Source organism: Enterobacter sp. BIDMC 26, assembly GCF_000534435.1.
GTDB lineage: Bacteria > Pseudomonadota > Gammaproteobacteria > Enterobacterales > Enterobacteriaceae > Enterobacter > Enterobacter ludwigii.
On record NZ_KI973182.1, the window covers coordinates 3,356,474 to 3,471,321 of the forward strand.

At 54.4% G+C, this 114,848-nt stretch carries 110 protein-coding genes and 2 tRNA genes (2 of these 112 running past the window's edge); 47 read left to right on the top strand and 65 right to left on the bottom strand.

The features are described 5' to 3' along the window. The 4 genes in view from L462_RS07615 to dolP are tightly spaced (at most 21 nt apart) and all read left to right on the top strand, a layout consistent with a single transcriptional unit that may run on beyond the window. Window positions 1–1,714 carry the 3' portion of a penicillin-binding protein activator gene (locus L462_RS07615; protein WP_032679039.1) on the top strand. The gene continues 518 nt to the left of window position 1, outside the view, so only the last 1,714 of its 2,232 coding nucleotides appear in the window; the start codon falls outside the window, past its left edge; the stop codon is at window positions 1,712–1,714. Then, window positions 1,672–2,067 carry a YraN family protein gene (locus tag L462_RS07610; protein ID WP_020883549.1) on the top strand — a complete coding sequence of 132 codons (396 nt, stop codon included), beginning with the start codon at window positions 1,672–1,674 and terminating at the stop codon, window positions 2,065–2,067. Before L462_RS07615 ends, L462_RS07610 begins: the two co-directional genes overlap by 43 nt. A 21-nt stretch (window positions 2,068–2,088) precedes the next feature. Then, window positions 2,089–2,679: a DnaA initiator-associating protein DiaA gene (diaA, locus tag L462_RS07605; RefSeq protein ID WP_003861754.1), complete on the top strand. Its 591-nt coding sequence runs from the start codon at window positions 2,089–2,091 to the stop codon at window positions 2,677–2,679. 9 nt (window positions 2,680–2,688) lie between these two features. Continuing rightward, on the top strand, window positions 2,689–3,264 hold the full coding sequence (dolP, locus tag L462_RS07600) for a division/outer membrane stress-associated lipid-binding lipoprotein (protein ID WP_032679040.1): 576 nt from the start codon (window positions 2,689–2,691) through the stop codon (window positions 3,262–3,264). A 51-nt stretch (window positions 3,265–3,315) separates the two neighbouring features. Here dolP and L462_RS07595 read toward each other — a convergent pair whose 3' ends face one another. Beyond that, window positions 3,316–4,353 carry a permease gene (locus tag L462_RS07595; RefSeq protein WP_032679041.1) on the bottom strand — a complete coding sequence of 346 codons (1,038 nt, stop codon included), beginning with the start codon at window positions 4,351–4,353 and terminating at the stop codon, window positions 3,316–3,318. Between the two features lie 40 nt (window positions 4,354–4,393). Beyond that, complete coding sequence (locus L462_RS07590) at window positions 4,394–5,038, bottom strand: NAD(P)H-binding protein (protein WP_020883547.1); 645 nt, start codon at window positions 5,036–5,038, stop codon at window positions 4,394–4,396. A 130-nt stretch (window positions 5,039–5,168) separates the two neighbouring features. On the opposite strand from L462_RS07590, the gene L462_RS07585 reads away from it, so the two are divergent. Beyond that, complete coding sequence (locus L462_RS07585) at window positions 5,169–5,687, top strand: type 1 glutamine amidotransferase domain-containing protein (RefSeq protein ID WP_014171767.1); 519 nt, start codon at window positions 5,169–5,171, stop codon at window positions 5,685–5,687. Here L462_RS07585 and L462_RS07580 read toward each other — a convergent pair. After that, complete coding sequence (locus L462_RS07580) at window positions 5,667–6,101, bottom strand: YhbP family protein (protein WP_020883546.1); 435 nt, start codon at window positions 6,099–6,101, stop codon at window positions 5,667–5,669. The two genes, L462_RS07585 and L462_RS07580, sit on opposite strands and share 21 nt — an antisense overlap. Before the next feature lie 14 nt (window positions 6,102–6,115). Between L462_RS07580 and L462_RS07575 the strand changes: the two genes are divergently transcribed. After that, the gene (locus tag L462_RS07575; protein ID WP_014171769.1) at window positions 6,116–6,445 is read left to right on the top strand and encodes a GIY-YIG nuclease family protein; all 330 of its coding nucleotides are present in this window, start codon (window positions 6,116–6,118) and stop codon (window positions 6,443–6,445) included. On the opposite strand, the gene L462_RS07570 is transcribed toward L462_RS07575, so the two are convergent. Together L462_RS07570 and L462_RS07565 are read right to left on the bottom strand one after the other, a co-directional pair. After that, complete coding sequence (locus tag L462_RS07570; protein WP_020883545.1) at window positions 6,432–6,935, bottom strand: GNAT family N-acetyltransferase; 504 nt, start codon at window positions 6,933–6,935, stop codon at window positions 6,432–6,434. The genes L462_RS07575 and L462_RS07570 overlap by 14 nt on opposite strands. Further along, complete coding sequence (locus tag L462_RS07565; protein WP_032679042.1) at window positions 6,929–7,453, bottom strand: ubiquinone anaerobic biosynthesis accessory factor UbiT; 525 nt, start codon at window positions 7,451–7,453, stop codon at window positions 6,929–6,931. Before L462_RS07565 ends, L462_RS07570 begins: the two co-directional genes overlap by 7 nt. A gap of 211 nt (window positions 7,454–7,664) precedes the next feature. Between L462_RS07565 and L462_RS07560 the strand changes: the two genes are divergently transcribed. From L462_RS07560 to L462_RS07550, 3 genes are all read left to right on the top strand, one after another. Continuing rightward, complete coding sequence (locus L462_RS07560) at window positions 7,665–8,660, top strand: ubiquinone anaerobic biosynthesis protein UbiU (protein ID WP_020883543.1); 996 nt, start codon at window positions 7,665–7,667, stop codon at window positions 8,658–8,660. Between the two features lie 7 nt (window positions 8,661–8,667). Next, complete coding sequence (locus L462_RS07555) at window positions 8,668–9,546, top strand: U32 family peptidase (RefSeq protein WP_032679043.1); 879 nt, start codon at window positions 8,668–8,670, stop codon at window positions 9,544–9,546. A gap of 89 nt (window positions 9,547–9,635) precedes the next feature. Then, window positions 9,636–10,643, top strand: a complete 1,008-nt coding sequence (locus tag L462_RS07550; RefSeq protein ID WP_032679044.1) for a luciferase-like monooxygenase — start codon at window positions 9,636–9,638, stop codon at window positions 10,641–10,643. A 45-nt stretch (window positions 10,644–10,688) separates the two neighbouring features. Here the strand turns inward: L462_RS07550 and mtr are convergent, their stop codons facing one another. From mtr to L462_RS07495, 12 genes are all read right to left on the bottom strand, one after another. Continuing rightward, complete coding sequence (gene mtr / locus L462_RS07545; RefSeq protein ID WP_032679046.1) at window positions 10,689–11,933, bottom strand: tryptophan permease; 1,245 nt, start codon at window positions 11,931–11,933, stop codon at window positions 10,689–10,691. Window positions 11,934–12,075: 142 nt separating this feature from the next. After that, window positions 12,076–13,980 carry a DEAD/DEAH family ATP-dependent RNA helicase gene (locus L462_RS07540; protein WP_020883539.1) on the bottom strand — a complete coding sequence of 635 codons (1,905 nt, stop codon included), beginning with the start codon at window positions 13,978–13,980 and terminating at the stop codon, window positions 12,076–12,078. Next, the gene (yrbN, locus tag L462_RS25780; protein WP_100122156.1) at window positions 13,973–14,053 is read right to left on the bottom strand and encodes a protein YrbN; all 81 of its coding nucleotides are present in this window, start codon (window positions 14,051–14,053) and stop codon (window positions 13,973–13,975) included. The genes L462_RS07540 and yrbN overlap by 8 nt, the downstream gene beginning before the upstream one ends. A gap of 107 nt (window positions 14,054–14,160) precedes the next feature. Continuing rightward, window positions 14,161–15,045 carry a lipoprotein NlpI gene (nlpI, locus tag L462_RS07535; protein ID WP_013098912.1) on the bottom strand — a complete coding sequence of 295 codons (885 nt, stop codon included), beginning with the start codon at window positions 15,043–15,045 and terminating at the stop codon, window positions 14,161–14,163. A 108-nt stretch (window positions 15,046–15,153) separates the two neighbouring features. Further along, window positions 15,154–17,292 carry a polyribonucleotide nucleotidyltransferase gene (gene pnp / locus L462_RS07530; protein ID WP_014171780.1) on the bottom strand — a complete coding sequence of 713 codons (2,139 nt, stop codon included), beginning with the start codon at window positions 17,290–17,292 and terminating at the stop codon, window positions 15,154–15,156. A 242-nt stretch (window positions 17,293–17,534) separates the two neighbouring features. Beyond that, on the bottom strand, window positions 17,535–17,804 hold the full coding sequence (rpsO, locus tag L462_RS07525; protein WP_013098914.1) for a 30S ribosomal protein S15: 270 nt from the start codon (window positions 17,802–17,804) through the stop codon (window positions 17,535–17,537). 155 nt (window positions 17,805–17,959) lie between these two features. Next, window positions 17,960–18,910: a tRNA pseudouridine(55) synthase TruB gene (truB, locus tag L462_RS07520; RefSeq protein ID WP_014171782.1), complete on the bottom strand. Its 951-nt coding sequence runs from the start codon at window positions 18,908–18,910 to the stop codon at window positions 17,960–17,962. Beyond that, window positions 18,910–19,314, bottom strand: coding sequence for a 30S ribosome-binding factor RbfA (gene rbfA / locus L462_RS07515; protein ID WP_014171783.1), 405 nt, complete (start codon window positions 19,312–19,314; stop codon window positions 18,910–18,912). The genes truB and rbfA overlap by 1 nt, the downstream gene beginning before the upstream one ends. An 88-nt stretch (window positions 19,315–19,402) precedes the next feature. After that, window positions 19,403–22,090, bottom strand: a complete 2,688-nt coding sequence (infB, locus tag L462_RS07510) for a translation initiation factor IF-2 (RefSeq protein WP_014171784.1) — start codon at window positions 22,088–22,090, stop codon at window positions 19,403–19,405. A 24-nt stretch (window positions 22,091–22,114) separates the two neighbouring features. After that, window positions 22,115–23,617 carry a transcription termination factor NusA gene (gene nusA, locus L462_RS07505; protein ID WP_014171785.1) on the bottom strand — a complete coding sequence of 501 codons (1,503 nt, stop codon included), beginning with the start codon at window positions 23,615–23,617 and terminating at the stop codon, window positions 22,115–22,117. 28 nt (window positions 23,618–23,645) lie between these two features. Beyond that, a complete protein-coding gene (gene rimP, locus L462_RS07500) occupies window positions 23,646–24,098 on the bottom strand; it encodes a ribosome maturation factor RimP (protein ID WP_014833432.1) in 453 nt (150 codons plus the stop codon). A 207-nt stretch (window positions 24,099–24,305) separates the two neighbouring features. After that, window positions 24,306–24,382, bottom strand: a tRNA-Met gene (locus L462_RS07495). Between the two features lie 287 nt (window positions 24,383–24,669). On the opposite strand from L462_RS07495, the gene argG reads away from it, so the two are divergent. Further along, on the top strand, window positions 24,670–26,016 hold the full coding sequence (argG, locus tag L462_RS07490) for an argininosuccinate synthase (RefSeq protein WP_020883538.1): 1,347 nt from the start codon (window positions 24,670–24,672) through the stop codon (window positions 26,014–26,016). A 165-nt stretch (window positions 26,017–26,181) separates the two neighbouring features. On the opposite strand, the gene L462_RS07485 is transcribed toward argG, so the two are convergent. The 6 genes from L462_RS07485 to rlmE all read right to left on the bottom strand — a co-directional run bounded on the left by L462_RS07485 (window position 26,182) and on the right by rlmE (window position 31,774). Further along, window positions 26,182–26,268: transfer RNA gene (locus tag L462_RS07485), tRNA-Leu, on the bottom strand. A 9-nt stretch (window positions 26,269–26,277) separates the two neighbouring features. Continuing rightward, on the bottom strand, window positions 26,278–26,610 hold the full coding sequence (secG, locus tag L462_RS07480; RefSeq protein WP_020883537.1) for a preprotein translocase subunit SecG: 333 nt from the start codon (window positions 26,608–26,610) through the stop codon (window positions 26,278–26,280). A 223-nt stretch (window positions 26,611–26,833) separates the two neighbouring features. After that, complete coding sequence (gene glmM / locus L462_RS07475; RefSeq protein WP_014171789.1) at window positions 26,834–28,171, bottom strand: phosphoglucosamine mutase; 1,338 nt, start codon at window positions 28,169–28,171, stop codon at window positions 26,834–26,836. Next, window positions 28,164–29,012, bottom strand: coding sequence for a dihydropteroate synthase (gene folP / locus L462_RS07470; protein WP_020883535.1), 849 nt, complete (start codon window positions 29,010–29,012; stop codon window positions 28,164–28,166). Before folP ends, glmM begins: the two co-directional genes overlap by 8 nt. Before the next feature lie 98 nt (window positions 29,013–29,110). Then, complete coding sequence (gene ftsH / locus L462_RS07465) at window positions 29,111–31,045, bottom strand: ATP-dependent zinc metalloprotease FtsH (protein ID WP_025202925.1); 1,935 nt, start codon at window positions 31,043–31,045, stop codon at window positions 29,111–29,113. 102 nt (window positions 31,046–31,147) lie between these two features. After that, window positions 31,148–31,774 carry a 23S rRNA (uridine(2552)-2'-O)-methyltransferase RlmE gene (rlmE, locus tag L462_RS07460; RefSeq protein ID WP_014171792.1) on the bottom strand — a complete coding sequence of 209 codons (627 nt, stop codon included), beginning with the start codon at window positions 31,772–31,774 and terminating at the stop codon, window positions 31,148–31,150. A 127-nt stretch (window positions 31,775–31,901) separates the two neighbouring features. On the opposite strand from rlmE, the gene yhbY reads away from it, so the two are divergent. Further along, window positions 31,902–32,195 (top strand): ribosome assembly RNA-binding protein YhbY, encoded by a 294-nt coding sequence (gene yhbY / locus L462_RS07455; protein ID WP_003861814.1) that lies wholly within the window; start codon window positions 31,902–31,904, stop codon window positions 32,193–32,195. A gap of 151 nt (window positions 32,196–32,346) precedes the next feature. Here yhbY and greA read toward each other — a convergent pair whose 3' ends face one another. Beyond that, window positions 32,347–32,823, bottom strand: a complete 477-nt coding sequence (greA, locus tag L462_RS07450; protein WP_014171793.1) for a transcription elongation factor GreA — start codon at window positions 32,821–32,823, stop codon at window positions 32,347–32,349. A gap of 227 nt (window positions 32,824–33,050) precedes the next feature. Here greA and dacB point away from each other — a divergent pair, with 227 nt between their 5' ends. From dacB to pmrB, 3 genes are read left to right on the top strand one after another with little or no spacing between them, the layout of a single operon-like run. After that, window positions 33,051–34,484: a serine-type D-Ala-D-Ala carboxypeptidase gene (gene dacB, locus L462_RS07445; protein WP_032679047.1), complete on the top strand. Its 1,434-nt coding sequence runs from the start codon at window positions 33,051–33,053 to the stop codon at window positions 34,482–34,484. 2 nt (window positions 34,485–34,486) lie between these two features. Beyond that, a complete protein-coding gene (gene pmrA, locus L462_RS07440; protein WP_014171795.1) occupies window positions 34,487–35,149 on the top strand; it encodes a two-component system response regulator PmrA in 663 nt (220 codons plus the stop codon). After that, window positions 35,146–36,189 carry a two-component system sensor histidine kinase PmrB gene (gene pmrB, locus L462_RS07435; protein WP_020883533.1) on the top strand — a complete coding sequence of 348 codons (1,044 nt, stop codon included), beginning with the start codon at window positions 35,146–35,148 and terminating at the stop codon, window positions 36,187–36,189. Before pmrA ends, pmrB begins: the two co-directional genes overlap by 4 nt. 32 nt (window positions 36,190–36,221) lie before the next feature. On the opposite strand, the gene cgtA is transcribed toward pmrB, so the two are convergent. The 4 genes from cgtA to rplU all read right to left on the bottom strand — a co-directional run bounded on the left by cgtA (window position 36,222) and on the right by rplU (window position 39,060). Then, window positions 36,222–37,394, bottom strand: a complete 1,173-nt coding sequence (gene cgtA / locus L462_RS07430; protein ID WP_014171797.1) for an Obg family GTPase CgtA — start codon at window positions 37,392–37,394, stop codon at window positions 36,222–36,224. Between the two features lie 15 nt (window positions 37,395–37,409). After that, window positions 37,410–38,375, bottom strand: a complete 966-nt coding sequence (locus L462_RS07425; protein ID WP_014171799.1) for a DMT family transporter — start codon at window positions 38,373–38,375, stop codon at window positions 37,410–37,412. Window positions 38,376–38,471: 96 nt separating this feature from the next. After that, a complete protein-coding gene (gene rpmA, locus L462_RS07420; RefSeq protein ID WP_004385076.1) occupies window positions 38,472–38,729 on the bottom strand; it encodes a 50S ribosomal protein L27 in 258 nt (85 codons plus the stop codon). Window positions 38,730–38,748: 19 nt separating this feature from the next. Continuing rightward, window positions 38,749–39,060 (bottom strand): 50S ribosomal protein L21, encoded by a 312-nt coding sequence (gene rplU, locus L462_RS07415; RefSeq protein WP_003025032.1) that lies wholly within the window; start codon window positions 39,058–39,060, stop codon window positions 38,749–38,751. Between the two features lie 256 nt (window positions 39,061–39,316). On the opposite strand from rplU, the gene ispB reads away from it, so the two are divergent. Together ispB and sfsB are read left to right on the top strand one after the other, a co-directional pair. After that, entirely contained in the window at window positions 39,317–40,288 is a 972-nt protein-coding gene (gene ispB / locus L462_RS07410; RefSeq protein WP_020883532.1) for an octaprenyl diphosphate synthase, read from the top strand. A gap of 231 nt (window positions 40,289–40,519) precedes the next feature. Further along, window positions 40,520–40,807 carry a DNA-binding transcriptional regulator SfsB gene (gene sfsB / locus L462_RS07405; protein ID WP_014171802.1) on the top strand — a complete coding sequence of 96 codons (288 nt, stop codon included), beginning with the start codon at window positions 40,520–40,522 and terminating at the stop codon, window positions 40,805–40,807. A 61-nt stretch (window positions 40,808–40,868) separates the two neighbouring features. Here the strand turns inward: sfsB and murA are convergent, their stop codons facing one another. The 7 genes from murA to mlaF form a co-directional block, all read right to left on the bottom strand. Beyond that, entirely contained in the window at window positions 40,869–42,128 is a 1,260-nt protein-coding gene (gene murA, locus L462_RS07400; protein ID WP_020883531.1) for a UDP-N-acetylglucosamine 1-carboxyvinyltransferase, read from the bottom strand. A 50-nt stretch (window positions 42,129–42,178) separates the two neighbouring features. Further along, window positions 42,179–42,433, bottom strand: coding sequence for a BolA family iron metabolism protein IbaG (gene ibaG, locus L462_RS07395; RefSeq protein WP_008501458.1), 255 nt, complete (start codon window positions 42,431–42,433; stop codon window positions 42,179–42,181). Window positions 42,434–42,559: 126 nt separating this feature from the next. Then, window positions 42,560–42,853, bottom strand: a complete 294-nt coding sequence (mlaB, locus tag L462_RS07390; RefSeq protein WP_014171806.1) for a lipid asymmetry maintenance protein MlaB — start codon at window positions 42,851–42,853, stop codon at window positions 42,560–42,562. Then, window positions 42,853–43,488: a phospholipid-binding protein MlaC gene (gene mlaC, locus L462_RS07385; protein ID WP_014171807.1), complete on the bottom strand. Its 636-nt coding sequence runs from the start codon at window positions 43,486–43,488 to the stop codon at window positions 42,853–42,855. Before mlaC ends, mlaB begins: the two co-directional genes overlap by 1 nt. An 18-nt stretch (window positions 43,489–43,506) precedes the next feature. Then, the gene (gene mlaD, locus L462_RS07380) at window positions 43,507–44,055 is read right to left on the bottom strand and encodes an outer membrane lipid asymmetry maintenance protein MlaD (RefSeq protein ID WP_025202923.1); all 549 of its coding nucleotides are present in this window, start codon (window positions 44,053–44,055) and stop codon (window positions 43,507–43,509) included. 4 nt (window positions 44,056–44,059) lie between these two features. Next, on the bottom strand, window positions 44,060–44,842 hold the full coding sequence (gene mlaE, locus L462_RS07375) for a lipid asymmetry maintenance ABC transporter permease subunit MlaE (RefSeq protein WP_010436044.1): 783 nt from the start codon (window positions 44,840–44,842) through the stop codon (window positions 44,060–44,062). Between the two features lie 7 nt (window positions 44,843–44,849). After that, complete coding sequence (gene mlaF / locus L462_RS07370; RefSeq protein WP_032679048.1) at window positions 44,850–45,662, bottom strand: phospholipid ABC transporter ATP-binding protein MlaF; 813 nt, start codon at window positions 45,660–45,662, stop codon at window positions 44,850–44,852. Window positions 45,663–45,893: 231 nt separating this feature from the next. On the opposite strand from mlaF, the gene L462_RS07365 reads away from it, so the two are divergent. From L462_RS07365 to npr, 11 genes are all read left to right on the top strand, one after another. Then, window positions 45,894–46,871, top strand: coding sequence for a calcium/sodium antiporter (locus tag L462_RS07365; RefSeq protein WP_020883528.1), 978 nt, complete (start codon window positions 45,894–45,896; stop codon window positions 46,869–46,871). A 13-nt stretch (window positions 46,872–46,884) separates the two neighbouring features. Continuing rightward, window positions 46,885–47,871 (top strand): arabinose-5-phosphate isomerase KdsD, encoded by a 987-nt coding sequence (gene kdsD, locus L462_RS07360; protein WP_032679050.1) that lies wholly within the window; start codon window positions 46,885–46,887, stop codon window positions 47,869–47,871. Between the two features lie 14 nt (window positions 47,872–47,885). Next, on the top strand, window positions 47,886–48,452 hold the full coding sequence (kdsC, locus tag L462_RS07355) for a 3-deoxy-manno-octulosonate-8-phosphatase KdsC (protein ID WP_014171813.1): 567 nt from the start codon (window positions 47,886–47,888) through the stop codon (window positions 48,450–48,452). Then, the gene (lptC, locus tag L462_RS07350) at window positions 48,449–49,024 is read left to right on the top strand and encodes an LPS export ABC transporter periplasmic protein LptC (protein ID WP_014171814.1); all 576 of its coding nucleotides are present in this window, start codon (window positions 48,449–48,451) and stop codon (window positions 49,022–49,024) included. Before kdsC ends, lptC begins: the two co-directional genes overlap by 4 nt. Continuing rightward, on the top strand, window positions 48,993–49,547 hold the full coding sequence (gene lptA / locus L462_RS07345; protein ID WP_020883526.1) for a lipopolysaccharide ABC transporter substrate-binding protein LptA: 555 nt from the start codon (window positions 48,993–48,995) through the stop codon (window positions 49,545–49,547). The genes lptC and lptA overlap by 32 nt, the downstream gene beginning before the upstream one ends. Window positions 49,548–49,553: 6 nt before the next feature. Beyond that, window positions 49,554–50,279: an LPS export ABC transporter ATP-binding protein gene (gene lptB, locus L462_RS07340; RefSeq protein WP_014171816.1), complete on the top strand. Its 726-nt coding sequence runs from the start codon at window positions 49,554–49,556 to the stop codon at window positions 50,277–50,279. A 47-nt stretch (window positions 50,280–50,326) separates the two neighbouring features. Next, a complete protein-coding gene (gene rpoN, locus L462_RS07335) occupies window positions 50,327–51,760 on the top strand; it encodes an RNA polymerase factor sigma-54 (protein WP_014171817.1) in 1,434 nt (477 codons plus the stop codon). 22 nt (window positions 51,761–51,782) lie between these two features. Next, window positions 51,783–52,070, top strand: coding sequence for a ribosome hibernation promoting factor (gene hpf, locus L462_RS07330; protein WP_014171818.1), 288 nt, complete (start codon window positions 51,783–51,785; stop codon window positions 52,068–52,070). 82 nt (window positions 52,071–52,152) lie between these two features. Beyond that, window positions 52,153–52,644, top strand: a complete 492-nt coding sequence (ptsN, locus tag L462_RS07325) for a PTS IIA-like nitrogen regulatory protein PtsN (protein WP_014171819.1) — start codon at window positions 52,153–52,155, stop codon at window positions 52,642–52,644. Window positions 52,645–52,689: 45 nt separating this feature from the next. Next, window positions 52,690–53,544 carry an RNase adapter RapZ gene (gene rapZ, locus L462_RS07320; protein WP_014171820.1) on the top strand — a complete coding sequence of 285 codons (855 nt, stop codon included), beginning with the start codon at window positions 52,690–52,692 and terminating at the stop codon, window positions 53,542–53,544. Continuing rightward, window positions 53,541–53,813, top strand: coding sequence for a PTS phosphocarrier protein NPr (gene npr / locus L462_RS07315; protein ID WP_003861872.1), 273 nt, complete (start codon window positions 53,541–53,543; stop codon window positions 53,811–53,813). The genes rapZ and npr overlap by 4 nt, the downstream gene beginning before the upstream one ends. Window positions 53,814–53,851: 38 nt before the next feature. Here the strand turns inward: npr and mtgA are convergent, their stop codons facing one another. From mtgA to lptF, 5 genes are all read right to left on the bottom strand, one after another. Further along, entirely contained in the window at window positions 53,852–54,577 is a 726-nt protein-coding gene (gene mtgA / locus L462_RS07310; RefSeq protein WP_032679051.1) for a monofunctional biosynthetic peptidoglycan transglycosylase, read from the bottom strand. Then, window positions 54,574–55,227: an isoprenoid biosynthesis glyoxalase ElbB gene (elbB, locus tag L462_RS07305; protein WP_032679052.1), complete on the bottom strand. Its 654-nt coding sequence runs from the start codon at window positions 55,225–55,227 to the stop codon at window positions 54,574–54,576. The genes mtgA and elbB overlap by 4 nt, the downstream gene beginning before the upstream one ends. 230 nt (window positions 55,228–55,457) lie before the next feature. Further along, the gene (gene arcB / locus L462_RS07300; RefSeq protein ID WP_032679053.1) at window positions 55,458–57,791 is read right to left on the bottom strand and encodes an aerobic respiration two-component sensor histidine kinase ArcB; all 2,334 of its coding nucleotides are present in this window, start codon (window positions 57,789–57,791) and stop codon (window positions 55,458–55,460) included. Window positions 57,792–57,926: 135 nt separating this feature from the next. After that, window positions 57,927–59,009 carry an LPS export ABC transporter permease LptG gene (gene lptG / locus L462_RS07295; protein ID WP_020883523.1) on the bottom strand — a complete coding sequence of 361 codons (1,083 nt, stop codon included), beginning with the start codon at window positions 59,007–59,009 and terminating at the stop codon, window positions 57,927–57,929. Further along, the gene (lptF, locus tag L462_RS07290; RefSeq protein ID WP_014171825.1) at window positions 59,009–60,109 is read right to left on the bottom strand and encodes an LPS export ABC transporter permease LptF; all 1,101 of its coding nucleotides are present in this window, start codon (window positions 60,107–60,109) and stop codon (window positions 59,009–59,011) included. The genes lptG and lptF overlap by 1 nt, the downstream gene beginning before the upstream one ends. A 266-nt stretch (window positions 60,110–60,375) precedes the next feature. Between lptF and pepA the strand changes: the two genes are divergently transcribed. The 5 genes from pepA to L462_RS07265 all read left to right on the top strand — a co-directional run bounded on the left by pepA (window position 60,376) and on the right by L462_RS07265 (window position 67,027). Beyond that, window positions 60,376–61,887 carry a leucyl aminopeptidase gene (pepA, locus tag L462_RS07285; RefSeq protein ID WP_014171826.1) on the top strand — a complete coding sequence of 504 codons (1,512 nt, stop codon included), beginning with the start codon at window positions 60,376–60,378 and terminating at the stop codon, window positions 61,885–61,887. Between the two features lie 111 nt (window positions 61,888–61,998). After that, window positions 61,999–62,442, top strand: coding sequence for a DNA polymerase III subunit chi (gene holC / locus L462_RS07280; RefSeq protein ID WP_008502815.1), 444 nt, complete (start codon window positions 61,999–62,001; stop codon window positions 62,440–62,442). Further along, window positions 62,442–65,297, top strand: a complete 2,856-nt coding sequence (locus L462_RS07275; RefSeq protein WP_032679054.1) for a valine--tRNA ligase — start codon at window positions 62,442–62,444, stop codon at window positions 65,295–65,297. Before holC ends, L462_RS07275 begins: the two co-directional genes overlap by 1 nt. Before the next feature lie 123 nt (window positions 65,298–65,420). Next, entirely contained in the window at window positions 65,421–65,924 is a 504-nt protein-coding gene (locus L462_RS07270; RefSeq protein WP_020883521.1) for a GNAT family N-acetyltransferase, read from the top strand. A gap of 83 nt (window positions 65,925–66,007) precedes the next feature. Next, a complete protein-coding gene (locus tag L462_RS07265) occupies window positions 66,008–67,027 on the top strand; it encodes an NADPH-dependent aldehyde reductase Ahr (protein WP_020883520.1) in 1,020 nt (339 codons plus the stop codon). A gap of 81 nt (window positions 67,028–67,108) precedes the next feature. On the opposite strand, the gene L462_RS07260 is transcribed toward L462_RS07265, so the two are convergent. Next, a complete protein-coding gene (locus tag L462_RS07260; RefSeq protein WP_032679056.1) occupies window positions 67,109–68,755 on the bottom strand; it encodes a glycerone kinase in 1,647 nt (548 codons plus the stop codon). A 137-nt stretch (window positions 68,756–68,892) separates the two neighbouring features. On the opposite strand from L462_RS07260, the gene L462_RS07255 reads away from it, so the two are divergent. Beyond that, window positions 68,893–70,395, top strand: coding sequence for a helicase HerA-like C-terminal domain-containing protein (locus tag L462_RS07255; RefSeq protein WP_032679058.1), 1,503 nt, complete (start codon window positions 68,893–68,895; stop codon window positions 70,393–70,395). Here L462_RS07255 and L462_RS07250 read toward each other — a convergent pair. Beyond that, window positions 70,375–71,316 (bottom strand): tRNA modification radical SAM protein MnmL/YtqA, encoded by a 942-nt coding sequence (locus L462_RS07250; RefSeq protein WP_106504349.1) that lies wholly within the window; start codon window positions 71,314–71,316, stop codon window positions 70,375–70,377. The genes L462_RS07255 and L462_RS07250 overlap by 21 nt on opposite strands. Before the next feature lie 682 nt (window positions 71,317–71,998). Here L462_RS07250 and gltB point away from each other — a divergent pair. Next, complete coding sequence (gltB, locus tag L462_RS07245) at window positions 71,999–76,459, top strand: glutamate synthase large subunit (protein WP_032679060.1); 4,461 nt, start codon at window positions 71,999–72,001, stop codon at window positions 76,457–76,459. Between the two features lie 9 nt (window positions 76,460–76,468). After that, entirely contained in the window at window positions 76,469–77,887 is a 1,419-nt protein-coding gene (locus L462_RS07240; RefSeq protein WP_014171835.1) for a glutamate synthase small subunit, read from the top strand. 106 nt (window positions 77,888–77,993) lie between these two features. Here the strand turns inward: L462_RS07240 and L462_RS07235 are convergent, their stop codons facing one another. The 6 genes from L462_RS07235 to sspA form a co-directional block, all read right to left on the bottom strand. Beyond that, a complete protein-coding gene (locus tag L462_RS07235; RefSeq protein WP_014171836.1) occupies window positions 77,994–78,554 on the bottom strand; it encodes a DUF1120 domain-containing protein in 561 nt (186 codons plus the stop codon). Further along, on the bottom strand, window positions 78,551–80,971 hold the full coding sequence (locus L462_RS07230) for a fimbrial biogenesis outer membrane usher protein (protein ID WP_032679061.1): 2,421 nt from the start codon (window positions 80,969–80,971) through the stop codon (window positions 78,551–78,553). The genes L462_RS07235 and L462_RS07230 overlap by 4 nt, the downstream gene beginning before the upstream one ends. A 9-nt stretch (window positions 80,972–80,980) precedes the next feature. Next, a complete protein-coding gene (locus L462_RS07225) occupies window positions 80,981–81,685 on the bottom strand; it encodes a fimbria/pilus chaperone family protein (protein WP_014171838.1) in 705 nt (234 codons plus the stop codon). A gap of 120 nt (window positions 81,686–81,805) precedes the next feature. Continuing rightward, window positions 81,806–82,489: a DUF1120 domain-containing protein gene (locus L462_RS07220; RefSeq protein WP_032679063.1), complete on the bottom strand. Its 684-nt coding sequence runs from the start codon at window positions 82,487–82,489 to the stop codon at window positions 81,806–81,808. A 379-nt stretch (window positions 82,490–82,868) separates the two neighbouring features. Next, on the bottom strand, window positions 82,869–83,360 hold the full coding sequence (gene sspB / locus L462_RS07215) for a ClpXP protease specificity-enhancing factor (RefSeq protein ID WP_025202910.1): 492 nt from the start codon (window positions 83,358–83,360) through the stop codon (window positions 82,869–82,871). Window positions 83,361–83,365: 5 nt separating this feature from the next. Further along, on the bottom strand, window positions 83,366–84,004 hold the full coding sequence (gene sspA / locus L462_RS07210) for a stringent starvation protein SspA (protein ID WP_025202909.1): 639 nt from the start codon (window positions 84,002–84,004) through the stop codon (window positions 83,366–83,368). Between sspA and L462_RS25180 the strand changes: the two genes are divergently transcribed. Next, window positions 84,003–84,305, top strand: a complete 303-nt coding sequence (locus L462_RS25180) for a hypothetical protein (RefSeq protein WP_136342246.1) — start codon at window positions 84,003–84,005, stop codon at window positions 84,303–84,305. The two genes, sspA and L462_RS25180, sit on opposite strands and share 2 nt — an antisense overlap. Before the next feature lie 11 nt (window positions 84,306–84,316). Here the strand turns inward: L462_RS25180 and rpsI are convergent, their stop codons facing one another. The 3 genes from rpsI to zapE form a co-directional block, all read right to left on the bottom strand. Continuing rightward, on the bottom strand, window positions 84,317–84,709 hold the full coding sequence (gene rpsI / locus L462_RS07205; protein WP_003860436.1) for a 30S ribosomal protein S9: 393 nt from the start codon (window positions 84,707–84,709) through the stop codon (window positions 84,317–84,319). 15 nt (window positions 84,710–84,724) lie between these two features. Next, window positions 84,725–85,153 (bottom strand): 50S ribosomal protein L13, encoded by a 429-nt coding sequence (gene rplM, locus L462_RS07200; protein WP_003860434.1) that lies wholly within the window; start codon window positions 85,151–85,153, stop codon window positions 84,725–84,727. Window positions 85,154–85,442: 289 nt separating this feature from the next. Next, window positions 85,443–86,567 (bottom strand): cell division protein ZapE, encoded by a 1,125-nt coding sequence (gene zapE, locus L462_RS07195; RefSeq protein WP_032679064.1) that lies wholly within the window; start codon window positions 86,565–86,567, stop codon window positions 85,443–85,445. 189 nt (window positions 86,568–86,756) lie between these two features. Between zapE and zapG the strand changes: the two genes are divergently transcribed. From zapG to degS, 3 genes are all read left to right on the top strand, one after another. After that, window positions 86,757–87,155, top strand: a complete 399-nt coding sequence (gene zapG / locus L462_RS07190; protein ID WP_014171843.1) for a Z-ring associated protein ZapG — start codon at window positions 86,757–86,759, stop codon at window positions 87,153–87,155. 169 nt (window positions 87,156–87,324) lie between these two features. Next, the gene (degQ, locus tag L462_RS07185; protein WP_014171844.1) at window positions 87,325–88,692 is read left to right on the top strand and encodes a serine endoprotease DegQ; all 1,368 of its coding nucleotides are present in this window, start codon (window positions 87,325–87,327) and stop codon (window positions 88,690–88,692) included. Window positions 88,693–88,784: 92 nt separating this feature from the next. Continuing rightward, on the top strand, window positions 88,785–89,852 hold the full coding sequence (gene degS / locus L462_RS07180) for an outer membrane-stress sensor serine endopeptidase DegS (protein ID WP_020883511.1): 1,068 nt from the start codon (window positions 88,785–88,787) through the stop codon (window positions 89,850–89,852). Window positions 89,853–89,935: 83 nt separating this feature from the next. Here degS and mdh read toward each other — a convergent pair whose 3' ends face one another. Then, window positions 89,936–90,874 (bottom strand): malate dehydrogenase, encoded by a 939-nt coding sequence (gene mdh, locus L462_RS07175; protein ID WP_032679066.1) that lies wholly within the window; start codon window positions 90,872–90,874, stop codon window positions 89,936–89,938. Window positions 90,875–91,271: 397 nt separating this feature from the next. Here mdh and argR point away from each other — a divergent pair, with 397 nt between their 5' ends. The 3 genes from argR (at window position 91,272) to yhcN (L462_RS07160) (ending at window position 92,761) form a co-directional block, all read left to right on the top strand. Then, window positions 91,272–91,742, top strand: a complete 471-nt coding sequence (argR, locus tag L462_RS07170) for a transcriptional regulator ArgR (RefSeq protein WP_014171847.1) — start codon at window positions 91,272–91,274, stop codon at window positions 91,740–91,742. Between the two features lie 378 nt (window positions 91,743–92,120). After that, window positions 92,121–92,384: a peroxide/acid stress response protein YhcN gene (gene yhcN, locus L462_RS07165; protein WP_014171848.1), complete on the top strand. Its 264-nt coding sequence runs from the start codon at window positions 92,121–92,123 to the stop codon at window positions 92,382–92,384. Between the two features lie 110 nt (window positions 92,385–92,494). Beyond that, window positions 92,495–92,761, top strand: coding sequence for a peroxide/acid stress response protein YhcN (gene yhcN, locus L462_RS07160; protein WP_014171849.1), 267 nt, complete (start codon window positions 92,495–92,497; stop codon window positions 92,759–92,761). Between the two features lie 67 nt (window positions 92,762–92,828). On the opposite strand, the gene L462_RS07155 is transcribed toward yhcN (L462_RS07160), so the two are convergent. The 5 genes from L462_RS07155 to aaeX form a co-directional block, all read right to left on the bottom strand. Further along, window positions 92,829–93,101 (bottom strand): barstar family protein, encoded by a 273-nt coding sequence (locus tag L462_RS07155; protein ID WP_014171850.1) that lies wholly within the window; start codon window positions 93,099–93,101, stop codon window positions 92,829–92,831. A 45-nt stretch (window positions 93,102–93,146) separates the two neighbouring features. After that, entirely contained in the window at window positions 93,147–94,601 is a 1,455-nt protein-coding gene (locus tag L462_RS07150) for an NAD-dependent succinate-semialdehyde dehydrogenase (RefSeq protein ID WP_032679068.1), read from the bottom strand. Window positions 94,602–94,690: 89 nt separating this feature from the next. Beyond that, window positions 94,691–96,658 carry a p-hydroxybenzoic acid efflux pump subunit AaeB gene (gene aaeB / locus L462_RS07145; protein WP_014171852.1) on the bottom strand — a complete coding sequence of 656 codons (1,968 nt, stop codon included), beginning with the start codon at window positions 96,656–96,658 and terminating at the stop codon, window positions 94,691–94,693. A 5-nt stretch (window positions 96,659–96,663) separates the two neighbouring features. Next, window positions 96,664–97,596: a p-hydroxybenzoic acid efflux pump subunit AaeA gene (gene aaeA, locus L462_RS07140; protein WP_020883509.1), complete on the bottom strand. Its 933-nt coding sequence runs from the start codon at window positions 97,594–97,596 to the stop codon at window positions 96,664–96,666. A 7-nt stretch (window positions 97,597–97,603) separates the two neighbouring features. Further along, window positions 97,604–97,807, bottom strand: coding sequence for a p-hydroxybenzoic acid efflux pump operon protein AaeX (gene aaeX, locus L462_RS07135; protein WP_003860416.1), 204 nt, complete (start codon window positions 97,805–97,807; stop codon window positions 97,604–97,606). Between the two features lie 179 nt (window positions 97,808–97,986). Between aaeX and aaeR the strand changes: the two genes are divergently transcribed. Then, on the top strand, window positions 97,987–98,913 hold the full coding sequence (aaeR, locus tag L462_RS07130; RefSeq protein ID WP_014171854.1) for an HTH-type transcriptional activator AaeR: 927 nt from the start codon (window positions 97,987–97,989) through the stop codon (window positions 98,911–98,913). A 218-nt stretch (window positions 98,914–99,131) separates the two neighbouring features. Continuing rightward, on the top strand, window positions 99,132–99,746 hold the full coding sequence (locus L462_RS07125) for a YagU family protein (protein WP_020883508.1): 615 nt from the start codon (window positions 99,132–99,134) through the stop codon (window positions 99,744–99,746). Window positions 99,747–99,796: 50 nt separating this feature from the next. Here the strand turns inward: L462_RS07125 and tldD are convergent, their stop codons facing one another. The 8 genes from tldD to csrD all read right to left on the bottom strand — a co-directional run bounded on the left by tldD (window position 99,797) and on the right by csrD (window position 112,063). Then, window positions 99,797–101,242: a metalloprotease TldD gene (gene tldD / locus L462_RS07120; RefSeq protein WP_014171856.1), complete on the bottom strand. Its 1,446-nt coding sequence runs from the start codon at window positions 101,240–101,242 to the stop codon at window positions 99,797–99,799. A gap of 84 nt (window positions 101,243–101,326) precedes the next feature. Next, entirely contained in the window at window positions 101,327–105,127 is a 3,801-nt protein-coding gene (gene yhdP / locus L462_RS07115) for an AsmA2 domain-containing protein YhdP (protein WP_032679069.1), read from the bottom strand. 42 nt (window positions 105,128–105,169) lie between these two features. After that, on the bottom strand, window positions 105,170–106,639 hold the full coding sequence (rng, locus tag L462_RS07110) for a ribonuclease G (protein WP_014885432.1): 1,470 nt from the start codon (window positions 106,637–106,639) through the stop codon (window positions 105,170–105,172). Further along, the gene (locus L462_RS07105) at window positions 106,629–107,222 is read right to left on the bottom strand and encodes a Maf family protein (RefSeq protein ID WP_014171859.1); all 594 of its coding nucleotides are present in this window, start codon (window positions 107,220–107,222) and stop codon (window positions 106,629–106,631) included. The genes rng and L462_RS07105 overlap by 11 nt, the downstream gene beginning before the upstream one ends. 9 nt (window positions 107,223–107,231) lie before the next feature. After that, on the bottom strand, window positions 107,232–107,720 hold the full coding sequence (gene mreD, locus L462_RS07100) for a rod shape-determining protein MreD (RefSeq protein ID WP_032679070.1): 489 nt from the start codon (window positions 107,718–107,720) through the stop codon (window positions 107,232–107,234). After that, window positions 107,720–108,736 (bottom strand): rod shape-determining protein MreC, encoded by a 1,017-nt coding sequence (gene mreC, locus L462_RS07095; protein ID WP_014171860.1) that lies wholly within the window; start codon window positions 108,734–108,736, stop codon window positions 107,720–107,722. Before mreC ends, mreD begins: the two co-directional genes overlap by 1 nt. A gap of 61 nt (window positions 108,737–108,797) precedes the next feature. Next, complete coding sequence (gene mreB, locus L462_RS07090; protein ID WP_000913396.1) at window positions 108,798–109,841, bottom strand: rod shape-determining protein MreB; 1,044 nt, start codon at window positions 109,839–109,841, stop codon at window positions 108,798–108,800. A gap of 281 nt (window positions 109,842–110,122) precedes the next feature. Continuing rightward, complete coding sequence (gene csrD / locus L462_RS07085; RefSeq protein ID WP_014171861.1) at window positions 110,123–112,063, bottom strand: RNase E specificity factor CsrD; 1,941 nt, start codon at window positions 112,061–112,063, stop codon at window positions 110,123–110,125. Window positions 112,064–112,245: 182 nt separating this feature from the next. Between csrD and L462_RS07080 the strand changes: the two genes are divergently transcribed. From L462_RS07080 to msrQ, 3 genes are all read left to right on the top strand, one after another. Further along, window positions 112,246–113,220, top strand: a complete 975-nt coding sequence (locus L462_RS07080) for an acrylyl-CoA reductase (NADPH) (RefSeq protein WP_020883505.1) — start codon at window positions 112,246–112,248, stop codon at window positions 113,218–113,220. Window positions 113,221–113,297: 77 nt separating this feature from the next. After that, complete coding sequence (gene msrP / locus L462_RS07075; protein WP_032679071.1) at window positions 113,298–114,299, top strand: protein-methionine-sulfoxide reductase catalytic subunit MsrP; 1,002 nt, start codon at window positions 113,298–113,300, stop codon at window positions 114,297–114,299. Beyond that, window positions 114,300–114,848 carry the 5' portion of a protein-methionine-sulfoxide reductase heme-binding subunit MsrQ gene (gene msrQ, locus L462_RS07070; RefSeq protein ID WP_032679072.1) on the top strand. It continues 51 nt past the right edge of the window, so only the first 549 of its 600 coding nucleotides appear in the window; its start codon is at window positions 114,300–114,302; its stop codon lies off the right edge, out of view.

A 114,848-nucleotide genomic window follows, 5' to 3' on the forward strand; every position in this document is an offset into this window, starting at 1 on the left:
TATCGATGCCACGTGGCAGGCGCTGGCCTCTATGACGCAGGAACAGGCGCGTGCACTGGTGATCAATGCAGATGAAAACGTCCTGCAGGGCTGGCTGGATCTGCAGCAGATGTGGTTTAACAACCGCAACGATCCGAAGATGCTGAAAGCCGGTATCACTGACTGGCAGACCCGCTACCCGCAGAATCCGGGCGCGAAAATGCTGCCGACGCAGCTGGTAAACGTGCAGAACTTTAAGCCGGCCTCGACCAGCAAGATTGCACTCCTTCTGCCCTTAAACGGTCAGGCGGCGGTATTCGGTCGCACTATTCAGCAGGGTTTTGAAGCCGCGAAAAACGGCACGACGCCAGTGACGGGCAGCGCAGTGCCGACCCAGGCGGCACAGGCGGCAAACGTGAACGATGTGGTCAGCCCTTCCGCCGCTGAAACCAGTGACCTGACCACCGCGCAGACGCCGGCACAGGGGACGATGCAGAACCCGGTAACGGCCCCTACGACGGCAACGCCAGCGCCGGCTGAAACGCAAGCAGCTCCGGCGACTGACGCCGCGTCTGAACAACCTCAACCGCAGAACGTTCAGCCTGCACCGTCCGCCACGCCGGCTGAAACTCAAGCAGCTCCGGCGACTGACACCGCTTCTGAACAACCTCAACCGCAGAACGTTCAGCCTGCACAGCCCGCAGAACAAACGGCACAACCTGTCGCGCAAACACCGTCGGTGGCCACCACCAGCGCGAACCCGGGTGCTGAGCTGAAAATCTACGACACCAGTTCGAAGCCGCTTGACCAGGTACTGGCGCAGGTTCAACAGGATGGTGCGAGCATCGTTGTCGGCCCGCTGCTGAAAAACAATGTCGAAGAGTTGATGAAGAGCAATACCACGCTGAACGTGCTGGCACTCAACCAGCCAGAGCAGGTTCAGAACCGGGCCAATATTTGCTACTTCGCGCTGTCGCCAGAAGATGAAGCCCGCGATGCGGCGCGTCATATTCACGAGCAGGGTAAACAGGCTCCGCTGTTGCTCATCCCACGCAGTACGCTGGGGGATCGCGTTGCTAATGCTTTTGCCGATGAGTGGCAGAAGTTGGGCGGCGGTATTGTGCTGCAGCAGAAATTCGGCTCCGCGTCTGAACTGCGCGCGGGCGTCAATGGCGGAGCGGGCATTGCCCTCAACGGCAGCCCGGTCAGCGCAAGCCTGCCGCAGCAGCAGAGTGTGACCATTGGCGGTCTGTCGATCCCTGCGCCACCTACCGACGCGCAGATCAGCGGTGGCGGTAAAGTGGATGCAGCGTATATCGTTGCCACCCCGCAGGAAATCGCCTTCATCAAACCGATGATTGCAATGCGTAACGGCAGCCAGAGCGGCGCAACGCTGTACGCCAGTTCACGCAGCGCGCAAGGTACCGCCGGCCCGGATTTCCGTCTGGAGATGGACGGCCTGCAGTACAGCGAAATTCCCATGCTCGCAGGCAGTAACCCGGCACTGATGCAGCAGGCGCTGAGCACCGTCCGCAACGACTACTCTCTGGCACGTCTGTATGCCATGGGTGTCGATGCCTGGGCGCTGGCGAACCACTTTACCCAGATGCGTCAGGTGCCGGGCTTTGAGCTTAACGGCAATACCGGCGATCTGACGGCCACTCAGGATTGTGTGATTAACAGGAAGTTATCATGGCTCAAATACCAGCAGGGGCAAATCGTCCCGGCCAGTTAAGCCGTAAAGAGACCGGTGACGCGTGGGAATTAAAAGCGCGTCGCTGGCTTGAAGGCAAAGGACTGCACTTTATCGCCGCTAACGTTCGCGGACGTGGCGGCGAAATCGACCTCATCATGAAAGACGGTGAGGTCATCGTGTTTGTAGAAGTTCGCTACCGACAGTCTTCCCGTTTTGGCGGCGCTGCCGCCAGCGTGACGTTCGCCAAACAACATAAATTATTACAGACTGCCCACTTGTGGCTTGCCCGCCATAATGGGAGTTTTGATACTGTGGATTGCCGGTTCGATGTGGTAGCCTTCACCGGCAATGCGATCGAATGGCTGAAAAACGCTTTTGGCGAAGACGCATAATTAAGATTTAAAAGGGATAACGTGCTCGAAAGAATTAAAGTGTGCTTCACTGAAAGCATCCAGACTCAGATTGCAGCGGCGGAAGCCCTTCCGGACGCTATCTCTCGTGCCGCCATGACGCTGGTGCAATCCCTGCTCAACGGCAACAAAATCCTCTGTTGTGGCAATGGCACTTCAGCCGCCAACGCACAGCATTTTGCTGCCAGCATGATCAATCGTTTTGAAACAGAACGACCGAGTTTACCCGCCATTGCACTTAATACCGATAATGTGGTCTTAACAGCGATTGCTAACGATCGTCTGCATGATGAGATTTACGCAAAGCAGGTGCGAGCCCTGGGTCATGCCGGAGATGTTCTGCTGGCAATCTCCACGCGCGGCAACAGCCGGGACATTGTCAAAGCCGTTGAAGCCGCCGTCACCCGCGACATGACTATCGTTGCCTTAACAGGCTATGACGGTGGTGAGCTGGCGGGTTTGCTTGGGCCGCAGGATGTGGAAATCCGCATTCCCTCTCACCGTAGCGCGCGCATTCAGGAGATGCATATGCTCACGGTGAACTGCTTATGCGATTTGATCGATAACACGCTTTTCCCTCACCAGGATGATTAAGGAGTTCTTATGAAGGCTTTATCGACCCTCGCAGTCCTTATGTCTGCATTACTGCTTCAGGGATGTATCGCTGCGGCTGTCGTGGGTACCGCCGCGGTTGGTACTAAAGCGGCAACCGACCCGCGTTCCGTAGGGACACAGGTCGATGACGGTACGCTGGAGCTGCGCGTCAACAGTGCGCTGTCGAAAGACGAACAAATCAAGAAAGAAGCACGTATCAACGTCACGGCCTATCAGGGCAAAGTGTTGCTGACGGGCCAGTCGCCGAATACCGAACTCTCCAGCCGCGCAAAACAGATCGCAATGGGCGTTGAGGGCACCACGGAAGTCTTCAATGAAATCCGTCAGGGGCAGCCAATCAGCCTGGGTACCGCGTCGTCTGATACCTGGATCACCACCAAAGTACGCTCCCAGCTGCTGGGCTCGGACCAGGTGAAATCCTCAAACGTGAAAGTGACAACGGAAAACGGCGAAGTGTTCCTGCTGGGTCTGGTCACCGCCCGTGAAGGGAAAGCGGCGGCCGATATCGCCAGCCGGGTGAGCGGCGTGAAACACGTCACCACCGCCTTCACCTACATCAAGTAACCAGAACGTCTGACAGAAAGCCCGGTAAGCGGTAACGCTACCGGGCTTTTTTTATACTAGTGCAATACTTCCTACTATCACCCCGCTCAGCGCCACCAGCCCCGCGGTCAGCCACAGCGCTTTCGCCGGGAATGACTTACGCAACATGACAAGCGACGGCAGGCTGATTGCAGGCAAGGTAATCAGCAGCGCCAGTGCAGGCGCGGTGCCCATCCCGGCCAGCATCATGGTCTGAACAATGGGAATTTCAGCGGCCGTTGGGATCACGAACAGGCAACCGGCAACGGCCATTGCAACGACCCACAACAGCGTGTTGTCGATAGCCCCGTCAGCATGCGGGAACAGCCAGACGCGCGCCGCGCCCAGCACCAGAACCGCCAGGATATAGACCGGAATGGTGCTCCAGAAAAGTTGCCACAGCGCCCTGCCCCAGCGCGCGAAGAAGCCGCCCTGCGGTTCGCTGATATCCACGTCAACTGACGCAGGTGTTACGGTTTTGTCTTTCACCAGATGTTGCACCAGGGTCGCCACGACCAGCACCGTCAGCAGACCGGCCACCAGACGAATAAAGGCGAAATGCCAGCCCAGCACAAAGCCCATAAACACCAGCGTCGCCGGGTTTAACAACGGGTTCCCCATCCAGAAAGCAAGCGCACCGCCCATCGAGACGCGCTGACGACGCATCCCGGCGGCCACAGGCGCTGCACAGCACGAGCACATCATGCCCGGCAGGGAGAAAATCGTCCCCAGCAGCGTACCCTGAAAGCGGGGCTGACCGAGGGTTTTCACCAGCCAGTGACGCGGGATAAGCACCTGAATCAGCGAGCCCAGCAGGACGCCCAGTACCGCTGCTTTCCAGACGGCAAGGAAATAGACCATGGCGTAATCCCACGCCGCCTGAAGCGGGCTGGAATCAGCCTGAGCGAGAATAGATTTTCCGATACTGTGCGTTTCGGCGGCCGTGAAGGCTTTACCGTAGTACGGCTGCCATTTCACATACCAGAGGCCGATGATGACCACGAGAAAGAAGAGCGCGGGCTTCCACCATTGAACAGGTGAAGCCGCCTGAGATGAAGACTGACCAGTCATAGCATTCCCCGGAGAGTAGTAGGTTATTAGCCGGGGGAGTTTACGCCTCGCCCTGTGCGATTTCACGCAGTTTTGCCGACGGGATGATATTCACGCCCTCCTGCGATGGCGAGAGCCCTTCTTTTAGCATCGCACGCGCCACGTCCGCTGCCTCAATGGATTTCCAGTTACCCGGCAGGATGCGGAACAGAGGCGCGAAAAACGATTCGTTAAAACGGCGTTCATCCCGGTGCCCGAGCAGCATGGAGGGGCGAACAATGGTCAGTTGCTCCCACTTCTGGGCAATCAGCGCCTCTTCCATTTTGCCCTTCACCTTGTTGTAGAAAAAAGGTGACCCGGCATTGGCACCGAGCGAACTGATCACCACAAAATGTGTGGCCCCCAGCTTTTTAGCCGTCAGCGCTGTATCGACCACCAGCGTGTAGTCCGCATGCACAAACGCCTCTTTACTGCCCGCTTCACGCAGCGTTGTACCGAGGCAGCAAAAGGCGATATCAACAGGATCCTGTACCTGCGCCAGTGCGTCGGTAAGCTGCGGGTCGTGGGGGTTAAAGACGCCGGAGATATCCGCGAGAGGCCGACGCGTCGGGGCGGCAATATAGTTAACCCGGTGCTCCTGAAGCAGCAGCCGCAGCAGATGTCCGCCCACCAGCCCGGTCGCGCCGGTAATCAGTACCTGACTCATCTCATCTCCCCTTTACAGAATTGTCCGTTTGCGAACTCAGCGTCGTCGACCACACTTAGAAGTCTGTTACAGGTAAGTATTTACCACAAGCGGAGAAAAATCTGTCTGAAGCCAAAACAACGGAGGAAGCATGGGCAAGAAAATCGCAGTCTTGATCACCGACGAGTTTGAAGATTCAGAATTCACCTCGCCAGCCGAGGCATTTCGCAAGGCAGGACATGAGGTCATCACCATTGAGAAAGAGGCGGGTAAAACGGTGAAAGGCCATAAGGGCGAAGCCAGCGTGACCATCGATGAAACCATCGATAACGTCAGCCCGTCAGATTTCGATGCCCTGCTGTTACCCGGCGGTCATTCACCGGATTCCCTGCGCGGGGATGAACGGTTCGTGACCTTCACGCGAGACTTTGTCTCGACGGGCAAACCGGTCTTTGCCATCTGCCACGGTCCGCAACTGCTCATCAGCGCAGATGTCGTGCGCGGGCGTAAACTCACGGCCGTAAAACCGATCGTTATCGATTTGAAAAATGCGGGGGCTGAGTTTTACGATCAGGAGGTTGTGAACGACAAAGACCAGCTGATCACCAGCAGGACCCCGGACGATCTGCCCGCGTTTAACCGTGAAGCGCTACGCCTGCTCGGCGCGTAGCCAGTGAAGCTTTGTGCCAAAGCCCAGGGTGTTGTCGGTAAATTTCAGCTCATCAAGGCGGATTTCCCACACCGGAGCTTTTAGCGCAATGGCAACCGGAAAGCGGCGCGTGTAGCGTTTACGCTGCGCGTCGCTCTCTTCTCCGTCCAGGCGGCGGATCTCCCCTTTAAACTGCAGGCCACGAATCAGCGCGACCGTTTTAGGCTGGCCGTTCACCGTGCCCGCCACCTTCGCCTGCGGACCCGACATTTGCGCATGACGGGTTTTATCCTCGCTCAGGACATAAAAGGCGACGCGCTCTGGATCGTAGTAATAAAACGCGTTTGCACACCACATTTCACCTTCGTCATACACGCACCAGGTGACGACATGCTGTTTTGCCAGCCAGCGGTTAATGGTAGTCAGAGTTTCCATTTTCGCTCTCTCTCATGCTAAGGTGCGTTCACCTTAACATACTGAATCTGTTTACCGTGTGCTGGTTTCTCTATCTTGTTCGTACCGCCGATAACGCCCTGTACACCGGGATCACTACCGATGTGGCGCGGCGTTTTCTGCAACATCAAACGGGGAAAGGTGCCAAAGCGCTGCGGGGGAAAGGGGAATTACAGCTCGCCTTTTCAGCGCCCGTTGGCGACAGATCGCTGGCGCTCAGAATGGAATACCGCATTAAGCAACTGACGAAGCGTCAGAAAGAGCGCCTCGTCACCGGAGACGGCTCCTTTGAGGCGCTTCGCGAGAGCCTGATTAAAAGCGATTGAAATGGTCGTGATACTCAACCAGACCGTTCACGCCATTAAGCGCGTCATCCGCCAGACGGTGCACCTGGAAGGCGGATTCCGTTCCCGGCCAGCGGCAGCGGAGATCGTAATGCGCTGCCGGCTCGAAGCCTAAACGGCCATAGAACGTAGCATCTCCCAGCGTCACCACGGCGGCATAGCCAAATTCGTTGAGCGAGTCCAGCCCTTCGTAAACCAGCTGGCGCGCCAGCCCCTGGCCGCGGTAGTGCTCATCAACCGCCAGCGGTGCCATTCCTACCCACTGTAACTCTTCGCCCTGAACGGTAACCGGGCTGAAGGCAACATAGCCCACCACCTGACCTTCGTCATCGGTGGCAACCAGCCCCAGCGTAATCAGGCCGTCTTCGCGGAGATCGTGGACCAGTTGCGCTTCGTCATCCCGCGCAAAAGAGCGGCGTAACAACGCATCGATTCCCGGTGCATCAATCCCAATTTCGACTCGAATCAGCATGGCTCACCTACTGAAGTGTGTTTACTTTCCGGCGGGGTTTTCAGCCCCGCCTCAACGAAATCTGCCATTTGCATCAACATCACACGCAGCGCTTTTGGCATCTGCTCCAGCTCAATGGCATCCATTAAATTCTTTACGTACAGACCAAGTTCCGTATCGCCTTCGATAACCAGTCGGCGCTGGAAGAAGAGTGTGTCCGGATCCTGCTTACGCGCGGCGATCATCAGCAGATCGCTGGCGCTGGCGCTAAAGCTCACATCCGCCTCGGCGGACTCACGGACGATCAGTTGGTCATTCTCAACAGAGGTAAACCAGCGCAGCCCGATATCGTGGACGTCAATGCTTAACCAGCGCCCTTCCAGGAACGCCAGCTCACCGTCCTGCAGTGCCTGGCGGAATTGCCAGCTCAGCACCTGCTCCAGCACCTGGCGTTTAAGCGCGAACGGGGCCAGTTTTACCGGCACGCTCAGCATTGATGGACCAAATTGTACGAGACGTGAACGCAGTTTATCCAGCACGAGCTTTACTCCCTGATAGCTATAGTCCTGCTATTTTGCCATATCCGAAGCACAACATAGCGGCGTAAATCAACAAACTGTCGTCAGGTATACCTCATTATTGGTGCCATCAATACGCCATTAGCTGCCTTAAATCAAAAATTGTCGCGTATGGGTTAATTAAAATCCCAGCTCGTTAACAAATTTGCGATCGACTACATCAGGATAAATTATGGAGCTGCTCTGCCCAGCCGGAAATCTTCCGGCGCTTAAGGCGGCCATCGAAAATGGGGCCGATGCGGTCTATATCGGGCTGAAAGATGATACCAACGCCCGCCATTTTGCTGGCCTCAACTTTACGGAGAAAAAGCTTCAGGAAGCCGTTACCTTCGTCCACCAGCACCGCCGCAAACTGCATATCGCCATCAATACCTTCGCCCATCCTGATGGCTACGCCCGTTGGCAACGCGCGGTGGATATGGCAGCACAGCTGGGCGCCGATGCGCTGATCCTCGCCGACCTCGCTATGCTTGAGTATGCGGCAGAACGCTATCCCCATATTGAGCGTCACGTCTCCGTTCAGGCATCTGCCACTAACGAAGAGGCGGTGCGTTTTTATCATCGTCACTTTGATGTTGCCCGCGTGGTGCTGCCACGCGTGCTCTCTATTCATCAGGTTAAGCAACTCGCGCGCGTCACGCCAGTACCACTGGAAGTTTTTGCCTTTGGCAGCCTGTGTATCATGGCCGAAGGCCGTTGCTATCTCTCCTCCTATTTAACCGGCGAGTCCCCCAATACCGTTGGGGCCTGCTCACCCGCCCGCTTTGTTCGCTGGCAACAGACGCCGCAGGGGCTGGAATCGCGCCTGAACGACGTGCTGATTGACCGCTATCAGGACGGCGAAAATGCCGGTTACCCGACGCTGTGCAAAGGCCGCTATCTGGTAGACGGCGAGCGTTACCACGCGCTGGAAGAGCCAACCAGCCTTAATACGCTGGAACTGCTACCAGAACTGCTGGCCGCCAATATCGCCTCGGTGAAAATTGAGGGCCGCCAGCGCAGCCCGGCGTACGTAAGCCAGGTGGCGAAAGTCTGGCGCCAGGCTATCGATCGCTGCATGGCAGACCCGCAGAACTACGCACCGCAACCGGCGTGGATGGAGACACTCGGTGCGATGTCCGAGGGTACACAAACCACGCTTGGCGCGTATCACCGTAAATGGCAGTGAGATAATCATGAAATATTCATTAGGGCCGGTGCTCTACTACTGGCCAAAAGAGACGCTGGAAGATTTTTACCACCAGGCCGCGACCAGCAGCGCAGATGTGATTTACCTCGGTGAAGCGGTATGCAGCAAACGCCGCGCCACCAAAGTGGGCGACTGGCTGGATATGGCGAAAAGCCTCGCCGGAAGCGGTAAACAGGTGGTGCTCTCAACGCTCGCCCTCGTCCAGGCCTCCTCCGAACTGGGTGAACTCAAACGCTACGTAGAGAACGGTGAATTCCTGCTGGAAGCCAGCGATCTGGGCGTAGTGAACATGTGCGCCGAACGCAGGCTGCCGTTTGTCGCAGGCCATGCGCTGAACTGCTATAACGCCGTGACGCTGCGCCTGCTGCTTAAACAGGGGATGACGCGCTGGTGCATGCCGGTCGAACTCTCGCGCGACTGGCTGGCTAACCTGCTCAACCAGTGCGAAACGCTGGGCATTCGCAATCAGTTTGAGGTGGAAGTGCTGAGCTATGGTCATCTGCCGCTGGCCTATTCTGCCCGCTGCTTCACCGCCCGCTCTGAAGACCGCCCGAAAGACGAGTGTGAAACCTGCTGCATCAAGTACCCGAACGGGCGCAGCATGCTGTCGCAGGAAAATCAGCAGGTGTTCGTCCTGAACGGTATCCAGACCATGAGCGGCTATGTGTATAACCTCGGCAATGAACTGGCGTCGATGAACGGTCTGGTCGACATGGTGCGCCTGTCACCGGTGGATACGGGCGTATTCGCCATGCTGGATGCCTTCCGCGCCAATGAAAACGGTGACGCTCCGCTGCCGTTAACCGCTAGCAGCGACTGTAACGGCTACTGGAAACGCCTCCCCGGGCTGGTGTTACAGGGCTGAAGAAGAAATGTAAAAGCTCACTTTGTTAACAACGGTTATTAAATTTTAATGCACTATTAAAAGATTCACCGTCGACAAAGTGAGCTGTTATGACTGATAAAACCATTCCGTTTTCGGTGCTGGACCTGGCGCCGATCCCTCAAGGCTCCTCAGCACGAGAAGCCTTTACCCACTCTCTCGATCTCGCTCGCCTGGCAGAAAAACGTGGTTATCACCGTTACTGGCTGGCTGAGCACCACAATATGGTTGGTATCGCCAGTGCGGCGACCTCCGTGCTGATTGGTTACCTGGCGGCGAACACCACCACGCTGCACCTTGGCTCCGGTGGCGTGATGCTGCCAAACCACGCCCCGCTGGTGATTGCCGAGCAGTTTGGTACGCTGAATACCCTCTATCCTGGCCGTATCGACCTGGGTCTTGGCCGTGCGCCGGGCAGCGACCAGCCGACCATGCGCGCCCTGCGTCGCCATATGAGCGGCGACATCGATAACTTCCCGCGCGATGTGGCTGAACTGGTGGACTGGTTTGACGCGCGTGACCCTAACCCGCACGTGCGCCCGGTGCCAGGCTACGGTGAGAAGATCCCGGTGTGGCTGTTGGGCTCAAGCCTGTACAGCGCGCAGCTTGCCGCGCAGCTGGGGCTGCCGTTCGCCTTTGCCTCACACTTCGCGCCAGATATGCTCCACCAGGCGCTTCATCTCTATCGCACAAATTTCAAACCTTCAGAGCGTCTGGAAAAACCGTATGCGATGGTGTGCATTAACATCGTTGCCGCCGACAGCAATCGCGATGCGGAATTCCTGTTCACCTCCATGCAACAGGCTTTTGTGAAGCTGCGTCGCGGTGAGACCGGCCAGCTGCCGCCGCCGGTGGAGAATATGCATCAGCTGTGGTCGGCATCCGAACAGTATGGCGTTCAGCAGGCGCTGAGCATGTCGCTGGTGGGGGATAAGGCAAAAGTGCGTCACGGGCTGGAGGCGGTGCTGCGTGAGACACAGGCGGATGAAATTATGGTTAACGGCCAGATTTTCGATCATCAGGCACGCTTGCATTCGTTTGACCTGGCGATGCAGGTGAAAGAGGAAGTGTCAGGTTAGCGCGGTTTGTTCCCCTCTCCCGTCGGGAGAGGGTGACAGGTGGTGTTACTGATACACCGGCAGCAGGTTAAAACTCGACAGGACATGCACCAGCGCGTTGCCAATACCGAACACCAGAATCAGCGCAATCATCGGCTTTCCACCCCAGACGCGGAATTTCGGGCTGCCGAAGCGTTTACGTGATTTGCGTGCCAGCAGCGCAGGCACAATCGCCGCCCAGATGGTCGCCGCCAGCCCGGCATAGCCGATGGCATAGAGGAAACCATTCGGCCACAGCAGACCGCCAACAATCGGTGGCAGGAAAGTCAGCAGCGCGGTTTTAAAGCGCCCCATAGCAGAATCATCAAAACCAAACAGATCGGCCAGGTAGTCAAACAGGCCCAGCGTCACGCCGAGGAAAGAGCTCGCGACGGCAAAGTTAGAGAACACCACCAGCAGCAGATCCAGACTGCGGCTGTTCAGTACGCCGCTCAACGCCTGTACCAGCACATCAATGTTACCGCCCTTCTGCGCAATGCCGATAAATTCAGGACGCGGGATATTGCCCATCGTCCCCAGCAGCCAAATCACGTACAGCGCCAGCGCCAGCAGCGTGCCGTAGATCAGGCACTTCACAATCGTGCGGGGATCTTTACCGTAATACTTCATCAGGCTCGGCACATTACCGTGGTAACCAAATGATGCCAGACAGAACGGCAGGGTCATCAGCAGGTACGGCGTGTAAGCGGTATTCGCCTCCGCCACGTTGAACAGCGTGGCCGGCGTAACGTGCCCAAGCAGGCTGCCGAAGGTCAGGAAGAAGGTGATCACCTTCGCGCCCAGCACAATCGCCGTCATGCGGCTCACCGCTTTGGTGCTCATCCAGACGATAAACGCGACGCCCAGCGCGAAGCACAAGCCCGCCACTCTTGCTGGCACGTTCAGCGACAACTCCGAGAATGTGTGATGCAGAATGGAGCCGCTCGCTGAGATGTACGCGTAAGTCAGGATGTAGAGCACAAAGGCAATGGAGAGGCCGTTTATCAGGTTCCAGCCTTTGCCTAACAGGTCTTTAGTGATGGTGTCGAAGCTGGAGCCAATGCGGTAGTTCAGGTTGGCTTCGAGGATCATCAGCCCGGAATGAAGCATACAGAACCAGGTAAACACCAGTGCCGCCAGCGACCAGAAGAACCACGCACCGGACATAACCACAGGCAGGGAGAACATCCCGGCACCAATGATGGTTCCGCCGATGATCACCACGCCGCCAAGCAGCGAAGGTGACGTTTGGGTGGTGGTAAGTGTCGCCATACAGCCTTTTCTCCAGTCAATAATGCGGTTATGCATGTTAGTGTGCAGCACTGTACCAGTACAAGAGTACAAAAGGAATAAAAAAAGCCCCGACAGTGTTTATCGGGGCTGTATAGATTACTTTACGTCAGAAACGAAAGACTTACGCGTCACCGAAACGACGACGAGCGGTACCTTCTTCACGACGTGGGCCACGGCTTTCGCGACGCTCGCCAGAGAAACGACGACCTTCGCCTGCGCCAGCGCGGTTGCCTTCGCTACGACCGCCTTCACGACGTTCGCCACCGAAACCACGACCACCGCCACGACGTTCGCCACCACGGTCAGTACGTGGCTGGGCATCGCCCATCAGCTGCATGTTCATCGGCTTGTTCAGGATGCGGGTGCGAGTAAAGTGCTGCAGTACTTCGCCCGGCATGCCTTTTGGCAGCTCGATAGTAGAGTGAGATGCGAACAGCTTGATGTTACCGATGTAACGGCTGCTGATGTCGCCTTCGTTAGCGATCGCGCCAACGATATGACGAACTTCAACACCATCATCACGGCCCACTTCAATGCGGTACAGTTCCATTTCGCCAGCGTCACGACGTTCACGACGTGGACGCTCTTCGCCACTGCGCTCTGGACGGTCAGCACGTGGACCACGATCGTTACGATCGCCACGACGTTCGAAACGCTCGTCACGGTCACGGAACTCACGCTTAGGACGCATCGGTGCATCTGGTGGCACGATCAGGGTACGTTCGCCCTGAGCCATTTTCAGCAGTGCTGCGGCCAGCGTTTCCATATCCAGCTCTTCGCCTTCAGCGGTAGGCTGAATCTGTGCCAGCAGTGCACGATACTGGTCCAGGTCGCTGCTTTCCAGCTGCTGCTGGACTTTCGCGGCGAATTTTTCCAGACGGCGTTTGCCCAGCAGTTCTGCATTTGGCAGTTCCGCTTCTGGAATGGTCAGCTTCATGGTGCGTTCAATGTTACGCAGCAGACGACGCTCGCGGTTCTCAACGAACAGCAGCGCACGACCTGCACGACCCGCACGACCGGTACGACCGATACGGTGAACGTAGGACTCGGAGTCCATTGGAATATCGTAGTTAACAACCAGGCTGATACGCTCAACGTCCAGACCACGTGCTGCCACGTCGGTTGCAATCAGGATATCCAGACGACCGTCTTTCAGGCGCTCCAGCGTCTGCTCACGCAGAGCCTGGTTCATGTCACCGTTCAGCGCTGCGCTGTTGTAGCCGCTACGCTCCAGCGCTTCAGCCACTTCCAGGGTCGCGTTTTTGGTACGAACGAAGATAATCGCCGCATCAAAATCTTCCGCTTCCAGGAAACGAACCAGCGCTTCGTTTTTACGCATACCGTATACAGACCAGTAGCTCTGGCTGATGTCCGGGCGAGTGGTCACGCTGGACTGAATGCGCACTTCCTGCGGCTCTTTCATGAAGCGGCGGGTAATGCGACGAATCGCTTCTGGCATGGTTGCAGAGAACAGAGCGGTCTGATGACCTTCCGGGATCTGCGCCATAATTGTTTCTACGTCTTCGATGAAGCCCATACGCAGCATTTCATCTGCTTCATCCAGTACCAGACCGCTCAGTTTAGAGAGGTCAAGAGTACCGCGCTTCAGGTGATCCAGCAGACGGCCCGGCGTACCGACAACAATCTGTGGACCCTGGCGCAGGGCACGTAACTGCACGTCATAACGCTGGCCACCGTACAGGGCCACCACGTTTACGCCGCGCATATGTTTAGAGAAATCAGTCATAGCTTCTGCAACCTGAACAGCCAGTTCACGGGTTGGAGCCAGGACGAGGATCTGCGGTGCACGCAGTTCCGGATCGATGTTATGCAGCAGCGGCAGCGAGAACGCTGCGGTTTTGCCGCTACCAGTCTGGGCCATGCCCAGCACGTCACGACCAGACAACAGATGTGGGATACATTCTGCCTGGATCGGAGATGGTTTTTCGTAACCCAGATCGGTAAGGGCTTCAAGGATAGGAGCCTTCAGGCCCAGATCTGCAAAAGTGGTTTCGAATTCAGCCATGTAGTACGAGTGCCTCAATGTCAATGGCGGCCAGTCTACTTAGCTCATCGTGAAAATGATTAGCAATTTTCATTGAAAAGTGTGAACCGGCTCAAAGTAGATGTATTGACGAACAACAACGCCCTCACCAGTTAAGGTGATGGCAATCAAAAGATTACGGGCTGATGTTTATGTCGTCAGCTATTGCTGGTCCGATTCTGCCAGGTCGTCTTGCTCCTGGCCCAAGAGCGATAATTCCAACAATGCATAACGGTGCTCAACGAAGTTGTGTACGTTGTTAGCAACCGCTAATTTGAACAGTGCCGTAGCGCTGTCCTTATCCCCCAGACTTAGGTAGTACTTACCTAAATAGAAGTTGGTTTCACTGAGATGCTCAGCGAGCGAGGTGTTATCCGTTGCGTCCGCCTTGAGGCGTTCCATCAGCGTTGCTTCGCTAATGTTGCCCAGGTAGAACTCGACAATGTTCCATCCCCACTGTTCCTTGTCCGATTTATCGAAGCGCTGTTTCAGTGCTTCTTTTGCCTGCTTCTCATCGAGCTTCTGCTCAACGATGTATAACCACAGACTGCGGAAAGGATCATTAGGATCGTCTTGATAAAACGCCAGCAGATCATCTTGCGCTAACTTATCACGACCGCCGTAATACAGGGCGATACCGCGATTCAAGTGCGCGTAGTTGTAAGTTGGATCAAGCTCAAGTACAGAATCAAACGCTTCATAGGCAGCATCAAAATTGCCTGCCTGCGTTAAATAAATGCCTAAGTAATTGAATACTTCAGGCATATCAGGTCGGATTGCCAGCGCTTGTGAGAAATCATTCCGCGCTAATGCCCTCAGACCGAGACTATCATACAACACTCCGCGCTCATATAAAAGCTGTGCGCGTTCGTCATCGGTTAAAGCCCGACTGGCAAGAATTTGTTCCATGCGTGCCAGAATCACTTCCTGCTGCAAAGTCGGTTGCAATGGCACTGCGAGGACTTCGCTCTTACGCCAGGCAGAGTTGCTGCATCCTGCCAGCGTTAAAGCTGTCGCAACGAAACACCAGCGCAAAAAAGGCTTCATTTCCCACTCCCGAAGACAACTATTGGATGAACGTCCTGTCCCCCGGCGGCTTAACAAGGCGTCCTGCCTGATAATAGGCCCTCCGCCGAAGCGGAGGGCAAATGCAACTTACTCGCCTTGCTGTTCTGCTGCCGATGCTTCTGGCGCAGCAGCCGGCTGAGACTGCTCGGTTGCTTCTTTAATGCTCAGACGGATACGGCCCTGGCGGTCAACTTCCAGAACTTTAACCGGGACTTCCTGACCCATCTGCAGGTAATCGGTCACTTTCTCAACGCGCTTGTCAGCGATTTGAGATATGTGAACCAGACCTTCTTTACCGCCACCGATGGCAACGAACGCGCCAAAGTCAACGATACGGGTCACTTTACCATTGTAGATACGGCCCACTTCGATTTCTGCAGTAATTTCTTCGATGCGACGAATAGCGAATTTCGCTTTCTCGCCGTCGGTCGCTGCAATTTTCACCGTACCGTCATCTTCGATTTCGATAGTGGTGCCAGTCTCTTCGGTCAGAGCACGGATAACGGAACCGCCCTTACCGATAACATCTTTGATCTTGTCTGGATTGATCTTGATGGTGTGGATACGCGGAGCGAACTGAGAAATGTCGCCACGTGGCGCGTTGATCGCCTGTTCCATCACGCCCAGGATGTGCAGACGAGCACCTTTAGCCTGGTTCAGCGCAACCTGCATGATCTCTTTGGTGATACCTTCAATTTTGATATCCATCTGCAGCGCAGAGATACCATCGCGGGAACCCGCAACTTTGAAGTCCATATCGCCCAGGTGGTCTTCGTCGCCCAGAATGTCAGACAGAACAACAAAATTCTCGCCTTCTTTCACCAGGCCCATTGCGATACCCGCAACGGCAGCTTTGATTGGCACGCCTGCATCCATCAGCGCCAGAGATGCGCCACACACGGAAGCCATGGAAGAAGAACCGTTAGATTCGGTGATTTCAGAAACCACACGAACGGTGTACGGGAATTTGTCAGCATCCGGCATCACTGCCAGCACACCACGCTTCGCCAGACGACCGTGACCAATTTCACGACGCTTAGGCGAACCCACCATACCGGTTTCACCTACGGAGTATGGAGGGAAGTTGTAGTGGAACAGGAAGCTGTCAGTACGCTCGCCCATCAGTTCGTCGATGTTCTGCGCGTCACGTGCTGTCCCCAGGGTCGCGGTAACCAGCGCCTGCGTTTCGCCACGGGTGAACAGTGCAGAACCGTGAGTACGTGGCAGAACGCCAGTACGCACGTCCAGACCACGGATCATGTCTTTTTCGCGGCCATCGATACGCGGCTCACCCGCCAGGACGCGGCTACGAACCACGTTTTTCTCGATAGCGTGCAGAATTTCGCTCAGCTCGTTAGCATCCAGCGTTTCGTCTTCAGCAATCAGCGTTGCGATAGTTTCGTCTTTGATCACGTCAACCTGAGCATAACGCTCCTGTTTGTCGGTGATGCGATAAGCATCGCTCAGACGAGATTCAGCCAGCGCAGCAACGCGTGCATTCAGCGCGTCGTTGACGGCTTCAGGCTGCCAGTCCCAACGTGGTTTGCCCGCTTCTTTAACCAGATCGTTGATGTTCTGAATAACGATCTGCTGCTGATCGTGGCCAAAGACCACCGCGCCCAGCATCTGGTCTTCGCTCAGCAGTTCCGCTTCGGATTCAACCATCAGCACAGCCGCTTCAGTACCAGCAACAACCAGGTCCAGCTTACTTTCTTTCAGCTCTTCCTGCGTTGGGTTCAGCACGTACTGGTCGTTGATGTAACCAACGCGTGCAGCACCGATTGGGCCATTGAATGGAATACCAGACAGTGACAGGGCCGCGGAAGCACCGATCATCGCAACGATATCCGGGTTAACCTGTGGGTTAACGGAAACAACGGTCGCGATAACCTGCACTTCGTTCACGAAGCCTTCCGGGAACAGCGGACGAACCGGGCGGTCAATCAGACGCGCAATCAGGGTTTCGCCTTCGCTTGGACGGCCTTCACGACGGAAGAAGCCACCCGGAATTTTACCGGCAGCGTAGGTACGCTCCTGGTAGTTAACGGTCAGTGGGAAGAAGTCCTGACCTGGTTTTGCTTTTTTCTGGCCAACTACGGTTACGAATACCGCAGTGTCATCCATGCTTACCATAACGGCAGCAGTAGCCTGACGTGCCATCATGCCGGTTTCCAGCGTGACGGTGTGTTGACCATACTGGAATTTACGAACGATCGGATTCAGCAAAGTTCTGTCCTTTCTTAAATGTATGACAGCACACCACCGGTGTGCTGACGATTTAACCCGACCTTCTTCGCATCCTCGCGACTAATGACAACCAACACCCCCATGGGTGAAGCCTCTCATTAGCCGCGCGAACCTCTGCAATGAAGATCATTTATAGCAACAATACAATAGTTTCCAGTGAATTGCTGCCGTCTGGTTGAAAAAAGGGGCCATCAGGCCCCCTTTTCTGAAACTCGCAAGACTTAGCGACGCAGACCCAGACGCTCGATCAGCGCGGAGTAACGTGCAACATCTTTACGTTTCAGGTAGTCGAGCAGTTTACGACGCTGAGAAACCATACGCAGCAGACCACGACGGCTGTGGTGATCTTTTTTGTGCTCTGCAAAGTGACCCTGCAGGTGGTTAATCTGTGCAGTCAGCAGTGCAACCTGAACTTCGGTAGAACCGCTGTCGTTAGTACCACGACCAAACTCAGAAACGATTTTAGCTTTAGCTTCAACGCTTAGAGACATTTTCAAACTCCAGAATATAAAGAATGTAAGGATGCCGATCTCTAATTCAGCAATCCCAGTATACGTCCCGCAATATGTTAAACAATTTGCCGAACGTTAAGCCGCGATATTCTACTCGTCTCCCCTGCTTATCGCAAGGCGAGCCGTTATCGCTATCAGGCTTCAACCGGATACTCAACGACCAGGCGACGCGGCGCGACGCGGCCTTCGCCATCCATTTCACCCATGCCGATAAACTTACCTTCATCCCCCTCGGTCACGCGTACCAGACCTTCAGAAGGAGCACTGGTGGTACGAACCGGGTTTCCGTTCTTAAAGTAAACGGAGGATGTTAAAGGAAGATTAACAACCGGGAAATCGGCTGCCGGGCTGTCCATTGGCATCAGCAGCGGATCGAGCAAATCGGCCGGCGCAATCTCCTGCGCTTCCGCCTGCTCAACCAACTCGCGCAGATGTTCAAGGGTGACCATTCGCTCAACCGGGTACGTGCTCACGGCCAGGCGACGCAGGTAAATCACGTGCGCACCGCAGCCCAGTTTTTCACCCAGGTCGTCGATGATGGTACGAATATAGGTGCCTTTCGAACAGTGAACTTCCAGCTCCAGCTCATCGCCTTCGTGACGAATAAAGAGCAGTTCGTACACGGTAATCGGACGGGGTTCACGAGGAACGTCAATGCCCTGGCGTGCATATTCGTACAGTTTTTTACCCTGGTACTTCAGCGCCGAATACATTGACGGTACCTGCAGCGTGTCGCCACGGAAACTTTCCAGCGCAGCATCAAGTTGCTCCGCGCTGAAGGTCACCGGACGCTCTTCTACCACCTGACCATCGGCATCGGAGGTGTCCGTGCGCTGGCCTAATCGGGCGATGACCCGATAGCGCTTATCGGAGTCCAGCAGGTACTGGGAAAACTTTGTCGCTTCCCCCAGGCAGATCGGCAGCATGCCGGTCGCCAGCGGATCGAGCGCGCCCGTGTGGCCCGCACGGTTGGCGTTAAAAATACGCTTAACTTTTTGCAGCACGTCGTTGCTGGAAGCGCCCTGGGGTTTATCCAGCAGCAGCACACCATGCACGTCGCGACCGCGACGACGAGGACGACTCATTAGTCCTCCTTGCTGTCGTCCGTTGGGTTAACACGACGTTCGTCGTCATGTTTCACCACGCTGGTCACCAGGTTCGACATGCGCATACCTTCGACCAGAGAGTTGTCGTAGAAGAAGGTCAGCTCAGGCACGATACGCAGACGCATCGCTTTGCCGAGCAGAGAGCGGATGTAGCCAGAGGCTTCCTGCAGCGCTTTAATGCCGTTTTTTACCGCGGCTTCGTCCTGATCGTTCAGGAAGGTCACGAACACTTTGGCATACGCCAGGTCGCGGGACATTTCCACGCCGGACACGGTGGTCATCACACCCACGCGTGGATCTTTAATTTCACGTTGCAGGATGAGGGCGATCTCTTTCTGCATTTCTTGCGCTACGCGCTGCGGGCGACCAAATTCTTTCGCCATAATAAATTCTCCAGACAAAAAAGGGGCAAAAAGCCCCTTTTAAAATTATTACCGGGTGGCGCTTTGCTTACCCGGCCTGCATCGATGATTAAGCAATCGTACGCTGAATTTCGATGATCTCGAACACTTCGATCATGTCGCCAACGCGAACGTCGTTGTAGTTCTTCACGCCGATACCACATTCCATGCCGTTACGGACTTCGTTAACGTCATCTTTGAAGCGGCGCAGGGATTCCAGCTCGCCTTCGTAGATAACCACGTTGTCACGCAGTACGCGGATTGGGTTGTGACGTTTGATGATACCTTCGGTAACCATACAGCCCGCGATCGCACCAAATTTCGGTGATTTGAACACGTCACGCACTTCAGCCAGACCGATGATCTGCTGTTTCAGCTCTGGAGACAGCATGCCGCTCATCGCTGCTTTCACTTCGTCGATCAGGTTATAGATGACGGAGTAGTAACGCAGATCCAGGCTTTCAGCATCAATCACTTTACGTGCAGACGCGTCAGCACGTACGTTGAAGCCGACCAGGATTGCATTGGATGCAGCAGCCAGGGTGGCGTCGGTTTCGGTGATACCCCCTACGCCAGAACCGATGATCTTCACTTTAACTTCGTCAGTAGACAGTTTCAGCAAGGAGTCGGAGATCGCTTCCACAGAACCCTGAACGTCGGCTTTCAGAACGATGTTCACTTCGTGAACTTCGCCTTCGGTCATGTTCGCAAACATGTTCTCGAGTTTAGATTTCTGCTGACGAGCCAGTTTAACTTCACGGAATTTGCCCTGACGATACAGTGCAACTTCGCGCGCTTTCTTCTCGTCACGTACGACGGTCACTTCATCACCCGCAGCCGGCACACCGGACAGGCCCAGGATTTCCACTGGAATGGACGGACCTGCTTCCAGAACTTCCTGGCCCAGTTCGTTACGCATCGCACGAACACGACCGTATTCGAAACCACACAGAACGATATCGCCTTTATGCAGCGTACCTTCACGAACCAGAACGGTTGCAACCGGACCACGACCTTTATCCAGGAAGGATTCGATAACCGCGCCACTCGCCATACCTTTACGAACCGCTTTCAGCTCCAGAACTTCAGCCTGCAGCAGGATAGCGTTCAGCAGGTCGTCGATACCGGTACCGGCTTTCGCAGATACTGGGATGAACTGCGCTTCACCGCCCCACTCTTCCGGCATAACACCGTACTGGGAGAGTTCGTTTTTAACGCGATCCATGTCAGCTTCTGGCTTATCGATCTTGTTCACTGCAACTACCAGAGGCACCTGCGCCGCTTTCGCGTGCTGAATAGCTTCAATGGTCTGTGGCATCACGCCGTCGTCTGCAGCAACAACCAGTACAACGATATCCGTTGCCTGAGCACCACGAGCACGCATAGAGGTAAACGCTGCGTGGCCCGGGGTATCCAGGAAGGTGATCATGCCGTTGTCGGTTTCTACGTGGTACGCACCGATGTGCTGGGTAATACCACCCGCTTCACCGGAGGCCACTTTCGTCGAACGAATGTAGTCGAGCAGAGAGGTTTTACCGTGGTCAACGTGACCCATGATGGTCACTACAGGCGCGCGCGGTTCTGCCGCTGCACCGGTGTCACGGTCGCTCATTACTGCTTCTTCCAGCTCGTTTTCACGACGCAGGATAACTTTGTGGCCCATCTCTTCGGCTACCAGTTGCGCAGTTTCCTGGTCGATAACCTGGTTGATGGTGGCCATTGCGCCCAGTTTCATCATCGCTTTGATGACCTGAGAGCCTTTAACCGCCATTTTGTTGGCCAGATCGCCAACGGTGATGGTTTCACCAATCACTACGTCACGGTTAACAGCCTGAGCTGGCTTCTGGAAGCCCTGCTGCAGTGCGGAACCTTTACGCTTGCCGCCTTTACCACCGCGGATCGCTGCACGTGCTTCTTCACGGTCAGCTTTAGATTCAGCGTGCTTGTTGCCTTTTTTGGCTGGGCGAGCAGCTTTGGTGCTGCGAGTACGGCCACGACCACCTTCAACTTCACGGTCGTTATCGTCTTCTGCCTGGCGCGCATGCTGAGAAGTGGTGACGTGATAATCGCTGGTGTCTTCAGACGCTTCAGCAGGGTTCACACCGTTCTTCTCGTTTTCTTCAGCCATACGGCGCGCTTCTTCAGCTACACGGCGAGCTTCTTCTTCAAGCTTGCGGCGGGCTTCTTCTTCCGCTTTACGCTTCAGCTCGGCAGCTTCATTTTCACGGCGGGCTTTTTCAGCCTGGGCGGTTTTTGTCATTTCGTCGGTCTGTTGATTGCTCACTTTGTCTTTTTCCGCAGCTTCACGCTTCACTTTATCACTTGCGTCGCGCTTCGCTTTTTCTGCGGCCTCACGTTCAGCTTTTAATTCTGCTTCACGTTTGGCAGTCGCTTCTGCCTCACGCTGAGCTTGTTCTTCCGCTTCACGCTGTGCCTGCTCTTCCGCAGCAAGGCGTTCTGCCTCTTGCGGATCACGTTTTACAAAGGTGCGTGTCTTGCGGACTTCAATTTGTACCGATTTGCTTTTACCACCGGTACCAGGGATATTCAACGTGCTACGCGTTTTGCGCTGCAGCGTCAGCTTGTCAGGCGTCGAACCGTGTTCACGGTTCAGGTGCGCTAACAAGGTTTGTTTTTCTTGCGCGTTCACCGAGTCATCAGCGGACTTCGGGATCCCTGCATCAGCAAATTGCTGTACCAGGCGGTCCACGGAGGTCTGAATCTCGGCAGCCAGCGATTTTACAGTTACATCAGTCATGCTGTTCCTTCCTGCTACAGTTTATTACGCTTCGTCGCCGAACCAGCAAATATTACGTGCGGCCATGATGAGTTCGCCGGCTTTCTCGTCGGTTAAACCTTCGATATCGGCCAGGTCATCAACGCCTTGCTCAGCGAGATCTTCCAGCGTACAAACACCACGGGCAGCCAGCTTGAACGCAATCGCACGATCAAGACCTTCCAGATTCAGCAGGTCATCAGCCGGCTTCTTATCGCCAAGGCTTTCTTCCTGAGCCAGTGCCAGGGTGGTCAGTGCGTTTTTAGCGCGTTCACGCAGGGCTTCAACGGTGGCTTCATCAAGACCGTCGATTTCCAGCAGCTCTTTCATTGGCACATAGGCCAGTTCTTCAAGGGTAGAGAAACCTTCTTCAACCAGAACAGTGGCGAAATCTTCGTCAATATCCAGGTATTTCGTGAAGGTATCGATCGCCGCATGGGCTTCAGCCTGATGCTTAGCCTGCAGGTCATCAACGGTCATTACGTTGAGTTCCCAGCCGCTCAGCTGTGACGCCAGGCGTACGTTCTGACCGTTACGGCCGATTGCCTGCGCCAGGTTGCCCGCTTCAACAGCGATATCCATGGTGTGTTTGTCTTCGTCAACAACGATAGACGCCACATCCGCCGGAGCCATTGCGTTAATCACGAATTGCGCCGGGTTGTCGTCCCACAGGACGATATCGATACGCTCGCCGCCCAGTTCGGTAGAAACCGCCTGAACACGCGCACCGCGCATACCTACGCAAGCACCGACCGGGTCGATACGCTTGTCGTTGGTTTTCACTGCAATTTTCGCGCGTGAACCCGGATCGCGGGCAGCCGCTTTAATCTCGATAACTTCTTCGCCGATTTCCGGTACTTCGATACGGAACAGTTCAATCAGCATCTCTGGCTTGGAACGGGTCACAAACAGCTGTGCACCACGCGCTTCAGGGCGTACGGCATACAGAACGCCACGAATACGGTCACCCGGGCGGAAGTTTTCACGCGGCAGCATGTCTTCACGCAGGATAACGGCTTCAGCGTTACCTGGCAGCCCTTCAGATTTGATTTCCAGAGAAATGTTGTCGCGGTTTACTTTCTTCACCACGCCGGTAATGATCTCACCTTCCTGATCGCGGAACTGATCGACAACCAGCGCACGCTCAGCTTCACGGACTTTCTGGACGATAACCTGTTTTGCGGTTTGCGTGGTGATACGGTCGAAGGTGACAGATTCAATCTGATCTTCAACATAGTCACCCACGTTCAGGCTTTCGTCTTCAAAACGCGCCGCTTCCAGGGTGATCTCTTTCGTCGGCTGGGTCACTTCTTCAACGATTACCCAACGACGGAATGTATCGAAGTCACCGCTTTTACGATCGATTTCTACGCGAACATCGATCTCTTGTTCGTATTTTTTCTTGGTTGCTGTAGCCAGTGCACTTTCCAGCGCTTCGAAAATCTTCTCACGCGGCAGTGATTTCTCGTTGGAGACGGCTTCAACAACAGCCAAAATTTCTTTGTTCATCGCGGGCTTTTCACCTCAATCCAGACTGTTAAAAGTGGGGAACCAGGTTCGCCTTCTGGATATTACTCAGCGCGAACACTTCATCTTTGCCTTCGACTGTAACCGTGATCATTTCACCATCAACGGCTTTGATAATTCCCTGCCATTTACGGCGGTTCTGTACGGCCATACGCAGAACGAGAGCCACTTCTTCACCGGTAAAGCGCACATAGTGCTCGGCCGTGAACATCGGGCGATCGAGGCCGGGTGAGGAAACTTCCAGGTTGTACGCAACGGTAATCGGGTCTTCAACATCAAGAACCGCACTCACCTGGTGGCTAACATCAGCACAATCATCAACATTGATGCCATCTTCACTATCAATATAGATGCGCAGCGTCGATGTACGGCCGCGAACGAATTCGATGCCGACCAGTTCGTAGCCCAGTGCTTCGACCGGTGCAGTAATCATCTCTGTTAATTTTTGCTCTAATGTGGACAAGCCCACCCCCAAGACATAAAAAAAGGGCGTAAAGCCCAGTTATTCTGTAGTCAGATAACAAAAAACCCCGATAAATCGGGGCTTTAGATAACTGAACCCTATAGCCGCAACTGCGGCCTGGAGCACTCTCCGAAAGAATTTTTTCAAATCCAGCTACGAAGGCTCTAAGTCTTCACAGTATATTTGAAAAAGAACTTTATGGGAAAGTGGTTGCGGGGGCCGGATTTGAACCGACGACCTTCGGGTTATGAGCCCGACGAGCTACCAGGCTGCTCCACCCCGCGCCTGAAACGTGGCAAATTCTACGCGTTTTGGAGAGAATTTGCAAATAATGCTGGGATTTGGTACCGAAGACGGGACGTAAAATCGGCGTTTAGTATATTGATAGTGAACCCCACCTGTCAAGCCAGTTTCCGCCAGGTCAAACAAAGGGAAAATTTTACAAAAAACGCACGAGTCTCTTCCGGTCATCGACAAAAGATGATTAAATGAATACTCACTTATTTTGCATAAACATGCATCGAGAGCGAAAGCGGTCTCTTAATCAGTCAATCAAGCAGGGTTTTATTTTATGACGACGATTCTCAAGCATCTTCCGGTAGGACAACGTATTGGCATCGCTTTTTCAGGCGGCCTGGATACCAGCGCTGCACTGCTGTGGATGCGCCAGAAGGGAGCGGTTCCGTATGCATATACTGCGAACCTGGGTCAGCCGGATGAGGACGATTATGATGCAATCCCTCGTCGCGCTAAAGAGTATGGCGCAGAGAACGCGCGCCTGATTGACTGCCGTAAGCAACTGGTCGCTGAAGGTATTGCTGCTATTCAGTGTGGTGCTTTCCATAATACTACCGGCGGCCTGACCTATTTCAATACCACCCCGCTGGGCCGTGCAGTGACCGGTACCATGCTGGTTGCCGCCATGAAAGAAGATGGCGTAAACATCTGGGGTGATGGCAGTACGTATAAAGGAAACGATATCGAACGTTTCTATCGTTATGGCCTGCTGACCAACGCCGAGTTGCAGATTTATAAACCGTGGCTCGATACCGACTTTATCGACGAGCTGGGCGGTCGTCATGAAATGTCCGAGTTTATGATCGCCTGTGGCTTTGACTATAAGATGTCCGTTGAGAAAGCCTACTCTACCGATTCCAATATGCTGGGTGCGACGCACGAAGCGAAAGACCTGGAATTCCTGAACTCCAGCGTGAAGATCGTTAACCCGATCATGGGTGTGAAGTTCTGGGACGAAAACGTCAAAATCCAGGCGGAAGAAGTTACCGTGCGTTTCGAGCGCGGCCATCCGGTTGCCCTGAACGGCAAGACCTTCTCTGACGATGTGGAACTGATGCTGGAAGCTAACCGTATCGGTGGCCGTCACGGTCTGGGCATGAGCGACCAAATTGAAAACCGTATTATTGAAGCAAAAAGCCGTGGCATCTATGAAGCCCCTGGGATGGCGCTGCTGCACATCGCTTATGAACGTCTCCTGACCGGTATTCACAACGAAGACACCATCGAGCAGTATCACTCTCATGGTCGTCAGCTCGGTAAACTGCTGTACCAGGGCCGTTGGTTCGACCCACAGGCCCTGATGCTGCGTGATGCACTGCAACGTTGGGTGGCAAGCGCGATCACCGGCGAAGTGACGCTGGAGCTGCGTCGCGGGAATGACTACTCGATTCTGAACACCGTGTCCGACAACCTGACTTATAAAGCAGAGCGTCTGACCATGGAGAAAGGTGAATCCGTGTTCTCTCCGGACGATCGTATTGGCCAGCTGACCATGCGTAACCTGGACATCACCGATACCCGTGAGAAGCTGTTCAACTACGTTGAGAATGGCCTGCTCTCCGCAAGCGCCGGTAATGGCCTGCCGCAGGTTGAAAACCTGGAGCACAGCGTTAAGAAGTAAGGCTTACGCAGAAATGCAAAAGGCGCCCACTGGGCGCCTTTTTTACGACCGCTACAGAACCGGTCCCGCTGGCACGAACGTACCCGCCGACGAAAACGCCCCTTCTACAGACGAAATCTACAGACGAAAAAAAAGACGTCTTTCGACGTCTTTCTTCTGGAATATTGGTACCGAGGATGGGACTCGAACCCACAAGCCCGTTAGGGCACTACCACCTCAAGGTAGCGTGTCTACCAATTCCACCACCTCGGTACTGAATACTTAGTGCGGGATATCGCTGGTCGGCTTAGCCGGTGCAGCTGGCTGAGTCTGCTCAGTTTTCGCTGGCGCGCTCAGATTTTCCCACTCGCTTCCTTTGCTGGTCTTGTTGCTGTTGATATTGCCAAGCGCCAGACTGATGATGAAGAACAGCGTAGCCAGAATCGCCGTTGTGCGGGTCATGAAGTTCGCAGAACCACTTGAACCGAACAGCGTACCGGAAGCGCCTGCTCCGAAGGAGGCTCCCATATCAGCGCCTTTACCTTGCTGCAGCATGATCAGCGCTACGAGAGCGATGGCTACAATAAGGAAAATAACTAAAAGAGCTTCGTACATAATCAACCTGTTCCTTGCGGATTTGCCGCATACCAATGCTTCGACCAATTAGCAGGATTTTTGTTTCCCACTGAAGCGGGTGTGAATACTAACCAAAGCGAATGTGCTTCGCAAGGGCAATTTTGACGCATTGTATCAACTGCGGAAAAAAACAGCAAAAAGCCATCAATTGCTCAAAACAAAGGCGGCAAGCGCCGCCTTTTTAATCACTTAACGTGAAAAACTATGCAGCTTTTACGGCATCCGCAATACGGTGTGCAAATTCATTCACCTGCGCCTCGTCTTCGCCTTCCACCATTACGCGGATCAGCGGTTCGGTTCCAGACTTACGCAGCAGAACACGCCCACGGTTGCCCAGCGCGGCTTCAACGTCAGCCATCACCGCTTTCACATTTTCATTTTCCAGCGGATCGCCTTTACCGGCGGTGAAACGCACATTCACCAGGATCTGCGGGAACATTTTCATGCCGCTGCAGAGATCGTGCAGGCTCATATGGTTGCGCGCCATGGCGGCAACAACCTGCAGCGCAGCGACGATACCGTCTCCGGTGGTGGTTTTATCCAGCAGGATCACGTGGCCTGAGTTTTCAGCCCCGATACGCCAGCCTTTTTCCTGCAGTTTTTCCAGCACATAGCGGTCGCCCACTTTTGCACGGACAAACGGAATACCCAGCTGTTTCAGCGCCAGCTCCAGACCCATGTTGCTCATCAGCGTGCCTACTGCACCGCCGCGCAGCTGGCCCTGACGCAGACCTTCACGCGCAATGATATAGAGGATCTGGTCGCCGTCGACCTTATTACCTTCGTGATCGACCATGATCACGCGATCGCCGTCGCCATCCAGTGCGATGCCCAGATCGGCTTTTTCCGCCAGAACGCGCGCCTGCAGAGCACGAACGTCAGTCGCACCCACCTGTTCGTTAATATTCAGGCCATCAGGCTCACAGCCGATGGTAATCACGTTCGCACCCAGTTCGCGGAAAACATTCGGCGCAATGTGATAGGTTGCACCGTTGGCGCAGTCCACCACAATTTTAAGATGGGCCAGGCTCAGTTCGTTCGGGAAAGTACCTTTACAGAATTCGATGTAACGACCCGCAGCATCGACAATGCGGTTCGCTTTACCCAGCTCGGCGGAGTCGACACAGGTGATCTCTTTTTCCATCTCCGCTTCGATCGCCTCTTCCACTTCATCCGGCAGCTTAGTGCCGTCGATGGAGAAGAATTTAATGCCGTTGTCATAAAACGGGTTATGCGAGGCCGAAATCACAATCCCTGCTTCAGCACGGAAAGTACGCGTCAGGTATGCCACAGCAGGCGTTGGCATTGGGCCAGTGAAGGAAGCGGAAAGCCCCGCGGCAGCCAGACCGGCCTCCAGCGCTGACTCCAGCATATACCCGGAGATACGGGTATCTTTACCAATGATGATTTTACGGGAGCCATGACGCGCAAGGACTTTACCCGCTGCCCAGCCCAGTTTCAGTACAAAATCAGGGGTGATTGGCGCATCACCCACGCGCCCACGAATACCATCGGTACCAAAATATTTACGATTACTCATAGCGTTTGTTTTCCTTCGCTGCCAGTGTAGCTTCCACTACACGCATGGCTTCTACTGTTTCTTTAACGTCATGGACACGAATAATGTGCGCGCCCTGCATCGCCGCAATTACAGCGCAGGCCAGGCTTCCGCTCAGACGTTCGCTCGGTCCTACATTCAGTAACTGACCAATCATCGACTTTCTCGACATACCAACCAGCAATGGCAGGTCGAAATGATGGAATTCCGATAAGCGCGCAAGCAGCTCATAATTGTGAGAGAGATTTTTACCGAAACCGAACCCCGGGTCGAGCAGCAATTTCTCTTTTGCGATACCCGCACGTTCACAACGTGCAATATGCTCAATAAAGAAGCGATTTACGTCGGCATAAACATCGTCATACTTTGGCGCTTCCTGCATGGTTTTCGGCTGTCCTTGCATGTGCATCAGGCAAACCGGTAGCCCGGTCTCCGCGGCCGCCTCCAGTGCGCCAGGCTCCGTCAGCGAGCGAATATCATTGATGATGTGAGCACCCACTCTCGCGACTTCACGGATCACTTCAGGTTTAGACGTATCGACGGAGATCCACACCTCGAACCGCTGTGCGATAGCTTCAACCACAGGCACCACGCGCGCCAGTTCTTCTTCCACCGAAACGTCTGCCGCCCCAGGGCGCGTCGATTCCCCGCCTACGTCAATGATGGTGGCGCCCGCGTTAATCATCAAATTTGCGTGCTTCACAGCCTCGATAAGCGTGTTATGCGTGCCGCCGTCAGAGAAGGAGTCAGGCGTGACATTCAGGATACCCATCACATGCGGATGTGAGAGATCGAGATGCGAGTCCTGGGCGAATAGTTTCATGGTCAAATCCCTGGTATCAATATGGTTTTACAGAAAAGAAAAACCCCGGAGCAAGCTCCAGGGTTTGAGGTGCAAACATAGACTTCAACAGCAGTGACTTACTTGTCGCCCAACTGTTCTGACATGGTGTTGCCCGGGTTCGGCGTACGCGGTTCATCGACCGGACGCGGCGCACGCGGTGTGCCATTGTTGTCAGAATTGTTGGAAGCGCCTGGGTCTTCCCAACCCGCTGGCGGACGCACTTCGCGGCGAGCCATCAAGTCGTCAATCTGCGGAGCATCGATGGTCTCATATTTCATGAGCGCATCTTTCATCGAATGCAGAATGTCCAGGTTATCGTTCAGGATCTGACGGGCGCGATTGTAGTTACGCTCGATCAGCAGCTTCACTTCCTGGTCAATGATACGTGCGGTTTCATCGGACATGTGTTTCGCTTTCGCCACGGAGCGGCCCAGGAACACTTCACCTTCTTCTTCCGCATACAGCAGGGGACCCAGCTTCTCGGAGAAGCCCCATTGGGTCACCATGTTACGTGCCAGGTTGGTCGCGACTTTAATGTCGTTGGACGCACCGGTCGAAACATGTTCCGCGCCGTAAATAATCTCTTCTGCCAGACGACCGCCGTAAAGGGTTGAAATCTGACTTTCCAGCTTCTGACGACTGGCGCTGATGGCATCGCCTTCCGGCAGGAAGAACGTCACACCCAGCGCACGACCGCGCGGAATAATCGTCACTTTATGCACCGGATCGTGTTCCGGCACCAGGCGACCGATAATCGCGTGACCGGCTTCGTGGTAAGCCGTGGACTCTTTCTGCGCTTCCGTCATCACCATGGAGCGACGTTCCGCACCCATCATGATTTTGTCTTTCGCTTTCTCGAACTCCACCATCGACACAACGCGTTTGTTACCGCGAGCAGCAAACAGTGCAGCTTCGTTGACCAGGTTTGCCAGGTCAGCACCGGAGAAGCCCGGCGTACCACGCGCGATGATCGCCGCGTCGACATCCGGTGCCAGCGGTACGCGACGCATGTGAACTTTCAGAATCTGTTCACGACCGCGTACATCCGGCAGACCAACCACAACCTGACGGTCGAAACGGCCTGGACGCAGCAACGCAGGGTCAAGAACGTCCGGACGGTTAGTCGCCGCGATAACGATAATACCTTCGTTACCTTCGAAGCCATCCATCTCAACCAGCATCTGGTTAAGCGTCTGTTCACGTTCATCGTGACCACCGCCCAGGCCTGCGCCACGCTGGCGGCCTACGGCGTCGATTTCATCGATGAAGATAATGCACGGTGCTGCCTTCTTGGCCTGCTCGAACATGTCACGCACACGAGATGCACCAACACCCACGAACATTTCAACGAAGTCAGAACCTGAAATAGTAAAGAACGGCACCTTCGCTTCACCCGCGATGGCTTTCGCCAGCAGGGTTTTACCGGTACCCGGAGGCCCCACCATCAGAACGCCTTTCGGGATCTTACCGCCCAGTTTCTGGAAACGGCTCGGCTCGCGCAGGTATTCAACCAGTTCGCCCACTTCTTCTTTTGCTTCGTCGCAACCTGCAACGTCAGCAAACGTGGTCTTGATCTGATCTTCCGTTAGCATACGCGCCTTGCTCTTACCGAACGACATGGCACCTTTGCCACCGCCGCCCTGCATCTGGCGCATAAAGAAGATCCAGACGCCAATAAGAAGCAGCATCGGGAACCAGGAGATGAAGATAGAAGCCAGCAGGCTTGGTTCTTCTGGCGGCTCGCCTACCACCTTGACGTTTTTGGTCAGAAGGTTATCAAGCAGCTTAGGATCGTTCACCGGGATGTAAGTCGTGTAACGGTTACTATCTTTCTTGGTAACGTTGATCTCACGTCCGTTGATACGCGCTTCGCGAACCTGGTCCTGATTGACCTCCTGCAGGAAGGTAGAATAATCCACCTTGCGGCCATTCGACTCGCTGGGCCCAAAGCTCTGGAATACTGACATCAGCACAACGGCAATGACCAGCCAGAGTATTAGGTTTTTCGCCATGTCACTCAAGGGATTAACCTCATATTACAACTGTGTTAAAAACAGCGTCAGGATACTCTATATCCCGTGTCATTCAAACTTTCGTCTGAAAGACGCGGGTTATCATTTTCGCCCGGTCGCTACAATATACACTTCTCGGGAACGGGCCCGGGAAGAGTCCGGCTTACGAACTTTAACCTTCGCAAACAGGGAGCGAATTTCCTTAAGATACTCCTCGAAACCTTCGCCCTGAAACACCTTCACAACAAAACTACCACCAGGCGCTAGTACATCACGACACATTTCTAACGCTAGCTCCACCAAATACATGGCGCGGGGGATATCCACCGCCGGTGTTCCACACATATTTGGTGCCATATCTGACATGACAACCTGGACCTTACTATCACCTACACGCTCAAGTAGCGCTTTCAGCACTAATTCATCACGAAAGTCGCCCTGAAGGAAGTCGACACCGACGATGGGATCCATTGGTAAAAGGTCGCATGCGATGATTCGGCCCGTTCCGCCGATCTGCGTAACCGCATACTGGGACCATCCGCCAGGTGCTGCACCGAGATCGACAACCGTCATTCCCGGCTTAAAAAGTTTGTCACTTTGCTGTATTTCATCAAGTTTAAACCAGGCACGGGAACGCAACCCCTTTTTCTGTGCCTGTTGAACATATTTATCGCTAAAGTGTTCCTGAAGCCAGCGGCTGGAGCTGGCAGAACGCTTTTTACCTGTCATTTAACATTTCCGTCCTGGTTCATCGTTACTTGCCTGTGACGTAAATTTCTACGCAGCTATTTGGCGATATAAGGGAGATGGCGGTAGAATGAACCGTTTTCAATCCCAACGTAAGCAAAAATATACGATGAATCTGAGTACTAAACAAAAACAGCACCTTAAAGGTCTGGCACATCCGCTCAAGCCTGTAGTCATGCTTGGCAACAATGGTTTGACCGAAGGGGTGCTTGCCGAGATTGAACAAGCGCTGGAACACCACGAGCTGATCAAGGTGAAAATCGCCTCTGAAGACCGAGACACTAAAAACCTGATCGTGGAAGCCATCGTGCGTGAAACGGGTGCCTGTAATGTACAGGTCATCGGTAAAACGCTGGTGCTCTATCGCCCATCTAAAGAGCGTAAAATCTCGCTGCCACGCTAAGGATATCCTGAATCGAACACATTTTCTGTGTAAAACGAGGGATTTCTGTCAGCAGGTGAGCAAAATGCCACGCTCCTTGAGTTGATAAAAGGCCGCTATGCGGCCTTTTTCTTTTCTTTACAATGTATCAACATCTTAGTCGAGATGCGAATTACAGGTATTCAACCTTAATAATTTCGTATTCCACTTCACCACCCGGGGTGCGGATAGTGACAACATCATCCTGCTCTTTGCCAATCAGGCCGCGAGCAATCGGGGAGTTCACCGAAATCAGATTCTGTTTAAAGTCCGCTTCATCATCACCCACGATGCGATAAGTCTGCTCTTCGTCATTGTCCAGGTTCAGCACGGTAACGGTTGAACCAAAAATGACGCGGCCATTGTTAGGCATTTTGGTGATATCGATAACCTGCGCATTGGACAGTTTTGCTTCGATATCTTTAATACGCCCTTCACAGAAGCCCTGCTGCTCACGCGCCGCGTGGTATTCAGCATTCTCTTTCAGGTCGCCATGCTCACGCGCATCCGCGATAGCGGCGATGATTTCAGGGCGACGAACGGATTTCAGAAAATCCAGCTCTTCGCGCAGTTTTTCGGCACCACGTAAGGTCATCGGAATAGCTTGCATTTGTTATACCTCTTAAACATTCCTGTTGGGAGCAGTGTTCCCTGCCCCGGCCCCCATGAGCGGGCCAGAAGCAAAAAGAAAACCGACCCGGGAGCGAAGCCCCAGGTCAGCAACAATTTTCAATTTGATACGCATTTTACCGCGAAGTTCACTATGGGTCATCGTTTACTTTGCAGTGCTATGCACCGTAGTATGACGGTTTGTTTTCGGGTTGTTAGCGCGAGATTATGCGATTTTCCAGATTTATCATCGGATTGACTACCAGTATAGCGTTCAGCGTTCAGGCCGCGAATGTTGATGAGTACATTAATCAGCTCCCCGCAGGTGCCAACCTTGCCTTGATGGTGCAGAAGGTCGGGGCGCAGTCGCCAGAGATTGACTATCACAGTCAACAGATGGCGCTGCCTGCCAGTACCCAGAAGGTGATCACCGCACTCGCCGCCCTGCTTCAGCTTGGACCTGACTTCCGTTTTACCACCACGCTCGAGACCAAAGGCAACATCGAGGGTGGCGAACTGAAAGGCGATCTTATCGCTCGTTTCGGGGGAGATCCTACGTTTAAACGCCAGGATATCCGCAACATGGTCGCGTCGCTGAAAAAATCTGGCGTGCAGAAGATTGATGGCAACGTGTTAATCGACACCTCTATTTTTGCCAGCCACGATAAAGCGCCAGGATGGCCGTGGAATGACATGACGCAGTGCTTTAGCGCTCCGCCAGCCGCCGCGATTGTGGATCGTAACTGCTTCTCCATTTCACTTTACAGCGCGCCAAAACCGGATGACTTAGCGTTTATTCGCGTGGCGTCTTACTACCCGGTGACGATGTTTAGCCAGGTTCGTACCCTCGCAAAAGGCTCCCCGGATGCGCAGTATTGCGAGCTGGACGTGGTGCCAGGCGATCTTAACCGCTTCACGCTGACCGGGTGCCTGACACAGCGCGCCGACCCATTGCCGCTGGCCTTTGCGATACAGGATGGCGCAAGCTATACGGGTGCCATTCTCAAGGATGAACTGAAGCAGGCGGGAATAACCTATTCCGGTACCCTGCTGCGCCAGACGCAGGTTAATCAACCCGGTACGGTCATCGCCAGCAAACAATCTGCGCCGCTGCACGATTTGCTACGGATTATGCTGAAAAAGTCTGACAACATGATTGCTGACACGGTGTTCCGCATGATTGGTCACGCGCGTTTCGGCGTGCCAGGAACCTGGCGTGCGGGTTCCGACGCCGTACGTCAGATCCTGCGCCAACAGGCGGGGATCGATCTTGGCAACACCATTGCCGTCGATGGCTCCGGGTTATCGCGGCATAATTTGATCTCCCCGGCAACGATGATGCAAGTACTTCAGTACATTGCACAACATGACACTGAGCTAAACTTTATTTCGATGCTGCCACTTGCCGGGCATGACGGTTCGCTTCAGTACCGTGCCGGCCTTCATGCGGCCGGGGTGGATGGAAAAGTTTCAGCCAAGACAGGTTCACTGCAGGGGGTTTATAACCTTGCAGGCTTCATCACTACCGCCAGCGGGCAACGCATGGCATTCGTGCAGTATCTTTCCGGCTATGCCGTCGAACCGACCGACCAGCGTAATCGTCGTATTCCACTGGTTCGCTTCGAAAGCAGGCTTTATAAGGACATCTACCAGAATAACTAGCGATGAAACTACTCATAGTTGAAGACGATCTGTTATTGCAGGAAGGGCTGGCTCTGGCGCTGGCCAATGAAGGATATGCCCTCGACTGCGCCGCCACGGCGGCTGAGGCGGATGCCCTGATCCAGAGCGGCGAATACAGTCTGGTGATCCTCGATTTAGGCTTACCGGATAAAGACGGCGCTACGCAGCTAAGCCAGTGGCGCCGCCGGGGTATCGCCAATCCAGTATTGATCCTGACGGCACGTGATGCCATTGAAGATCGTATCAACGGCCTCGATTCTGGCGCTGATGATTACCTGGTGAAACCGTTTGCCCTTGCGGAGCTTCAGGCGCGGGTACGGGCGTTGATTCGTCGTTATCAGGGACACAGCGATAACTTACTGACCGACGGCGATATTACGCTGAATCTGCAAACCCAGCAGGTGCTGTGCCAGTCCCTGCCGGTTGAAGTAACCCCTAAAGAGTTCGCGCTGCTGACGCGCCTGATTATGCGCAGCGGACAAACGGTACACCGCGAAACCCTGCAGCAGGATATTTACTCCTGGCAGGACGATCCGGGCTCAAATACCCTCGAAGTGCATATTCACAATCTGCGTCGCAAACTGGGTAAAGACCGGATTAAAACTGTCCGTGGCGTAGGCTATCGTCTGGAGAGCCAGAAATGAACAGCATGCGTCGGCGATTAATGGTTCTGCTGGCGGTCATTCTGTTATTTTTCCAGCTGATAAGCGTGATCTGGCTCTGGCATGAAAGCCGTGAACAGATTGGTTTTCTGGTCAACGAAACGCTCTCGGCGAAATCGCGCAATAATCATGTCGAGAAAGAGATCCGTGAAGCGATTGCCTCGCTGCTGGTTCCCTCTCTGGTGATGGTCGGTTTTACGCTGTGCTTCTCATTCTGGGCGGTCACCTGGATAACCCGGCCGCTGAATCAACTGCGCGTCAGCCTGGCGAACCGCTCGGCGGATAACTTAACCCCACTCCCTGTCTATTCCGACATGGAAGAAATTGGTGCCGTCACAACCTCGCTCAACCAGCTCCTCGCCCGTTTGGATCACACCATTCAACAGGAACGTCTCTTCACCGCGGACGCCGCTCACGAGCTGCGAACGCCGCTTGCGGGGATCAGACTGCATCTGGAACTGATGGCGCAGTCCGGCTCTCCACAGGCCACGACGTTAATTACCCGTATCGATCAGCTGATGCACACGGTTGAGCAACTGCTGATGTTGTCCCGTGCCGGACAGGCGATGGCGAGCGGTCACTATGAAACCGTCAACTGGACAGACGATATCATCATGCCGCTCGGTCTTGGGCATGAAGCCAAAGAGCATACGGTGATATGGCCGGACAAAAGTCCGCTCACGGTGCAGGGTGATGCGGTACTTCTGCGTTTGATGCTGCGCAATCTGCTTGAGAACGCCGGGCGCTACAGTCCGTCAGGCACAACGATTCGCGTGACTCTGGCCGACGTTGACGGGGGGACACAGGTCAGCGTTATCGATCAGGGGCCGGGGATAGATGAAGCGCACCGCCAGTTGATTACTGAACCGTTCCGTCGTCTTGACCAGCGCTACGGTGGCAGCGGCCTGGGGCTGAGCATTGTGCAACGTATCGTGCAGCTCCACCACGGCAAGCTGACGCTGGAGAATGGTGCTGAGGGCGGCTTAATCGCCAGCTGCTGGTTGCCGTCCAGCCTGCAATAAAAAAGCCCCCTTCCGGGGGCTTTAAACTGCGATTAGTGCTTGTAGATGAACTCGACACCTTCTTCGTCGTCTTCATCCCAGTCGTCGTCCCAGTCTTCTTCCTCTTCCACTTCCAGCTCTTCGAGCTGTTGGCGGTGGTAGTCATCCCACATGAATTCGACTTTTTCTGGCTGTTTCGCTTCTTCAGCCTGAACAACCGGGTTCTCGATGATAAAGGTCATCACATCCCAGCACAGATCTTTCACGCCAACCTGGCTTGCCGCGGAGATCAGGTAGTATTTATCTTCCCAGCCCATCGCTTCAGCAATGGCTTTCGCTTTCGCTTCCGCTTCGGCTTTATCCATCAGATCGATCTTGTTAAAGACCAGCCAGCGTGGCTTGTTCGCCAGTTTTTCGCTGTATTTTTCCAGCTCGCCGATAATGATGCGGGCATTTTCTACCGGATCGGAACCGTCGATTGGATCGATATCGATGAGATGCAGCAGTACGCGGCAGCGCTCAAGGTGTTTCAGGAAGCGGATACCCAGACCGGCACCTTCTGCAGCACCTTCAATCAGACCCGGGATATCAGCAACCACAAAGCTCTTCTCGTTATCCATACGGACAACGCCCAGGCTTGGTACCAGCGTGGTAAACGGATAATCCGCCACTTTTGGCTTGGCTGCAGAGACCGCGCGAATAAACGTCGATTTACCGGCGTTTGGCATACCCAGCATCCCGACATCGGCCAGAAGCATCAGCTCCAGCTGCAGATCGCGCTTGTCACCCGGCGTACCCATCGTTTTCTGACGCGGGGTACGGTTTACGGACGATTTGAAACGGCTGTTACCCAGACCGTGCCAGCCGCCTTTCGCCACCATCAGACGCTGACCGTGTTTGGTCATATCGCCCATGGTTTCGCCCGTCCCCTGGTCAATCACACGCGTACCGACCGGAACCTTAATGGTCACGTCTTTACCGCGTTTGCCCGTACAGTCACGGCTTTGACCGTTCTGACCACGCTCAGCGCGGAAGGATTTTTCGAAACGGTAGTCGATCAGCGTGTTGAGGTTCTCATCCGCCTCCAGCCACACGTCACCGCCGTCCCCACCGTCACCGCCGTCAGGACCGCCACGTGGAATATATTTCTCACGGCGGAAGCTCACGCAACCATTGCCGCCATCACCTGCCACGACCAGGATTGTCGCTTCATCAACAAACTTCATTTTACTCTCCGTAACTCATTCGCCTGAGCGGGGGACTACTACGACCGCTTCATTTTTGCGCCAACGCCCCCAAAGACGATGACCAATGGCGGAATACATCGCGCCCGCAACCACGACAAACGCACCGAGATAGCCCAACATGTTGAGCATCGGTCTGACGAAGACATCGGGCCAGGCCATTGATAACAAATCTGAAAATAACAGCGTAAACAGCGGGGTAAGCGTAATGAGTGCGCTCACCTGTGCTGCCTGCCAGCGCGCCATCGCTTCGGCCAGCGCGCCATAACCGACCAGCGTGTTCAGCCCACAAAAAATGAGGCACGCCAGTTGCCAGTCGCTAAGCTGGGTAATCACACCCGGTTTTGCTAACGGCAATAATGCTATTGTACACAAAGTGTACAGCAAAAAGAGGATCTGCTGTGAGGCCAAACGACGCAATAACACCTTTTGCGCGACGCCATAACTCACCCAAACCGTTGCTGCTCCCACTCCGAAGATCACACCCCAGGTGTAATCCGTCAGTCGGGTAAAAATCTCTATCAGACTGGTGTTGAAGAACATCACCAGACCACAGAGCAACATGCTCGCCCCGATAATTTGCGTGCCACGCATCTTCTCCTTGAGGATAAAGACGCTGGCGACCATCATGCCGACCGGTGAAAGCTGACCAATCACCTGCGACGCCGTGGGGCTAAGATACTGCAGGGAAGAACTGAACAGTATGAAGTTACCGAACAAGCCACCCGTCGCGATAGCCAGCAACACCAGCCAGCGCGGTTTACGGAAGATACGCAACGGCGGAAGCTTACCTTTGATCGCGAGGATGGCCCCAAGGCCGATACTTGCCATCAGAAAGCGATAAAACACCACCGTTGGCGGCTCCATCACTTCCAGTACCTGCTTCATTGCAATTGGCAGCGCACCCCAGCACATTGCGGTCGTGAGCGCCAAAAGAATACCAATGCCGGCCTGCTGCTTCATGCCCGTTTTCCCTACAGAAAAAATTACCGGGTTTCCAATGTAAAAAGCCCCGCAACAGGTTGCGGGGCTTTAATCCGTTACCGGACCGAGAAAACCTTACTCAGCAACGATGCTGATGTATTTACGGTTGTTCGGGCCTTTAACTTCAAATTTCACTTTACCGTCTGCTTTAGCAAACAGAGTGTGGTCACGACCGCAACCTACGTTGTTGCCAGCGTGGAATTTGGTGCCACGTTGACGAACAATGATGCTACCCGCCAGAACGGATTCGCCACCGAAACGCTTAACGCCCAGGCGTTTAGCTTCTGAATCGCGACCGTTACGTGTGGAGCCGCCAGCCTTTTTATGTGCCATTTAAATCTCTCCTCAGGTCTTAGGCGCTGATGCCAGTAATTTTCACATCAGTGAACCACTGACGGTGGCCCTGCTGCTTACGGTAGTGTTTACGACGACGAAACTTAACGATTTTAACTTTCTCGCCACGACCGTGAGCAACAACTTCAGCTTTGATAACGCCGCCATCAACGAAAGGAACGCCGATTTTGACTTCTTCACCGTTTGCGATCATCAGAACTTCTGCGAACTCAACAGATTCGCCAGTTGCGATGTCCAGCTTTTCCAGGCGAACGGTCTGACCTTCGCTTACTCGGTGTTGTTTACCACCACTTTGGAAAACCGCGTACATATAAACTCCGCTTCCGCGCACATCCTCGTATGAATCAGAGTGCGCTATAAATATTCACAATAGGGCGCGAATATTACGCAAAACGCGAGCCTTTGACAAGTGCTACCATCAATACATGAAGAAAAAAAACACAACGCGTAAGGTAACGTTTATCTGAGCCGTTTTTTCAGTACAATCAGCACTACTATTGATAAACCTAACCCTTCGTTACCCCATTGAAGATGGGATAAACAGGATAAAAAGCCCGGCTTTTGCGATGAATTTAGAAAAAATCAACGAGTTAACCGCGCAAGATATGGCGGGTGTGAATGCAGCAATCCTGGAGCAACTCAATTCTGACGTTCAGCTGATCAATCAGTTGGGCTATTACATCGTCAGCGGCGGCGGTAAACGCATTCGCCCAATGATTGCCATCCTGGCTGCCCGAGCCGTCGGCTATCAGGGAAATGCTCACGTCACGATCGCGGCACTGATCGAATTTATTCACACTGCGACGCTTCTTCATGATGATGTTGTGGATGAATCAGACATGCGCCGGGGTAAAGCCACCGCCAACGCCGCCTTTGGCAATGCTGCCAGCGTCCTGGTGGGGGATTTTATCTATACCCGTGCCTTCCAGATGATGACCAGCCTGGGTTCGCTGAAAGTGCTGGAGGTCATGTCTGAAGCCGTTAACGTGATTGCTGAGGGCGAAGTGCTTCAGCTGATGAACGTCAACGACCCTGACATCACCGAAGAAAACTACATGCGCGTGATTTACAGCAAAACTGCGCGCCTGTTTGAAGCGGCTGCACAGTGTTCCGGCATTCTGGCTGGTTGTAGCGAAGCCCAGGAAAAAGGGCTGCAGGACTATGGCCGTTATCTGGGTACCGCATTCCAGCTGATTGATGATTTGCTGGATTACAGTGCAGACGGCGAAACGCTCGGCAAAAACGTGGGTGATGACCTGAACGAAGGCAAACCGACGCTGCCGCTACTCCATGCGATGCGCAACGGTTCAGCCGACCAGGCGAAAATGATCCGTGAAGCGATCGAGCAGGGAAATGGTCGTCATCTTCTGGAACCCGTGCTGGAAACAATGGCCATTTGCGGATCGCTGGACTGGACACGTCAACGTGCCGAAGAAGAGGCGGATAAAGCCATCGCCGCACTTCAGGTCATCCCGGATAGCCCATGGCGCGATGCGCTCATTGGCCTTGCCCATATCGCCGTTCAGCGCGACCGTTAATCCTGCTCTCCCCTCCCCGCGGCCCTCGCGGGGAGATTCCAGTACACACCTGTATATTCCTCTTTCACGTAAACGCACCGGTTTACAGACCGCATGAATAAAGCCATGCCTTATTCTGAATATCCCTACCAGTAACGCGAACTTTTTAGAACAAGAAATTGAAATGGGTATAGTAAGGCCAGTCGTTTCAGACGAAATGGCGTAAGTGAATCCGAACTTAAGGACAGCGTTATGGACACGAAATTTATCGACTGGCACACAGCAGATATCATTGCGGCACTGCGCAAAAAAGGCACATCACTGGCTGCGGAATCTCGCCGCCATGGCCTGAGTTCTTCAACCCTGGCAAATGCCCTGACGCGCCCCTGGCCGAAGGGAGAGTTGATCATTGCGACGGCGCTGGATACGCATCCGTGGGTGATCTGGCCTTCGCGTTACCACGATCCCATTACCCATGAATTTATCGACAGATCGCGCATGATCCGCCAGAGGAAAGTGAAGAAAGACCCGCAGGAATAGCGGTTTTTTTGACAGGAACAGCAACCCCCCGGTCATTTCTGGCAGGGGGCTGCCGGAACGATTACTCGCCCTTCACACGCTCGATATTCGCACCCAACGCGCGCAGTTTATCTTCGATACGTTCATAGCCACGATCGATGTGATAAATACGATCAACGACCGTCGTCCCTTCCGCAATACAACCCGCCAGCACCAGGCTTGCAGATGCACGCAGATCGGTTGCCATCACCTGAGCACCAGACAGTTTCTCAACGCCGTGGCAAATCACGGTATTACTCTCGATCTCAGCATGTGCGCCCATACGGATCAGTTCCGGTACGTGCATAAAGCGATTTTCAAAGATGGTCTCGGTAATGAACCCCGTCCCTTCCGCCACCAGGTTTAACAGGGTGAACTGCGCCTGCATATCGGTCGGGAAAGCAGGATGCGGAGCTGTACGCACGTTTACCGCTTTTGGACGGTTGCCGTGCATGTCCAGGCTGATCCAGTCTTCACCGATTTCGATATCAGCGCCTGCGTCACGCAGTTTCGCCAGCACCGCATCCAGGGTATCTGGCTGCGCGTTGCGGCAGGTAATTTTCCCGCCTGAAATCGCGGCAGCAACCAGGAACGTCCCGGTTTCGATACGGTCTGGCAGGACGCGGTACACGCCGCCGCCCAGACGCTCAACGCCTTCGATGGTGATACGGTCGGTGCCCTGGCCGGTGATCTTCGCACCCAGCGCCACGAGGAAGTTCGCGGTATCCACAATCTCCGGTTCACGCGCGGCGTTTTCGATGATGGTAGTACCTTCTGCCAGCGTTGCCGCAGACATGATGGTGACGGTGGCACCAACGCTCACTTTGTCCATGACAATGTGCGCACCTTTCAGGCGGCCATTCACAGACGCTTTAACATAACCTTCTTCGAGTTTGATCTCGGCGCCCAGTTTCTCCAGGCCAAAGATGTGCAGATCAACCGGACGTGCGCCGATTGCGCAGCCACCCGGCAGGGAAACCTGACCCTGACCAAAACGTGCCACCAGCGGGCCAAGCGCCCAGATGGATGCACGCATGGTTTTCACCAGATCGTAAGGTGCAGAGAAGTTGTTTACGTTGCTGGCGTCGATCCAGACGGAACCGTTACGCTCAACTTTGGTGCCCAGCTGGCTGAGCAACTTCATGGTGGTGTCGATATCTTTCAGCTTCGGTACGTTCTGAATTTCTACCGGCTCTTCCGCGAGCAGCGCAGCAAAGAGGATGGGCAGCGCGGCATTTTTTGCGCCAGAAATTGTGACTTCGCCCTGGAGACGCGTTGGCCCCTGTACACGAAATTTATCCATTGTGTGCTCTCTTATAAATTCAACCGTGCTGCGGGCGTGTCGCCCACAACTCAAAAACCGTTTAGTTTGCGATCGCGTGCCCACTCTTGAGGGGTGAACGCTTTAATCGACAGGGCGTGGATGCGGTTATCCGCAATGTATTCCATCAGCGGCGCGTACACAGCCTGCTGTTTCTTCACACGGCTCATACCGTCGAACATCTCACCCACAGCAATAACCTGGAAGTGACTGCCATCGCCAGTGACGTGGGCTTCCTGAAGGGAGAGTGCATTCATCAGCACTGTCTGGATTTCATGATTTTCCATGGGTTCTTAATCATCTGATAGTGAAAACAAGCCCAACATCTTAGAGCAAAGTGGCGTCGTCTTAAACAAGCAAAAAGCCCCGACGATGAATCTGTCAGGGCTTTCAGAAGTAACGCACTGAAAATATTAACGAGGCAGTACGTCCTGAGGGAGATTATAGAGCTGGGCCAGGGTGACCACATTATCGCTCGCCGCGTGCAGCGTAACGCTTGTCCCCTGCTTTTTCCCCACGGCAACAAGATGGGCCAGCAGCGCGACGCCTGCCGTGTCCACCCGTGAAATGCCGCTCAGATCGATAACCGTCACGCCCTGCATTGCTTCAAAACGTTTGTCCCAGAGCGGGTTCAGCAGATCCTGGTCGAGTTCACCCGTCAGCTTCAACGTCTCACCCTCACGCGACCAGCTCAGTTGATCCGACATTACTTCTTCTCGTCCAGAGAGATTTTCTGACGCGAGATAGACTGCAGCTGTGCGGTCAGGCCATCAATGCCTTTGGTGCGCAGCAGGTCACTCCACTCGTTCTGTTTAGTGGTGATCATGCTCACCCCTTCCGCAATCATGTCATAGGCCTGCCAGTGACCGGTCTGGCTGTTTTTACGCCACTGGAAGTCCAGGCGTACTGGCGGACGGCCGTTAGGATCGATAATCGTGACGCGGATAGGAATGATAGTCGCGTCGCCCAGCGGCTGCTCTGGCGCAATCTGATAGGTCTGACCGTGATACATCGCCAGTGCCTGACCGTAAGCCTGTTTCAGGTATTCACGGAACGCGGCAAAATAGGCGTCGCGCTGCGCCGGGGTCGCGTCTTTGTAATAACGGCCCAGAACCAGCGCACCCGCATATTTGATCTGCACGTACGGCAGCAGCTCTTGATCAACCACGTCGCGCAGATAATCAGGATTGGAACGAATTTTCGGCTGTTCGTTTTTAAGCCGGTCGAAGGTCTTCTTCGCAGCCTCATCCATCAGTTTGTACGGGTTACTCTGATCCGCAGCATGCGCCGCGGTGAGAGGGGCAATGACCAGCATGGCAACCATTAACAGTCGTTTAAACATGAATGACTTCTCCTGAAATTAATTCGTCGTGCCTGGTGTCGGTGCGACACTGGCAGGATCTTCGCTCTGCGCAGGGGCAGCGTCGGACTTCTTATCATCTCCTTTACTGTTATAAAGGAACTGACCAATCATATCCTCCAGTACCATCGCGGACTTCGTATCCTGGATTACGCTACCGTCTTTAAGGATAGTCGTTCCCAGCTCCGGGTCTTCAAAACCGACGTTAAGCGCCAGATATTGCTCACCCAGGAGGCCGGACGTGCGGATAGAAAGCGAGCTGGTGTCCGGGATATGGTTATAACGCTCTTCAATATCCATCGACACGCGCGGCAGATAGGTTTTCTCATCAAGCGTAATGTCAGAGACGCGCCCGATGACCACCCCGCCTATACGTACCGGCGAGCGCGCCTTCAGCCCGCCGATGTTATCAAAGGTCGCATAAATGCGATAAGTCGGCTCGGTGCGCACAGACGTGATATCCGCCGCTCTCAGGCAGATAAACAGCGCGGCCAGCAACGCCAGTAACAGGAACACGCCGACCCAAATTTCATTTTTTCTCGTTTGCATGAACTCAATTCCCAAACATCAGTGCGGTGAGCACAAAATCCAGACCCAGAACGGCCAGCGACGAATGTACGACAGTACGTGTAGTTGCACGGCTGATGCCCGCCGAGGTCGGGATCGCATCATAGCCATTGAACAAGGCGATCCAGGTGACCGTAATGGCAAATACCACGCTTTTAATCAGACAGTTAACCAGATCCATTCGCAGATCGATGGCATCCTGCATGGCCGACCAGAAGAAGCCTGCATCGATGCCCTTCCAGTGAACGCCAACCAGCGAGCCGCCCCAGATACCCACGGCGACAAAGAGAATTGTCAGGAGCGGTAAGGAAATCACCCCCGCCCAGAAGCGTGGCGAGATCACGCGACGCAGCGGGTCGACCGCCATCATCTCCATGCTGGAAAGCTGCTCGGTCGCACGCATCAGGCCAATTTCAGCGGTCAAAGCCGACCCTGCACGCCCGGCGAACAACAGCGCCGCCACCACCGGCCCCAGTTCACGCAGCAGCGACAGCGCCACCAGCATGCCGAGGCTGGTTTCGGCGCTGTAGGTCGTCAGAACGAGGTAGCCCTGCAGCCCCAGCACCATGCCGATAAACAGACCGGAGACAATTATGATGAGCATCGACAGCACGCCGACATTATAGAGCTGCCGCACCAGTAGCGGTGCATGCTTACGAAATTCCGGCTTGCCGACCAGCGCGTTGAACAACATCAATCCGGCGCGCCCGAACGTCCTGATGGTTTTTATGCCACGGTGTCCAAGAGCGGCCAATGCATTTAACAGCATCAGTGGCTTAACTCCCTATTCCCAGTAAATCGTCACGATAGTCGCCCGCCGGGTAGCGGAACGGCACAGGCCCATCCGCAATGCCGTCGAGGAACTGCCGTACACGCGGATCGCAGTTTTCCTGCAACGCCTGAGCGCTGCCATGCGCGACGATCCTTTTGTCTGCCACAATGTAGGCATAGTCGGCGATGCTCAACACTTCCGGTACATCGTGAGAAACCACTATGCAGGTTACGCCGAGCGCGCTGTTCAGTTCAGAGATGAGCTTCACCAGCACGCCCATCGTGATAGGGTCCTGCCCGACGAACGGTTCGTCGAACATGATTAAATCGGGTTCTAAGGCGATGGCGCGTGCCAGCGCAGCGCGGCGTGCCATACCGCCGGACAGCTCTGAGGGCATCAGTTTTGCAGCCCCTCGCAGCCCCACGGCTTCAAGCTTCATCAGCACCGTACTTTTCAGCAGCTCTGGCGGCAGACTGGTGTGTTCGCGCAGCGGATAAGCCACGTTATCAAAGACGTTCATGTCCGTGAACAACGCTCCCGACTGGAAAAGCATACTCATGCGTTTACGAACAGTATACAGGCGCGATCGTGACATCTCGGGGATGTTTTCGCCGTCAAAGAGGATTTCACCGCTATCGGGTGGGATCTGGCCACCAATAAGGCGCAGCAGGGTCGTTTTACCGATCCCGGACGGCCCCATGATGGCAGTGATCTTGCCACGCGGTACGGTCAACGAAATATCATCGAATATCAATCTGTTGGCGCGAGAAAAACTCACACCCCGGACATCAACTAAATTCGCCATAGTGTGGCTCATTTATGGTTCCTTTCTTACCCTGCTCACGTTAAGCATGCAGACTGAATCAGCCCTAAACTCAGCATTTTTACAGAATATTAGCCGTTGAGGTTAGCGAAAGCTGGCATTTGTTTTACTTTTCCGGCGCATAAAGTCAAAATTAGGAATTCGTTACGCCTCAGACTGTATGCAGTCCTGCCATTCCATTCCTGCGCGATGGACCGACGAGTATACCTGAAGAAAGGACTTTTGATGCTTTTAGCAACAGCACTGTTAATAATTGGTTTACTTTTGGTGGTCTACAGTGCTGACCGTTTGGTATTTGCTGCATCTATCCTGTGCCGCCTGACTGGCGTACCGCCTGTCGTCATCGGGATGACCGTGGTCAGTGTCGGCACCTCGCTTCCTGAAATCATCGTCTCTGTCACGGCATCACTGCACGGTCAGTTAGACCTTGCCGTCGGCACCGCGATTGGTTCCAACATCGTCAATATCTTACTGATCCTTGGCCTGGCGGCCCTGCTCCATCCATTTCGCGTGCATTCTGATGTTCTGCGCCGTGAATTGCCGCTAATGTTAATCGTAAGCCTGCTGGCAGGGTGCGTATTTTATGATGGCGTACTGAGCTACGGTGACGGCATTTTCTTGCTGGCGCTGGCCGTTATCTGGCTGCTGTATAGTGTTAAAATCGCCCGTTTGGCAGAAAAACAGGGCCAGGATAGCCTGACGCGAGAGCAGGTCGCCGAACTCCCGCGTGAAGGCACGCTGCCTGTGGCGCTGCTGTGGCTCGGCGTCGCGCTGATCATCATGCCGATGGCCACGCGCATGGTCGTCGATAACGCCACGGTGCTGGCGAACTATTTCGCCATGAGTGAGCTCACCATTGGCCTGACGGTCATTGCCATTGGCACCAGTCTGCCGGAACTTGCCACCGCTATCGCAGGGGCACGTAAAGGTGAAGATGACATTGCCATAGGCAATATTATCGGTTCAAACATTTTTAATATCGCCATCGTGATGGGCCTGCCGGCCCTGATAACGCCCGGGCCTTTTAACCCCCTGGCATTCTCACGCGATTACGGGGTGATGTTGCTGGTCAGCGTCATTTTTGCCCTGCTCTGCTGGCGGCGGCAACGACAGATCGGAAAAGGCGCAGGGGCGCTGCTGACGGGTGGATTTATCGTATGGATGGCGATGCTGTACTGGCTTTCGCCTCTTCTCTCTGGGTAAACGGAAACGCATTATGTCGCAAATAGAATTGCAGCCGGGTTTTGACTTTCAGAAAGCAGGCAAAGAGGTTCTGGAGATTGAACGTGAAGGTCTGGCGCAGTTAGATCAGTACATTAATCAGGATTTTAGTCTGGCATGTGAGAAGATGTTCTACTGTGCCGGTAAAGTCGTGGTGATGGGCATGGGCAAGTCCGGTCACATTGGGCGCAAAATGGCGGCAACGTTTGCCAGCACCGGAACCTCTTCCTTCTTTGTACACCCGGGGGAAGCCGCGCACGGCGATCTGGGCATGGTAACGCCGCAGGATATCGTCATCGCGCTGTCGAACTCCGGTGAGTCTAATGAGATCCTGGCGCTGATCCCCGTGCTGAAGCGGCTGCGGGTTCCGCTTATTTGCATGACCAGCCGCCCGGAAAGTAGCATGGCGCGCGCGGCGGATATTCACCTGTGCGTGAAAGTGCCTAAAGAAGCCTGCCCGCTGGGTCTTGCTCCAACGTCCAGCACGACCGCTGCGCTGGTCATGGGCGATGCGCTTGCCGTTGCGTTGCTGGAAGCCCGCGGTTTTACCCCGGAAGATTTCGCGCTTTCCCACCCAGGTGGCGCGCTCGGGCGTAAGCTTCTGCTTCGGGTTAACGATATTATGCACACTGGCGATGAGATCCCTCACGTCAGTAAAGAGGCCTCCCTGCGCGATGCGCTGCTGGAGATCACCCGCAAGAATCTGGGTATGACGGTTGTGTGCGACGACCTGATGAAGATCCAGGGGATCTTCACCGATGGCGACCTGCGCCGCGTGTTCGACAAGGGTGTTGATGTTCGCACGTTGGGCATCGCTGATGTGATGACGTCCGGCGGTATCCGTGTTCGTCCGGGCACGCTGGCGGTGGATGTGCTGAACCTGATGCAGTCCCGTCATATCACCTCAGTGATGGTTGCCGATGGCGACCAGTTGCTGGGTGTGGTACATATGCATGATCTGCTGCGCGCAGGCGTAGTGTAATGAAGGATAAGACAATGAGTAATGCGGGTGCATCCCTTGCAACCTGTTATGGTCCGGTCAGTACCCATATGATGGCAAAGGCGGAAAACATTCGCCTGCTCATCCTGGATGTGGATGGGGTACTCTCTGATGGCCTGATTTACATGGGCAATAATGGTGAAGAGCTGAAAGCGTTTAACGTTCGCGATGGCTACGGTATTCGTTGTGCGCTCACATCAGGCATCGACGTTGCCATCATCACCGGTCGGAAAGCTAAACTGGTAGAAGACCGTTGTGAAACGTTAGGCATTACCCATCTGTATCAGGGTCAGTCCGATAAGATGGCGGCGTTCAACGATTTACTGGGTAAACTGGCTGTCGCGCCGGAAAACGTGGCCTATGTCGGGGACGATCTGATTGACTGGCCGGTGATGGCTGAAGTCGGTCTGAGTATCGCCGTGGCCGATGCGCATCCGCTGCTGATCCCGCGCGCTGACTATGTCACCCATATCAACGGTGGCCGTGGTGCCGTACGTGAAGTCTGCGATCTGCTTTTGCTGGCGCAGGGCAAGCTTGATGAGGCCAAAGGGCAATCGATATGAGTAAAACCAGACGTTGGGTTATCATTCTGCTTTCGCTTGTCGCACTGGTATTGATTGGCGTGAACCTTGCCGATCGCGACGATACGCAGACGGAAGTGGTCAATACGAGCGAGCCAACTTATAAAAGCGATCACAGTGACACCGTGGTCTACAGCCCGGAAGGTGCGCTGAACTATCGCCTGATTGCCCAGCATGTTGAATATTTTTCAGATGACGGTATTTCGTGGTTTACCCAGCCCGTCATGACCACGTTTGATAAAGACAAAGTGCCGACGTGGTCGATTAAATCTGACCGGGCAAAACTGACGAATGACCGTATGCTTTATCTGTATGGCCACGTTGAAGTCAACGCCCTGACCGCTGACTCACAACTGCGCAAAATCACGACGGATAATGCACAGATCAACCTCGTGACCCAGGACGTGACGTCGCAGGATCTGGTCACACTGTATGGCACAACATTTAATTCCAGCGGTTTAAGAATGCGCGGGAACTTACGCAGCAAAAACGCCGAGCTGATTGAAAAGGTTAGAACCTCCTATGAAATTCAAAACAAACAAACTCAGCCTTAAAGTAATTATCGCCAGTGCGATGCTGGCGACCAGTCTTCCCGCGCTTGCTGTAACGGGCGATACTGACCAGCCTATCCATATCGAGTCCGACACGCAGTCGCTTGATATGCAAGGTAATGTCGTTACCTTTACCGGTAACGTCGTCATGACCCAGGGCACCATCAAAATCAACGCCGACAAAGTGGTCGTTACCCGTCCCGGTGGCGAGCAAGGCAAAGAGATCATTGATGGCTATGGCAACCCGGCAACCTTCTACCAGATGCAGGATAACGGCAAACCCGTGAAAGGCCGCGCCACGCATATGCACTATGAGCTGGCGAAGGACCTGGTCATCCTGACCGGTAACGCTTATCTGGAACAGCTGGACAGCAACATCACCGGCGACCAGATCACCTATCTGGTGAAAGAGCAAAAAATGCAGGCCTCCAGCGAGAAAGGCAAACGCGTAACCACCGTGCTGGTTCCGTCGCAGCTGCAGGACAAAGGTAAGGGTCAGGCCCCGGCACAGAAGAAGAGTAACTAATTCGTTATGGCAACATTAACTGCAAAAAATCTCGCGAAGGCCTATAAGGGCCGCCGTGTCGTAGAAGATGTCAGTCTGACCGTCAACTCCGGCGAAATTGTAGGCCTGCTTGGCCCTAACGGTGCGGGCAAGACCACAACCTTCTACATGGTCGTTGGCATTGTGTCGCGCGATGCGGGCAACATCGTCATTGATGATGAAGATATCAGTCTTCTGCCGCTGCATGCGCGTGCGCGTCGCGGTATCGGCTATCTGCCGCAGGAAGCCTCCATTTTCCGCCGCCTGAGCGTCTTTGATAACCTGATGGCCGTCCTGCAAATTCGTGACGATCTGACCAGTGAACAGCGCCAGGACCGGGCTAACGAGCTGATGGAAGAGTTCCATATCGAACATCTGCGCGACAGCCTCGGTCAGGCGCTGTCCGGCGGTGAACGCCGTCGCGTTGAGATTGCGCGTGCGCTGGCTGCAAACCCGAAATTTATCCTTCTGGATGAACCGTTTGCAGGCGTTGACCCCATCTCCGTTATCGACATTAAACGTATCATTGAGCATCTGCGCGACAGCGGGCTTGGCGTACTGATCACTGACCATAACGTCCGTGAAACGCTGGCCGTGTGCGAACGCGCATACATCGTGAGCCAGGGCAATCTGATCGCCCACGGTACGCCGCAGCAGATCCTCGAAGATGATCATGTTAAGCGTGTCTACCTTGGGGAAGACTTCAGACTCTGATAGGGTAGAGGTAATGTAACGCCGAACCGGAGAAAAATGCTCTGAACATGAAGCAAGGTTTGCAATTACGGCTCAGCCAACAACTGGCGATGACGCCGCAGCTACAGCAGGCGATTCGCCTGTTGCAACTGTCCACCTTAGAACTCCAGCAGGAGCTCCAGCAAGCGCTGGATAGCAATCCGTTGCTGGAGCAAGCCGATCTTCATGAAGAGGTAGATACCCAGCAGTCGCAGGATACTGAAGCACTCGACACCGCCGATGCGCTCGAACAAAAAGAGATGCCGGACGAGCTTCCGCTGGATGCCAGCTGGGATGAAATCTACACCGCCGGAACCCCTTCCGGTACGCGTGCAGACTACCAGGACGATGAGCTACCGGTTTATCAGGGTGAAACTACCCAGTCACTGCAGGATTACCTGATGTGGCAGGTGGAACTTACCCCCTTCTCCGATACTGACCGCGCGATAGCGACATCCATTGTCGATGCCGTGGATGACACCGGTTATCTGACCGTCACGCTGGACGAAATTCTGGAAAGCATGGGTGACGAAGAGATTGAACTCGAGGAGATAGAAGCCGTTCTGAAGCGCATTCAGCGTTTCGATCCGGTTGGGGTGGCCGCAAAAGATCTGCGCGACTGCCTGCTTATCCAGCTTTCTCAGTTCAGCAAAGAGACGCCATGGCTTGATGAAGCCCGCTTGATCATCAGCGACCATCTGGATCTTCTGGCCAATCACGATTTCCGCAGCCTGATGCGCGTCACGCGCCTGAAAGAAGAGGTGCTGAAAGAGGCGGTCAATCTGATTCAGTCCCTCGATCCGCGCCCCGGTCAGTCCATTCAGACCAGCGAACCCGAGTACGTCATCCCGGATGTGCTGGTCAGAAAACACAATGACCGCTGGGTCGTTGAACTGAACTCGGACAGCATCCCTCGCCTGCAAATCAACCAGCAGTATGCCTCCATGTGCACCAGCGTGCGTAACGACTCCGATAATCAATACATTCGTAGCAATTTGCAGGAAGCGCGATGGTTGATCAAAAGTCTGGAGAGCCGAAATGATACGCTGCTCCGCGTAAGCCGCTGTATTGTCGAACAGCAGCAGGCGTTCTTTGAGCAGGGCGAAGAGTATATGAAACCGATGGTGCTGGCGGATATCGCCCAGGCCGTCGAGATGCATGAATCAACCATTTCCCGCGTGACCACGCAGAAGTATCTGCACAGCCCACGCGGTATTTTTGAGCTTAAGTATTTCTTCTCCAGCCATGTGAATACCGAGGGCGGCGGTGAAGCGTCGTCAACGGCCATTCGCGCCCTGGTGAAGAAGTTGATCGCCGCGGAGAACCCCGCGAAGCCACTGAGCGACAGTAAGTTAACCACCATACTGTCCGACCAGGGTATTATGGTGGCACGCCGAACTGTTGCGAAGTATCGAGAGTCTTTATCCATTCCGCCGTCTAACCAGCGTAAACAGCTGGTCTGACACAACCGATAAGGAAGACACTATGCAGCTCAATATCACAGGACATAACGTCGAGATTACTGAGGCTTTACGTGATTTTGTGAATGCTAAATTCGCGAAACTCGAGCAGTATTTCGAAAGGATCAACCAGGTCTATGTTGTATTGAAAGTGGAGAAAGTGACTCATATCTCGGATGCGACCCTGCATGTCAACGGGGGTGAGCTCCATGCCAGTGCGGAAGGGCAAGACATGTACGCTGCTATCGACGGCTTGATTGATAAGCTTGCACGACAGCTCAATAAACATAAAGACAAACTGAAACAACACTAATTGTCCGGGCAGTTAACGGGTGCAGGAAGGCCTGTTGTGAAACACAACAGGCCGTTTGTACAGTTAGCGCTTAGGTGAAATTATGATGAACAACGATTCCGCTCTTCAACTGAGCAATGTCCTTAACCAGGAATGTACGCGCAGTGCTGTTCACTGCCAGAGCAAAAAACGTGCGCTGGAGATCATCAGTGAACTGGCCGCAAAACAGCTGGGCCTGCCGCCGCAGGTCGTGTTCGAAGCGATCCTGACCCGTGAAAAAATGGGCAGTACCGGCATCGGCAACGGCATCGCGATCCCGCACGGCAAACTGGAAGAGGACACCCTGCGTGCCGTCGGTGTGTTTGTGCAGCTGGAGACGCCTATCGCCTTCGATGCCATCGATAATCAGCCCGTCGATCTCCTCTTCGCGCTGCTGGTGCCTGCCGACCAGACGAAAACCCATTTGCATACGCTTTCGCTGGTCGCAAAACGCCTGGCCGATAAAACCATTTGCCGTCGACTGCGCGCAGCCCAAAGTGATGAAGAGCTATATCAAATTATCACTGAAGCAGAAGGCAATCAGGATGATGCATAACCAGGAGATGGCCTTCACATCTGTTGTCCTGAGGAGAAACGGAACATGGTGCTGATGATTGTCAGTGGCCGTTCAGGGTCCGGGAAATCCGTGGCCCTGCGCGCGCTGGAAGACATGGGGTTTTACTGCGTAGATAACCTGCCGGTCGTGCTGTTGCCCGACCTGGCACGCACGCTTGCGGAGAGGCAAATCTCTGCCGCCGTCAGTATCGACGTTCGTAACATGCCTGAATCGCCAGAAATTTTTGAACAGGCAATGAGCAACCTGCCTGATTCATTCTCGCCTCAGCTGCTGTTCCTCGATGCAGACCGCAATACTCTGATCCGTCGCTACAGCGATACCCGTCGTTTGCACCCGCTTTCCAGCAAGAACCTCTCGCTGGAAAGTGCTATCGACGAAGAGAGCGATCTGCTGGAACCGCTGCGTTCCCGTGCTGACCTGATTGTCGATACGTCCGAAATGTCCGTGCATGAGCTGGCGGAAATGCTGCGTACCCGTTTACTGGGCAAACGCGAGCGTGAACTGACGATGGTGTTCGAGTCATTCGGCTTTAAGCACGGTATTCCTATCGATGCGGATTATGTTTTCGACGTGCGCTTCCTGCCGAACCCGCACTGGGATCCGAAGCTGCGTCCAATGACCGGTCTCGATAAGCCCGTCGCGGCCTTCCTCGACAGACACACAGAAGTTCACAATTTTATCTACCAGACGCGAAGCTACCTTGAGCTATGGTTACCTATGCTGGAGACAAACAATCGTAGCTACCTGACCGTGGCGATTGGCTGTACCGGTGGTAAACATCGTTCGGTCTATATCGCCGAACAGCTGGCCGACTATTTCCGCTCACGCGGGAAGAACGTTCAGTCCCGTCATCGCACGCTGGAAAAACGTAAAACATGACCGTAAAACAAACCGTTGAGATCACCAATAAGCTGGGAATGCATGCACGTCCGGCGATGAAACTGTTTGAGCTGATGCAGGGTTTCGATGCAGAAGTTCTGCTGCGTAACGATGAAGGTACCGAGGCGGAAGCGAACAGCGTGATTGCGCTGCTAATGCTGGACTCCGCCAAAGGCCGCCAGATTGAAGTAGAAGCTACCGGTCCACAGGAAGAGGAAGCGCTGGCGGCGGTGATTGCGCTGTTTAACGCCGGGTTTGACGAAGACTAACGCCTCTTTCATGGCGGGTAGCGCTACGCTTACCCGCCTTACATCAATTTATTTCTCGCCATAAACCCTTCCCCTCCCAGCTGCCGCATCTGGCGCATGATCCACGCCTGTCGGTTTCGCACATAGCCTGAGGGTGCATCGGCTTTAAAGCGAATTGGGTTAGGCAAGACCGCGGCCAACAGCGCAGCTTCAGAAAGGCTCAGCCGGCTGGCAGGTTTATTGAAATATCGCTGCGACGCGGCTTCGACACCAAACACGCCATCACCAAACTCGGCAATGTTCAGATAGACCGTCAGAATACGTTTCTTGCTCCAGACCGTTTCCATCCCCAGGGTCAATCCGGCTTCCAGCCCTTTTCGCACCCAGCTACGGCCATCCCACAAAAACAGGTTTTTGGCCGTCTGTTGTGACAGCGTCGATGCGCCGCGCACGCGGTTTTCATGGCGTTCGTTATGGGCAAGCGCTTTCTCGATTGCCGCCACGTCAAACCCCCAGTGCTCCGGGAATTTCTGATCCTCCGCCGCTATCACCGCCAGCCCCATCCACGGGGAGATTTCATCTGTGCTCACCCAGTCAGAGTGGGCAACATAGCTGAAGTCACCGGTGAACCACGCGCTCAGCTGACGCTCAACCATCACGGCAGAAAACGGAACCGGCAGAATGCTGAATAATGCCAGTCCGCCGCCCCAGAACACCGCCAGCACCAGCACGGTACGCCAAAGAATACGTTTTACCCAGGCGCCTGCGGCGAATTGACGCCTCATTCAGTCAGCACCAGCACTCTGGCCACCAGCTTTTCAATGCCTGAAGCGGCTTCCGCGATAGTCTGCGCCAGCATATACGCAGGTGTGGTGACGATTTTATTGTCTTCATCCACCACAATGTCATCCACCGGACAAGGGATGTGCTCGCCTCCCATCTCCTCGATGATTTCCGCTGTATCAATATCGGTCCCGATGGTCAGGCGCAGCGGGAAATCAAAAATTGTCGGAAGCATGGCCGGAGCGATACAGATAAAGCCCTGCGGTTTACCCGCCGCATGCATGGCCTGTGATAATGCTTTTAAATGCGGATCAACCTGACACCCGGCGCCTTGCGTGGCAAACGTGCTGAGGTTTTTAGCCGCCCCAAACCCGCCCGGCACAATTAACGCATCAAGCTCTGCCGCGTCCGCCTGAACCAGAGGATGAATTTCGCCACGCGCAATACGCGCGGCTTCAATCAGGACGTTACGGGTTTCCGCCATCGGCTCCCCGGTCAGATGATTAATGACATCAGCCTGATTTTTGTCTGGCGCGAAGCAAATGACTTCAGCCCCCTCTCTTGCCAGGGCCAGCAATGTGATGACGGCTTCGTGTATCTCAGAACCATCGTAAACGCCACATCCGCTCAGTACGACACCAATCTTTTTCATCATGACGATCCTTCTCTGCAACTCGCTGAAGCACATAATTAATTTTGATTAAAACGCTATGCTTCACACATTTCACTGATTCCTGTAACAAACCATTTAAGATTTGCTATCTTATTTGCGTGCGGCCTAAATTTTCAGGCGGCGTCCATACGAAAACAACACAAAAAACAGGCGCAGCCACAATTTCCCTGGTGTTGGCGCAGTATTCGCGCACCCCGGTTAAGCCGGGGTCATTTTTTTCTGGCGTCCACCCAGGCTTTAAGCACCGCCACATCGTTCTGCCACTCTTGTTTCATCTCTTCAACCCAATCACCTACGTTATCTTCCCAGGCAGGTAAATCAGGTGACTGAATCTGTTGTCCCAGCTGTTGCAGGTGACGTAAGCCGACCGAGCCGGCCGCACCTTTGATTTTATGCCCTTCTTCCACAATGCCTTTCTGATCCCGCGCTGTCAGATTTGACTCCAGCACGCTCAGATAGCCCGGCATCATTTTTTCAAATACCGCCAGACCGTCGGTAATCAGTTTTGGACCAACCAGATCGATGTACTGCTCCAGCATCGCGGTATCGAGTATCGTTTGGGCTTTCGCGCTATCCACAGACGTCATGGTGTTCTCCTCTTCATCATGGGTATCCCAGAACTTCTTGATCATGGCGGTCAGGGCAGGCACCGCCAGCGGCTTGCTAAGTACATCATCCATACCGGCATCGAGGTACTCTTTTTTATCTTTCAGCACGTTCGCCGTCAACGCCACCAGCGGCGGCAGTTCGTCGGCAGCGTACTGGCTCGTCAGTTCACGGGAAATATCCAGCCCGGTCATGTCCGGCAACTGAATATCCAGCAGAACGAGATCATATTCACCCGGCTTAAACATCTCCAGCGCGGCTTTACCGGTCATCGCCACATCCACACTGTTGCCCAGTTTTTCCAGGACAGAGCGTGCGACAATCACGTTAAGCTCAATATCTTCCACCAGAAGGACATGCAGCGCGGGCAGCGGCATATCGTCGTTTTCGAAGGTATCTTCCACCTCTTCCGCCACCGCCGGCGCGTGCACCGTCAGCGTGAAGGTTGAGCCTTTGCCCGGATGGCTGGCGACGGTAATATCACCGCCCATGCTCTTCGCAAGACGTTTAGACACCGCCAGACCAATTCCCGTGCCGGTAGCGGGCTTGCCGCCGTTGCTGTCCTTCACCTGATAGTACATCGCAAAGATTTTGTCCTGCTCTTCCTGCGGAATCCCAATGCCGGAGTCTTCCACCTCAAAGTGCAGCATGTCGCCCTGGTCATAGCGAATACGTACCGAGACCTGCCCTTTCTGGGTAAATTTGACCGCATTGCTGATAAGGTTCCACAGGATCTGGCGCAGACGCGTGCCGTCGGTAACCACCTTGTGCGGCAGCGGCAGCGTGGGATCCATGACAAAGCTCAGCCCCTTCTGTTGCGCCTGCAAACCCGACAGGTTTTCCAGATCGGCAAGGAAACCGGTGAAATCAACCGGCTGGTTATCAAGCTGCACTTTGCGGCGTTCCATCTTATCCATATCGATAATATCGTTGAAGATATTCCCCAGCGTGACCGCTGAGACATGGATGGTTTTAAGGTATTTTTCCTGTTCTGCGGTGAGATCGGTGTCCAGCAGAATGCGGCTCAGGCCGACAATTCCGTTAAGTGGCGTACGCAGTTCATGGCTGATGGTGGAGATGAAGGTGGTTTTATCGCGGCTGGCACGTTCAAGGGCATCCTGATAGCGCTTACGCTCGGTGATATCGCGGCCAAACCCCATCAGACCGTGGCGTTTCCCCACGCGGTCGTAGTACGGCACCTTACGGATCTCAAAGCAGGCTTTGCGCCCGTCGGGGTAATCCAGCCACTGTTCATAGGTCAGCGAAACGTTATGACGGAACACTTTTTCGTCCGTCTCCATCACTTTGGCGGCCGCCTCTTCGGAGTATACGTCCTGCGGCTTCAGGTGAATCAGCTGCTTCTCACTCTTCCCGGTCAGCAGTTCCATCGCCCGGTTACAGCCGGAAAACTCTTTATCTTCATTACGGTAGAAAACCAGATCCGGTGATGCATCAAGGAACGAGCGCAGGAAAGAGGATTGCTGCTCAAGCTGGATCTGCGTCACCTCGCGCTCTTTCATTTCGATTTTCAGCTGCTCCAGCGTCGCCTGGCGTTCAGCCTCCGCCTTCTCACGATCCGAAATCTCCTGGTTCAGTTGGGCGATATTATCCTTTAGCTGAACGTTGAGCTTCAGATCGCGATCGCGCATCTCTTCCAGTTTATCGACCAGTTTTGACAGGCGCTGACGGGACTCCTCCAGTTGTTCAACTACCACAGAGAGGAAATAGACCGCCCAGGGTGTAATCAGCAAGCCAAAGAAGATGGAGCGGATCACGTCGATACTCTCGACCTGACCGTGCAGAACCATGGTTACGGCCATCTGTACGACAATGGCCAGAACGACCAGCGCCAGTGCCAGCAGCATGGAGAAACGCACCAGCCCAAGCTTCATCATCAGATCGACGTAGTACTGGGCCAGCATTCGAATTTGCTTCATAGAGGATCCCTTCACGACTTTATCGCTCAATAATACTCAAATTCGCGGCGGGGCGTTGAAGGTTGTGAGAAAAAGTGCGGGGTGAAACAGGAGATTAGCCTCGCTTCCGGTTCGCCGGAAGCGAGGAGAGGTCTGTCAGGAGCGTTTCAGCATCAGCCAGAGGCTGATCAGGAAGAAGCTGGCGCTCGGCAGCAGCGCGCCGATAACAGGCGGAATGCCATAAACCAGCGTCAGCGGGCCGAAGATCTGATCGAGAACGTAGAATACAAAGCCGAAGCTGATCCCGGTCACCACGCGCACGCCCATCGGCACGCTACGCAACGGGCCAAAGATAAACGACAGTGCCATCAGCATCATCACCGCCACGGACAACGGCTGGAAGATTTTGCTCCACATGTTGAGCTGATAACGTCCGGCGTCCTGTCCGCTCGACTTCAGGTATTTCACGTAGTTGTGCAAACCACTGATGGAGAGAGCGTCAGGATCCAGCGCCACCACGCCGAGTTTGTCCGGCGTGAGTTTGGTTTTCCACATGCCCGACACCGTCTGAGAGCCGGAGATCTGTTTTGGATCGGTCAGGTCTGACTCATCCACCTGCGACAACCGCCACTGCTTATGCTCGGCGTCAAACTTGGCCGAAGAGGCGTGACGCACGGAGAGCAAACGACGATCGTCATTGAAGGTGTAAATACTCACGCCTCCCAGTTCGTCATCGCCCTTCACACGCTCGATATAGACGAAGCTGTCACCATCTTTTGCCCACAACCCTTGCTGCGTTGAGAGCAATGAGCCACCGTACATCGCCTGCGCACGATAGTTACGCGCCATCTGCTCACCCTGCGGTGCCACCCACTCGCCAATTGCCATGGTCAACAGCACCAGCGGGATCGCGGTTTTCATCACCGACAGTGCAACCTGCATACGGGTGAAGCCCGAAGCCTGCATAACAACCAGTTCACTGCGCTGTGCCAGCATCCCTAAGCCCAACAGCGCACCCAGCAGGGCTGCCATCGGGAAGAAGATCTGCACATCTTTTGGCACGCTGAGCAGGGTATACATGCCCGCACCCAGCGCGTCATAGCTCCCCTGCCCGGCTTTTTTCAACTGATCGACAAATTTGATAATGCCGGAGAGCGACACCAGCATGAACAACGTCATCATGATGGTGGAAAAAATAGTTTTACCGATATAGCGGTCAAGAACGCCAAACGCCTGCATTAGAGGGCTCCTTTACGCGAGAAGCGGGCACGAATGCGGCGCACAGGCACCGTATCCCACAGGTTGAGTCCCACCGCCAGCAGCAGATACAGACCATTGACCACCCAGGTCCAGACGAACGGGTCAATTTTACCCTTACCACCGTTAGACTTAATTGAGGTCTGCAACAGGAAGAACACCAGGTACAGCAGCATGGCTGGCAACATTGACAGCACGCGTCCCTGACGTGGGTTAACCACACTCAGCGGAACGACCATCAGAGCCATCATAAATACGGCGAATACTAGCGTGATACGCCAGTGCAGTTCGGCACGCGCACGGTTGTTGTCCGTATTGAACAGGGTACGCATATCCATTTGCTCGGTATCACTTGGATCGAGCGCCACGGTCTGGTGACCAATAATGGCCTGGTAGTTCTGGAAATCGGTGATGCGGAAATCGCGCAGCATCGCAGTGCCTTCGAAGCGCGTGCCTTTATTCAGCGTCACTACCTGAGAGCCATCTTTACGCTGTGACAGTTGACCCGAATCGGCCACCACGACGGAAGGACGGGCATTCCCTTTGGTGCGGAGCTGAGCAAGGAACACATCGTTAAAGCGGCTACCATCCACGCTTTCGATAAAGAGAACAGAATTCCCGTCCGTCGCCTGCTGGAACTGGCCCTGCGCCAGTGCGGCCATACCCGGGTTTGCTTTGGCTTCTGCCAGCACTTCATCCTGGTGACGGGAAGACGTTGGGCCCGCCCACATCACATTCACCGCCGCAACGATACCTGTGAAAAGCGCCAGAACCATAGCGGCTTTCACCAGTACGGCTTTACTCAAGCCGCAGGCGTGCATCACGGTGATTTCACTCTCGGTATAAAGCTTGCCGAGCGTCATGAGCAGACCGAGGAAAAGACTTAGCGGCAGGATAAGCTGCGCCATTTCCGGGATCCCTAAACCAAGCAGGGAAAGCACCAGATTCGTAGGAATTTCGCCGTCAACGGCCGCACCGAGGATCCTGACCAGCTTCTGACAGAAAAAAATCAGCAGCAGGATGAAGAGGATCGCCAGCTGGCTTTTGAGCGTCTCCCGCACCAGATATCTTATGATTATCACTTTAAATACGCCCGTAAAAACCCGTCTCTTTGCTGGAAAATCGCTTGTTTCATGGCTTAAACGTCATTTATTCTCTTGAGTCGTCGAAATCATCGCTAAGATTAAAACATCCGGCGGATTCACGCTTCAGGACTTTTTCTGACGTGTCGAAACCGTAGTAACGTAAGATTAACACGAAGTCACCACAACAGCGGACATGAGTTACGAAAGGTTTCAATTCTATCTGTAGCAGCCGCTGTTGTCTTTAAGATTCAGGAGCGTAGTGCATGGAGTTCAGTGTAAAAAGCGGTAGCCCGGAGAAACAGCGGAGTGCCTGCATCGTTGTGGGCGTCTTTGAACCACGCCGACTCTCCCCGATCGCCGAGCAACTCGATAAGATCAGTGATGGCTACATCAGCGCCCTGCTGCGCCGTGGCGAACTGGAAGGCAAACCTGGGCAGACGCTGTTACTGCACCATGTTCCAAACGTACTGTCCGAACGTATTCTGCTGATTGGCTGCGGTAAAGAGCGCGAGCTGGATGAACGTCAGTATAAGCAGGTTATTCAGAAAACGATTAATACGCTGAATGATACCGGCTCAATGGAAGCCGTTTGCTTCCTGACCGAACTGCACGTCAAAGGCCGTAACACCTACTGGAAAGTGCGTCAGGCGGTCGAAACGGCAAAAGAGAGCCTGTACAGCTTCGATCAGCTTAAAACCAACAAAAGCGAGCCGCGTCGCCCGCTGCGTAAGATGGTCTTTAACGTACCGACCCGTCGCGAGCTGACCAGCGGTGAACGCGCTATCCAGCACGGTCTGGCGATTGCTGCCGGGATTAAAGCCGCAAAAGATCTGGGCAATATGCCGCCTAACATCTGTAACGCAGCCTATCTGGCCTCTCAGGCACGTCAGCTGGCTGACGCCTACAGTAAGAATGTCATCACCCGCGTCATCGGCGAACAGCAGATGAAAGAGCTGGGAATGCACTCCTATCTGGCAGTCGGCAACGGCTCCCAGAATGAGTCGCTGATGTCGGTTATCGAATACAAAGGTAACCCGTCTGAAGATGCGCGTCCGATTGTGCTGGTTGGTAAGGGTCTGACCTTCGATTCCGGCGGTATCTCCATCAAGCCTGCCGAAGGCATGGACGAGATGAAGTACGACATGTGTGGTGCAGCAGCAGTGTATGGCGTGATGCGTATGGTGGCGGAACTTCAGCTGCCGATAAACGTCATTGGCGTGCTGGCGGGCTGTGAAAACATGCCTGGCGGTCGTGCGTACCGTCCGGGTGACGTTCTGACGACCATGTCCGGCCAGACCGTTGAAGTGCTGAACACCGACGCCGAAGGCCGTCTGGTGCTGTGCGACGTGCTGACCTACGTTGAGCGCTTCGAGCCTGAAGCGGTCATCGACGTGGCCACGCTGACCGGTGCCTGTGTGATTGCGCTGGGCCATCACATCACCGGGCTGATGTCGAACCACAATCCTCTGGCGCACGAGCTGATTGGCGCGTCCGAACAGGCCGGTGACCGCGCATGGCGTCTGCCGCTGGGTGACGAGTACCAGGAACAGCTGGAGTCTAATTTCGCCGATATGGCGAACATCGGCGGTCGTCCTGGCGGGGCAATTACTGCGGGCTGCTTCCTGGCGCGCTTTACCCGTAAGTACAACTGGGCGCATCTGGATATCGCAGGTACCGCCTGGCGTTCCGGTAAGGCCAAAGGCGCAACCGGTCGTCCGGTCGCGTTACTGTCGCAGTTCCTGCTCAATCGTGCGGGTTTTAACGGCGAAGAGTAATTGCCGTCAGATGCCCGGTAGCGCTACGCTTACCGGGCCTACGGAAAGATGCCGTTTGTAGGCCGGGTCAGCCCGGCCTTGCATTTAAATCCACAACAAGAAGCCCCATATATGAAGAATGCAACGTTCTACCTTCTGGACAACGACACCCATCAGGACGGCCTCAGCGCAGTTGAACAGCTGGTGTGTGAAATTGCCGCAGAACGTTGGCGCGCAGGTAAACGCGTTCTGATTGCCTGCGAAGATGAGCAGCAGGCCATCCGCCTTGACGAAGCACTCTGGGCACGCCCGCCGGAGAGTTTTGTTCCGCATAATCTGTCTGGCGAAGGCCCTCGTGGCGGCGCACCGGTAGAGATTGCCTGGCCGCAAAAGCGCAACAGCAGCGCGCGCGATATTCTGATTAGCCTGCGGATAGATTTTGCAGATTTTGCCACCGCTTTCACAGAAGTGGTAGACTTTGTCCCTTACGAAGAATCTTTGAAACAACTGGCGCGCGAACGCTATAAAGCGTACCGCCTGGCTGGTTTTAACCTGAATACGGCAACCTGGAAATAATGGAAAAGACATATAACCCACGCGATATCGAACAGCCGCTTTACGAGCACTGGGAACAGCAGGGCTATTTCAAGCCTAACGGCGATGAAAGCAAAGAGTCCTTCTGCATCATGATCCCACCGCCGAACGTCACCGGCAGTTTGCATATGGGTCATGCCTTCCAGCAGACCATCATGGATACCATGATCCGCTACCAGCGCATGCAGGGCAAAAACACCCTGTGGCAGGCGGGGACTGACCACGCGGGTATCGCGACCCAGATGGTGGTTGAGCGTAAAATTGCCGCTGAAGAAGGTAAAACCCGCCACGACTACGGTCGCGACGCGTTCATCGATAAAATCTGGCAGTGGAAAGCAGAGTCCGGCGGTACCATCACCCGTCAGATGCGCCGTCTTGGCAACTCCGTGGACTGGGAGCGCGAGCGCTTCACCATGGACGAAGGCCTTTCCAACGCCGTTAAAGAAGTGTTTGTCCGTCTGTACAAAGAAGACCTGATTTACCGTGGCAAGCGCCTGGTAAACTGGGACCCTAAACTGCGCACCGCTATCTCCGACCTGGAAGTGGAAAACCGTGAGTCTAAAGGCTCCATGTGGCATATCCGCTATCCGCTGGCCGACGGTGCTAAAACGGCAGACGGTAAAGATTACCTGGTGGTAGCGACCACCCGTCCGGAAACCCTGCTGGGCGATACCGGCGTGGCCGTTAACCCGGAAGATCCGCGTTATAAAGATCTGATTGGCAAATTCGTGGTGCTGCCGCTGGTTAACCGCCGCATTCCCGTTGTGGGCGATGAACACGCCGACATGGAAAAAGGCACCGGCTGTGTGAAAATCACCCCGGCACACGACTTCAACGACTACGAAGTGGGCCGTCGTCACGCCCTGCCAATGATCAACATTCTGACGTTCGACGGTGATATCCGTGAAAGCGCGGAAGTGTATGACACCAAAGGTAACGAATCCGACGTTTACTCCAGCGACATTCCGGCTGAATTCCAGAAAATGGAACGTTTTGCCGCGCGTAAAGCGATTGTCGCTGCAGTGGATGCACTCGGCCTGCTGGAAGAGATCAAACCTCACGATCTGACCGTGCCGTACGGCGACCGTGGTGGTGTTGTTATCGAGCCAATGCTGACCGACCAGTGGTACGTGCGCGCCGACGTGCTGGCGAAACCGGCTGTTGAAGCGGTCGAGAACGGCGACATCCAGTTCGTGCCGAAGCAGTATGAAAACATGTACTTCTCCTGGATGCGTGATATTCAGGACTGGTGTATCTCCCGTCAGCTGTGGTGGGGCCACCGTATCCCGGCCTGGTACGACAGTGAAGGCAACGTCTATGTTGGCCGCAGCGAAGATGAAGTTCGTCAGGAAAACAACCTGAGTGCCGATGTCGCCCTGCGTCAGGACGAAGACGTACTGGACACCTGGTTCTCCTCCGCACTGTGGACCTTCTCCACGCTGGGCTGGCCGGAGAACACCGACGCGCTGCGTCAGTTCCACCCAACCAGCGTGATGGTGTCCGGCTTCGACATCATCTTCTTCTGGATCGCCCGCATGATCATGATGACCATGCACTTCATCAAAGATGAAAACGGCAAGCCACAGGTTCCGTTCCATACCGTCTACATGACCGGTCTGATTCGTGACGACGAAGGCCAGAAGATGTCCAAGTCCAAGGGTAACGTTATCGACCCGCTGGACATGGTTGACGGTATCTCCCTCGAAGAGCTGCTGGAAAAACGTACCGGCAACATGATGCAACCGCAGCTGGCGGAGAAGATCCGCAAGCGTACTGAGAAACAGTTCCCGAATGGGATCGAACCTCACGGTACTGATGCCCTGCGTTTCACTCTGGCGGCACTGGCTTCAACCGGTCGTGACATCAACTGGGACATGAAGCGCCTGGAAGGTTACCGTAACTTCTGTAACAAGCTGTGGAACGCCAGCCGCTTCGTGCTGATGAACACCGAAGATCAGGATTGCGGCTTCAACGGCGGCGAGATGACCCTGTCTCTGGCCGATCGCTGGATCCTGGCAGAGTTCAACCAGACGGTGAAAGCCTTCCGCGAAGCGCTGGACAGCTACCGCTTCGATATCGCGGCGGGCATTCTGTATGAATTCACCTGGAACCAGTTCTGTGACTGGTACCTTGAGCTGGCAAAACCGGTAATGAACGGCGGTTCTGAAGCGGAACTGCGCGGTACGCGCAACACGCTGATTACCGTTCTGGAAGGTCTGCTGCGTCTGGCGCACCCGATTATTCCATTCATCACCGAAACCATCTGGCAGCGTGTGAAAGTGATTGCCGGCATCAACGCCGACACCATCATGCTGCAGCCGTTCCCGGAATTCGATGCAGCGAAGGCCGATGAAGCGGCGTCAGCCGATACCGAATGGCTGAAACAGGCGATCGTGGCGGTACGTAATATCCGTGCCGAAATGAACATCGCCCCGGGTAAACCTCTGGAGCTGCTGCTGCGCGGTTGCAGTGAGGCTGCTGTTCGCCGTGTCACCGAGAACAACACCTTCCTGAAAACCATGGCGCGTCTGGAAAGCATCACCGTGCTGCCTGCGGATGACAAAGGTCCGGTATCCGTGACCAAAATCATCGACGGCGCCGAGCTGCTGATCCCGATGGCAGGTCTTATCGACAAAGACGCTGAGCTGGCTCGCCTGGCAAAAGAAGTGGCTAAGGTCGATGTGGAAATTGGCAAAATCGAAAGCAAACTGGCGAATGAAGGCTTTGTTGCCCGCGCGCCGGAAGCGGTTATCGCGAAAGAACGTGAGCGTCTGGTTGCCTTCGCCGATGCTAAGACCAAACTGATCGAGCAGCAGGCGGTTATTGCAGCCCTGTAATGCTTTTACCCCTTACGCTTCAGGGCGTAAGGGGTATCCTTCCTGAAAACTCCTCGCTTGCGCTCCCTTTACTGCGGTGCTATTAACAGCAGTTGTGTGTCAATTTTTGTAATGAGTAAGACTATGAGCGTGATTACCCCCGTCGCGACGACGATGCGTCGGATCACTGAGCAGGATAACCCGGCTATTGCCGCCGTTATCCGAACGGTTTCCGCTGAGTATGGCCTGACCGCCGACAAAGGTTATACCGTTGCCGACCCGAATCTGGATGAGCTGTTTCAGCTGTACAGCCAGCCGGGCTACGCCTATTGGGTTATTGAGCAGAACGGCCAGGTCGTGGGCGGCGGTGGCGTGGCGCCTTTAAGCTGCAGCGAGCCGGATATCTGCGAACTGCAAAAAATGTATTTCCTGCCATCAGTACGCGGGCAAGGGCTGGCGAAAAAGCTGGCGCTTATCGCCCTTGAACATGCGCGTACTCAGGGCTTTAAACGCTGTTACCTGGAAACAACCGCCTTCCTCAAAGAGGCCATTGGCCTGTATGAACATCTGGGCTTTACGCATATTGATGCGCCGCTGGGCTGTACCGGCCACGTCGATTGCGAAGTCAGGATGCTGAAAACTCTGTAAAGGGCATTCCTGCCCTCTTCTGTTAAGCGACTGTAAACTGAATGCTCTACACTCTCAGTTCACACCATAACGGGGGAAACACGATGTCGAAGATAAAAAGCTACGCCGCACCGCAGGCGGGTGCAGAACTTGAGCTGTACGAATACGATGCGGGCGACCTAAAAGCAGAAGACGTCGAAGTGCAGGTTGATTACTGCGGGATCTGCCACTCCGATCTCTCCATGATCGACAATGAATGGGGCTTCTCACAGTATCCACTGATTGCCGGCCACGAAGTCATTGGCCGCGTTGTGGCGCTCGGTAGCGCCGCACAGGACAAAGGTCTTAAGGTCGGCCAGCGCGTGGGTATTGGCTGGACGGCGCGCAGCTGTGGTCACTGCGATGCCTGTATCAGCGGTAACCAAATCAACTGCCTCGAAGGCGCAGTCCCTACCATTCTGAACAAAGGCGGTTTCGCCGATAAACTGCGTGCCGACTGGCAATGGGTTATTCCCCTGCCGGACAGCATTGATATCGAATCTGCCGGTCCGCTTCTGTGCGGCGGTATCACCGTATTCAAACCGCTGCTGATGCATCATGTCACCGCCACCAGCCGTGTGGGTGTCATCGGGATTGGTGGTCTGGGCCATATCGCAATTAAACTGCTGCATGCGATGGGCTGTGAAGTCACGGCGTTTAGCTCGAACCCGGCCAAAGAGAAAGAAGTGCTGGCGATGGGTGCGGATAAGGTAGTCAACAGCCGCGATCCGCAAGCGCTCAAATCGCTGGCAGGTCAGTTTGATCTGATCATCAATACCGTTAACGTCGATCTCGACTGGCAACCGTACTTTGAAGCGCTGGCCCACGGCGGTAACTTCCACACCGTCGGTGCGGTGATGAAGCCGCTGCCGGTGCCTGCGTTTACGCTGATCGGGGGGGATCGCAGCGTCTCCGGTTCCGCAACCGGTACGCCGTTCGAATTGCGCAAACTGATGAAGTTTGCCGGGCGCACTAAAGTGGCGCCCACCACCGAACTGTATCCGATGTCTAAGATCAACGAAGCTATCCAGCATGTGCGTGACGGTAAAGCTCGTTATCGCGTGGTGTTGAAAGCGGATTTTTGATGTGAACGCGCGGGATGCGTGCGGCCTGATTGCACGCATCGCCACCCTCTCCCGTCGGGAGAGGGTGGAATACTCAAAACGCTACCGTTTTGCTGCGGTCATTGCCTTGAACACCTCTGCCACCGCCACGGCCCCCGGGTCGGTCACCCCCTCCAGGTTCTCTTTGTTGACATACGACGAACGTCCGGCACCCGCTTTCACCATATTCGCTGTCGCCTCAGCGCCCGCGTTCGCAGCCTGCGCAGCAGCCTGAAGGTCGCCTTTCTGCAATGCCTCCAGCGCCGGTTGCAGGGCATCGATCAAGGTGCGATCGCCAAGATCTGCCCCACCATACTGCTTCATCTGCGCCAGCCCGCTTAAGAGCGCTTCCGGCAACGGCTGACCGTCGTGCAACGTCTGCCCGGCAGCGGTAAAGAAGATCGACATCAGCACACCGCTTGAGCCCCCCATAACCGTTGCCAGTCGCTCGCCAACCAGCAGCAACAGCGTCGACACATCATTTAGCGGAAGCTGTTTCTTCTCCAGACGCTGCGCAATATCCCGCGCCCCTTGCGCAAAGGTAGAGCCCGTATCGCCATCACCCACTTTGGCATCCAGCGCATTGAGGCGGTTTTCCAGCTGGATCAGCGTCTGCGTGACCGTGGAGACGATCTCTGCGACCCGTGGATTGTCCGAGGCGGTATATTCCACGCGGTCATGGATCGCGCTATGTTCCTGCACGCGCAGCGGCGCAAACGCCACCGGCTTCTGCCAGCCCAACGTCTCCACCTCTTCATGGAGAGCTTTTTCGAACAGATCGTTAAGCTTCAGCAACGTCAGCGAAAAGCCTTTCATATCCAGGGCACTCACCAGCGGTGCCGGACCAATCAGATAAGCGATATTCTCTTTCAGCGCCGAGTGGGCCAGCTCTTTGGTGAGCAACGCCATCTCCAGCGCCGACACGCCGCCGAGGTTATTGATAAGCACCGCAAAACGCCCGTTACCGGCCTGCGCTTTGAGCGGCTCGACCAGCGTGTCGATGATGGCTTTGCTGTTTTGCGTATCGACAACCGAGGCACCAGGCTCCCCGTGGATCCCAAGCCCCAGCTCCACGTGCCCCTGCTTGATCCGCCCCTCTTCTTCATCACTGCCCGGCAGGTTACAGGTTTGCATTGCCACGCCCAGGCTCCAGAGATTATCGCAAGCCTGCTGCGCGATATCGCGCACCTCGGTCAGTGATTTGCCGTGCTCTGCCGCATAGCCCGCGATTTTATGAACCAGTGCCGTACCGGCGATACCGCGCGGCTGCTTGTTATCCGGCAGGGCAATATCATCGGCGACAATGACCATCTCGACCTTCAGGCCATAGCGCTTGGCTTTTTCTGCCGCCAGGCCGAAATTAAGCCGGTCGCCGGTGTAATTTTTCACGATCAGCAGACAACCCCGATCGCCCGTTACCGCCACAATGGCGTTCAGCACCGCATCAACGCTCGGCGAAGCAAAAAGATCCCCGCACACCGCTGCTGTGAGCATCCCTTTGCCGACAAACCCGGCGTGTGCAGGTTCATGACCAGAGCCACCGCCTGAAATAACCGCCACCCGGCTTTTATCCCAGTCGCTGCGCGCCACCACCCGAATGGCCGGATCGATATCAAGTTTGACGAGATTAGCGTGTGGTGCCGAAATCAGTATGCCTTCGATGGCGTCGTTGACCAGCTGTTTGCGATCGTTAAAGAAGAATCTGGACATAGTTTTCCAAAATTTTGTGAACCGTATGCAAAAGCATAGTCCGCGCTGGATAATGCGCCGCAAAGTCAGCAATTTACTCAGCCATTTTGCCGTCAGGTTGCCTATACTCGACCGAGGACTAAGAGAGGAAGCGCATTATGAGTACACCATTGTTAATTGCCCGCACGCTGGACAAAGAGCTGTTTTTACTGTCCGCGATGGCCAACCGCCACGGTCTCATCACCGGGGCCACCGGGACGGGGAAAACCGTGACCCTGCAGAAGCTGGCAGAGTCGCTTTCAGAGATCGGCGTACCGGTCTTTATGGCCGATGTAAAAGGCGATTTAACCGGTGTGGCTCAGGAAGGCACTCCGTCCGAAAAACTGCTCGACCGACTCAAAAATATCGGCATCACGGACTGGACACCGCACAACAATCCGGTCGTGTTATGGGATATTTTTGGTGAGAAAGGTCACCCTGTACGTGCAACCGTCTCCGATCTCGGTCCGCTGCTGCTGGCTCGTCTGCTCAACCTCAACGATGTGCAGTCCGGTGTGCTGAACATCATCTTCCGTATTGCCGACGACCAGGGTCTGCTGCTGCTTGATTTCAAAGATCTGCGGGCCATTACCCAGTACATCGGTGATAACGCCAAATCGTTCCAGAACCAGTACGGTAATATCAGCAGCGCCTCAGTCGGGGCCATCCAGCGCGGGTTACTGACCCTGGAGCAACAGGGTGCCGAACATTTCTTTGGCGAGCCGATGCTGGATATCAAGGACTGGATGCGCACCGACAGCAACGGGAAAGGCATCATCAATATTCTGAGCTCAGAGAAGCTCTACCAGATGCCGAAGCTCTACGCCGCCAGCCTGCTGTGGATGCTCTCTGAACTGTACGAGCAGTTACCTGAAGCCGGCGATCTCGACAAACCCAAGCTGGTCTTCTTCTTCGACGAGGCGCACCTGCTGTTTAACGATGCGCCACAGGTTCTGCTGGATAAGATTGAACAGGTGATCCGCCTGATCCGCTCTAAAGGCGTCGGCGTCTGGTTTGTTTCGCAAAACCCGTCCGATATTCCTGACAACGTGCTGGGACAGCTCGGCAACCGCGTACAGCATGCCCTGCGCGCCTTTACACCGAAAGATCAGAAGGCCGTCAAAGCCGCCGCACAAACCATGCGAGCGAACCCGGCATTTGATACCGAAGCGGCCATCCAGGCGTTGGGCACCGGTGAAGCGCTTATCTCTTTCCTGGATGCAAAAGGCAGCCCGTCCGTTGTGGAACGCGCAATGGTGATTGCCCCTTGCTCCCGGATGGGACCCGTGACGGACGATGAACGCAACGGCCTGATTAACCGCTCCCCGCTGTATGGTAAGTATGAGGACGACGTGGATCGCGAGTCGGCATTCGAGATGCTGCAAAAAGGGGTACAGGCCACCACCGAATCCCAGGACGCGCCTACCGCCAAAGGCCAGTCTGTTGCCGTGGACGACGGCATCCTGGGCGGGCTTAAGGATATCCTGTTTGGTACAACCGGACCACGCGGCGGCAAACGCGATGGCGTCGTGCAGACCATGGCGAAAAGTGCAGCGCGTCAGGTCACGAATCAGATTGTACGCGGCATGCTGGGGAGCCTGTTAGGCGGTCGCCGCCGGTAAGCGGGGAACCCAGGGGCGACCAAGCGCCGATCCCTGTACGCCGTGCTCTTGCAGATAACGGTCGATTTCCACCATCCCCGTCCAGCGGTTCTCACACCAGAGCGGTGCAAGAAGCGTTGGACGGCGGGCGCTGGCGGAGATGCGGTGGTAGACAATCTCCGGCGGGGTGTGCCGAATCATCTCCCCCGCCGTCATCGTATACGCGTCAAGCTCAATACCGGTTAAGCGCCCGGCTTCCCAGGCTTTGGCCATGATACTGCCCTTTACGATGTGCAGTGGATGCAGCTTAATTCCGTCTACACCGGTCTCGACCACCTTTTCCAGCGTCTCAAGACCGTGCTGCTGCCCTTCGCCTGGCAGGCCGACAATCAGGTGCGAGCACACCTTTAGCCCACGCTCACGCGCGAGACGTGTGGTGCGCTGGTAACAGGCGAAATCATGTCCACGGTTGATGCGGTGCAGAGTTTTGTCGTGCGCACTTTGCAGGCCCAGCTCCAGCCAGATCTCATACCCCTGCTCCTTGTACTCGCTGAGCAGGTCCAGTACCGCTTCCGGCACGCAGTCCGGGCGGGTGCCCACACACAGCCCTACGATACTGGCCTGACTTACCGCCTGCTGATACATGGAGCGCAAGACCTGTACTTCCGCCCATGTGCTGGTGTAGGCCTGGAAATAGGCCAGATACTGTTTCGCACGGTTGACCAGACTCGCCTGATGGGACAGCTGTTCGACGATGGAACGATGCTGCTGCGCTTCGTCAGCAAAAGACGCCACATTACAGAAAGTACAGCCCCCGCGCCCGATCGTCCCGTCACGGTTCGGGCAGCTAAAACCGCCATGCAGCGTCAGCTTGTGAACCTTTTGCCCATAACGCTGCAAAAGATCCCCACCAAACATGTTGACTAATTTCTGTAACTGCATAATCTGATAGACCGTCCCAAAGAAAGGGGACAAGCCTGCCATTTTTAGCCTCTGTCGGCGATGACCTGGATCAATCGCCCTGGACGGCCTTTATCTCTATGAATAAATACTCAGGATTACTGCAATTTCATTCATGCCGATTATGATTACTTTTCCTTATGTTCTGATTGTTTTTTTCACTTATAGCGCCAGCACTGAAAAACAGTGACTTTATGCGGGTTTGCATTTCATCATAGAGAATTATTCTGCTAAAAAACGGCTATTCAGCACGCTACATCGATAATACCGCTTTCATATAGTGAGTCAGATCACACTCCGCTGCGTCTCACCACAGCTTACAAACGTTGTAAATAGAGTTGAATTTCTTTTATATACAAATAGTTAATAGCTCTTTAGCACATTTTTGTATAAATAAGATTGCCATTTGACCTGTGTACCAATTCCCGATAAGTTGGAAATCCGCTGGAAGCTTTCTGGATGAGCAGCCTGCTCATCATATTTATGCAGTAATTGAGATTCCCTCTGAAGCAAGTCCTCAAACTTGTTTACCTGCGCGAAAGGATGAAAAAGAGGGCGAATGCGAGGTACGCGTATGAAACGCAAACCCCGTCGCCATGCTCTTTCTGTGCCTGTGCGCCACGGTTCAGTGGGAAGCCCGACGAGCCTGGGGAGGTTCACTGATATGTTGTACGATAAATCCCTTGAGAAGGATAACTGTGGTTTCGGCCTGATCGCCCACATAGAAGGCGAACCTAGCCACAAGGTAGTGCGTACTGCTATTCACGCACTGGCCCGCATGCAGCACCGTGGTGCCATCCTTGCTGATGGTAAAACCGGCGACGGTTGCGGTCTGCTGCTGCAAAAACCGGATCGTTTCTTCCGTATCGTTGCGGAAGAGCGCGGCTGGCGTTTAGCCAAAAACTACGCTGTCGGTATGCTGTTCCTGAATCAGGATCCTGAAAAAGCTGCCGCCTCACGCCGCATCGTCGAAGAAGAACTTCAACGTGAAACCCTGTCTATTGTTGGCTGGCGCGATGTGCCAACCAACGAAGGGGTACTCGGTGAAATCGCCCTCTCCTCGCTGCCTCGAATTGAACAGATTTTTGTTAATGCCCCTGCGGGCTGGCGTCCGCGTGATATGGAACGCCGTCTGTTTATCGCCCGTCGTCGCATTGAAAAACGTCTCCAGGACGACAAAGAGTTCTACGTCTGTAGCCTCTCTAACCTGGTGAACATCTATAAAGGTCTGTGTATGCCGGCTGACCTGCCGCGCTTCTACCTGGACCTGGCGGACCTGCGTCTGGAATCGGCCATCTGCCTCTTCCACCAGCGCTTCTCCACCAACACCGTCCCTCGCTGGCCGCTGGCACAGCCGTTCCGCTACCTGGCGCACAACGGCGAGATCAATACCATTACCGGTAACCGCCAGTGGGCGCGTGCTCGTACCTATAAGTTCCAGACGCCACTGATCCCTGACCTGCACGATGCCGCGCCGTTCGTTAACGAAACCGGCTCTGACTCCAGCTCCATGGATAACATGCTGGAGCTGCTGCTGGCAGGCGGTATGGATATCGTGCGCGCCATGCGTCTGCTCGTGCCACCGGCATGGCAGAACAACCCTGATATGGATCCAGAGCTGCGCGCGTTCTTCGACTTTAACTCCATGCACATGGAGCCGTGGGATGGCCCGGCGGGCATCGTTATGTCCGACGGTCGCTTTGCTGCCTGTAACCTGGACCGTAACGGTCTGCGTCCGGCACGCTACGTCATCACCAAAGATAAGCTCATCACCTGCGCCTCTGAAGTCGGTATCTGGGATTACCAGCCTGACGAAGTGGTTGAGAAAGGCCGCGTTGGCCCGGGCGAGCTGATGGTTATCGACACCCGCGGTGGGCGCATTCTGCACTCTGCTGAAACCGATAACGATCTGAAGAGCCGCCATCCGTACAAAGAGTGGATGGAGAAAAACGTTCGTCGCCTGGTGCCATTCGAAGATCTGCCGGATGAAGAAGTGGGCAGTCGTGAGCTGGACGACGATACGCTCGCCAGCTTCCAGAAACAGTTTAACTACAGCGCCGAAGAGCTGGATTCCGTGATCCGCGTACTCGGTGAAAATGGCCAGGAAGCGGTCGGCTCCATGGGTGACGATACCCCGTTTGCCGTGCTCTCCAGCCAGCCACGCATCATTTATGATTACTTCCGTCAGCAGTTTGCGCAGGTGACCAACCCGCCAATCGATCCGCTGCGTGAAGCACACGTGATGTCACTGGCCACCAGCATCGGTCGCGAGATGAACGTCTTCTGCGAAGCTGAAGGCCAGGCGCACCGCCTGACCTTTAAATCGCCGATCCTGCTGTACTCTGATTTCAAACAGCTCACCACCCTGAAAGAGGATCACTACCGCGCCGACACGCTCGATATCACTTTCGACGTGACCGAAGCGACCCTCGAAGAGACGGTGAATGCGCTGTGTGACAAAGCGGAACAGATGGTGCGTAACGGTACCGTTCTGCTGGTGCTCTCTGACCGCAATATTGCGAAAAACCGTCTGCCGGTACCGGCCCCAATGGCGGTAGGTGCTATCCAGACGCGTCTGGTCGATAAGAGCCTGCGCTGCGACGCCAACATCATTGTTGAAACCGCCAGCGCCCGCGATCCGCACCACTTTGCCGTGCTGTTAGGCTTTGGTGCGACGGCTATTTACCCGTACCTGGCCTACGAAACGCTGGCGCGTCTCGTGGATACCCGTGCTATCGACAAAGATTACCGCACGGTGATGCTGAACTACCGTAACGGCATCAACAAAGGCCTGTACAAAATCATGTCCAAAATGGGCATCTCGACCATCGCCTCCTACCGCTGCTCGAAGCTGTTTGAAGCGGTCGGTCTGCATGACGACGTGGCGACACTTTGCTTCCAGGGTGTTATCAGCCGTATCGGCGGTGCCGGATTCGCTGACTTCCAGCAGGATCTGATGAACCTGTCGAAACGCGCCTGGCTGGCACGTAAGCCGCTGGATCAAGGTGGTCTGCTGAAGTATGTCCACGGCGGTGAATATCACGCTTATAACCCGGACGTGGTGCGTACGCTGCAACAGGCCGTTCAGAGCGGCGAGTACAGCGATTACCAGCAGTATGCTGAACTGGTGAACAGCCGTCCGGCGGCGACGCTGCGCGACCTGCTGGCGCTGAACCCGGGTGATGAAGCCGTCAGCATTGACGACGTTGAGCCTGCCACTGAACTGTTTAAACGCTTTGACACCGCGGCAATGTCCATCGGTGCGCTCAGCCCGGAAGCTCACGAAGCGCTGGCTGAAGCGATGAACAGCATCGGCGGCAATTCAAACTCCGGTGAAGGTGGTGAAGACCCTGCCCGTTATGGCACCAACAAAGTCTCACGTATCAAGCAGGTTGCATCCGGTCGCTTTGGCGTCACGCCAGCGTATCTGGTTAACGCCGACGTGATTCAGATTAAAGTCGCTCAGGGTGCAAAACCGGGCGAAGGCGGCCAGTTACCGGGTGATAAAGTCACGCCGTATATCGCCAAATTACGCTACTCCGTACCGGGTGTGACGCTGATTTCTCCGCCACCGCATCACGATATTTATTCTATCGAGGATCTGGCGCAGCTGATTTTCGACCTGAAACAGGTCAACCCGAAAGCGATGATCTCCGTGAAGCTGGTTTCCGAACCGGGCGTTGGCACCATCGCGACCGGTGTGGCAAAAGCCTATGCGGACCTGATCACCATCGCCGGTTATGACGGTGGTACCGGGGCAAGCCCACTCTCCTCCGTAAAATACGCGGGCTGTCCGTGGGAGCTTGGCCTGGTGGAAACCCAGCAGGCGCTGGTGGCTAACGGTCTGCGTCATAAGATCCGTCTGCAGGTGGATGGCGGCCTGAAAACCGGCCTCGACATCATCAAGGCGGCGATTCTGGGTGCGGAAAGCTTTGGTTTCGGCACGGGCCCTATGGTCGCGCTCGGCTGTAAATACCTGCGTATTTGCCACCTGAACAACTGTGCAACCGGTGTTGCAACCCAGGACGAGAAGCTGCGTAAGAACCATTACCACGGCCTGCCGTTCAAAGTGACGAACTACTTTGATTTCATCGCCCGCGAAACCCGTGAGCTGATGGCACAGCTGGGCGTGAAACGCCTGGTGGATCTGATTGGCCGTACCGACCTGCTCAAAGAGCTGGAAGGTTTCACAGCCAAACAGCAGAAGCTTGAGCTGTCTAAGTTGCTGGAAACTGCCGAGCCACATCCTGGCAAAGCGGTCTACTGCACCGAGAATAACCCGCCGTTCGACAATGGCGTGCTGAACGCGCAGCTGCTGCAGCAAGCGAAGCCGTATGTGGATGACAAGCAGAGCAAAACGTTCTGGTTTGATATTCGCAACACTGACCGTTCTGTAGGTGCATCGCTTTCCGGTTACATCGCGCAAACGCACGGTGACCAGGGCCTGGCGGCCGACCCGATTACCGCACACTTCAGCGGTACCGCGGGTCAGAGCTTCGGCGTGTGGAACGCCGGCGGCGTTGAACTGTATCTGACCGGTGATGCCAACGACTACGTCGGTAAAGGCATGGCGGGTGGTCTGCTGGCGGTGCGTCCGCCGGTCGGTTCTGCCTTCCGTAGCTGCGATGCCAGCATCATCGGTAACACCTGTCTGTACGGCGCGACCGGTGGTCGTCTGTTTGCAGCGGGTCGTGCAGGTGAACGTTTCGCCGTACGTAACTCCGGTGCCATCACCGTGGTTGAAGGTATCGGTGATAACGGTTGTGAATACATGACGGGCGGGATTGTGTGCGTCCTGGGTAAAACCGGCGTGAACTTTGGCGCAGGCATGACGGGCGGTTTTGCTTACGTCCTGGATGAAGACGGTGAGTTCCGCAAACGCGTGAACCCTGAACTGGTGGAAGTGCTGGACGTTGAAACGCTGGCTATCCACGAAGAACACCTGCGCGGTTTGATTACCGAACACGTGCAGCATACCGGTTCTTCGCGCGGCGAAGAGATCCTGGCCAACTGGCCGGCGTTCTCTGCGAAATTCGCGCTGGTTAAACCGAAGTCCAGCGATGTTAAAGCCCTGTTGGGTCACCGTAGTCGTAGCGCAGCAGAGCTGCGTGTGCAGGCGCAGTAAGGAATTCAGATGAGCCAGAACGTATACCAGTTTATCGACCTGCAGCGTGTTGATCCGCCAAAGAAACCGCTGAAGATCCGTAAAATTGAATTTGTAGAAATCTATGAGCCGTTTTCAGAAGGCCAGGCCAAAGCACAGGCAGACCGCTGCCTGTCCTGCGGTAACCCTTACTGCGAATGGAAATGTCCGGTCCATAACTACATCCCGAACTGGCTGAAACTGGCCAACGAAGGACGTATTTTTGAAGCTGCCGAGCTGTCTCACCAGACAAACACCCTGCCGGAAGTCTGCGGCCGCGTGTGTCCTCAGGACCGTCTGTGTGAAGGTTCCTGTACGCTGAACGACGAATTTGGCGCGGTGACCATCGGTAATATCGAACGCTATATCAACGATAAAGCCTTCGAAATGGGCTGGCGTCCGGATATGACCGGCGTTAAGCAAACCGACAAGCGTGTGGCGATCATCGGTGCGGGCCCGGCGGGCCTGGCCTGTGCGGACGTTCTGACCCGTAACGGCGTGAAGGCGGTGGTCTTTGACCGCCATCCGGAAATCGGCGGTCTGCTGACCTTCGGTATTCCGGCCTTCAAGCTGGAAAAAGAGGTCATGACCCGCCGCCGTGAAATCTTCACCGGTATGGGTATTGAGTTCAAACTGAACGTGGAAGTCGGTCGCGACGTGCAGCTCGACGACCTGCTGAAGGATTACGACGCCGTCTTCCTGGGCGTGGGAACCTATCAGTCCATGCGCGGTGGTCTGGAAAACGAAGATGCGCCGGGCGTATTCGACGCACTGCCGTTCCTGATTGCCAATACCAAACAGATCATGGGCTATGGCGAAACCGCCGATGAGCCGTATGTCAGCATGGAAGGCAAACGCGTGGTGGTGCTGGGCGGGGGTGATACCGCGATGGACTGCGTGCGTACCTCCATTCGCCAGAATGCGGCACACGTGATCTGCGCCTATCGTCGTGACGAAGAGAACATGCCGGGCTCTAAACGCGAAGTGAAAAACGCGCGTGAAGAGGGCGTGGAATTCCAGTTCAACATCCAGCCTCTGGGTATTGAAGTGAATGCCAACGGCAAAGTGAGCGGCGTGAAAATGGCGCGCACTGAGATGGGTGCGCCGGATGCGAAAGGTCGTCGTCGCGCAGAGATCGTGGCAGGTTCCGAGCATGTGATCCCGGCCGATGCCGTAGTAATGGCGTTCGGTTTCCGTCCTCACAGCATGGAGTGGCTGGCGAAGCACAGCGTAGAGCTGGACTCTCAGGGTCGTGTTATTGCGCCGGAAGGCAACGAAAACGCGTTCCAGACCAGCAACCCGAAAATCTTTGCTGGCGGTGATATCGTTCGCGGTTCCGACCTGGTCGTTACCGCGATTGCCGAAGGCCGTAAAGCCGCTGACGGTATTCTGAATTACCTGGAAGTGTAAAAAAATAAGCCGGATGGCAAATACCATCCGGCTTTTTTTATGCGGCTAACCACCGTTGATTCCCGCCCTGCAGCTCCGCTTTTCTGTGGTGCCGCAAAAAGAAGGGTTACTTCGTCAATAAGCTCCAGGTCAAATCACTTTCCAGCGTAGTTTGATCTGTCAGATGGCTGAACGCGCTTTCGTTGAGTACCGGTGAGAGCGTTACGTTGAAACTCATCTGCTGGCCGGAAGGGACCTGGTTATTCTCAAGCGCAATCACCGCCTCGTTATTACGCAGATAGAACGGCGTCGGTGTACCGTTTTCCGGCGTAAAATTCAGCTGATCGACCGTTTTACCCACGGTGTAACTTTTGCCATCGACGGTCATGTTGTCAATTTTGACTGCGACACCGCCGGACTGCCCAAAAAGAAACCGCCCCTTATCTCCCGCTGTACCGCGCAGTATCACCGCCATCTGCTGAGACTGAGGGCAAAAAACATTTACCGTGATGTCACGATCGGCCATTTTATGCCAGTCCTGCTGCGTCGTTTCGATCGTATCCCGGCGCATTTCATGATAATCCACCACCGGCTGTGAGAGACTGAGCTGGCAATCTTCAGCATGGGTTATTCCTGTCACACCGAGCATCAGCAAGGCCACTAAGCCCGATAAGTGTCGACTGTTCATCGGCAGACTCCGTTCACTTCTTCATAGAAGGCATTTTCGTCACGCTTATCAGCCAGGGTGTAATCAATCTTACACAGCCGGTTATTGTCACCGTCTAGCGCGTAGAGCGCGCTCAGCTGATCGGCATCGTTAATAAAGACGTGGCCATCATCAACCGTGGTCACGATATAGTTACCTTTCTCATCAACAATCGAGATCCCTTTACTCAGGGGCTGACCGTCAGCCTGCTTAACGCTTAGCATGACGCGGCGGCTGTTAAGTACTTTGAAATCAATCTCGCTGACCGAGGCATGGCCTGCGGCAATATATTTCGTGCCGTTAGCCAGCGTCATACTCTGCGGCAGCTTATTAGCATCAATTTCTATGCGGGAGTTATGCCATTCGTTGAGTGAAGGTACCACGGCCTGACCCCATGGATCGGTCCAGACGGTACCTTGCGGAGTGGAGATTTCAACGCCGCTCTTCTTCTCGCTCAGTCTGGCAATCGCGAAGGTGTCCTGAATCGTATATGGCGAGAAAGTCACACCCTCTTTATGCATGGCCACGCCACCCGACAATGTCGCATTGTAGTTCCGCTGATTATCCCCACTGGTTCCGCCCCCTACGCTCAATTGCGTATAGCGCAGGTTAGTGTTGATGTTGCCGTTGAAGCTGTTGTCTTTCGAATCCTGATCGCGATCGGCTGAGATGTAATAGTTCGTATTGTCTCCCAGCGAGCCGCTGTTAGACGCGCCATAGGAGGTGCTATCACCCTGTTTACGCATATAGGTACTGATGGACTGACTGCCGCCGAGCGGGATGCTCACGTTGACGTAGAACATCTCATTGTCCTGATCGTCATCGACATTACCGACCGCACTTTGCCAGTTCATGGATACTGACGCGTACGTAAAGGTCTTGCCCCATGACAGCAAGAGGTAACGTGAATCTTCACCGTCACCGCTGGTCTGGTTGTAGTTGAACCCTGCGCTAAACACCCCCGCCAGAGGGGAGGAGAAACGAACGTTGCCGGAATAGGTGTTGTCATATCCCTGATAATCATCGTCCATCGCATCAGCCAGTTCGCGATACTCTCCGCTGTAATGTGTCGCACTGCCTGAAAGACCGACGTACTCGTTCAGGATGTAATCACTTTGCAGCTCGGTTTTTACCCCGCTGCTGCTGTCACCAAAGCTCGCATTGCTGACTGCCGCACCCGTTGAAAGGGTCCAGTCATCGCTTATCAGGAACTCTGTCCTGCCGCCTGCCGCCTGGTAGTTTTCCGCAGCGGCACCTGAAGCCAGGAGATTCATCCACGGAGAGACACGCCAGCCGTCAGAGATGTTCATCACCAGCGGATCGTTATAGTCGCTGTCGATGCTGCGCACCTGACCTACAGAAAGGGTTAGACCCTGCGGGCGTGAAAGGTTGCGCGCCCTTACCTGAGACGCCGGGACGATGAAACGGTTAGTTGCGCCGTCGGATTCCACCACCGAGACGTCCAGATCCACATTGTTGCGAACCACGGGCACGTCATCCAGCGTGAAGGGGCCGGCTGGCACAAGGGTACTGAAGACCAGTTGACCGTTCTGGCGGATTTCGACACGTGCCTGGGAAGACTGGGCAATACCGGAAACGCTCACGCCAGAGCTTGCTCTCGCCAGACCGCTGGTCGGCATAAACTGAACGCCGGTAATCGGCACCCCGCTCAACACGTTGGACATGGCGTTGATTTCACCCACCTGCATCGTCATTTTTTGCGCGGTAAAGACATGCTCTGCATAGGTGTAAATGCTTTCGGCATTTCGGCTACCGTCGTCATCCGTCAGGATATAACGGCTGCGCAGCGCCCAGTCCATCGTGTTGAATCCGGCTTCCAGGCTGGCCTGAGAGTAGCGACTGCTGTCATTGTCACCATAGTCGTTATGGGTGCTGAACAATGAATAGTTCAGCAACGCCGCCGTTCCACCATGCTGGAAGTTTTTGATATCCGACGACAGACTGTTCACCGCTTCAGCTGGCAGATAGAGTTCAACGGCCTCCTGGTTAGGCAAGGCGTTGATGACGGCTTTAGGATAGTTATCCCGAATATCATGACACTCCTCACCGGACTTTATTGACACAGGCATCAGCCCAGCAAACTCCATGAGATCGTTATCAAAGCAAAGCATGCCATCTTTGTTGAAACGAACTGCAGCCATTCCCCGCTCTTTCCCGTTGACCTTCACCGAAACGGAGTGGGTTCCGGGTAAAAAGCGCGGTGCTTCTGCGAAGTAATGGTTGAGATCTTTATTCAACCCCAGCGTTTGCATTATCCCCGTGTCGAAGGTGACCTCCCTCGCCAGAACGGATGTTGAATCAAGTAACACCAGAGGTAATGTGCCGCAAAGAATGGCGCGGACACAAAGTGCAAGGCGGCTTTGTTTACTCACCGTCATATCCCTATTTTATTTATTTAATTCCGACGTAAAGCTCGGTACCTCAACGCCATAGCGGCTGGCCGGGAAAAACTTAACGCTGCTGTCACCGCTGACTTTCTTACTCATATCAGCCGTTAGCGTTTCGCCAGGAAGAATGTAGGTTTTGGACAGAGAGGCACTCACACCTGAAGGCAGCAGCATCACGTTCTGCCCAAGACGGACCACATATTTGCTGGGATTGTTCACGGTGACGGACGTGCCGTTTGAGGACCACTTCAGGAACTTCCAGGCATCAGTGACCACACCCAGGGATGCCGGACGAATAAGCACGGGGATATCCTGGCGAATGTTAATGCCAATCTTTATTTTTTTATCATCGTTTTTAGGCGGAATACCGTCGAATGTGACGCGTTTATAATGCTCTACATCCAATGGCTGTTTGTTCTGAAGAATAAAGCGCAGCTGCTGCGTCTGACCTGGCTCAAGACGTACCACCGGCTGCGTTGCAATAAGCTTAAGACCAGTATCGTCCGGCAGGTCAACGACATTCGTATATAAAAGTGAAGGATGCGAATCGGTATTCTTGACGTTAATGGTTCCACTGTGCGTTGCTTCATCAATGATTAACAGACTGGTTTCAGGCACCATGCCTTCTGCATGTACAGCAACACTGGCAGATAATAACGCGGCAGTAATAAGCGTGTTAAATAAAGTGGATTTTAAACAATGCATAATAATATCTCCTTGAAAGCAACAACAGAACAGTCCATGTTTATCGCGCCGTTAAAAAGAGAGTAAATGCAGCGCATTTACTCTCCGGTTAATTAAATTACGTTGACTCGATTAAAAGTCTTACAGATAACGCAGGCTGATAGTCACCTGACCATCAAGCTGGGTGTCATCAGTGATCGCCAGCGTGGTGGTATCCTGGATCGCCAGAGAGGTCACCAGTGGGAAGGTTGCGGTCTGGAACGCCAGTGGAGCCAGGGTGCCAACAGTCGCAACGGTGAAATCACGATAGTTATCGCCCTGAGTTGTACCGTTGGTGCTCTTCGACCAGTTACCGGTAGCATTCTGCTGGTAAATTGGGTCAACTTTAGCGCCGTCAGCCATTACGCTGTCAGTTTTAACGAACAGCGAGTATGTTCCGATGTTCACTGGTGTTGCACCTGTTGTTTTACCTACACCGTAAGTCTGGCTTTCAGACGAATTAGAACCACCACCAAACATGCCATTCTCAACGGTGAGTTTCGCGTTAGAATCAGCGCGATCGTCAATCATATTCCAGGACACTTTTGTTGCTGCGGTGCAGGTAATAGTCAGATCGATGTCTTTCTGGCCCAGCTGGTTAACTGCCGTTGAGCTTAAACCACCCAAACTAACTGTGCCGTAGTCAACCGTTCCGCCGTTGCTTAACTGAGGCGTACAGGCTGAATTAGTCAGCGTACCTTTGACTTTCAGAACGGCAGTTGGGTTAGCCGCAAAAGCGGATGTCACACAGAGAGAGAGCGCAGTAGCGAGTAAAACCTTTTTCACTTGTTATTCCTTAACATATGAGTAATTGCAATATTAAATACAGCAGGGATAAATAAATTTACCCCATACTGTTTATCGTCATGCTTGAGAGCATGCGTAGATAATATAATCTTTATAAATACAAGCAATTTAGAAAAATTAATTTATGGATTTAGAATAACGTTATCAATAAGTGATATTTATTTATAAGAGTGTATATAGCTTTAAAACAACATATTATATTCAGCGGAGATATAGCTTGAAATTATCCGAACGGTGGGGGCAAGCAAAAAAGAAGGGATGTATATGATTTACTTTATTAAACGTTTTGACATAAAAAGACATAAAAAAATCCAGCTAGTCTGAATAACTAACTGGATAGTCGATAAAAATGCTTTTACTACTTCACAACGCGCAGTGCCGGACGGCCTCCGCGCGGCGGCGGATCGTCATCAGGATCGTCATTGTGATCGGGCTTGTCACCCTCAATGACCGACATCAGCGTTTCGCTTTCGTTTTCCGAAGCGCCGTTTTCGTCATTCAGGCCGACAACATCCTCGTCATAAGCCGCTTCCGGCTCAAACATGGTGCCTGCACCGTTTTCACGCGCATAAATCGCCAGCACCGCAGCCAGCGGTACAGAAACCTGACGCGGCACACCGCCGAAACGCGCGTTAAAGCGCACTTCGTCGTTGGCCAGTTCAAGGTTACCCACCGCGCGCGGCGCGATGTTCAGTACGATCTGCCCGTCACGTGCATATTCCATAGGAACCTGCACGCCCGGCAACGTCACATCCACAACCAGGTGCGGCGTGAGCTGGTTATCCAGCAGCCATTCATAGAAGGCGCGCAGCAGATACGGACGGCGTGGGGTAAGTTGTGACATTTCCACAGTCATTAGCCTCGGCCGAGACGCATTTCACGTTCCGGTTCAGTTAAAGATGCCAGGAAAGAATCGCGTTCAAATACGCGAGTCATGTAGCCCTTCAGCTCTTTCGCGCCCGGACCGCTGAACTCTACGCCCAGGGTTGGCAGACGCCACAGCAACGGCGCCAGGTAGCAATCTACCAGGCTGAACTCATCGCTCAGGAAGAATGGTTTCTGACCAAACACAGGGGCAATCGCCAGCAGCTCTTCACGCAGTTGCTTACGTGCAGCGTCTGCTTCAGCAGAGGAACCGTTGACGATAACGTTCATCAGCGTGTACCAGTCTTTTTCGATACGCTGCATGTACAGGCGGCTTTCACCACGTGCAACAGGGTAAACAGGCATCAGTGGTGGATGCGGGAAACGCTCATCCAGATATTCCATAATGATACGGGATTCCCACAGGGTCAGCTCGCGATCCACCAGCGTCGGTACGCTTTGGCTCGGGTTGAGATCGATCAGATCCTGAGGCGGGTTATCCTTTTCCACATGCTCGATCTCAAAACTGACACCCTTCTCGGCCAGCACGATACGAACCTGATGGCTATAAATGTCAGTAGGACCAGAAAACAGCGTCATTACCGAACGTTTGTTGGCAGCGACAGCCATGAAAACCTCCAGGTATATTCAGAATTTTTACTGCTACCAGCCCAAACAGGGCCAGCCAGATGTTGTATCGCCCATCCCAGAGAAAACACATTGTTCAAGAATCGAACAAAAAACGAGTATTCACCGATATTTGGGCAGAAAATTGGATGATAGTTTACCAGATTTTGATGGCTTTGTGGTGAGGGGATTCTGGAAATGTGGAAAAAGAGAAGATATATGCAGTGATGCTGTGGATAACCTGCACATTATCCATAAAAAAAAACCCGCCGAAGCGGGTTTTTCGCCAATCGTTTCTGCGTAAGCAGAAAAGGATTAACGTTTGGAGAACTGTGGACGACGACGTGCTTTACGCAGACCCACTTTCTTACGTTCAACCTGACGAGCGTCACGAGTAACGAAGCCAGCTTTACGCAGTTCAGAACGCAGGGATTCGTCGTACTCCATCAGAGCGCGGGTGATACCGTGACGGATCGCACCTGCCTGACCGGAGATACCACCACCTTTAACGGTGATGTACAGATCCAGTTTTTCTACCATATCAACCAGTTCCAGCGGCTGGCGAACTACCATGCGGGCAGTTTCACGACCGAAGTACTGTTCCAGAGAACGTTGGTTGATTACGATTTTACCACTGCCCGGTTTGATGAACACGCGAGCTGCGGAACTTTTGCGGCGACCAGTGCCGTAGTATTGATTTTCAGCCATTGCCTATAATCCCGATTAGATGTCAAGAACTTGCGGTTGCTGTGCCGCGTGGTTGTGCTCGTTACCTGCGTAAACTTTCAGTTTACGGAACATAGCACGACCCAGCGGGCCTTTTGGCAGCATGCCTTTAACCGCGATTTCAATCACACGCTCAGGACGGCGAGCAATCATCTCTTCAAAGGTCGCTTCTTTGATACCACCGATGTGGCCAGTGTGATGGTAGTACATTTTGTCTGTACGCTTGTTGCCGGTTACAGCAACTTTATCTGCGTTCAGAACGATGATGTAATCACCCGTATCAACGTGCGGAGTGTATTCCGCTTTATGCTTACCGCGCAGGCGACGAGCCAGTTCAGTAGCCAGACGGCCCAGAGTTTTACCGGTCGCGTCAACAACATACCAGTCGCGCTGTACGGTTTCTGGTTTAGCTGTAAAAGTTTTCATTAAAAGCTTACCCAAATAATAAGTTACACGTTGGTGAACACCCAAACGTTTAGTCAGTTGAGGTTCACACGACAAAGTCCGGCAAACCTACCCCTTCGAATAGCTAATGCCGACACATAGAAAGTTTCGGGAAAAAAACCTTCTCGTAACGTGGGGTCGCAAGATTATAGAGAAGTTGAGGTCAAAGATCGACCCTTAAATGTGATTCGAGGCGGGTTTTTCGGGGGTAAGGTTTTTGCGGTCTGCCGCCCTCACCCCCAGCCCCTCTCCCACAGGGAGAAGGTCGCCTTTATGGCATATGCTGAAGCTTAAGATACTCCTCGCTTTGCATCTCCTGCAGGCGCGACAGACAGCGCTGGAACTCAAACTTCAGCCGCTCGCCTTTATACACCTCATATAAAGGTACCTCGGCGCTGACCACAAGCTTCACGTGACGCTCATAGAACTCATCGACCAGCGCAATGAAGCGGCGCGCTTCGCTTTCCATCAGCGGCGTCATGACCGGCACGTTGAGCAGCATCACGGTATGGAACAAACGCGAGAGCGCGATGTAGTCATGCTGACTGCGGGCATCCACACAGAGCGTTGCAAAGGAGACGGCCAGGGTTTGATTTTCGACACCCAGGGTTTGCAGCGGGCGATGGTTAATCTCGAGCTCAGGGGCATGAGCCCGTTTTGCCCCCGCCAGCGCCAGCCACAGTTTATCCATCTGCTGCGTGGTCTCATCGTTTAAGGGAGAGAGCCACAGATGCGCCTGAGTTAAGGTACGCAGGCGGTAATCCACCCCGGCATCAACATTCATGATGTCGCAGTGCTGTTTGATGGCATCAATAGCGGGCAGGAAACGCGCGCGCTGCAGGCCATTGCGGTAAAGCTCATCCGGCGGGATATTCGAGGTCGCCACCAGCGTTATCCCGCGCGCGAACAGCGCTTTCATCAGGCCACCCAGCAGCATGGCGTCGGTAATATCGGAGACAAAAAACTCGTCAAAACAGAGTATGTCCGTTTCCGCCTTGAACCTGTCGGCCACAATCTCCAGCGGATCGCTTTTGCCCTGCAGTGCCGTCAGCTCTTCATGAACCCGCAGCATAAAGCGGTGGAAATGCAGACGCTGCTTACGGGTACCCGGCAGGCTCAGATAAAAGAGGTCCATCAGCCAGGTTTTCCCGCGCCCGACGCCGCCCCACATATACAAACCGCGCACCGGCGCATGAGTCTGTGGCTCTTTTTTTCCGAGCAACCGCCCCAGAGCCGCCTTTAACCCACTGCTCTGTTCACCCTCTGCAGGTTTTGCCGTGAGCTCCTGATAAATCGTATCCAGACGATTCACCGCTTCACGCTGAACGTCATCCGGCTGATGTGTACCCTCATTAAGGGCAAGTTGGTATCGCGATGCAGGGGACAGGTTTTGCATAAACGTATTGTTATTCCTTCAAATAATACTCACCAGCAGACGTGACTGATGAAAAAAAGGCCGTTCTACACTACGCGATGATACGTCAGGATTCCACTTCTGCGGAAATAGCGGTTATAGTGGCAATATCAGGCACAGGCAGGAGCCGAGCCAACACCCTACGGAACAACAAGACAACGGGAGAAGTTCATGACCTGGGAATATGCGCTAATCGGTTTAGTCGTCGGCATCGTCATTGGTGCTGTGGCCATGCGTTTCGGTAATCGCAAATTGCGTCAGCAGCAGTCACTGCAGTACGAACTGGAAAAGAACAAAGCCGAACTGGAAGAGTATCGTGAAGAGCTGGTCAGCCACTTTGCCCGTAGCGCCGAGCTGCTGGACAACATGGCGACCGACTATCGTCAGCTCTATCAACATATGGCAAAAAGCTCCAGCAGCCTGCTGCCAGAAATGACCGCGGAATCCAATCCATTCCGTAACCGTCTGGCCGACTCTGAAGCCGGTAACGATCAGGCCCCTGTTCAGATGCCACGCGACTATTCAGATGGCGCGTCTGGCCTGCTGCGCGGCGGTGCAAAACGCGATTAATCGCACAACCTGAATTTATTTTACGGGCGCTGCTATTGCGCCCGTCCTTTCTTCATGACCCCAGCTATTATTGATTAAGCACTTCATTGTTCAGCGGTTTAAAATTCAATAACATCAACGTGTTTTAGGGCCGTTTTTCCTTTATTCCAGGTTACGAGAGTCAGCATCGATGAAGAAAAAAAACCAGCTGTTGAGCGCTATAGCATTAAGTGTCGGGTTATCTCTCTCGGCGTCCTTCCCTGCATCTGCCGCCCTGCCTTCCCAGGTACCCGGCCAGGCGGCAATTCCAAGCCTTGCGCCAATGCTGGAAAAAGTTCTGCCTGCGGTAGTGAGCGTGCAGGTAGAAGGCACGGCATTACAAAATCAACGCGTACCTGAAGAACTGAAAAAATATTTTGGCGATGAGTCGCCCGACCAGCAGGCGCAGCCTTTTGAAGGTCTGGGTTCTGGCGTCATTATTGATGCGGCCAAAGGTTATATTCTGACCAACAATCATGTTATCAGTCAGGCAGATAAAATCAGCGTACAGCTCAACGATGGGCGTGAGTTTGAGGCCAAACTGATTGGCGGCGATGACCAGAGCGACATCGCACTGCTGCAGGTGCAAAACCCGAGCAATCTGACTCAAATTGCCATTGCGGACTCCGATAAACTGCGTGTTGGTGATTTTGCCGTCGCCGTGGGGAATCCGTTTGGTTTAGGGCAAACCGCTACCTCCGGGATAATCTCGGCGCTGGGTCGCAGCGGTCTGAATCTGGAAGGCCTGGAAAACTTTATCCAGACCGACGCCTCAATTAACCGCGGGAACTCCGGAGGGGCATTGCTCAATCTCAACGGCGAGCTGATTGGGATTAACACCGCTATCCTGGCGCCGGGCGGCGGCAGTATCGGCATCGGTTTTGCTATCCCCAGCAATATGGCCAAAACGCTGGCGCAGCAGCTCATTCAGTTCGGTGAGGTCAAACGCGGGCTGTTGGGCATCAAAGGGATGGAGATGAGCGCTGACATCGCGAAAGCGTTCAACATCAATGTGCAGCGCGGTGCGTTTGTCAGTGAAGTGCTGCCAAACTCCGGCTCGGCAAAAGCTGGCGTGAAGTCGGGCGATGTGATTGTCAGCCTGAACGATAAACCGCTGAGCAGCTTTGCGGAACTGCGCTCGCGTATTGCCACCACCGAACCGGGTGCCAAAGTGAAGTTAGGCCTGATTCGTGATGGTAAGCCGCTGGATGTCGAAGTGACGCTTGATAAGAGCACCTCATCCTCTGCCAGCGCGGAGCTTATCGCCCCGGCGCTGCAAGGGGCAACGCTGAGCGATGGACAGCTGAAAGACGGGACGAAAGGGATTAGTGTCGATACCGTCGAGAAGAGCAGCCCTGCCGCGCAGGCCGGACTGCATCAGGATGATGTGATCATCGGCGTGAACCGCAATCGCGTGCAATCCATCGCAGAACTGCGCAAGGTGCTGGAAAGCAAACCGGCGGTCATTGCCCTGCAGGTTATGCGCGGCAACGAGTCTATCTATATTCTGTTGCGCTAAGCATTTGCGATTCCGGACATCACCGCTGCGTGTGATGTCCGGATAACTCATGTTATGCTGCAAATCGTTCCTTTATTAACGACACGCGCATCATGCTTTTAAAGCTCTTTCGTTCAATTGTCATCGGTTTGATTGTTGCCGGCCTGCTGCTGGTCGTCATGCCGTCTTTACGCCAGTTCAATAAGCTGTCGGCGCCTCAGTTCGACAGTGCGGATGAAACGCCTGCGACCTACAACCAGGCCGTTCGCCGTGCCGCGCCTGCCGTGGTTAACGTTTATAACCGTGGCCTCAATAGCTCAGCCCATAACCAGCTGGAGATCCGCACTCTCGGCTCCGGGGTAATTATGGACGAGCGCGGCTACATCATTACCAACAAACACGTGATTAACGATGCCGACCAGATCATCGTTGCCCTGCAGGATGGCCGCGTGTTTGAGGCCCTGCTGGTGGGCTCGGATAGCCTGACTGACCTGGCTGTTTTGAAGATCAACGCCACGGGCGGTTTACCGGTTATTCCTATCAACCGTAAACGAACCCCTCATATTGGCGACGTCGTGCTGGCTATCGGTAACCCTTATAACCTGGGCCAGACGATCACGCAGGGGATTATCAGCGCCACCGGTCGCATTGGCCTCAACCCGTCGGGACGGCAGAACTTCCTGCAAACCGATGCGTCCATCAACCACGGTAACTCCGGCGGTGCGCTGGTCAACTCGCTGGGCGAACTGATGGGTATCAATACCCTCTCGTTCGATAAGAGCAATGACGGTGAGACGCCGGAAGGGATTGGGTTCGCCATTCCATTCCAGCTGGCGACCAAGATCATGGATAAGCTGATCCGCGATGGCCGTGTGATCCGCGGTTATATTGGTATTGGCGGTCGTGAAATTGCGCCTATGCATTCGCAGGGCGGCGGTATCGATCAGATTCAGGGCATCGTGGTCAACGAAGTGTCGCCTGGCGGCCCGGCGGCTAACGCGGGAATTCAGGTTAATGATGTCATCGTGTCGGTCAACGGCACACCAGCGGTATCGGCGCTGGAGACCATGGATCAGGTTGCGGAGATCCGTCCTGGCTCTATCATCCCGGTTGAAGTCATGCGTAACGATAAGAAGCTGACGCTGCAGGTGACGATTCAGGAATACCCGGCCACCAACTGACAGGCATAAAAAAACGGAGCGCATTGCTCCGTTTTTTTTGCCGGGCGGCATGACGGCTTACCCGGCCTGTGGGGATATCCGTTTTACTTGTTAACGAACTCTTCGCCCAGAGTGATATCTTTCTTCAGCGTATCCAGCATGCCTTCCATCGCGTTCTTTTCAAACGCGCTCAGCTTGCCAATCGGCTGATGTTCTTCGATACCGTTTTTACCCAGCAGCAACGGCTGAGAGAAGAAACGAGCGTGTTCGCCGTCGCCTTCAACATACGCGCATTCAACAACGCCTTTCTCGCCCTGCAGTGCACGAACCAGTGACAGACCAAAACGTGCCGCCGCCTGGCCCATAGACAGGGTTGCAGAACCGCCACCCGCCTTCGCTTCCACCACTTCGGTGCCCGCGTTCTGGATGCGTTTGGTCAGGTCAGCCACTTCCTGCTCGGTGAAGCTAACACCAGGGATCTGCGACAGCAGAGGCAGAATGGTGACACCAGAGTGACCGCCGATAACCGGCACTTCAACTTCTGAAGGCTGTTTACCTTTCAGTTCAGCCACGAAGGTGTTGGAACGGATGATGTCCAGCGTGGTCACGCCGAACAGTTTGTTCTTATCGTAAACACCGGCTTTTTTCAGCACTTCTGCCGCGATAGCGACCGTGGTGTTCACCGGGTTAGTGATGATACCAATGCACGCTTTCGGGCAGGTTTCAGCAATCTGCTGCACCAGGTTTTTCACAATACCCGCGTTGACGTTGAACAGGTCTGAACGATCCATGCCTGGCTTACGCGCCACGCCAGCGGAGATCAGCACCACGTCCGCGCCCTGCAGGGCAGGACGAGCATCTTCACCGGAGAAGCCTTTGATTTTCACAGCTGTCGGGATGTGGCTCAGGTCAACCGCCACACCTGGGGTTACCGGAGCAATATCGTACAGGGAGAGTTCTGAGCCTGAAGGCAGTTGGGTTTTCAGTAGTAGGGCAAGCGCCTGGCCGATACCACCAGCAGCGCCGAGGACTGCGACTTTCATCCTAAACTCCTTATTATGGTTAACTTAAGTATCTGTAACTCCGTTGCGGCGACCATAATTCAGCAGGTAATTAATTACAATTTTCGTCACTAAATAATTTGAGGTCGCGCGACTTTATCTCTCACCAGAAGGCTATCTGACGACAGACGACAACGAATTAAGAGGGGGTTACAATACACCCTGCCACGCCACCAAAACAACATCATTTTGATAACATTTAATTTACTTTTAAGCTTATTTGCTTGCCGTGACCCAGGCATGTTTTCTGATAACGAAATCTGATAAAATCACTCCCTTTCATAACATTATTTCAGCCTAACCGCTGGCAGATAATTTGCATAAAAATTCATCCACATGCATAATAATGTTGTTTCTTTCGTCATATTCCGGGTGACTTATGCGAAGCTCGTCTAAGCAAGAAGATTTAGTGAAGGCGTTTAAAGCGCTACTCAAAGAAGAGATATTCAGTTCTCAGGGAGAAATTGTTCAGGCTTTACAGGAACAAGGCTTCGATAACATCAACCAGTCGAAAGTCTCCCGCATGTTAACCAAATTTGGTGCGGTACGTACGCGTAACGCCAAAATGGAGATGGTCTACTGCCTGCCTGCAGAACTTGGCGTGCCAACCACCTCCAGCCCGTTGAAGAATCTGGTTCTCGATATCGATTACAACGATGCCGTTGTCGTGATCCATACCAGCCCGGGCGCTGCACAGTTGATTGCACGTATGCTGGACTCGCTGGGTAAGCCCAAAGGCATCCTTGGGACGATTGCGGGTGACGATACCATCTTCACTACCCCCGCCAATGGCTTCTCAGTGAAAGATCTCTACGAAGCGATTCTGGACCTGTTCGAGCAGGAACTCTGATTACCCTCCCCGTGGCGTCCTGCTGCGGGGATCATTCTGCTTCTGCCGCGTTTACCCCTGTTTTATCCCGCCCTTTACTTTAACAAATAGTGCTTTTTACCGCCCATTAACATTCATTTGGTGAATGATAAATCAAAAAATCGCACAAAAAATCAAAATCTGATATCCATATGATTTTCTTAGATATACAGCCACCCCACTGAACAATAAACGTACAATTTTATGCCATTAGGTTATAAAAAACAGGTTAGTTAATACGTAATAACAACAGAAACAATTAGTCTGGTATTAATTTTTACCGTTATTAGTGTATACTTGATTTTGTGATGAGGGTCACGAAACAAAGACCCCACTAAAAATTCGACGAGGTAAAGAATCATGAAAATCAAAACTACTGTAGCGGCGCTCAGCGTCCTGTCTGTCCTGTCATTCGGTGCTTTCGCCGCTGACGCTATCAATGCCGAGCAGGCACAATCCCGCCAGGCAATCGGTACGGTTTCCGTCGGCGCAATCGGCACGTCTCCAATGGACATGCATGAGATGCTGAACAAAAAAGCGGAAGAACAAGGTGCGTCATCTTATCGCATCATTGAAGCGCGTTCAGGTGACCACTGGCACGCAACCGCTGAGCTGTACAAATAAGTTTTAGTAATAACTGAAGACCAAAATCTCTACTCAACGGCACCAGGCATAAAAATAGCAGTTCAACCCTTCTCGCCGTTGAGCAAAAACCCTATTCAGGAGCAAAAACTATGAAAACCAAATTCATCATCGCAACCCTCGGTCTGGCATCCGTTCTCTCTTTCGGCGCAAGTGCCGCCGTACAGCAAGTGAATGCTGACCAGGCGCAGAATCTGCAGTCTATGGGGAGTGTGTCTGTGACGTCCGTTACCGGCTCTCCAATGGATATCCGTCAGGCACTGGCCGCTAAAGCTGAAAAAGCAGGCGCCAGCAGCTATCGCGTCACCGAGCTGAACCAGGGTGACCACTGGCATGCAACGGCTCAACTGTATAAATAAACCCTCGTCGTATCTCATCATACGACTTGCCCCTGGCCTTCTGGTCAGGGGCTTTTTTATGGCTTGATCAATGGCGCGCGTTGAAACGTAGCTGCCCTTCCAGCTCTTCTTCCGCTTCATCAAACAGCAAAATGAGTGCGCCAAACCGTCTGCGCAACTTTTCAGGCAGATGGATAAACTCAATTTCCAGCGGTAACGGCAGCAGGCTGCCGGTCACCACGTCCCACAGCGTGTCCAGATTGGTGACGCTTTCCCGTTCAAGATCAAACACCCGGATAAATTCACGATAGAAGTCATCCTGACTGTCGATCTCGTCAAAATCAAAGGTATAGGTTTTCATTGCCAGTCACCCAGTCCAGGCGAGCGGCCTGCGCCGCCCTGATTATTATAATCCCCCAATATGCAGGGTTTTGACTTCCAGATACTCTTCCAGCCCGAGCACGGACCCTTCACGCCCAAGGCCAGACTCTTTTACCCCACCAAACGGCCCCAGCTCTGTGGAGACGGCACATTCGTTAATTCCTATCATCCCGCTTTCGATGGCCTGCGACACGCGGAAGACACGTGCCAGATTTTGGGTATAGAAGTAAGCCGCCAGGCCATATGGCGTGTTGTTGGCACGCTGGATAACCTCATCTTCCGAGGTAAAACGGAAGCAGGCCGCAACCGGGCCAAACGTCTCTTCTTCAGCCAGTTTCATGCCTTCATGGCAATCGCCCAGGACAGTCGGCATCCAGAAATTGCCGCCAAGCGAATGGGGTTTACCGCCCGCCACAACGGTCGCACCCCGGGCCACGGCATCTTCAACGTGTTCACGCACCTTATCGACGGCGGAGGATTCGATCAGCGGCCCCACGATGACGCCCTCTTCCAGACCATTCCCGACCTTCAGGGCCTTCACCGCATCGGCAAGCTTATTCACAAATTTGTCGTAGACGGTTTCCTGGATATAGAAACGGTTAACGCTGACGCAGACCTGGCCGGCATTGCGGAATTTATTGGCGATAGCCCCTTTAACGGCAGCCTCAATATCCGCATCTTCAAAGACGATATACGGCGCATTGCCTCCCAGCTCCATCGACACTTTCTTCATGGTTTCTGCGGCGTTACGCACCAGTGTTTTGCCGACGGAAGTCGAGCCGGTAAAGGAGATTTTCCGCACCTCATGGCTCGCCATAATCGCGTCACTGATCTCATGCGTATTCCCGGCTACGGCGTTGAGTACCCCATCCGGTACGCCGGCCTGTTTTGCCAGCGTAAGCAGCGCGAAGGCGCTGAGAGGTGTGTTATTTGCCGGTTTGATTACCCCGGTACACCCTGCTGCCAGCGCCGGACCTAATTTACGGGTGAGCATGGCCATCGGGAAGTTCCATGGCGTAATCGCCGCAACCACGCCGATGGGCTCGCGGGTCGCCAGGATGCGGGAACCCGGTTTGATCGGTGGAATAATTTCGCCGTTCGCGCGCTTGGCCTCTTCGGCGAACCACTGGATAAAACTCGCGGCGTATTCCACCTCGCCTTCCGCTTCTTTCAGGGGCTTGCCCTGTTCGGTGGTCATTAAACGCCCGAGCCAGCTTTTGTTCTCAATGATCAGTTCGTACCAGCGGTAGAGAATTGCCGAACGCTCTTTCGCGGTTTTGGCGCGCCATGCAGGGAAAGCTTTGGCCGCCGCGGCAATGGCGTCTTCGGTTTCTGCTTTGCCGGCTTTGGCTACTCTGGCGATAACCTCACCGGTAGCCGGGTTCAGCACATCAAACGTCGTATCCAGCGTTTTCCATATGCCGTTGACCAGATAACCGGTCTGAAAAAGGTGATTATCCTGAAGCGCCTGGGTTGTCATGTGTCCTCCCTTCCTGAATGTAAGAGCATGCTGGAATAAGTATAGCCACAAAAAAACCGACGCTTTTGGCGTCGGCTTTTTTACTTCAGTCAGTTATCCGTAAGGGCGTTCTGATAGCGATGCAGCATAAACACCAGCCGTCCTACCGGCTCTGTCACCTGAGGCGGTGCTTCCCAGACTTTCAGCTTCTCCTGGTAGATATCCAGCTCTTCAAGCAGTTGCTTAAAGTAACGACGTCGTTTGTCATCGCTGGAGGCAGAAAGCACGTGGTCGGCCGTCCGACGCAGCTGGCGGTGGAAAGCCGACAGATCGTCATTGATGGGCACGGGGGCATTACGCAAACGCTGGTGCGCGATAATCATGGTCAAGGCCAGACGGAACTTGGCGATGTCACCCGGGAACTTGTTCAGCAGTAAAAACAGCTGCTGATAGAGCGCCGGCAGGTGGTTCTCTTTGCGACGCGCGGTATTGGTGGTCATGGACGACACGGCAGCCGAGACAAACTGATTCAACAGCACGCGGCCCGTCCGTGCCTGAGAGTTATCCCGCACCAGCAGAATGACCATCATCGCCAGGAAACAGCCCACCAGCTGACCTAAGGCGCTGTCTAAGAACTGGCTGAAATGGAAGGTCATCGGGTTATCCAGCACAATGATGTTAATCGTACTGGCCAGGGCACCCAATGAACCCAGCCGACGTTTTTGTACTTCGATTCCGATAAAGAACGCCATCACCGCAAGGCTAATACAGAGCAGTAACATGCTCTGCTGGGTCGAGGGAATGATCACCAGAAAATAGAACGCGCCAATCGGCAGTGCAGCAATTGTGCCGAACAGGAAATCAATGGCCACCATGCGCGGATTCGGAAGACGCATCGCCAACGCGGTAACGACGGCGATCATCACCATCGCGCCGCTGCCGGAGGTCCAGCCGGTCCACAGCCAGAACAGCGTGCCGAGCATACAGGCAAGCGTTGTACGCCAGAAGTTAACCATTGCGTGATGGCGTTCGGCGGATTCTGCCTTGATCACCACTTCACCCTGCAGCACCTCTTCTTCTACCGCGCTGATTTTGGTGTTACTGATCACACCGCGTTTCAGCAACAGGTAGCGCGTCGCGGCCCCGACCCAGGTATAGATCGTCACTGGCGTATCACGATCCCCGGTCCAGGCAATGACCCGGCGCATGCGTTTAAGCTGTTTGTGTACGTCCTGCACGGTTTCCACCGGCTCAGCAAACAGCTCGCGGAAGGTATCGGTTACCGCGTCCGGGCGGGTGTTTTGGATCAGATAGGTTTCACACGCCTGGGTAATCAGCGTTAAGGAGACGGTGTTGATGGCTTTAAGGCGGCGGTTGGCACGGGCCCAGCGCGAAGACTCCATGTTCAGGTTGCTGCGCATCCCTTCCAGCGCCGTGGTGCGGCGCACCAGAGCGCTCCAGGCTTTATCTACCTCTTCGCTGTCACCATGCTTAATACAGAGCTGCATCAACTGATACTGGGCAACAATCAGCGCATCCAGTTCACGATCCACTTCCTGCTTAATGGAGCGAGGAGAGAAAAGCAGGTCAGCGACAATGGCACTGACAATACCGATGACAATCTCACTGCAGCGCTCTACGGCAAACTGTGGGGCAAGCAGCGGTTCGCTTTGAATGGTGATGATAATAATCAGCGCGGTATAACCGGCCAGCCCCCAGGCGTAGGAGTTCTCCACCTTCACCAGTGACGAGAGCCAGGTGCAGAAGCCCGCCCAGATACAGCACACCATCAGCATCAGCAGAGGCGTGCGGATCATCAATATGATGATGGTCAGTGCGGCGAAACAACCGATAAATGTCCCAATGATGCGCAGCATCCCACGGTAGCGGATCGCTCCGGAGTAAGGTTCCCCGCCCGCAGCAAAGGCAGGCCCTGCCGCGACAATCGCTGCCGTCAGTACGGCCCAGCGGGGGGTTTCCAGCTGAAAGTGGAAGCCGACAAACAGCGCCAGCACAATGGCACACGCCAGCTTAACGGCGAAGCGAATGTGCTGGCTGGCGATGGAAAAGATACCCATAACGATTAACCAAACTCGCGCAGGCGATGGGCAATTTTACGGAAGATGGAGTCCTGGCTGGCGTCACGGTCTTTTTCACCGGTGATCACCACCGTCGCTGTGGTCCCGGCAGGCCACAGATTGCCCTGCTGTTCATCCAGGTGGATACGCACCGGCACACGCTGGGCCAGACGTACCCATTCCAGGTTGGAATCCACCGTCGCCATCCCTTTAGTATCGTTAGAGCTGCTGGAGTTAGTGACCCCCGCGGCTACGCTGTCGACGGTGCCTTTCAGCACACGATTGCTGCCAAGCGGCGTAATTTCAGCCCGGAACCCCGGACGCACGCCTTCCAGTTTGGTCTCTTCCATATAAGCGAGCACGTAGAAGGAGTTCTGTTTAACCAGCGCCACGGCGGTTGAGCCGCGGGTGATAAACTCCCCGGCATAAACATTCAGGTTGGTGATCCAGCCATCGGCTGGTGCACGGATCACGGTGCGCTCAAGATCGAGCCGGGCAAGATCGCGTGTCGCTTGCGCTTTGGCCAGCTGATGCAGCACGGTTTGCAGGACGTTATTGGACTGGTCAATCTCTTCGCGGGACATCGCCTGAACACCCAGTTGGTTACGGCGACCTGCCTCACGGCGTTTCTCGGAAGCCAGCGCCTGATAATAGGCCACATCCGCTTCGGCTTCTTCTAACGCTTTCTGATAACGCGGCTGGTCGATGGTGAACAGTACCTGATCTTTTTTCACCAGCTGGTTATCGTGGACATTGACCGCAGTGATGAGACCCGCCACGTCGGGGGCGATTGCCACGACATCGGCGCTAAAGCGCGCATCACGCGTCCACGGTGATTCAGTGTAATAGACCCAGGCGCGGAAAATAGCGATGAACGCGAGGATAACGAGCGCCATGGTGATGGCAGTGCGGGAGATTTTTCTTGTTAGCGTTTTCACATCAACCTCAGACAAACATGCGCGATATCAGGTAAAACAGGCAGCAATACAGCGCGGTATTGAACAATGCAGGATGCCAGACAAAATCGTAGATCCCGGTGGGGACCAGCACCTTGCGCACCAGCCAGAAAATCGCCAGTGATAAAAGAAGCTCGAAAAATATCGGTGGGAACGACAAACCGAACACCACGATAACGGGAAACAGACTCATGTTGACCTTGATTAGAGAGAGTGCAGGCTTCAGACTTTTTTAGCGCACGCCACCGCAGGAGAGCAAGAAACGCCGGGCGAGAATGGCGCAGCCGTTATGTAATTAATAATATATTAACGTAACTGTTATGCTGTTATCTATAATATGTGATCTAAATCACTTTTAAGTCAGAGTTAACAATGGAACGTCTAAAACGGATGTCGGTCTTTGCCAAAGTGGTTGAACTTGGCTCTTTTACCGCCGCTGCACGTCAGCTTCAGATGAGCGTCTCTTCCATCAGCCAGACCGTGTCCAAACTGGAAGATGAGCTGCAGGTCAAGCTACTCAACCGTAGCACCCGCAGCATTGGGCTGACGGAAGCGGGTAAGATTTACTATCAGGGTTGTCGCCGCATGCTGCTCGAAGTGCAGGATGTGCACGAACAACTTTACGCCTTCAACAACACGCCTATCGGTACGCTGCGCATCGGTTGTTCTTCAACTATGGCACAAAATGTTCTCGCCGCCATGACCGCTGACATGCTGAAAGAGTACCCGGGATTAACCGTCAATCTGGTCACGGGCATTCCCGCCCCGGACTTGATTGCCGACGGGCTGGACGTGGTGATCCGCGTGGGGGCATTGCAGGACTCCAGCCTCTTCTCCCGGCGGCTGGGCAGTATGCCAATGGTGGTCTGCGCCTCGAAAAGCTATCTGGCTCAGTACGGGGTGCCGGAGAAACCCGCCGATCTCACCAACCACTCCTGGCTGGAGTACAGCGTTCGCCCCGACAATGAATTTGAGCTGATTGCCCCGGAAGGGATTTCCACCAGACTGCTGCCGGAAGGACGGTTCGTCACCAACGATCCGATGACCATCTCGCGCTGGCTGGTGGCCGGCGCCGGGATCGCGTATGTGCCGTTAATGTGGGTGATCAACGAGATCAACAGCGGTGTACTGGAGATCCTCTTCCCGCGCTATCAGTCCGATCCGCGTCCGGTGTACGCGTTGTACACCGAGAAAGACAAACTGCCGCTCAAGGTTCAGGTGTGCATAAACTATCTGACCGAGTATTTTGTGGACGTGGCGGAGTTGTTTCAGGGAATGCGCGAAAGACGAAAGGAATAACCTTTAATTTCCGAAATGTATATTTGTGATGAATATTCCAGGATGATACAGACCGTCATTCAGGAATATTCCTTCACCCCTGCCAGGAATAGCGAATTGACACTGCCGCCATCTGCGCCTTACCTTATAAACAGTCTGACAGTCAGGCTGTTATTAATTTGTTACCGATATGAATAATAAAATGTATTTCTCAGGATGACGTTAAACAAGGAAAAGAAATGAATATATTTGAACAAACACCGCCTTCACGCAGGCGCTATGGACTCGCCGCGTTCATTGGTTTGATTGCAGGGATTGTCTCCGCCTTCGTAAAATGGGGAGCAGAGGTGCCGCTTCCGCCGCGAAGCCCTACCGATTTATTCACCAGCGCATGCGGACCGGAGCAATTAATAAGAGCCGCAGGTCAGATTGATTGTTCCCGCAATTTTTTAAATCCTCCTTATGTATTTTTACGCGACTGGCTGGGCATTGCTGACCCTAACGCCGCGGTTTATACCTTTGCCGGACATATATTTAACGCGGTCGGCGTAACACATATTATTTTCTCTATCGTCTTTGCTGTAGGGTATTGTGTAGTTGCTGAAGTCTTCCCAAAAATTAAACTCTGGCAAGGTTTACTGGCGGGTGCGTTAGCACAGCTTTTTGTTCACATGATCTCCTTCCCGCTGATGGGGCTGACACCCCCGCTGTTCGAACTGCCCTGGTACGAACACGTCTCAGAGATCGTGGGGCATTTGATCTGGTTCTGGTCGATTGAAATAATTCGTCGTGACCTACGTAACCGCATCACGCACGAGCCCGACCCGGAAATCCCGCTGGGTAACGCACGTTAAAAAAAATGGCGCGACTTTTACAGTCGCGCCATTTTTCAGATTGGTTCAGGTCAGGCGGTGCCGCCCACCGTCAGGTTATCCACTTTCAGCGTTGGCTGACCGACGCCAACCGGCAGGCTCTGGCCCTCTTTACCGCAGACACCAACGCCGTTATCCAGTTTCAGATCGTTACCGACCATGGAGATCTGCTGCATGGCTTCAATACCGGAGCCAATCAGGGTCGCCCCCTTCACCGCTTTGGTCACTTTGCCTTTCTCAATCAGATACGCTTCTGAAGTGGAGAAGACGAACTTACCGGAGGTGATATCTACCTGACCGCCACCAAAGTTTGGCGCGAAGATGCCGTAATCAACGGACTCGATGATCTCCTGCGGTGTGGATTTACCCGGCAACATGTAAGTGTTCGTCATACGCGGCATCGGCAGATGCGCGTAGGATTCACGACGGCCGTTGCCCGTTGGCGCAACGCCCATCAGACGCGCGTTGAGTTTGTCCTGCATGTAGCCTTTCAGTACGCCATTTTCGATCAGCACGTTGTACTGCCCGGGCGTACCTTCATCGTCGATTGAAATCGAGCCACGGCGATCCTGCATCGTGCCGTCATCAACCACGGTACAGAGTTCAGATGAGACGCGTTGTCCCATCTGGCCGCTGAATACGGAGGTGCCGCGACGGTTAAAATCGCCTTCCAGACCGTGGCCCACCGCTTCGTGCAGCAGCACACCAGGCCAGCCTGCGCCAAGTACCACCGGCAATGTACCGGCGGGTGCCGCCACGGCAGACAGGTTCACCAGCGCCATGCGCACGGCTTCTTTTGCCCACGCGTCAGCGCGTGCTTCACCGTCAACATCGCCCAGGAACCAGTCATAACCAAAACGACCGCCGCCACCGCTTGAACCGCGCTCACGTTTACCGTCGTCTTCAACCTGCACGCTGACAGAAAGACGTACCAGCGGACGCACATCCGCTGCCAGCGTGCCGTCTGTCGCCGCGACCAGGATCAGTTCATAGACACCGCTCAGGCTGGCAGAAACTTCCTGCACGCGTTTATCCGCAGCGCGTGCGACTTTATCCACGCGACGCAGGATATCCAGTTTCTCTTCACGGCTCATGCTCTGCAGGGGATCGATACTGGTATAGAGCGCAGAGTGCTGCACTTCACCCAGCGTCTTCACGCGACCGTCACCGGTTTCGCGCACGATAGTCCGCGCAGCCAGCGCGCTCTGCTCTAGTGCGGCCAGGCTAATCTGGTCGGCATAAGCAAAACCGGTTTTCTCGCCGCTGACGGCACGTACACCGACACCCTGGTCAATGTTATAAGAGCCATCTTTAATGATGCTGTCTTCTAAAACCCAGGATTCGTGATAGCTCGACTGGAAATAGAGATCGCCGTAGTCGAGACGGCGTTCGGTCAGTTGACCAAGAATGGAGAACAGGTCCTGATGGCTCAGGCCGTTCGCTGCGAGCAAATGTTCACTTACCAGGTTCAGACTCATCGTATTGCTACTCGTTCGTTGCCGCCCGTGGCGGTATATAAATCGTATTTATTGAGAGTGAGGCAATTACCTGCCCACGTCAAATCATTGCTGTGCATCTTTGCGCGGCTGGCGCAGCACTTCATTAATCTGCGGTTTATCCACCGGCCCGGTGATGCGATAGCGCAGAATAGAGACTTTGCTCCACAGCGGCCCCAGCACTTTACTGGCGGCAAACACCGCCGCACCGACAATCGGGTTCACCACAAAAGCCGCCGCCACGCCGACGGTGGCAGAAATTTCAGGTGCCACCACCGCTTCCATATCCAGTTCGCGGCGCACGAGGTTGACCGAGCCTTTCATCGCAATATCCGCTTCCAGGCCGTCCACCAGCGTATCGTCGGTATGCAGCACCCCGTCTTTGATCCATGCCGTACTGCGGATGGAGTCGTAATAGAAACCTTCGCTGAAGGTATCGCTAAAGTCGAAACGCAGCTTACGCAGCAGGGCATCAAAGCTCAACAGACGCAGTATCTGGCCCGCATGCCCGGTACTCACATCGGCAATCTCACCCTTGCCAAAGCGGGTTTTCAGAATGCCGTTCAGTGAGGCTTCATCCGGCGTCCACGGTGCCGCACGCCAGTGGAGATCGTAATTCACGTCAAATGATGACCCCCGCAGCGGCGTGCTGATGCCAAAGAAGTTAGCCACGGAATCCAGTTTATTGCCCTTGATGTCGCCCTTCAAAGAGGTTCGCTGCTCGCCCGGGTTATTAACCCACTCCCCGGCGGCCCTCAGACGGCCAAAGCCGGTGTCGATAAGTCCGCCCGCAAGGCTCAGCGTATTCCCCTTAATGGCGAAATCGCCGTCAATACGGCCATACTTTTGACCCCAAAGCCAGCACTCAGCACAGCGTAGCTGGAGATCGGGCCAGCCGCTGAAGTCGATACGGGTTGGGTTATTCAACGGCGCCGTATTTGACGGATGATCTTTTCCGCTCGCGGTGGCCGGGTTGTAGTAAAGATAGCGAATCGCCGCCTGCCACGGCGCGTTGTCGCGCATGGTCAGCGTGCCATTGATCTCGCGGCCCTGGGCTTCGACTTTTGACCCGTTCGCCGTCGGCTGTGAAACAATGCTCAGGTTATTCCACTGCTGTCCACCCAGCATCAGCGACGGCGTACGAACAGTAATGCTCTGCGGGAACTGGGCAGCCTCATCAACGTTTTGGCCGACGCCCTTCTGGAACAGGGCCAGCCACTCGGCCCCGTCCATTGGCGGCAGATTAAGCTCAATGCCGGTGTGATCGGGCAGCGGCGGCGTGGTGCGGCTGTCCGTCGTCCAGATGGCTCTGTCGAGCGTGAGCTTACGATTAAGCAGCCAGCGGCTGTTGAAATGGTTTTTCTCACCCGCACTGCCGGTCAGCGCGAAGCTGTTAAGATTGCCATCGACGTTAACCTTTATTGGCAGCGGTTGACCGGACGATTTATCCAGCGGTGCAGGCAACTGGCTCTGAATGTTTTTCAGATCGCCGGTGATATCAACTTTATAGCGCGCACCGGCGTGATAAGGCAGTTCAATTGCCACCTTGCCATTCCAGGAGACTGCACCGTTAACGGACTCCTCAATCGGCTTCGGCAGAACATCCATGCGCGATGGCTGCCAGTTGCCGTCCAGGTTGACGGCTACCTGATAAGCTTTCTCGCCCTCGGTGGTCGAGAAATCAATATTCACAGGCTGATTAAACCAGCTGGCCGTGAGCGGCTCGCTCTTCAGATTACCGTTCTCAAAGCTAAACTGCCCGCTGAGGTTCTTCAGGGTGCTTTCAAGCGGCTTAATATACAGGCTGTTGTTATTGAGACGGACATCGCCTTTGGCGGTGGTCATTTCACCGTCGAGCGGGATATCAAGATGTAAGCGAGCACTCACATCGCCATCCAGCTGCAGCTGCTGAAGGGTGGCTGCCAGTGACTCTTTCAGCGGCGTGTCTTCAAAATAGGGGCCGACCGCTTTCCCGGGGCCGTTAATGTCGGCATCGATCAAAAGCTTCTCTTTTGAGTAATCCGGAATGTTTGCCGTCAGGTTACTGGCCGTTACGCCGCCCAGCGCCACATTGTCTGCCTTCATCCATAATCCGTCATTGATAAAATTAAGTTCAATGTCGAGATTTTTCAGCGCAGGCCAGCCCGGCTGGAAGGCAAAGGTGGCATTGTGCAGCGGCACCAGCACCTGGAATTGACCTTCATTGTGCTTGTACGGGAAAAGATGCGGATTACCGCCATAGACCAGGGTGGCATTATCCGCCTGGCCGCCCTGGATCGCGCCGCTCAGATAGTCCACCAGCGCTTTGCCCATCAGGTTCTCGGGGAAGTAGCGCCAGGCCTGAGAACCGTCGTTAGTGCTGATCCCGGCCAGAATACCCAGCCATGGCTCTTCACCTTCAGGCTGCAGATAGCGGAAATCGCCACGCGCATGCACCGCTTTGGCTTTCACATCGATATGGCGCCCATCCAGCTGGAAGCCTTTATCGTTACGCAGCCAGTTGAGCACCGCATTGCCTTGTTCAATTTCCAGCGGCGCACGGAAGACCGTTTCGTAAGGCATTCTGGCGTCATGCATATCGACCGTTAACCTGCCGTTCTCAACGCTCCCTTCCAGCTTACCGCTGAAGTTTTCCGCCCCCGGTAACATCTTCCACTGCTTCCAGGCCAGACCTTTCCATGCGGCCTGAAAACGGGTCTTTTCCGTGGCCTGAAGCGGGATATCCAGCGCCAGTGAATCTATCTTTCCGCTTGGCTGCGTTGCCAGCCAGATCTCCCCCAGGTCCGGAGAGAGCTTGGCGGCCATCGAGCGCAGACCTTCTATTGCGGCCAGATCAAGGTTGCTGGCGCGAATACGCAGCTCGTCACTGCGTTTGCTGGTCGCCCCACCGACATCCTGTTCCGGCATCCAGGCCAGCGTCAGAGCACCGCGCGGCCAGGGTTTGTTATCCATGGTGATGCGTGTGTCCGGAATGGCAAACTGCCAGCCCTCTCTCTCTTTCGTCACGTGCGCGGTGAGGTTATCGACCGAAAGTTGATGCTGCTGTTTTTCGCCCTTCCAGCTTGCGCCCCCCTGCTTAAGCCAGATATCGCCGCTGGCAAATACCCCTTTCGTCAGGGTCATCCAGCCTTCAAGGCTAAAACGGGCGGTTTCCAGCTGCATATTTTGCTGTAACCAGTCGCCGAGCCACGGCTTAACATCCACGTCGTCGGCCTGCAGCCATACCTTGCCGTTATTTAACAAACCGTCGTCGTCGCGCAGATCCATACGAACCTGCATCACGCCGTGCTGGCCGTTCAGGCTGGAGAGATTCACCTGTCCTTCCGCGCGATGGCGTTCTTTGCCGTTGAGCCAGGTCAGCTGTGGGATCGCCAGTTCAGCGCGCTGCCCGGAGAGGGTAATAAAGCTCACTTCGCTGTCGCGCAGATCGAAATGATCGAACTGACGCAGGAAGAGATCGCTGAAGCGGTTGGTTTCAAGGCTCTGATTGCTATCGCCGCCGGACAGCGGGGTATTGGTCAGAAACTGAAGCTGATAAAAGGTGAGATCGCGGAACTGCCAGCGAAAATGGAGCAGGCTTTGCCAGACATCCAGCGCCAGGGTGACGCGTTTGATTTTCAGATAGCCGCCATCTTTCAGGCTGGCATTGATATCCCGGACATCAAGCGTCGGACCAAAATTCTGCCAGCTGGCGCTTATCTGGCTCACGTCCACCGGGACACCGGTGGTGGATTCGATTTTTGCCAGCAGCTGCGGACGCCAGCTGTCCAGATGCGGTAAAACGAGGCGCAGCCCGCTCACGAGCAACGCGACAATCACGACCAGCGTTGCCCCTGTAAGCAATAAAATCCCCGGCAATCGCCTCACTCATCTCTCCTTGTCAGCTTTGGTCACGCGGCGTACCGCGTCTTACATCATCACGACGTCAAACTGCTCCTGGTTATAGAGCGGTTCGATTTGAACTTTTACCTGTTTGCCGACAAAGATTTCCACTTCCGCCAGCGCGTGCGACTCTTCGCCTTTCAGCGCTTCAGCCACCGCAGGGGAAGCATAGACCAGAAAACGATCGGAGTCGTAGGCATGATGAACGCGAACGATTTCACGCATGATCTCGTAGCAGACGGTCTCAACCGTCTTTACTGTGCCACGTCCGTGGCAGGTTGGGCATTCATTGCACAGCACATGCTCCACGCTTTCGCGGGTACGCTTACGCGTCATTTCCACCAGCCCCAGCTGTGAGAAGCCGTTGATGCTGGTTTTCACGCGATCTTTACTCAGCGCCTGCTCCAGCGAGTGCAGCACACGACGGCGATGGTCTTCATTACTCATATCGATAAAGTCGATGATGATAATGCCACCCAGATTGCGCAGGCGAAGCTGGCGGGCGATGGCCTGCGTGGCTTCGATGTTGGTATTAAAGATGGTGTCATCCAGGTTGCGATGACCGACAAACGCGCCGGTGTTGATATCCACCGTCGTCATCGCTTCGGTCTGATCGATGATCAGATAGCCGCCGGACTTCAGTTCAACCTTGCGTTCCAGCGCTCGCTGGATCTCATTTTCGACGTCATAGAGATCGAAGATAGGCTGACGCCCCGTGTAATGCTCCAGCAGACCAGGCATTTCGGGAATGTATTCGGCGGTAAATTCCAGCAACGCTTCATAGGTCAGGCGGGAATCCACGCGAATTCTGTCGAGCTGTGCATCGGCAAAATCACGCAGGACGCGCTGAGCCAGCGCCAGTTCGCCGTAAAGCTGGTAGCGGGTCTGGTTGCGTTTTTTACGCTCCATGACTTTGGTCCAGACGCGCTTGAGATAAGCCGCATCAGACGCCAGATCGTCTTCACTGATCCCTTCTGCGGCGGTACGGATGATAAACCCGCCCTGTTCATCGCAGTAAGCGCTGACCACTTTTTTAAGACGCTCGCGCTCGCTTTCGCTCTCAATGCGCTGCGAAACGCCCACGTGCGACGCGCCAGGCATAAAGACCAGATAGCGGGAAGGCAATGTAATGTCGGTCGTCAGACGGGCGCCTTTCGTGCCCAGCGGATCTTTGACGACCTGCACCATCAGATCCTGGCCCTGACGCACCAGTTCGGAGATATCGCGCACGGCAAACTGCTTTTGCTCTTCGCCCGCGACGCACTCGGTATGCGGCATAATGTCGGAGGCATGTAAAAATGCCGCCTTATCCAGTCCAATATCTACAAAAGCCGCCTGCATACCCGGTAGTACACGACTGACACGACCTTTGTAGATATTGCCTACTATTCCGCGCCGCGCTTCACGCTCAATATGAATTTCCTGAAGAATGCCACCATCAATATAGGCCACACGGGTTTCCGATGGCGTTACGTTTACCAACAATTCAGCCGTCATAATTATCCCTTCCCTCACGCAGTGAGTTAAAATTGCTCAGCAACTCATACGTTTCCACCAGCGGTAAGCCGACTACGGCGTGATAGCTGCCATTAATCTTCCTGACAAAACAGCCACCCAGCCCCTGAATACCGTATGCACCTGCCTTATCCATCGGTTCACCGCTGGTGATATAAGCGGCGATCTCGTCGTCGGTAAGCACTCTGAATGTCACGTCCGTCACCACCAGGCAATCCAGCACGTGCTGGCTGTCCGCCAGCGCGACGGCGGTCATTACCTGATGTGTTTGTCCAGACATTTTGCGCAGCATGCGCGCCGCATGTTCAGCGTCGTGCGGTTTCTCGAGCACTTCACCGTTAAGAATAACGATGGTATCTGCCCCCAGCACCGGCAAGTCACGCGGCGTTTGCGCCACGCCTGCCTGCGCTTTCTCACGCGCCAGTCGAGAAACGTACTGCTGGGCACTTTCGCCTTCGGCGCGTTTCTCTTCGATGCCCGTAACGATGCGTTCAAAGGAGACGCCCAGCTGAGTGAGCAACTCCTGACGACGCGGAGAACCAGAAGCAAGATATAGAGACGTCATAGAAACCTTTTATTGCACAGCAAACTGCTGGCGAACCTTACGCATCAGCAGGAACAGCCACGGCCAGAGCACACCGTTTACTACACTACTCCAGAACACTTCCGGTCGGAAAGAGACGTTGATCACTAAAAACTCTGCCCAGAAAACAACGATATCCGCAGCAAGCGACAACAACATCACCACCAACGCCTGTTGCCAGAGCGCGAGGTTACGAAAGAGCTGGAATTTAAGTGCGACGAGGTACGCAACAATACTCATGGACAAGGCGCGCACGCCAAGCGTAGAGCCACTAATGAGATCCAGTATGGCACCCATCACAAAACCTGTGCCGACATTTACGCGGTGCGGCAGGGCAAGGATCCAGTAGAGCAAAATGAGCAATACCCAGTTTGGCCGGAAAACGAGAATGTCGTCCGGCCAGGGCATGATTTGCAGTAACAGCGCAATGAGAAATGAGAGCCAGATAACCCAGCGTCCCTGGCTACGATAACTTGCCACTACTGCCCTCCCGAGGAGAGTTTAGGCGGTGGCGGTGCATCCGGCAGCGGCTGCGTTAGCCCCGTAGCAGGGGCCGGTACTGGCGCAGGGGGTCCCATGGCATCCGGTGCCGGCAGAACCTGCGGCATCATTTGCATCAGGCGTTCATTCGCGACGCGATGAACATCTTCAGGCGTCATGGGGTTAGCACCATTGCGGTCGGCGCCCCACAGCAGCAGCAGGTAGCGAAGACGCTGTAAACCCGCGGTTGGACGCGCCTGAATCACGGTATAGGCACGCTGCGTATCAAGCTTCACCGAAGAGACAACCGCAACCGGATACCCTTCAGGGAAACGTCCACCCAGACCCGACGTCACCAGAACGTCGCCCACACGAATGTCCGTGTTAGCCGGCAGATGTTCCAGCTGGAGATCGTCGGTACACCCGTTACCGGCCGCGATGACGCGAATGTCATTACGCAGTACCTGAATCGGCAACGCATGCGTGGCATCGCAGATCAGCAGAACGCGGCTGGTCAGTTTGGCCACAGCAACAACCTGGCCTACAACGCCTTTATCACTGATAACAGGCTGACCTTCATACACACCGTTCACGCTTCCTTTGTCGATCACAACCTGATCGCTGTAGGGATCGTTGACGGTGGAGATCACCTGCGTCACCATCTTCTGCTCATCCTGACGCAGCGGCGAGCCAAGCAGCTCACGCAGACGCGCGTTTTCCTGCTTATATTGTCCCAGCATCAGCAGCTCGCTGTTTTTCAACAGCAGTTCCTGACGTAATGCCCGGTTTTCGAGTTCGAGTTGGTCACGTGAAGACAACGTTTGAGAAACGGAGTCGAGCAACTCACGGGGACCATTTGAAATAAAGTAGAAAGGACTGACGGCGGTATCCATGTACGTTCTGATCTGACTGAACGTACCGAGGCGGCTATCGGCAATAATGACCCCAAGCGCAACCAGGACCGCCAGAATGAGGCGAAACTGTAGCGATGGGCCACGGCTAAAAATTGGCTTCATAGGCTATGCGTATTCTCGTGTCAGAGAGAAAGGGTAGCGATACGCTACCCTTTCACAATGACTACTCTTCGCTGAACAAGTCGCCGCCGTGCATGTCGATCATTTCCAGCGCCTTGCCACCACCACGGGCGACGCAAGTCAGTGGATCTTCTGCAACTACGACAGGAATACCTGTCTCTTCCATTAACAGGCGGTCGAGGTTACGCAGCAGCGCACCACCACCGGTCAGAACCATACCGCGCTCGGAGATGTCAGACGCCAGTTCTGGTGGGCACTGTTCCAGGGCAACCATCACTGCGCTCACGATACCGGTCAGAGGTTCCTGCAGCGCTTCCAGAATTTCGTTGGAGTTCAGGGTAAAGCCGCGTGGAACACCTTCAGCCAGGTTACGGCCGCGAACTTCGATTTCACGCACTTCATCGCCCGGGTAAGCGGAACCGATTTCATGCTTGATACGCTCAGCGGTCGCTTCGCCGATCAGGGAACCGTAGTTACGACGCACATAATTAATGATGGCTTCGTCGAAACGATCGCCACCGATACGTACGGAAGAGGAGTACACCACGCCATTCAGGGAGATAACGGCCACTTCAGTGGTACCACCACCGATATCCACCACCATAGAACCGGTCGCTTCAGAAACAGGCAGACCCGCACCGATTGCCGCCGCCATTGGCTCTTCAATCAGGAACACTTCACGCGCGCCTGCACCCTGGGCTGATTCACGGATTGCGCGACGTTCAACCTGGGTGGCGCCAACCGGCACACACACCAGAACACGCGGGCTTGGGCGCATGAAGCTGTTGCTGTGAACCTGCTTGATGAAGTGCTGAAGCATTTTTTCAGTCACGAAGAAGTCAGCGATAACGCCGTCTTTCATTGGGCGGATTGCGGCGATGTTGCCAGGGGTACGTCCCAGCATCTGCTTCGCGTCATGACCCACAGCGGCTACGCTTTTCGGCGAGCCGGCACGATCCTGACGAATGGCCACAACGGAAGGCTCATTCAATACGATGCCTTGTCCTTTAACGTAAATAAGGGTATTCGCGGTACCCAGGTCAATGGACAGGTCATTGGAAAACATGCCACGAAATTTTTTCAACATACTAAGGGATAATCCTGAAAGCTGGGGCGGAAAACAAAATCCGCTTACTTTACCAACCACACGCAGCAGCGACAAGGCGCAAAAATCATCTGCAGCGGTGAAAATTTGTGCAGTACGTATCCTGATGTTACAAATCTTTCCCTGATTCCCTCAGGGCTGAGTACACAGTAGCGTCCCTCACTGACATTTGTAACCCGCTAAAGGTCGTTCACTGGCTTTTTGCTCGTCATACTCAAAGCTACAGGCGCGATATTCTACGTGAAAACGGATTAAACGGCAGGTCAAACAGAGTATCTTTGCAAATATTTTTTCACATTGGTGTCAAGCGGCTGAGAGGAGGCAAAAAAATCCCCCTGACCGCCCGTCACACCGCGCTCTGTCAACATCTGCCATTCGCTTCTGGAGCGCACGCCCGTGGCAAAGACTTGTGTTCGCGTTCCCTTGCACGCTTCCACCAGACTCTGTACCAGCAGCTGGTTTTCCGTGCGCTTTTCAATGTTCCTTACCAGCCCCGGATGCAGCTTTAATAACTCCACATCCAGTTCCTTAATCCAGTTAGTACTGACCAGCGTTAAACCCGCCTGCGTGACCGCGACACGGGCACCTAGCGCATTAATCAACCGTACTACCGGACGTAACCGGCTGATGTGTTGACCCACATCCGCCTCAGCAAGTTCAAAAATAATGTGTTTGCGTTGCGATTTTTCGCATTGCATTAATGTATCACGCAACCAGCGCTGAAAACGCGGGCGAATTAACGACTCCACGGTAACCTGTAGCGCCAGGTTTTCTTCGGGCCAGAAGGATAAAAACGGCATGAGTCGGGTGATCTGCTGGCGGTCATACTCTTCAGAAAGCCCAAACTGCAGCACCATCGGTAAATATTCCGCGGAGATGACCTCTTCCGTACCGTCAAAAATACGGCACATCAGCTCACGGTGATGAACGTTCCCGTTTTTCATCACCGCCGGTTTTTGATAAATGCGCGGCCCGCCGCGGCTGAGCATTTGCTCTATCAACGTTCGCCAGCGCACATTGCCGCGCCCTTTTTCCGGTAACGAATCGTCATACACAGCCCAGCCGTTAGCGCCCTGCAACACGGCGTTGCGGGTTGCCGCTTCAGCATGTTCCATCACCTGTTCCGTCGACTGGCCGCCGCGCCAGGCACAGATGCCCATATGAACCATATCGTCCCTGTCGAGCATTTTGCTCTGCGGCAGCGCATCCACCGCTTTCAGCAGCTGGCTGGCGATGCTTTCTGACTCTTTCAGCGTACGGTGAGGCAGCAGCACGGCAAAGTCGCTGCGGTGATAACGGGCCAGCAGCGCACCCGGATAACGCATAATAAAGGTGGAGAGCAGGTTGATCAGCGTAAAGAGATTCTCTTCCGCCACGCGCTGTCCCCAGGTGTCGCGCAGCAGATCGAAATCGGGCAGGCGAATCATCATGACAACACCGTGCGTCCCGACTTTTTCCGGATCGTCCAGCAACGTGGCCAGTTGATTATCAAAGAAAAGACGGTTGTTCAGCCCGGTTTTATTATCCTGCGCAGCGTAAGAGCGGATCAGCGTGTCCATACGGCTGCGCTGGTCGCTGGCGAACTGAATTTCTGAGAGCAGCGTATCCAGCGCACTGCTGGCACGCGCAGGCCATTCATGGATCGAGCCACGCACCTGCGGGCCACGTTCACCGTTCAGTATTCGCACGGAACGCATCTCCAGCAGTTCCTGACCAGAGAGCTGACGGCGCAGCCAGCGAACCGCGAGAAAAATCAGCAGGACAATAAACGCGACGGCGACGGTGAGCGGCGCGGTGGTCATCATCGAGCGGAAGTAGCTGGCCATTGGATCGAGGTAGACCATGTTTATGGTCATGCCCGGGTTTTTAAGGGAGTGCACCGTCACTTCCCGGTACTGGCTTACCACGCCCGCAGGCCGATAGCTGTCCTGCCGGGCATGGCTTAAAACATTATGCTTTCCCTGCAGAATGTCGATTTGGACAATATCGACAGGTACCATCAACTCATCCAGCTCGCGGGACAGCGCCGGCAGCGGGGTGGTGAGGAGACGATTATCAATCACCGACGCGACAGACTGCACCCGATTAACCAGCTTGTCCTGAATGGCGTTATAAAAGCTCAGAGAACAGCCAAGGAGCGTGACAAAAATGGTTAGCCCCGTCAGTAAGGTGATAAAAGCCGAGAACTTCGTCGTTAATCGCATCCTTGAGATAACTCCGTGGGTTGAGGGGGTAGCGAGTAAGCGCTAACTTGCATTTCAAATGCGGCATACTATCAAACCTGGCGTATCTGGCAATTTATTGCGTTAAATCGGCATTGCTTTTCCCTGAGGGAGTATAGTCTTCAGGAGCTATTTTCCAATCATCTGAGTCGTGAGGACCCTGTATGCAGGCTTTGATCTTAGAACAACAGGACGGCAAAACGCTTGCCTCGGTGCAGGCCGTTGAAGAGAGCCGACTGCCGGCAGGCGAAGTGACCGTCGACATCGACTGGTCCAGTTTAAATTATAAAGATGCGCTGGCTATTACCGGGAAGGGTAAAATCATCCGAAATTTCCCTATGGTGCCAGGTATCGATTTTGCGGGCCGGGTTCATGCGAGCGAAGATCCACGCTTCCATGCCGGCCAGCAGGTGCTGCTCACGGGCTGGGGCGTGGGTGAAAATCACTGGGGTGGGCTGGCGACACAGGCGCGCGTGAAAGGCGACTGGCTGGTGCCGATGCCACAAGGCCTGGATGGTCGTAAAGCGATGATCATCGGTACCGCAGGCTTTACCGCCATGCTGTGCGTGATGGCGCTGGAAGATGCCGGTATTCGCCCTGAATCGGGTGAGATCGTCGTGACCGGTGCCAGCGGTGGTGTGGGCAGCACGGCGGTGACATTGCTGCACAAACTGGGTTACCAGGTTGCGGCAGTTTCCGGGCGCGAGAGCACCCACGCGTACCTGCGTCAGCTCGGCGCTAATCGCATCCTGAGCCGCGACGAGTTTGCCGAAACCCGTCCACTGGAAAAACAGCTCTGGGCAGGTGCGGTAGATACCGTCGGTGACAAAGTGCTGGCAAAAGTGCTGGCGCAGATGAACTACGGCGGCTGCGTGGCAGCCTGTGGTTTGGCGGGCGGTTTTGCCCTGCCCACCACCGTGATGCCCTTTATTCTGCGTAACGTTCGCCTGCAGGGTGTTGATTCCGTAATGACCCCGGCGGCGCGCCGCATTGCGGCCTGGGAACGTCTGCAGCGCGATTTGCCGGACACGTTCTTTACTCAGAGCGCAACCGAAATCACGCTTAGCCAGGCGCCTGAATATGCCAGCAAGATCATGGACAACCAGTTCCACGGCCGCGCGCTGGTGAAAATTGCCTAATCTTCAAATTTTCGTGACATATTCGCGCTAATCCCTCTCCTTCGTCATGCTTAGAAAAACGCATGACGGAGGATGCCATGAAAACCCGAAAACTGACGGAAGCCGACGTAACGTCTGAATCTGTCTTTATGTTACAGCGCCGCCAGATCCTGAAAATGCTTGGCATCAGCGCCACCGCACTGACGCTTTCCCCTGCGGCTCATGCCGACCTGCTCGACTGGTTTAAAGGTAACGATCGCCCGAAAGCCCCTTCTGGCGCCCCGCTCACCTTTACGAAGCCCGCTCAGTGGCAAAACACACTGACGCTGACGCCGGAAGACAAAGTGACCGGCTATAACAATTTCTACGAATTTGGTCTCGATAAGGCCGATCCTGCGGCCAACGCGGGGAGTATGAAAACCGATCCGTGGACGCTGAATATCGACGGTGAAGTGGCAAAACCGCTGACGCTGGACCATCACGATCTCACCACCCGTTTTCCACTGGAAGAGCGTATCTACCGCATGCGCTGCGTGGAAGCCTGGTCGATGGTCGTGCCCTGGGTAGGCTTCCCGCTGCATAAACTGCTGGCGATGGTTGAACCCACCAGCAACGCAAAATATGTCTCTTTCCAGACGCGCTACGCCCCGGACGAGATGCCGGGCCAGAAAGATCGGTTTATCGGCGGTGGGCTTGCGTATCCGTATGTCGAAGGGTTACGGCTCGACGAAGCGATGCATCCTCTTACGCTGCTGACCGTCGGTGTTTACGGCAAAGCACTCCCGCCGCAGAACGGCGCGCCTGTTCGCTTAACGGTGCCGTGGAAGTACGGTTTTAAAGGGATTAAATCTATCGTCAGCATTAAGCTCACCCGCGAACGTCCCCCCACGACCTGGAACCTGGCGGCGCCCGACGAATATGGCTTTTTTGCCAATGTGAACCCGCACGTCGATCATCCCCGCTGGTCGCAGGCCACCGAGCGATTTATCGGTTCCGGCGGCGCGCTGGATGTGAAGCGTCAGCCAACACTGCTGTTTAACGGCTACGCTGATGAAGTGGCGTCGCTTTACCGTGGCCTTAATTTACGGGAGAACTTCTGAGTGCGTTTAACGGCAAAACAGATATCCTGGCTGAAAGTGCTGTTGCACTTAGCCGGGTTGCTTCCTTTTATCTGGTTATTCTGGGCCGCCAGCCAGGGGCTTTTTAGCGCTGATCCGGCAAAGGATATCCAGCACTTTACCGGTCGGATGGCTCTGAAATTTTTACTGGCGACCTTGCTGGTGTCACCGTTAGCGCGCTACGCTAAACAGCCATTATTGATACGCACCCGCCGGCTTTTGGGGCTATGGTGTTTTGCCTGGGCGACGCTCCATTTGACCAGCTACGCCTTGCTGGAACTGGGCATTAACAACCTGGCACTGCTGGGCCGCGAACTGGTCACCCGTCCGTACCTGACGTTAGGTATCGTGAGCTGGCTGGTGTTACTGGCATTAGCACTGACATCAACGCAATATGCACAACGTACATTGGGCAGGCGCTGGCAACTGCTGCACAACTTCGTCTATCTTGTCGCGATCCTCGCACCCATCCATTATCTGTGGTCGGTGAAGATCCTCTCCCCGCAGCCCATACTCTACGCGCTGCTGGCT

What these genes read in the sequence shown, in the direction of transcription:
- L462_RS07255 (WP_032679058.1), top strand. Translation starts at nt 68,893, where the DNA reads ATGAGTACACCATTGTTAATTGCCCGCACGCTGGACAAAGAGCTGTTT.
- ispB (WP_020883532.1), top strand. Translation starts at nt 39,317, where the DNA reads ATGAATTTAGAAAAAATCAACGAGTTAACCGCGCAAGATATGGCGGGT.
- argR (WP_014171847.1), top strand. Translation starts at nt 91,272, where the DNA reads ATGCGAAGCTCGTCTAAGCAAGAAGATTTAGTGAAGGCGTTTAAAGCG.
- mreB (WP_000913396.1), bottom strand. Translation starts at nt 109,841, where the DNA reads ATGTTGAAAAAATTTCGTGGCATGTTTTCCAATGACCTGTCCATTGAC.
- murA (WP_020883531.1), bottom strand. Translation starts at nt 42,128, where the DNA reads ATGGATAAATTTCGTGTACAGGGGCCAACGCGTCTCCAGGGCGAAGTC.
- L462_RS07260 (WP_032679056.1), bottom strand. Translation starts at nt 68,755, where the DNA reads ATGTCCAGATTCTTCTTTAACGATCGCAAACAGCTGGTCAACGACGCC.
- kdsD (WP_032679050.1), top strand. Translation starts at nt 46,885, where the DNA reads ATGTCGCAAATAGAATTGCAGCCGGGTTTTGACTTTCAGAAAGCAGGC.
- msrP (WP_032679071.1), top strand. Translation starts at nt 113,298, where the DNA reads ATGAAAACCCGAAAACTGACGGAAGCCGACGTAACGTCTGAATCTGTC.
- aaeX (WP_003860416.1), bottom strand. Translation starts at nt 97,807, where the DNA reads ATGAGTCTGTTTCCCGTTATCGTGGTGTTCGGTTTGTCGTTCCCACCG.
- rpsI (WP_003860436.1), bottom strand. Translation starts at nt 84,709, where the DNA reads ATGGCTGAAAATCAATACTACGGCACTGGTCGCCGCAAAAGTTCCGCA.
- ftsH (WP_025202925.1), bottom strand. Translation starts at nt 31,045, where the DNA reads ATGGCGAAAAACCTAATACTCTGGCTGGTCATTGCCGTTGTGCTGATG.
- mdh (WP_032679066.1), bottom strand. Translation starts at nt 90,874, where the DNA reads ATGAAAGTCGCAGTCCTCGGCGCTGCTGGTGGTATCGGCCAGGCGCTT.
- mlaE (WP_010436044.1), bottom strand. Translation starts at nt 44,842, where the DNA reads ATGCTGTTAAATGCATTGGCCGCTCTTGGACACCGTGGCATAAAAACC.
- L462_RS07595 (WP_032679041.1), bottom strand. Translation starts at nt 4,353, where the DNA reads ATGACTGGTCAGTCTTCATCTCAGGCGGCTTCACCTGTTCAATGGTGG.
- L462_RS07610 (WP_020883549.1), top strand. Translation starts at nt 1,672, where the DNA reads ATGGCTCAAATACCAGCAGGGGCAAATCGTCCCGGCCAGTTAAGCCGT.
- rbfA (WP_014171783.1), bottom strand. Translation starts at nt 19,314, where the DNA reads ATGGCGAAAGAATTTGGTCGCCCGCAGCGCGTAGCGCAAGAAATGCAG.
- zapE (WP_032679064.1), bottom strand. Translation starts at nt 86,567, where the DNA reads ATGCAAAACCTGTCCCCTGCATCGCGATACCAACTTGCCCTTAATGAG.
- rpmA (WP_004385076.1), bottom strand. Translation starts at nt 38,729, where the DNA reads ATGGCACATAAAAAGGCTGGCGGCTCCACACGTAACGGTCGCGATTCA.
- rpoN (WP_014171817.1), top strand. Translation starts at nt 50,327, where the DNA reads ATGAAGCAAGGTTTGCAATTACGGCTCAGCCAACAACTGGCGATGACG.
- lptA (WP_020883526.1), top strand. Translation starts at nt 48,993, where the DNA reads ATGAAATTCAAAACAAACAAACTCAGCCTTAAAGTAATTATCGCCAGT.
- rlmE (WP_014171792.1), bottom strand. Translation starts at nt 31,774, where the DNA reads ATGACAGGTAAAAAGCGTTCTGCCAGCTCCAGCCGCTGGCTTCAGGAA.
- nlpI (WP_013098912.1), bottom strand. Translation starts at nt 15,045, where the DNA reads ATGAAGCCTTTTTTGCGCTGGTGTTTCGTTGCGACAGCTTTAACGCTG.
- L462_RS07250 (WP_106504349.1), bottom strand. Translation starts at nt 71,316, where the DNA reads ATGCAGTTACAGAAATTAGTCAACATGTTTGGTGGGGATCTTTTGCAG.
- L462_RS07125 (WP_020883508.1), top strand. Translation starts at nt 99,132, where the DNA reads ATGAATATATTTGAACAAACACCGCCTTCACGCAGGCGCTATGGACTC.
- L462_RS07585 (WP_014171767.1), top strand. Translation starts at nt 5,169, where the DNA reads ATGGGCAAGAAAATCGCAGTCTTGATCACCGACGAGTTTGAAGATTCA.
- lptG (WP_020883523.1), bottom strand. Translation starts at nt 59,009, where the DNA reads ATGCAGGCGTTTGGCGTTCTTGACCGCTATATCGGTAAAACTATTTTT.
- L462_RS07275 (WP_032679054.1), top strand. Translation starts at nt 62,442, where the DNA reads ATGGAAAAGACATATAACCCACGCGATATCGAACAGCCGCTTTACGAG.
- mreC (WP_014171860.1), bottom strand. Translation starts at nt 108,736, where the DNA reads ATGAAGCCAATTTTTAGCCGTGGCCCATCGCTACAGTTTCGCCTCATT.
- L462_RS07265 (WP_020883520.1), top strand. Translation starts at nt 66,008, where the DNA reads ATGTCGAAGATAAAAAGCTACGCCGCACCGCAGGCGGGTGCAGAACTT.
- yhcN (WP_014171849.1), top strand. Translation starts at nt 92,495, where the DNA reads ATGAAAACCAAATTCATCATCGCAACCCTCGGTCTGGCATCCGTTCTC.
- kdsC (WP_014171813.1), top strand. Translation starts at nt 47,886, where the DNA reads ATGAGTAATGCGGGTGCATCCCTTGCAACCTGTTATGGTCCGGTCAGT.
- pmrA (WP_014171795.1), top strand. Translation starts at nt 34,487, where the DNA reads ATGAAACTACTCATAGTTGAAGACGATCTGTTATTGCAGGAAGGGCTG.
- truB (WP_014171782.1), bottom strand. Translation starts at nt 18,910, where the DNA reads ATGAGTCGTCCTCGTCGTCGCGGTCGCGACGTGCATGGTGTGCTGCTG.
- yrbN (WP_100122156.1), bottom strand. Translation starts at nt 14,053, where the DNA reads ATGAAAATTGCTAATCATTTTCACGATGAGCTAAGTAGACTGGCCGCC.
- rng (WP_014885432.1), bottom strand. Translation starts at nt 106,639, where the DNA reads ATGACGGCTGAATTGTTGGTAAACGTAACGCCATCGGAAACCCGTGTG.
- L462_RS07240 (WP_014171835.1), top strand. Translation starts at nt 76,469, where the DNA reads ATGAGCCAGAACGTATACCAGTTTATCGACCTGCAGCGTGTTGATCCG.
- infB (WP_014171784.1), bottom strand. Translation starts at nt 22,090, where the DNA reads ATGACTGATGTAACTGTAAAATCGCTGGCTGCCGAGATTCAGACCTCC.
- yhcN (WP_014171848.1), top strand. Translation starts at nt 92,121, where the DNA reads ATGAAAATCAAAACTACTGTAGCGGCGCTCAGCGTCCTGTCTGTCCTG.
- yhbY (WP_003861814.1), top strand. Translation starts at nt 31,902, where the DNA reads ATGAATCTGAGTACTAAACAAAAACAGCACCTTAAAGGTCTGGCACAT.
- L462_RS07540 (WP_020883539.1), bottom strand. Translation starts at nt 13,980, where the DNA reads ATGGCTGAATTCGAAACCACTTTTGCAGATCTGGGCCTGAAGGCTCCT.
- L462_RS07150 (WP_032679068.1), bottom strand. Translation starts at nt 94,601, where the DNA reads ATGACAACCCAGGCGCTTCAGGATAATCACCTTTTTCAGACCGGTTAT.
- cgtA (WP_014171797.1), bottom strand. Translation starts at nt 37,394, where the DNA reads ATGAAGTTTGTTGATGAAGCGACAATCCTGGTCGTGGCAGGTGATGGC.
- L462_RS07105 (WP_014171859.1), bottom strand. Translation starts at nt 107,222, where the DNA reads ATGACGTCTCTATATCTTGCTTCTGGTTCTCCGCGTCGTCAGGAGTTG.
- L462_RS07590 (WP_020883547.1), bottom strand. Translation starts at nt 5,038, where the DNA reads ATGAGTCAGGTACTGATTACCGGCGCGACCGGGCTGGTGGGCGGACAT.
- ibaG (WP_008501458.1), bottom strand. Translation starts at nt 42,433, where the DNA reads ATGGAAAATCATGAAATCCAGACAGTGCTGATGAATGCACTCTCCCTT.
- tldD (WP_014171856.1), bottom strand. Translation starts at nt 101,242, where the DNA reads ATGAGTCTGAACCTGGTAAGTGAACATTTGCTCGCAGCGAACGGCCTG.
- L462_RS07270 (WP_020883521.1), top strand. Translation starts at nt 65,421, where the DNA reads ATGAGCGTGATTACCCCCGTCGCGACGACGATGCGTCGGATCACTGAG.
- glmM (WP_014171789.1), bottom strand. Translation starts at nt 28,171, where the DNA reads ATGAGTAATCGTAAATATTTTGGTACCGATGGTATTCGTGGGCGCGTG.
- aaeB (WP_014171852.1), bottom strand. Translation starts at nt 96,658, where the DNA reads ATGGGTATCTTTTCCATCGCCAGCCAGCACATTCGCTTCGCCGTTAAG.
- L462_RS07425 (WP_014171799.1), bottom strand. Translation starts at nt 38,375, where the DNA reads ATGAAGCAGCAGGCCGGCATTGGTATTCTTTTGGCGCTCACGACCGCA.
- L462_RS07575 (WP_014171769.1), top strand. Translation starts at nt 6,116, where the DNA reads ATGCTAAGGTGCGTTCACCTTAACATACTGAATCTGTTTACCGTGTGC.
- mlaF (WP_032679048.1), bottom strand. Translation starts at nt 45,662, where the DNA reads ATGAGCCACACTATGGCGAATTTAGTTGATGTCCGGGGTGTGAGTTTT.
- sfsB (WP_014171802.1), top strand. Translation starts at nt 40,520, where the DNA reads ATGGACACGAAATTTATCGACTGGCACACAGCAGATATCATTGCGGCA.
- L462_RS07560 (WP_020883543.1), top strand. Translation starts at nt 7,665, where the DNA reads ATGGAGCTGCTCTGCCCAGCCGGAAATCTTCCGGCGCTTAAGGCGGCC.
- rplM (WP_003860434.1), bottom strand. Translation starts at nt 85,153, where the DNA reads ATGAAAACTTTTACAGCTAAACCAGAAACCGTACAGCGCGACTGGTAT.
- degQ (WP_014171844.1), top strand. Translation starts at nt 87,325, where the DNA reads ATGAAGAAAAAAAACCAGCTGTTGAGCGCTATAGCATTAAGTGTCGGG.
- L462_RS25180 (WP_136342246.1), top strand. Translation starts at nt 84,003, where the DNA reads ATGAAAACCTCCAGGTATATTCAGAATTTTTACTGCTACCAGCCCAAA.
- mlaD (WP_025202923.1), bottom strand. Translation starts at nt 44,055, where the DNA reads ATGCAAACGAGAAAAAATGAAATTTGGGTCGGCGTGTTCCTGTTACTG.
- ptsN (WP_014171819.1), top strand. Translation starts at nt 52,153, where the DNA reads ATGATGAACAACGATTCCGCTCTTCAACTGAGCAATGTCCTTAACCAG.
- L462_RS07080 (WP_020883505.1), top strand. Translation starts at nt 112,246, where the DNA reads ATGCAGGCTTTGATCTTAGAACAACAGGACGGCAAAACGCTTGCCTCG.
- dacB (WP_032679047.1), top strand. Translation starts at nt 33,051, where the DNA reads ATGCGATTTTCCAGATTTATCATCGGATTGACTACCAGTATAGCGTTC.
- zapG (WP_014171843.1), top strand. Translation starts at nt 86,757, where the DNA reads ATGACCTGGGAATATGCGCTAATCGGTTTAGTCGTCGGCATCGTCATT.
- folP (WP_020883535.1), bottom strand. Translation starts at nt 29,012, where the DNA reads ATGAAACTATTCGCCCAGGACTCGCATCTCGATCTCTCACATCCGCAT.
- mtr (WP_032679046.1), bottom strand. Translation starts at nt 11,933, where the DNA reads ATGGCGACACTTACCACCACCCAAACGTCACCTTCGCTGCTTGGCGGC.
- rapZ (WP_014171820.1), top strand. Translation starts at nt 52,690, where the DNA reads ATGGTGCTGATGATTGTCAGTGGCCGTTCAGGGTCCGGGAAATCCGTG.
- L462_RS07235 (WP_014171836.1), bottom strand. Translation starts at nt 78,554, where the DNA reads ATGAACAGTCGACACTTATCGGGCTTAGTGGCCTTGCTGATGCTCGGT.
- aaeR (WP_014171854.1), top strand. Translation starts at nt 97,987, where the DNA reads ATGGAACGTCTAAAACGGATGTCGGTCTTTGCCAAAGTGGTTGAACTT.
- pmrB (WP_020883533.1), top strand. Translation starts at nt 35,146, where the DNA reads ATGAACAGCATGCGTCGGCGATTAATGGTTCTGCTGGCGGTCATTCTG.
- elbB (WP_032679052.1), bottom strand. Translation starts at nt 55,227, where the DNA reads ATGAAAAAGATTGGTGTCGTACTGAGCGGATGTGGCGTTTACGATGGT.
- rpsO (WP_013098914.1), bottom strand. Translation starts at nt 17,804, where the DNA reads ATGTCTCTAAGCGTTGAAGCTAAAGCTAAAATCGTTTCTGAGTTTGGT.
- dolP (WP_032679040.1), top strand. Translation starts at nt 2,689, where the DNA reads ATGAAGGCTTTATCGACCCTCGCAGTCCTTATGTCTGCATTACTGCTT.
- sspA (WP_025202909.1), bottom strand. Translation starts at nt 84,004, where the DNA reads ATGGCTGTCGCTGCCAACAAACGTTCGGTAATGACGCTGTTTTCTGGT.
- holC (WP_008502815.1), top strand. Translation starts at nt 61,999, where the DNA reads ATGAAGAATGCAACGTTCTACCTTCTGGACAACGACACCCATCAGGAC.
- degS (WP_020883511.1), top strand. Translation starts at nt 88,785, where the DNA reads ATGCTTTTAAAGCTCTTTCGTTCAATTGTCATCGGTTTGATTGTTGCC.
- hpf (WP_014171818.1), top strand. Translation starts at nt 51,783, where the DNA reads ATGCAGCTCAATATCACAGGACATAACGTCGAGATTACTGAGGCTTTA.
- L462_RS07555 (WP_032679043.1), top strand. Translation starts at nt 8,668, where the DNA reads ATGAAATATTCATTAGGGCCGGTGCTCTACTACTGGCCAAAAGAGACG.
- argG (WP_020883538.1), top strand. Translation starts at nt 24,670, where the DNA reads ATGACGACGATTCTCAAGCATCTTCCGGTAGGACAACGTATTGGCATC.
- greA (WP_014171793.1), bottom strand. Translation starts at nt 32,823, where the DNA reads ATGCAAGCTATTCCGATGACCTTACGTGGTGCCGAAAAACTGCGCGAA.
- mtgA (WP_032679051.1), bottom strand. Translation starts at nt 54,577, where the DNA reads ATGAGGCGTCAATTCGCCGCAGGCGCCTGGGTAAAACGTATTCTTTGG.
- pepA (WP_014171826.1), top strand. Translation starts at nt 60,376, where the DNA reads ATGGAGTTCAGTGTAAAAAGCGGTAGCCCGGAGAAACAGCGGAGTGCC.
- L462_RS07580 (WP_020883546.1), bottom strand. Translation starts at nt 6,101, where the DNA reads ATGGAAACTCTGACTACCATTAACCGCTGGCTGGCAAAACAGCATGTC.
- lptB (WP_014171816.1), top strand. Translation starts at nt 49,554, where the DNA reads ATGGCAACATTAACTGCAAAAAATCTCGCGAAGGCCTATAAGGGCCGC.
- L462_RS07225 (WP_014171838.1), bottom strand. Translation starts at nt 81,685, where the DNA reads ATGCATTGTTTAAAATCCACTTTATTTAACACGCTTATTACTGCCGCG.
- arcB (WP_032679053.1), bottom strand. Translation starts at nt 57,791, where the DNA reads ATGAAGCAAATTCGAATGCTGGCCCAGTACTACGTCGATCTGATGATG.
- L462_RS07570 (WP_020883545.1), bottom strand. Translation starts at nt 6,935, where the DNA reads ATGCTGATTCGAGTCGAAATTGGGATTGATGCACCGGGAATCGATGCG.
- npr (WP_003861872.1), top strand. Translation starts at nt 53,541, where the DNA reads ATGACCGTAAAACAAACCGTTGAGATCACCAATAAGCTGGGAATGCAT.
- gltB (WP_032679060.1), top strand. Translation starts at nt 71,999, where the DNA reads ATGTTGTACGATAAATCCCTTGAGAAGGATAACTGTGGTTTCGGCCTG.
- lptC (WP_014171814.1), top strand. Translation starts at nt 48,449, where the DNA reads ATGAGTAAAACCAGACGTTGGGTTATCATTCTGCTTTCGCTTGTCGCA.
- mlaC (WP_014171807.1), bottom strand. Translation starts at nt 43,488, where the DNA reads ATGTTTAAACGACTGTTAATGGTTGCCATGCTGGTCATTGCCCCTCTC.
- mlaB (WP_014171806.1), bottom strand. Translation starts at nt 42,853, where the DNA reads ATGTCGGATCAACTGAGCTGGTCGCGTGAGGGTGAGACGTTGAAGCTG.
- L462_RS07550 (WP_032679044.1), top strand. Translation starts at nt 9,636, where the DNA reads ATGACTGATAAAACCATTCCGTTTTCGGTGCTGGACCTGGCGCCGATC.
- nusA (WP_014171785.1), bottom strand. Translation starts at nt 23,617, where the DNA reads ATGAACAAAGAAATTTTGGCTGTTGTTGAAGCCGTCTCCAACGAGAAA.
- L462_RS07155 (WP_014171850.1), bottom strand. Translation starts at nt 93,101, where the DNA reads ATGAAAACCTATACCTTTGATTTTGACGAGATCGACAGTCAGGATGAC.
- csrD (WP_014171861.1), bottom strand. Translation starts at nt 112,063, where the DNA reads ATGCGATTAACGACGAAGTTCTCGGCTTTTATCACCTTACTGACGGGG.
- rplU (WP_003025032.1), bottom strand. Translation starts at nt 39,060, where the DNA reads ATGTACGCGGTTTTCCAAAGTGGTGGTAAACAACACCGAGTAAGCGAA.
- secG (WP_020883537.1), bottom strand. Translation starts at nt 26,610, where the DNA reads ATGTACGAAGCTCTTTTAGTTATTTTCCTTATTGTAGCCATCGCTCTC.
- L462_RS07365 (WP_020883528.1), top strand. Translation starts at nt 45,894, where the DNA reads ATGCTTTTAGCAACAGCACTGTTAATAATTGGTTTACTTTTGGTGGTC.
- L462_RS07230 (WP_032679061.1), bottom strand. Translation starts at nt 80,971, where the DNA reads ATGACGGTGAGTAAACAAAGCCGCCTTGCACTTTGTGTCCGCGCCATT.